The 115,343-nt window shown below is 33.0% G+C and carries 119 protein-coding genes, 1 tRNA gene, 1 pseudogene, 2 riboswitches and 1 other annotated feature (2 of these 124 running past the window's edge); of the genes and pseudogenes, 22 read left to right on the top strand and 99 right to left on the bottom strand.

The window, feature by feature from the left end:
* The 3 genes from gcvPB to gcvT form a co-directional block, all read right to left on the bottom strand.
* Positions 1-948 carry the 5' portion of an aminomethyl-transferring glycine dehydrogenase subunit GcvPB gene (gene gcvPB, locus JOC75_RS12775; protein ID WP_204954433.1) on the bottom strand. Its footprint begins 510 nt before the window's first position, so only the first 948 of its 1,458 coding nucleotides appear in the window; it begins with the start codon at positions 946-948; its stop codon lies off the left edge, out of view.
* Positions 941-2,287: an aminomethyl-transferring glycine dehydrogenase subunit GcvPA gene (gene gcvPA, locus JOC75_RS12780; RefSeq protein ID WP_204954434.1), complete on the bottom strand. Its 1,347-nt coding sequence runs from the start codon at positions 2,285-2,287 to the stop codon at positions 941-943. The genes gcvPB and gcvPA overlap by 8 nt, the downstream gene beginning before the upstream one ends.
* A gap of 213 nt (positions 2,288-2,500) precedes the next feature.
* Positions 2,501-3,604 (bottom strand): glycine cleavage system aminomethyltransferase GcvT, encoded by a 1,104-nt coding sequence (gene gcvT, locus JOC75_RS12785; protein ID WP_204954435.1) that lies wholly within the window; start codon positions 3,602-3,604, stop codon positions 2,501-2,503.
* A 247-nt stretch (positions 3,605-3,851) separates the two neighbouring features.
* Positions 3,852-3,944, bottom strand: a riboswitch (glycine riboswitch).
* Between the two features lie 321 nt (positions 3,945-4,265).
* On the opposite strand from gcvT, the gene JOC75_RS12790 reads away from it, so the two are divergent.
* The 4 genes from JOC75_RS12790 to JOC75_RS12805 all read left to right on the top strand — a co-directional run bounded on the left by JOC75_RS12790 (position 4,266) and on the right by JOC75_RS12805 (position 8,042).
* A complete protein-coding gene (locus tag JOC75_RS12790) occupies positions 4,266-5,951 on the top strand; it encodes a DEAD/DEAH box helicase (protein ID WP_204954436.1) in 1,686 nt (561 codons plus the stop codon).
* Positions 5,952-6,021: 70 nt separating this feature from the next.
* Complete coding sequence (locus JOC75_RS12795; RefSeq protein ID WP_204954437.1) at positions 6,022-6,819, top strand: YqhG family protein; 798 nt, start codon at positions 6,022-6,024, stop codon at positions 6,817-6,819.
* Between the two features lie 491 nt (positions 6,820-7,310).
* Positions 7,311-7,405, top strand: a riboswitch (cyclic di-GMP riboswitch).
* A 34-nt stretch (positions 7,406-7,439) separates the two neighbouring features.
* Positions 7,440-7,592: an anti-repressor SinI family protein gene (locus JOC75_RS12800; RefSeq protein WP_420828032.1), complete on the top strand. Its 153-nt coding sequence runs from the start codon at positions 7,440-7,442 to the stop codon at positions 7,590-7,592.
* Between the two features lie 114 nt (positions 7,593-7,706).
* Positions 7,707-8,042, top strand: coding sequence for a helix-turn-helix domain-containing protein (locus tag JOC75_RS12805; RefSeq protein WP_204954438.1), 336 nt, complete (start codon positions 7,707-7,709; stop codon positions 8,040-8,042).
* An 81-nt stretch (positions 8,043-8,123) separates the two neighbouring features.
* Here JOC75_RS12805 and JOC75_RS12810 read toward each other — a convergent pair whose 3' ends face one another.
* The 11 genes from JOC75_RS12810 to galE form a co-directional block, all read right to left on the bottom strand.
* On the bottom strand, positions 8,124-8,732 hold the full coding sequence (locus JOC75_RS12810; protein WP_204954439.1) for a hypothetical protein: 609 nt from the start codon (positions 8,730-8,732) through the stop codon (positions 8,124-8,126).
* A 102-nt stretch (positions 8,733-8,834) separates the two neighbouring features.
* The gene (locus JOC75_RS12815) at positions 8,835-8,966 is read right to left on the bottom strand and encodes a paeninodin family lasso peptide (protein ID WP_204954440.1); all 132 of its coding nucleotides are present in this window, start codon (positions 8,964-8,966) and stop codon (positions 8,835-8,837) included.
* Positions 8,967-8,990: 24 nt separating this feature from the next.
* Positions 8,991-10,802, bottom strand: coding sequence for an ABC transporter ATP-binding protein (locus tag JOC75_RS12820; protein ID WP_204954441.1), 1,812 nt, complete (start codon positions 10,800-10,802; stop codon positions 8,991-8,993).
* Between the two features lie 11 nt (positions 10,803-10,813).
* Positions 10,814-12,001 (bottom strand): nucleotidyltransferase domain-containing protein, encoded by a 1,188-nt coding sequence (locus JOC75_RS12825; RefSeq protein WP_204954442.1) that lies wholly within the window; start codon positions 11,999-12,001, stop codon positions 10,814-10,816.
* A complete protein-coding gene (locus JOC75_RS12830; RefSeq protein ID WP_239589469.1) occupies positions 11,994-12,422 on the bottom strand; it encodes a lasso peptide biosynthesis B2 protein in 429 nt (142 codons plus the stop codon). The genes JOC75_RS12825 and JOC75_RS12830 overlap by 8 nt, the downstream gene beginning before the upstream one ends.
* A gap of 64 nt (positions 12,423-12,486) precedes the next feature.
* A complete protein-coding gene (locus JOC75_RS12835; RefSeq protein WP_204954444.1) occupies positions 12,487-12,792 on the bottom strand; it encodes a lasso peptide biosynthesis PqqD family chaperone in 306 nt (101 codons plus the stop codon).
* On the bottom strand, positions 12,785-13,729 hold the full coding sequence (locus tag JOC75_RS12840) for an aldolase (protein ID WP_204954445.1): 945 nt from the start codon (positions 13,727-13,729) through the stop codon (positions 12,785-12,787). Before JOC75_RS12840 ends, JOC75_RS12835 begins: the two co-directional genes overlap by 8 nt.
* 268 nt (positions 13,730-13,997) lie before the next feature.
* Positions 13,998-14,141, bottom strand: a complete 144-nt coding sequence (locus JOC75_RS12845; protein WP_204954446.1) for a paeninodin family lasso peptide — start codon at positions 14,139-14,141, stop codon at positions 13,998-14,000.
* A 13-nt stretch (positions 14,142-14,154) separates the two neighbouring features.
* A complete protein-coding gene (locus JOC75_RS12850) occupies positions 14,155-16,089 on the bottom strand; it encodes an asparagine synthase-related protein (protein ID WP_204954447.1) in 1,935 nt (644 codons plus the stop codon).
* 245 nt (positions 16,090-16,334) lie between these two features.
* Complete coding sequence (locus tag JOC75_RS12855; protein WP_204954448.1) at positions 16,335-16,634, bottom strand: DUF5658 family protein; 300 nt, start codon at positions 16,632-16,634, stop codon at positions 16,335-16,337.
* Positions 16,635-16,878: 244 nt separating this feature from the next.
* A complete protein-coding gene (galE, locus tag JOC75_RS12860) occupies positions 16,879-17,928 on the bottom strand; it encodes a UDP-glucose 4-epimerase GalE (protein WP_204954449.1) in 1,050 nt (349 codons plus the stop codon).
* Between the two features lie 313 nt (positions 17,929-18,241).
* Here galE and JOC75_RS12865 point away from each other — a divergent pair, with 313 nt between their 5' ends.
* The gene (locus tag JOC75_RS12865) at positions 18,242-20,392 is read left to right on the top strand and encodes a right-handed parallel beta-helix repeat-containing protein (protein WP_204954450.1); all 2,151 of its coding nucleotides are present in this window, start codon (positions 18,242-18,244) and stop codon (positions 20,390-20,392) included.
* A gap of 446 nt (positions 20,393-20,838) precedes the next feature.
* Here the strand turns inward: JOC75_RS12865 and JOC75_RS12870 are convergent, their stop codons facing one another.
* The 21 genes from JOC75_RS12870 to JOC75_RS12970 form a co-directional block, all read right to left on the bottom strand.
* Complete coding sequence (locus tag JOC75_RS12870; RefSeq protein ID WP_204954451.1) at positions 20,839-21,894, bottom strand: glycosyltransferase family 2 protein; 1,056 nt, start codon at positions 21,892-21,894, stop codon at positions 20,839-20,841.
* Positions 21,895-21,939: 45 nt separating this feature from the next.
* A complete protein-coding gene (locus JOC75_RS12875; RefSeq protein ID WP_338036580.1) occupies positions 21,940-23,730 on the bottom strand; it encodes an ABC transporter ATP-binding protein in 1,791 nt (596 codons plus the stop codon).
* Between the two features lie 487 nt (positions 23,731-24,217).
* On the bottom strand, positions 24,218-25,405 hold the full coding sequence (locus tag JOC75_RS12880; protein ID WP_204954453.1) for a glycosyltransferase: 1,188 nt from the start codon (positions 25,403-25,405) through the stop codon (positions 24,218-24,220).
* Positions 25,402-26,520: a polysaccharide pyruvyl transferase family protein gene (locus JOC75_RS12885; protein ID WP_204954454.1), complete on the bottom strand. Its 1,119-nt coding sequence runs from the start codon at positions 26,518-26,520 to the stop codon at positions 25,402-25,404. Before JOC75_RS12885 ends, JOC75_RS12880 begins: the two co-directional genes overlap by 4 nt.
* A 29-nt stretch (positions 26,521-26,549) precedes the next feature.
* Positions 26,550-27,719: a glycosyltransferase gene (locus JOC75_RS12890; RefSeq protein ID WP_204954455.1), complete on the bottom strand. Its 1,170-nt coding sequence runs from the start codon at positions 27,717-27,719 to the stop codon at positions 26,550-26,552.
* A complete protein-coding gene (locus JOC75_RS12895) occupies positions 27,716-28,753 on the bottom strand; it encodes a glycosyltransferase family 2 protein (RefSeq protein WP_204954456.1) in 1,038 nt (345 codons plus the stop codon). The genes JOC75_RS12890 and JOC75_RS12895 overlap by 4 nt, the downstream gene beginning before the upstream one ends.
* A gap of 14 nt (positions 28,754-28,767) precedes the next feature.
* Positions 28,768-29,961: a glycosyltransferase gene (locus JOC75_RS12900; protein WP_204954457.1), complete on the bottom strand. Its 1,194-nt coding sequence runs from the start codon at positions 29,959-29,961 to the stop codon at positions 28,768-28,770.
* An 8-nt stretch (positions 29,962-29,969) separates the two neighbouring features.
* On the bottom strand, positions 29,970-30,713 hold the full coding sequence (locus JOC75_RS12905) for a glycosyltransferase family 32 protein (protein ID WP_204954458.1): 744 nt from the start codon (positions 30,711-30,713) through the stop codon (positions 29,970-29,972).
* A gap of 46 nt (positions 30,714-30,759) precedes the next feature.
* Positions 30,760-31,929, bottom strand: a complete 1,170-nt coding sequence (locus JOC75_RS12910) for a DegT/DnrJ/EryC1/StrS family aminotransferase (RefSeq protein WP_204954459.1) — start codon at positions 31,927-31,929, stop codon at positions 30,760-30,762.
* Between the two features lies 1 nt (position 31,930).
* Positions 31,931-32,566, bottom strand: coding sequence for an acetyltransferase (locus JOC75_RS12915; RefSeq protein ID WP_204954460.1), 636 nt, complete (start codon positions 32,564-32,566; stop codon positions 31,931-31,933).
* A complete protein-coding gene (locus JOC75_RS12920; protein ID WP_204954461.1) occupies positions 32,563-33,171 on the bottom strand; it encodes a sugar transferase in 609 nt (202 codons plus the stop codon). Before JOC75_RS12920 ends, JOC75_RS12915 begins: the two co-directional genes overlap by 4 nt.
* 13 nt (positions 33,172-33,184) lie before the next feature.
* Positions 33,185-33,331: a YwzD family small protein gene (locus JOC75_RS12925; protein WP_204954462.1), complete on the bottom strand. Its 147-nt coding sequence runs from the start codon at positions 33,329-33,331 to the stop codon at positions 33,185-33,187.
* A gap of 11 nt (positions 33,332-33,342) precedes the next feature.
* Positions 33,343-34,413, bottom strand: a complete 1,071-nt coding sequence (locus JOC75_RS12930) for an EpsG family protein (RefSeq protein WP_204954463.1) — start codon at positions 34,411-34,413, stop codon at positions 33,343-33,345.
* A 21-nt stretch (positions 34,414-34,434) separates the two neighbouring features.
* Positions 34,435-35,325 (bottom strand): glycosyltransferase family 2 protein, encoded by an 891-nt coding sequence (locus JOC75_RS12935; RefSeq protein WP_204954464.1) that lies wholly within the window; start codon positions 35,323-35,325, stop codon positions 34,435-34,437.
* 5 nt (positions 35,326-35,330) lie between these two features.
* Positions 35,331-36,437: a glycosyltransferase family 1 protein gene (locus tag JOC75_RS12940; RefSeq protein WP_204954465.1), complete on the bottom strand. Its 1,107-nt coding sequence runs from the start codon at positions 36,435-36,437 to the stop codon at positions 35,331-35,333.
* Positions 36,422-37,579, bottom strand: a complete 1,158-nt coding sequence (locus JOC75_RS12945) for a glycosyltransferase (protein WP_204954581.1) — start codon at positions 37,577-37,579, stop codon at positions 36,422-36,424. Before JOC75_RS12945 ends, JOC75_RS12940 begins: the two co-directional genes overlap by 16 nt.
* Before the next feature lie 47 nt (positions 37,580-37,626).
* Positions 37,627-38,508, bottom strand: a complete 882-nt coding sequence (gene galU / locus JOC75_RS12950; protein WP_204954466.1) for a UTP--glucose-1-phosphate uridylyltransferase GalU — start codon at positions 38,506-38,508, stop codon at positions 37,627-37,629.
* A 17-nt stretch (positions 38,509-38,525) separates the two neighbouring features.
* Positions 38,526-40,349: a polysaccharide biosynthesis protein gene (locus tag JOC75_RS12955; RefSeq protein ID WP_204954467.1), complete on the bottom strand. Its 1,824-nt coding sequence runs from the start codon at positions 40,347-40,349 to the stop codon at positions 38,526-38,528.
* A 19-nt stretch (positions 40,350-40,368) separates the two neighbouring features.
* Positions 40,369-40,524, bottom strand: a complete 156-nt coding sequence (locus tag JOC75_RS12960; protein WP_204954468.1) for a hypothetical protein — start codon at positions 40,522-40,524, stop codon at positions 40,369-40,371.
* A gap of 242 nt (positions 40,525-40,766) precedes the next feature.
* Positions 40,767-41,444 carry a CpsD/CapB family tyrosine-protein kinase gene (locus JOC75_RS12965; RefSeq protein WP_420828033.1) on the bottom strand — a complete coding sequence of 226 codons (678 nt, stop codon included), beginning with the start codon at positions 41,442-41,444 and terminating at the stop codon, positions 40,767-40,769.
* A complete protein-coding gene (locus tag JOC75_RS12970; RefSeq protein ID WP_204954469.1) occupies positions 41,425-42,162 on the bottom strand; it encodes a YveK family protein in 738 nt (245 codons plus the stop codon). The genes JOC75_RS12965 and JOC75_RS12970 overlap by 20 nt, the downstream gene beginning before the upstream one ends.
* A 444-nt stretch (positions 42,163-42,606) precedes the next feature.
* Between JOC75_RS12970 and JOC75_RS12975 the strand changes: the two genes are divergently transcribed.
* The 3 genes from JOC75_RS12975 (at position 42,607) to JOC75_RS12985 (ending at position 43,717) form a co-directional block, all read left to right on the top strand.
* Positions 42,607-42,984 (top strand): helix-turn-helix domain-containing protein, encoded by a 378-nt coding sequence (locus JOC75_RS12975; protein WP_204954470.1) that lies wholly within the window; start codon positions 42,607-42,609, stop codon positions 42,982-42,984.
* Entirely contained in the window at positions 42,981-43,118 is a 138-nt protein-coding gene (locus tag JOC75_RS12980; protein WP_204954471.1) for an anti-repressor SinI family protein, read from the top strand. Before JOC75_RS12975 ends, JOC75_RS12980 begins: the two co-directional genes overlap by 4 nt.
* A gap of 284 nt (positions 43,119-43,402) precedes the next feature.
* A complete protein-coding gene (locus JOC75_RS12985) occupies positions 43,403-43,717 on the top strand; it encodes a DUF3889 domain-containing protein (protein WP_204954472.1) in 315 nt (104 codons plus the stop codon).
* 58 nt (positions 43,718-43,775) lie between these two features.
* Here JOC75_RS12985 and JOC75_RS12990 read toward each other — a convergent pair whose 3' ends face one another.
* The 11 genes from JOC75_RS12990 to comGA form a co-directional block, all read right to left on the bottom strand.
* Complete coding sequence (locus tag JOC75_RS12990) at positions 43,776-44,105, bottom strand: hypothetical protein (protein ID WP_239589450.1); 330 nt, start codon at positions 44,103-44,105, stop codon at positions 43,776-43,778.
* A 144-nt stretch (positions 44,106-44,249) separates the two neighbouring features.
* Positions 44,250-44,465, bottom strand: coding sequence for a helix-turn-helix transcriptional regulator (locus JOC75_RS12995; RefSeq protein ID WP_204954473.1), 216 nt, complete (start codon positions 44,463-44,465; stop codon positions 44,250-44,252).
* A 139-nt stretch (positions 44,466-44,604) separates the two neighbouring features.
* Positions 44,605-44,796 (bottom strand): YqzE family protein, encoded by a 192-nt coding sequence (locus tag JOC75_RS13000; protein ID WP_204954474.1) that lies wholly within the window; start codon positions 44,794-44,796, stop codon positions 44,605-44,607.
* 55 nt (positions 44,797-44,851) lie between these two features.
* Entirely contained in the window at positions 44,852-45,349 is a 498-nt protein-coding gene (locus tag JOC75_RS13005; RefSeq protein WP_239589451.1) for a shikimate kinase, read from the bottom strand.
* Positions 45,350-45,388: 39 nt separating this feature from the next.
* Positions 45,389-45,769 carry a competence type IV pilus minor pilin ComGG gene (gene comGG / locus JOC75_RS13010; protein WP_204954475.1) on the bottom strand — a complete coding sequence of 127 codons (381 nt, stop codon included), beginning with the start codon at positions 45,767-45,769 and terminating at the stop codon, positions 45,389-45,391.
* Positions 45,766-46,269, bottom strand: coding sequence for a competence type IV pilus minor pilin ComGF (gene comGF / locus JOC75_RS13015; RefSeq protein ID WP_338036583.1), 504 nt, complete (start codon positions 46,267-46,269; stop codon positions 45,766-45,768). Before comGF ends, comGG begins: the two co-directional genes overlap by 4 nt.
* Positions 46,193-46,519 carry a competence type IV pilus minor pilin ComGE gene (comGE, locus tag JOC75_RS13020; protein WP_204954477.1) on the bottom strand — a complete coding sequence of 109 codons (327 nt, stop codon included), beginning with the start codon at positions 46,517-46,519 and terminating at the stop codon, positions 46,193-46,195. Before comGE ends, comGF begins: the two co-directional genes overlap by 77 nt.
* Positions 46,506-46,955 carry a competence type IV pilus minor pilin ComGD gene (comGD, locus tag JOC75_RS13025; RefSeq protein ID WP_204954478.1) on the bottom strand — a complete coding sequence of 150 codons (450 nt, stop codon included), beginning with the start codon at positions 46,953-46,955 and terminating at the stop codon, positions 46,506-46,508. The genes comGE and comGD overlap by 14 nt, the downstream gene beginning before the upstream one ends.
* Positions 46,933-47,247, bottom strand: a complete 315-nt coding sequence (gene comGC, locus JOC75_RS13030; protein ID WP_204954479.1) for a competence type IV pilus major pilin ComGC — start codon at positions 47,245-47,247, stop codon at positions 46,933-46,935. Before comGC ends, comGD begins: the two co-directional genes overlap by 23 nt.
* Positions 47,248-47,256: 9 nt before the next feature.
* Entirely contained in the window at positions 47,257-48,291 is a 1,035-nt protein-coding gene (comGB, locus tag JOC75_RS13035) for a competence type IV pilus assembly protein ComGB (protein WP_204954480.1), read from the bottom strand.
* Positions 48,281-49,348 carry a competence type IV pilus ATPase ComGA gene (comGA, locus tag JOC75_RS13040; protein WP_204954481.1) on the bottom strand — a complete coding sequence of 356 codons (1,068 nt, stop codon included), beginning with the start codon at positions 49,346-49,348 and terminating at the stop codon, positions 48,281-48,283. Before comGA ends, comGB begins: the two co-directional genes overlap by 11 nt.
* 230 nt (positions 49,349-49,578) lie before the next feature.
* On the opposite strand from comGA, the gene JOC75_RS13045 reads away from it, so the two are divergent.
* Positions 49,579-49,650 (top strand) — tRNA-Gln (locus JOC75_RS13045).
* A 59-nt stretch (positions 49,651-49,709) separates the two neighbouring features.
* On the opposite strand, the gene JOC75_RS13050 is transcribed toward JOC75_RS13045, so the two are convergent.
* Positions 49,710-50,090, bottom strand: coding sequence for a transcriptional regulator Spx (locus tag JOC75_RS13050; protein ID WP_204954482.1), 381 nt, complete (start codon positions 50,088-50,090; stop codon positions 49,710-49,712).
* A 428-nt stretch (positions 50,091-50,518) separates the two neighbouring features.
* On the opposite strand from JOC75_RS13050, the gene JOC75_RS13055 reads away from it, so the two are divergent.
* Positions 50,519-50,767, top strand: a complete 249-nt coding sequence (locus JOC75_RS13055; RefSeq protein ID WP_026558763.1) for a DUF2626 domain-containing protein — start codon at positions 50,519-50,521, stop codon at positions 50,765-50,767.
* A 136-nt stretch (positions 50,768-50,903) separates the two neighbouring features.
* Here JOC75_RS13055 and JOC75_RS13060 read toward each other — a convergent pair whose 3' ends face one another.
* Entirely contained in the window at positions 50,904-51,536 is a 633-nt protein-coding gene (locus tag JOC75_RS13060) for an MBL fold metallo-hydrolase (protein WP_204954483.1), read from the bottom strand.
* Between the two features lie 336 nt (positions 51,537-51,872).
* Between JOC75_RS13060 and JOC75_RS13065 the strand changes: the two genes are divergently transcribed.
* Positions 51,873-52,046, top strand: a complete 174-nt coding sequence (locus JOC75_RS13065) for a DUF2759 domain-containing protein (protein WP_146946436.1) — start codon at positions 51,873-51,875, stop codon at positions 52,044-52,046.
* A 126-nt stretch (positions 52,047-52,172) separates the two neighbouring features.
* Here JOC75_RS13065 and JOC75_RS13070 read toward each other — a convergent pair whose 3' ends face one another.
* The 6 genes from JOC75_RS13070 to JOC75_RS13095 form a co-directional block, all read right to left on the bottom strand.
* A complete protein-coding gene (locus JOC75_RS13070; protein WP_204954484.1) occupies positions 52,173-52,496 on the bottom strand; it encodes an MTH1187 family thiamine-binding protein in 324 nt (107 codons plus the stop codon).
* Between the two features lie 21 nt (positions 52,497-52,517).
* Positions 52,518-53,636, bottom strand: a complete 1,119-nt coding sequence (locus JOC75_RS13075; protein ID WP_338036584.1) for a YqgU-like beta propeller domain-containing protein — start codon at positions 53,634-53,636, stop codon at positions 52,518-52,520.
* Positions 53,637-54,084: 448 nt separating this feature from the next.
* Positions 54,085-55,182: a M14 family metallopeptidase gene (locus tag JOC75_RS13080; protein WP_204954486.1), complete on the bottom strand. Its 1,098-nt coding sequence runs from the start codon at positions 55,180-55,182 to the stop codon at positions 54,085-54,087.
* A gap of 166 nt (positions 55,183-55,348) precedes the next feature.
* On the bottom strand, positions 55,349-57,253 hold the full coding sequence (locus tag JOC75_RS13085; protein WP_204954487.1) for an LTA synthase family protein: 1,905 nt from the start codon (positions 57,251-57,253) through the stop codon (positions 55,349-55,351).
* Between the two features lie 476 nt (positions 57,254-57,729).
* Positions 57,730-58,689 carry an ROK family glucokinase gene (locus JOC75_RS13090; protein ID WP_204954488.1) on the bottom strand — a complete coding sequence of 320 codons (960 nt, stop codon included), beginning with the start codon at positions 58,687-58,689 and terminating at the stop codon, positions 57,730-57,732.
* 88 nt (positions 58,690-58,777) lie between these two features.
* On the bottom strand, positions 58,778-58,972 hold the full coding sequence (locus JOC75_RS13095; RefSeq protein WP_146946472.1) for a YqgQ family protein: 195 nt from the start codon (positions 58,970-58,972) through the stop codon (positions 58,778-58,780).
* A gap of 335 nt (positions 58,973-59,307) precedes the next feature.
* Here JOC75_RS13095 and JOC75_RS13100 point away from each other — a divergent pair, with 335 nt between their 5' ends.
* Positions 59,308-60,738, top strand: coding sequence for a carbon starvation CstA family protein (locus JOC75_RS13100; RefSeq protein WP_204954489.1), 1,431 nt, complete (start codon positions 59,308-59,310; stop codon positions 60,736-60,738).
* Between the two features lie 983 nt (positions 60,739-61,721).
* On the opposite strand, the gene JOC75_RS13105 is transcribed toward JOC75_RS13100, so the two are convergent.
* Positions 61,722-63,185, bottom strand: a complete 1,464-nt coding sequence (locus tag JOC75_RS13105) for a spore germination protein (protein WP_204954490.1) — start codon at positions 63,183-63,185, stop codon at positions 61,722-61,724.
* 168 nt (positions 63,186-63,353) lie between these two features.
* On the opposite strand from JOC75_RS13105, the gene JOC75_RS13110 reads away from it, so the two are divergent.
* Complete coding sequence (locus JOC75_RS13110; protein WP_204954491.1) at positions 63,354-64,229, top strand: hypothetical protein; 876 nt, start codon at positions 63,354-63,356, stop codon at positions 64,227-64,229.
* Here the strand turns inward: JOC75_RS13110 and JOC75_RS13115 are convergent.
* The 8 genes from JOC75_RS13115 to JOC75_RS13150 form a co-directional block, all read right to left on the bottom strand.
* Complete coding sequence (locus tag JOC75_RS13115) at positions 64,219-65,745, bottom strand: rhomboid family protein (protein ID WP_204954492.1); 1,527 nt, start codon at positions 65,743-65,745, stop codon at positions 64,219-64,221. The genes JOC75_RS13110 and JOC75_RS13115 overlap by 11 nt on opposite strands.
* Before the next feature lie 341 nt (positions 65,746-66,086).
* Positions 66,087-66,254, bottom strand: coding sequence for a hypothetical protein (locus tag JOC75_RS13120; RefSeq protein WP_158638540.1), 168 nt, complete (start codon positions 66,252-66,254; stop codon positions 66,087-66,089).
* Between the two features lie 42 nt (positions 66,255-66,296).
* Positions 66,297-67,235 (bottom strand): L-lactate dehydrogenase, encoded by a 939-nt coding sequence (locus JOC75_RS13125; protein WP_204954493.1) that lies wholly within the window; start codon positions 67,233-67,235, stop codon positions 66,297-66,299.
* 224 nt (positions 67,236-67,459) lie between these two features.
* Positions 67,460-68,242 carry a DUF92 domain-containing protein gene (locus JOC75_RS13130; RefSeq protein ID WP_204954494.1) on the bottom strand — a complete coding sequence of 261 codons (783 nt, stop codon included), beginning with the start codon at positions 68,240-68,242 and terminating at the stop codon, positions 67,460-67,462.
* Positions 68,235-68,804, bottom strand: a complete 570-nt coding sequence (locus JOC75_RS13135; RefSeq protein WP_204954495.1) for a 5-formyltetrahydrofolate cyclo-ligase — start codon at positions 68,802-68,804, stop codon at positions 68,235-68,237. Before JOC75_RS13135 ends, JOC75_RS13130 begins: the two co-directional genes overlap by 8 nt.
* 209 nt (positions 68,805-69,013) lie before the next feature.
* The gene (rpmG, locus tag JOC75_RS13140) at positions 69,014-69,163 is read right to left on the bottom strand and encodes a 50S ribosomal protein L33 (RefSeq protein WP_146946449.1); all 150 of its coding nucleotides are present in this window, start codon (positions 69,161-69,163) and stop codon (positions 69,014-69,016) included.
* 99 nt (positions 69,164-69,262) lie between these two features.
* On the bottom strand, positions 69,263-70,453 hold the full coding sequence (locus JOC75_RS13145; protein ID WP_204954496.1) for a glycosyltransferase family 4 protein: 1,191 nt from the start codon (positions 70,451-70,453) through the stop codon (positions 69,263-69,265).
* Positions 70,446-70,916, bottom strand: coding sequence for a hypothetical protein (locus JOC75_RS13150; protein ID WP_204954497.1), 471 nt, complete (start codon positions 70,914-70,916; stop codon positions 70,446-70,448). Before JOC75_RS13150 ends, JOC75_RS13145 begins: the two co-directional genes overlap by 8 nt.
* Positions 70,917-71,092: 176 nt before the next feature.
* On the opposite strand from JOC75_RS13150, the gene JOC75_RS13155 reads away from it, so the two are divergent.
* Positions 71,093-71,455, top strand: a complete 363-nt coding sequence (locus tag JOC75_RS13155; protein WP_204954498.1) for a hypothetical protein — start codon at positions 71,093-71,095, stop codon at positions 71,453-71,455.
* On the top strand, positions 71,452-71,970 hold the full coding sequence (locus tag JOC75_RS13160; RefSeq protein ID WP_204954499.1) for an endolytic transglycosylase MltG: 519 nt from the start codon (positions 71,452-71,454) through the stop codon (positions 71,968-71,970). The genes JOC75_RS13155 and JOC75_RS13160 overlap by 4 nt, the downstream gene beginning before the upstream one ends.
* 228 nt (positions 71,971-72,198) lie before the next feature.
* Here JOC75_RS13160 and phoU read toward each other — a convergent pair whose 3' ends face one another.
* The 9 genes from phoU to JOC75_RS13205 all read right to left on the bottom strand — a co-directional run bounded on the left by phoU (position 72,199) and on the right by JOC75_RS13205 (position 83,056).
* Positions 72,199-72,858: a phosphate signaling complex protein PhoU gene (phoU, locus tag JOC75_RS13165; protein ID WP_204954500.1), complete on the bottom strand. Its 660-nt coding sequence runs from the start codon at positions 72,856-72,858 to the stop codon at positions 72,199-72,201.
* 126 nt (positions 72,859-72,984) lie between these two features.
* Positions 72,985-73,749 (bottom strand): phosphate ABC transporter ATP-binding protein PstB, encoded by a 765-nt coding sequence (gene pstB / locus JOC75_RS13170; protein ID WP_420828036.1) that lies wholly within the window; start codon positions 73,747-73,749, stop codon positions 72,985-72,987.
* Positions 73,750-73,832: 83 nt separating this feature from the next.
* Positions 73,833-74,717 carry a phosphate ABC transporter permease PstA gene (gene pstA, locus JOC75_RS13175; RefSeq protein WP_204954502.1) on the bottom strand — a complete coding sequence of 295 codons (885 nt, stop codon included), beginning with the start codon at positions 74,715-74,717 and terminating at the stop codon, positions 73,833-73,835.
* A 2-nt stretch (positions 74,718-74,719) separates the two neighbouring features.
* Positions 74,720-75,625: a phosphate ABC transporter permease subunit PstC gene (gene pstC / locus JOC75_RS13180; RefSeq protein ID WP_204954584.1), complete on the bottom strand. Its 906-nt coding sequence runs from the start codon at positions 75,623-75,625 to the stop codon at positions 74,720-74,722.
* Between the two features lie 164 nt (positions 75,626-75,789).
* On the bottom strand, positions 75,790-76,779 hold the full coding sequence (locus JOC75_RS13185) for a PstS family phosphate ABC transporter substrate-binding protein (protein ID WP_204954503.1): 990 nt from the start codon (positions 76,777-76,779) through the stop codon (positions 75,790-75,792).
* A gap of 295 nt (positions 76,780-77,074) precedes the next feature.
* The gene (locus JOC75_RS13190) at positions 77,075-78,364 is read right to left on the bottom strand and encodes an MFS transporter (RefSeq protein ID WP_204954504.1); all 1,290 of its coding nucleotides are present in this window, start codon (positions 78,362-78,364) and stop codon (positions 77,075-77,077) included.
* A gap of 149 nt (positions 78,365-78,513) precedes the next feature.
* Positions 78,514-79,122: a superoxide dismutase SodA gene (gene sodA / locus JOC75_RS13195; protein ID WP_204954505.1), complete on the bottom strand. Its 609-nt coding sequence runs from the start codon at positions 79,120-79,122 to the stop codon at positions 78,514-78,516.
* 202 nt (positions 79,123-79,324) lie between these two features.
* A complete protein-coding gene (locus tag JOC75_RS13200; protein WP_239589452.1) occupies positions 79,325-81,121 on the bottom strand; it encodes a methyl-accepting chemotaxis protein in 1,797 nt (598 codons plus the stop codon).
* Between the two features lie 303 nt (positions 81,122-81,424).
* Positions 81,425-83,056: a Na/Pi cotransporter family protein gene (locus tag JOC75_RS13205; RefSeq protein WP_204954506.1), complete on the bottom strand. Its 1,632-nt coding sequence runs from the start codon at positions 83,054-83,056 to the stop codon at positions 81,425-81,427.
* 240 nt (positions 83,057-83,296) lie between these two features.
* Between JOC75_RS13205 and JOC75_RS13210 the strand changes: the two genes are divergently transcribed.
* The 3 genes from JOC75_RS13210 to ispG all read left to right on the top strand — a co-directional run bounded on the left by JOC75_RS13210 (position 83,297) and on the right by ispG (position 85,957).
* Entirely contained in the window at positions 83,297-84,100 is an 804-nt protein-coding gene (locus tag JOC75_RS13210; protein ID WP_204954507.1) for a DUF1189 domain-containing protein, read from the top strand.
* 273 nt (positions 84,101-84,373) lie between these two features.
* Positions 84,374-84,712 carry a hypothetical protein gene (locus JOC75_RS13215; RefSeq protein WP_204954508.1) on the top strand — a complete coding sequence of 113 codons (339 nt, stop codon included), beginning with the start codon at positions 84,374-84,376 and terminating at the stop codon, positions 84,710-84,712.
* A 132-nt stretch (positions 84,713-84,844) separates the two neighbouring features.
* Positions 84,845-85,957, top strand: a complete 1,113-nt coding sequence (ispG, locus tag JOC75_RS13220) for a flavodoxin-dependent (E)-4-hydroxy-3-methylbut-2-enyl-diphosphate synthase (RefSeq protein ID WP_204954509.1) — start codon at positions 84,845-84,847, stop codon at positions 85,955-85,957.
* 62 nt (positions 85,958-86,019) lie between these two features.
* Here the strand turns inward: ispG and JOC75_RS13225 are convergent, their stop codons facing one another.
* On the bottom strand, positions 86,020-86,217 hold the full coding sequence (locus JOC75_RS13225; protein WP_204954510.1) for a hypothetical protein: 198 nt from the start codon (positions 86,215-86,217) through the stop codon (positions 86,020-86,022).
* An 84-nt stretch (positions 86,218-86,301) separates the two neighbouring features.
* Positions 86,302-86,691, bottom strand: a complete 390-nt coding sequence (locus tag JOC75_RS13230; RefSeq protein WP_204954511.1) for a DUF4190 domain-containing protein — start codon at positions 86,689-86,691, stop codon at positions 86,302-86,304.
* A gap of 145 nt (positions 86,692-86,836) precedes the next feature.
* Between JOC75_RS13230 and JOC75_RS13235 the strand changes: the two genes are divergently transcribed.
* Positions 86,837-87,409 (top strand): hypothetical protein, encoded by a 573-nt coding sequence (locus tag JOC75_RS13235; protein ID WP_204954512.1) that lies wholly within the window; start codon positions 86,837-86,839, stop codon positions 87,407-87,409.
* Positions 87,410-87,470: 61 nt separating this feature from the next.
* Here JOC75_RS13235 and zur read toward each other — a convergent pair whose 3' ends face one another.
* From zur to JOC75_RS13250, 3 genes are read right to left on the bottom strand one after another with little or no spacing between them, the layout of a single operon-like run.
* Positions 87,471-87,881: a zinc uptake transcriptional repressor Zur gene (gene zur, locus JOC75_RS13240; protein WP_146949034.1), complete on the bottom strand. Its 411-nt coding sequence runs from the start codon at positions 87,879-87,881 to the stop codon at positions 87,471-87,473.
* A complete protein-coding gene (locus JOC75_RS13245; protein ID WP_204954513.1) occupies positions 87,878-88,720 on the bottom strand; it encodes a metal ABC transporter permease in 843 nt (280 codons plus the stop codon). The genes zur and JOC75_RS13245 overlap by 4 nt, the downstream gene beginning before the upstream one ends.
* 15 nt (positions 88,721-88,735) lie before the next feature.
* Positions 88,736-89,491: a metal ABC transporter ATP-binding protein gene (locus JOC75_RS13250; RefSeq protein ID WP_204954514.1), complete on the bottom strand. Its 756-nt coding sequence runs from the start codon at positions 89,489-89,491 to the stop codon at positions 88,736-88,738.
* Positions 89,492-89,667: 176 nt separating this feature from the next.
* Here JOC75_RS13250 and JOC75_RS13255 point away from each other — a divergent pair, with 176 nt between their 5' ends.
* The gene (locus JOC75_RS13255; RefSeq protein WP_204954515.1) at positions 89,668-89,922 is read left to right on the top strand and encodes a DUF2624 domain-containing protein; all 255 of its coding nucleotides are present in this window, start codon (positions 89,668-89,670) and stop codon (positions 89,920-89,922) included.
* Positions 89,923-90,004: 82 nt separating this feature from the next.
* Here JOC75_RS13255 and JOC75_RS13260 read toward each other — a convergent pair whose 3' ends face one another.
* Together JOC75_RS13260 and JOC75_RS13265 are read right to left on the bottom strand one after the other, a co-directional pair.
* Complete coding sequence (locus tag JOC75_RS13260) at positions 90,005-90,898, bottom strand: deoxyribonuclease IV (RefSeq protein ID WP_204954516.1); 894 nt, start codon at positions 90,896-90,898, stop codon at positions 90,005-90,007.
* Positions 90,899-90,915: 17 nt separating this feature from the next.
* Positions 90,916-92,232 (bottom strand): DEAD/DEAH box helicase, encoded by a 1,317-nt coding sequence (locus JOC75_RS13265; RefSeq protein ID WP_204954517.1) that lies wholly within the window; start codon positions 92,230-92,232, stop codon positions 90,916-90,918.
* 485 nt (positions 92,233-92,717) lie between these two features.
* On the opposite strand from JOC75_RS13265, the gene vrrA reads away from it, so the two are divergent.
* Together vrrA and JOC75_RS13275 are read left to right on the top strand one after the other, a co-directional pair.
* The gene (gene vrrA / locus JOC75_RS13270; RefSeq protein WP_239589453.1) at positions 92,718-93,404 is read left to right on the top strand and encodes a VrrA/YqfQ family protein; all 687 of its coding nucleotides are present in this window, start codon (positions 92,718-92,720) and stop codon (positions 93,402-93,404) included.
* 131 nt (positions 93,405-93,535) lie between these two features.
* Positions 93,536-94,480, top strand: a complete 945-nt coding sequence (locus tag JOC75_RS13275) for a 4-hydroxy-3-methylbut-2-enyl diphosphate reductase (RefSeq protein ID WP_204954519.1) — start codon at positions 93,536-93,538, stop codon at positions 94,478-94,480.
* 474 nt (positions 94,481-94,954) lie between these two features.
* On the opposite strand, the gene JOC75_RS13280 is transcribed toward JOC75_RS13275, so the two are convergent.
* The 20 genes and pseudogenes from JOC75_RS13280 to yqfD form a co-directional block, all read right to left on the bottom strand.
* A complete protein-coding gene (locus JOC75_RS13280) occupies positions 94,955-96,076 on the bottom strand; it encodes a Nif3-like dinuclear metal center hexameric protein (RefSeq protein ID WP_204954520.1) in 1,122 nt (373 codons plus the stop codon).
* On the bottom strand, positions 96,073-96,789 hold the full coding sequence (locus JOC75_RS13285; protein WP_204954521.1) for a tRNA (adenine(22)-N(1))-methyltransferase: 717 nt from the start codon (positions 96,787-96,789) through the stop codon (positions 96,073-96,075). The genes JOC75_RS13280 and JOC75_RS13285 overlap by 4 nt, the downstream gene beginning before the upstream one ends.
* A 220-nt stretch (positions 96,790-97,009) precedes the next feature.
* A complete protein-coding gene (gene cccA / locus JOC75_RS13290) occupies positions 97,010-97,369 on the bottom strand; it encodes a cytochrome c550 (protein ID WP_204954522.1) in 360 nt (119 codons plus the stop codon).
* 514 nt (positions 97,370-97,883) lie between these two features.
* Positions 97,884-98,429, bottom strand: coding sequence for a hypothetical protein (locus JOC75_RS13295; RefSeq protein WP_204954523.1), 546 nt, complete (start codon positions 98,427-98,429; stop codon positions 97,884-97,886).
* Between the two features lie 152 nt (positions 98,430-98,581).
* Positions 98,582-99,694 (bottom strand): RNA polymerase sigma factor RpoD, encoded by a 1,113-nt coding sequence (gene rpoD / locus JOC75_RS13300; protein ID WP_204954524.1) that lies wholly within the window; start codon positions 99,692-99,694, stop codon positions 98,582-98,584.
* Positions 99,695-99,830: 136 nt separating this feature from the next.
* The gene (dnaG, locus tag JOC75_RS13305) at positions 99,831-101,645 is read right to left on the bottom strand and encodes a DNA primase (protein WP_204954525.1); all 1,815 of its coding nucleotides are present in this window, start codon (positions 101,643-101,645) and stop codon (positions 99,831-99,833) included.
* Between the two features lie 32 nt (positions 101,646-101,677).
* Positions 101,678-102,151 (bottom strand): YaiI/YqxD family protein, encoded by a 474-nt coding sequence (locus JOC75_RS13310; RefSeq protein ID WP_204954526.1) that lies wholly within the window; start codon positions 102,149-102,151, stop codon positions 101,678-101,680.
* A 424-nt stretch (positions 102,152-102,575) separates the two neighbouring features.
* Positions 102,576-103,397, bottom strand: coding sequence for a pyruvate, water dikinase regulatory protein (locus tag JOC75_RS13315; RefSeq protein WP_204954527.1), 822 nt, complete (start codon positions 103,395-103,397; stop codon positions 102,576-102,578).
* A gap of 34 nt (positions 103,398-103,431) precedes the next feature.
* The gene (ccpN, locus tag JOC75_RS13320; RefSeq protein WP_146949050.1) at positions 103,432-104,061 is read right to left on the bottom strand and encodes a transcriptional regulator CcpN; all 630 of its coding nucleotides are present in this window, start codon (positions 104,059-104,061) and stop codon (positions 103,432-103,434) included.
* A gap of 304 nt (positions 104,062-104,365) precedes the next feature.
* Positions 104,366-106,429 (bottom strand): glycine--tRNA ligase subunit beta, encoded by a 2,064-nt coding sequence (glyS, locus tag JOC75_RS13325; RefSeq protein ID WP_204954528.1) that lies wholly within the window; start codon positions 106,427-106,429, stop codon positions 104,366-104,368.
* Positions 106,422-107,312 carry a glycine--tRNA ligase subunit alpha gene (gene glyQ, locus JOC75_RS13330; protein WP_146949052.1) on the bottom strand — a complete coding sequence of 297 codons (891 nt, stop codon included), beginning with the start codon at positions 107,310-107,312 and terminating at the stop codon, positions 106,422-106,424. Before glyQ ends, glyS begins: the two co-directional genes overlap by 8 nt.
* 205 nt (positions 107,313-107,517) lie before the next feature.
* Positions 107,518-107,689 (bottom strand) — a binding site (T-box leader).
* Between the two features lie 96 nt (positions 107,690-107,785).
* Entirely contained in the window at positions 107,786-108,538 is a 753-nt protein-coding gene (gene recO, locus JOC75_RS13335; RefSeq protein WP_204954529.1) for a DNA repair protein RecO, read from the bottom strand.
* A gap of 33 nt (positions 108,539-108,571) precedes the next feature.
* Positions 108,572-108,715 carry a YqzL family protein gene (locus JOC75_RS13340; protein WP_204954530.1) on the bottom strand — a complete coding sequence of 48 codons (144 nt, stop codon included), beginning with the start codon at positions 108,713-108,715 and terminating at the stop codon, positions 108,572-108,574.
* A gap of 210 nt (positions 108,716-108,925) precedes the next feature.
* Positions 108,926-109,834 carry a GTPase Era gene (era, locus tag JOC75_RS13345; RefSeq protein WP_204954531.1) on the bottom strand — a complete coding sequence of 303 codons (909 nt, stop codon included), beginning with the start codon at positions 109,832-109,834 and terminating at the stop codon, positions 108,926-108,928.
* Positions 109,827-110,240: pseudogene (locus JOC75_RS13350) on the bottom strand (cytidine deaminase); the annotation flags it as partial. The gene era and the pseudogene JOC75_RS13350, both read right to left, overlap by 8 nt.
* Positions 110,241-110,376: 136 nt before the next feature.
* Positions 110,377-110,751 carry a diacylglycerol kinase family protein gene (locus JOC75_RS13355; RefSeq protein WP_204954533.1) on the bottom strand — a complete coding sequence of 125 codons (375 nt, stop codon included), beginning with the start codon at positions 110,749-110,751 and terminating at the stop codon, positions 110,377-110,379.
* Complete coding sequence (gene ybeY / locus JOC75_RS13360; RefSeq protein ID WP_204954534.1) at positions 110,723-111,205, bottom strand: rRNA maturation RNase YbeY; 483 nt, start codon at positions 111,203-111,205, stop codon at positions 110,723-110,725. The genes JOC75_RS13355 and ybeY overlap by 29 nt, the downstream gene beginning before the upstream one ends.
* Before the next feature lie 2 nt (positions 111,206-111,207).
* On the bottom strand, positions 111,208-113,352 hold the full coding sequence (locus tag JOC75_RS13365; RefSeq protein ID WP_204954535.1) for an HD family phosphohydrolase: 2,145 nt from the start codon (positions 113,350-113,352) through the stop codon (positions 111,208-111,210).
* Between the two features lie 315 nt (positions 113,353-113,667).
* Positions 113,668-114,633 (bottom strand): PhoH family protein, encoded by a 966-nt coding sequence (locus tag JOC75_RS13370; protein WP_204954536.1) that lies wholly within the window; start codon positions 114,631-114,633, stop codon positions 113,668-113,670.
* A gap of 3 nt (positions 114,634-114,636) precedes the next feature.
* Positions 114,637-115,343, bottom strand: the 3' portion of a protein-coding gene (gene yqfD, locus JOC75_RS13375) for a sporulation protein YqfD (RefSeq protein WP_204954537.1). 481 nt of this gene lie beyond the right edge of the window; the window shows 707 of its 1,188 coding nt (coding positions 482-1,188); its start codon lies off the right edge, out of view — the gene reads right to left on this strand; its stop codon occupies positions 114,637-114,639.

The following is a 115,343-nucleotide window of genomic DNA, read 5'->3' on the forward strand; positions in this document are numbered from 1 at the left end:
ATTGTAATCAAAATGATAGCCTTCTTCTGTTTTGACAAGCACTGGTTTTGGTAGATAAGGAATTAGATCCTCTTTCACACCAACAGGACCTGATCCTGGACCACCACCACCGTGAGGACCTGTGAATGTCTTATGAAGATTAAGATGAACAACATCAAAGCCCATATCACCTGGACGAGCTTTACTTAATACCGCATTTAAATTAGCTCCATCATAATATAGCTTTCCACCAGCATCATGAACAATTTGTGCCATTTCTAAGATATGTGCTTCAAACAATCCTAGTGTATTAGGATTTGTAAGCATTAGTGCTGCCGTTTCTTCATTAACAACTCGCTTTAAATCCTCTAAATCTACTAAGCCATTTTCATCAGATTTAACTGTTATTGTTTCAAAACCAGCTACTGTTGCTGACGCTGGATTTGTACCATGTGCAGAGTCTGGAACGATAACCTTTGTTCTTTTTGTATCATTATTAGCTTCATGATACGCACGAATCATCATTAATCCAGTCCACTCACCATGAGCACCTGCTGCTGGCTGAAGAGTTACTTCATCCATACCAGTAATTTCTTTTAAATGCTCTTGAAGATCAAATAATAATTCCATTGCACCTTGAACAGTTTCTTCTTCCTGTAAAGGATGGATATGAGCTAGACCTGCAATACGCGCAACATTTTCATTAATTTTTGGATTATATTTCATTGTACAAGATCCTAAAGGATAGAAACCTGAGTCAACACCATGATTACGTCTTGATAAAGCCGTATAATGTCTCATAATATCTAACTCTGAAACCTCTGGAAGCTCTGCTTGCTCACTACGAATATATGCTGAAGGAATGAGCTCATCCAATGACAATTCTTCAACTTCAAGCTCTGGTAAGCTATAACCTACGCGACCTTCTTTGCTTACTTCAAAAATTAACGTCTGATCTTGATTACTCATTGCCATCCCCCAATTCCTTTACAAGTGTGTCAATTTCCTCTTTTGTACGAAGCTCTGTTACCGCCACTAACATATGGTTTTCAAGCTCCGGATACACTTTACCTAAATCATAGCCACCAATGATTCCTTTTTCTAAAAGCTTTTTGTTCACTTCATAAATTGGTTTTTCTAGCTTTACAACAAATTCATTAAAAATCGGTTGATCAAAAGGAACTTCTAATCCAGCATTTCTACAAGCTTTTTTCGCATAATTGGCTTTTTGGATATTTTGAATCGCCATTTCCTTCACACCCTGCTTACCTAGAGCTGTCATAGCCACAGATGCAGCAAGTGCATTCAACGCCTGATTTGAACAAATATTTGAAGTCGCTTTATCACGACGAATATGCTGCTCACGTGCTTGAAGCGTTAACACAAAACCACGTTTGCCATTTTCATCTGTTGTTTGACCAACAAGACGTCCTGGTACTTTTCGTAATAATTTATTTGTAACAGCAAAATATCCACAATGAGGTCCACCAAAAGCAGTAGGAATACCAAATGGCTGTGCATCACCAGCTACAATATCTGCACCAAATGCTCCAGGAGGTGTTAAAGCTCCTAAAGCTAAAGGATTAGAAGAAACCACAAACATACTTTTCCCAGTATGAGCGATTGGTTCAATATCTTGTAATGGCTCAATATTTCCAAAGAAGTTAGGATATTGCACAAGAACAGCCGCTACATCTTCAGTCATTTCCTGTTGTAATGCCTCAAGATCTGTAACACCATTCTTAACTGGTACTTCGACAACTTCAATGTATTGACCTTTTGCATATGTTTTTACAACATCACGAGTTTCAGGATTAACTGCTTTTGAAATAAGAATTTTCTTCTTTTTTGTTTGTCCAGCCGCTAGCATCGCTGCTTCAGCCAAAGCTGTTCCACCATCATACATTGATGAGTTCGCAACATCCATTCCTGTTAACCCACAAATCATCGTCTGAAATTCAAAAATCGCTTGAAGCTCACCTTGTGAAATTTCAGGCTGATAAGGTGTGTACGCTGTATAAAACTCAGAACGCGAAATAACATGATCAACAATAATAGGCATGTAATGATCATAAACACCCGCACCTAAAAAAGATGCATGACTGCGTAGGTCTTTATTTTTCGCCGCTAATTGTGTTAGCTCATTTAGTAACTCCGTTTCTGATTTTGCTTTTTTGATGTTGTATTCTCCTTGAAAACGAACACTTTCTGGAATATCCTCAAACAATTCATTAACAGATTCTACGCCAATTGCTTGAAGCATTTCCTGTTTATCTTGTTCCGTCATTGGTAAATAACGATGTTTCATTGATGGTGGGCCCCTCTCTATAGTAAAAAGTATTGATGATTAGTTGTTGAAAATTGTCGTTTTTCTAATATATTGTAAGAATTAGCAAATAAGTTGAGTAAACTAGCAAATATAATTCAGATTTCCGCAAATATATTTTGTATAACATCAAATAAATGCTCGAAATCAGCAAATATACTAACTAAACTAGTTTAATAAGCTGACAGAAATGCCTTACTTCTTCGGTCGCTTGTAAAAAGGTGTAGCTACAACAACTGCTTTTAGGCGTTTTTTACGAATTTGTACTTCAATTTCTGTTCCAAGCTCAGTGAATTCTTTCTTTAATAGAGCTAAACCGATATTTTTCTTTAGTGTTGGTGATTGTGTACCAGTTGTCACAACACCAATTTCCTCACCACCCGCAAATACTTCATATCCATGACGAGGAATGCCTTTATCGATTAATTCGATTCCAACTAATTTTCGTTCTGTACCGTTCTCTTTTTGTTCTTTTAAAATTGCTTTTCCATTAAATTCAGCTTCTTTGTTAGGCTTAACAGCAAAACCAATACCAGCTTCAATCGGTGTGATATTTTTTGTTAGCTCTTGACCATATAACGGTAATGTCGCTTCAAAACGTAATGTATCGCGTGCTCCTAAACCACAAGCGACAACACCATCGTTCTCTCCTGCTTCTAATATTTTCTCCCAAAGACTAACAGCATCTTCTGCCGCACAATATAGCTCAAATCCATCTTCACCTGTATAACCAGTTCTAGATACTAACACTTTGGCACCTGCAACATTTACAGGATTGATAAATTTGAAAAATTTGATTGTCGTTAAATCTGTGTTTGTTAGTTTTTGAAGTGTCTTTTCAGCTAATGGACCTTGTAAAGCAAGTAATGCCGTTTCATCTGAGATATTAGTTAGCATTACATCACCAGATAAATTAGACGTTAGCCAGTCGATATCTTTTTCAATGTTAGATGCATTAATCACTAATAAATAATCATTTTCAGCTTTTTTATAAATAAGAAGGTCATCCACTGTGCCACCATCTTCATAGCACATTGCCGTGTATTGAGCTCCCCCAACCTTTAATAAAGAAACATCATTTGTCACAACACGTTGTAAGAAGCTCAAACTATCTGATCCTTTCACTTCTACTTCGCCCATATGGGAAACATCAAATAAACCTGCTTTTGTACGAACAGCTTCATGCTCTTCTTTAATAGAAGAAAATTGAACTGGTAAATCCCATCCACCAAAATCAATTGTTTTTGCACCGTAGTTTTTATACACCTCATATAATGGTGTTCGGTTTAACTGTGTCATATTGATGACTCCCCCCTATTTTGAGTAAACAATTCTCAGGAATGATACACGCCTTTCATAAAAAAAGCATACAAAAAAGGACATAGAACTCCCACCTATTAAAATGGAAGTCCCTGTCCTTTTCACCTGAAAGTTTACCCTATGTAGAAATATTTCTGCCGAATCTAAAAGAATTCAAATTCAGCTAAAATCCATAAGGCTTTCCCCTTTGGTAGTTTGCATGTTACACAAACACTCTCCAGAGCCGCGTCAAATAAGAGTCTTTTTGCCTGAGAGATTCACAGCTGCTTGCTCCTTCGGCGCTATATAAAATACCTATAGTCTCTCCCCTTATTCTCACCCGCACATATTTAGTTACAAAGTTGGTTATACTACTAAAACTAATTATTACGACATTTTGACATTTTTAACATTTTAGAATTCAAGAAGATTGAAAGCGCTAAGCTCACAGAATGATAAGCAAATTAAGAACTTTCTTACTTTCAATATTACCATGATCGTAATTTTACGGCAATAATATTTTTCCTAATAATAAAGTTTTTTCACCGATTAATGTTCGTGTTTTATAACGAATACCTATTATATAGCTTGTTTTATTTATTTTATTACTTAAATAGTGAACATTACTAAATTGCAGTGAAAATGAAAGGACTGTCTTTCTATGAATATCAAAACAAATTTCGATTCTTCCTGGCAGGAAGGCTTTTTCGAAAAATTAGAAAATGATGGACCATGGGCAAACTGGGAATTATATAAGCTTGCTTATGAGGTACAACAACACACGGCTATATCTAGCTTTGAAGGCTTACAGGCCCCTAATCATTTACCACATTTCACTCCACTGCCACATCAATTGGAAGTGGCACAACGTGTAGTTGAAAAGATGAATGGAAAAGCGATTTTAGCTGATGAGGTTGGACTTGGAAAAACAATAGAAGCCGGATTAATATTAAAAGAATATATGATTCGTGGTCTCGTGAAAAAGATACTCATTTTAGTACCAGCATCTCTTGTGTCACAATGGGCTCGTGAATTAAATGAAAAGTTCTTTATTCCCGCAGTTGAGCAGAAGAAAAGCTATGTATGGGAAGCATGTGATGTTGTTGTTTCTTCTATTGATACTGCAAAACGAAATCCACATCGTGATATTGTTTATAACCAATCTTATGACTTAGTGATCATTGATGAAGCACATAAGCTTAAAAATAATAAAACCAAAAACTATGAATTTGTACAAAATTTAAAAAAGAAATATTGTTTACTATTAACAGCAACACCTGTACAAAACAGGGTTGAAGAAATATTTAATCTTGTTTCATTACTAAAGCCAGGTCATCTTGGAAATGAATCTTATTTTACTGAAGCATTTTCTGCCAAAGAACGCTCATTAGACGATCATGAGCATTTAAAAGAGTTAGTCAACAAAGTGATGATTCGTAATCGTCGTGGAGATACTGGCATTGATTGGCCAAAACGCCATGTTGAAACAGTTGCCATTGATTTTTCAGAAACCGAACAACATTTATACAATACGATAACACAGCTAAAATCTCTTTCTGATTATGCAGCAAACACGTTTTCAATCATGACCCTACAAAGAGAAGCATGCAGTAGTCGAGAAGCTGTTTATATGACCTTAAAGAAAATGCTAGACAAGCCTGAAGAAGAAGAAAGAGTGCTACCTAACAACGTGATAAAAGACATTATGATGGCGATTGACGGTGTTACTCAAAACTCAAAGGCTCTTAAAGTAGTCGATTTAATCAAAGAAATAGATGATAAAGTGATTATTTTCACAGAATATCGCGCAACACAGTTTTACTTACAATGGTTTCTTCAGCAAAACGGGATCACCTCTGTTCCATTCCGTGGTGGCTTTAAACGCGGGAAAAAGGATTGGATGAAGGAGCTATTTAAAAATCGTGTACAAGTGTTAATTGCGACTGAAGCAGGTGGAGAAGGGATTAACCTGCAATTTTGCCATAATATTATTAATTATGATTTACCATGGAATCCTATGAGACTAGAACAACGCATCGGTCGTATCCATCGACTTGGTCAAGAACACGATGTTCATATATACAATATGGCCACAAGAAACACGGTTGAAGAGCATATTTTAAAGCTACTTTATGAAAAAATTAATTTATTTGAAAAGGTTATAGGTAATCTTGATGAAATTTTGACAAAGCTGGAAATTAAAAATTTCGATGATACGATCCAGGATATTATGTACAACTCAAAAAGTGATGGTGAAATGAAAATTAAAATGGAGAATTTAACATCTATTTTAGATTATGCTCAGCATTCACAAGAACAAAGAAAAGCTGCTAGTGGTAATGAGTAAGTTTCCTATGCTATAAACGTTGTACACATTATATAGAAGAAAGAAGATTTAATGTGAAAGGTGGCAAACTATGCAACAAGAAAAAATACATCATTATTTAGAAAGCTTCTTCACCGCAAACTCGTGTGACATTGTTGAAAATGAACCAGGATATCTGACAGTTCAATTAACAATAGATATGGATAAAGAATTGATGAACCGCCCTTTTTATTGGCACTATCTCGAAAAAACAAATGGTGTGCCTAACCCTATGAAATTAACATTAATAACAGACCAACATTCGGCACCAAAGGACTTAAAAGGAGAGATCATGCACTTTGGTGCACCTCGCCTTCATCAAATATTCCGCTCTACAACAGGACTAGGAAGTTACATAAGATTATTTGAACAAGCAACAACAGCTGGAGGAAATGTACCTCTTCACCCATGGCTTGGTGTGAATATTATGGTTTCCTACCAATGCGATATGAAAAAAGATCAACTCTATTCAATCGGTTTACATCTAGTCAGCGGGACATTAGTAGAAAACTTTCAAGAAAAGCTTGAAAACTTAGAGCTCACGCCAAAAATACCAGATCTTTGCTTTACAATGACTCCGTTAATAAAACCGCAAAGTGGGATAAAACGAATCGAGCAATTTATCATGCAAGAAATTAATCAGCAAGATACCTCATGGGCAGATTCTGCTAGAGAAAGATGGAGTGCAGATGAAAAGTTGTTAGATCATTTTTATGAAGAACTTGAAGAAAAACCTGACTGCTATCACTTAGAAAAAGAAGCGCTAAAGGAACTTTATGAACCACAAATTAATGTATCGATTCAAAATGGCGGGATTTTTTATCTGACTCCTCAGGGTATTTTTAAATAAGACTTTTTTTGGGAATTAATCACATATATATGATGCTTTTTAATTCAAGGTAACAATGAAAGAAGTACATTCAAAATTTAATCATCTATAGGGGAGCATTTCCCCTATATTTTTGATTTAATCAATTAATTTCTTCTAATAGATCTACAGCTATTTTACTTAAAACTCAAATCATATCACCTTTCCTTCTACAAATTATGCAAAATTTAAAAATCATTCGACAAAATTAAATTTTTGTAGTTAAAGCTTACTTAAAGTTTAGTTAAAGAAAATGCATACAAATGTAAACTTTAGACCTTTAAAAACATACTTTATACCTACTTAATGTTACAAACATGTAAAAATTTACAATTTTCATTAAAATTTTTTCCTGTCGACATAAATCTGCACACTTACTAAAAATTCCTTTTTATAATAAGATTAGTGATATAGATATACATAAAATAGTAGACTAAGGTAACAGACGAGATTTCAAGTTCAGGACAATTTAATCAGTTCAAGGGCAAACCTATTGAAAAATAGGGACGCAAAGTTACAGGTCTTCAGTTCATACTTAAAAATGAATTATGATGGCTGGGCTGCCTGAAATACAGGCGAAGTATTTTAGGAGGGTAAAAAAGTTGAATAGTAAAATTGTTGATAAAATAATGTATGATGGTGAATTGGATCAAGAATGGGTAGAATTAATTTTAGAAGCTCTTGAGGTTGGGATTAGTATTGATGAAATAAAAGATTTTTTCGAGAATAAAAATCACAATATTCAATTAACTTAAACCCTTATTTTGGTAGTTTATTAAGTATGTAAATTTTTTTTGAAAGTTGTTCTTCATATAAAACAAAGCCTTCTTTATATGTTATAATGTGGCTATTAAGGAAGGTGACTTGACGTGATTGGTCCACGAATTAAAAAATACAGAACTCAAAAAAATCTATCCCTATCTGAACTAGCAGAACGAGCAGGAGTTGCAAAATCATACTTAAGTTCGATTGAACGCAATCTCCAGTCAAATCCTTCTGTACAATTTTTAGAAAAAGTTTCATCTGTACTAGGTGTATCTGTTAACACCCTTCTAAACGAACAAAATGAATTAGATCCTAAAGAGCTTGACTACGAATGGACAAAGCTCGTTCAGGATGCCATGAAATCTGGTGTCTCAAAAGAGCAGTTCAAAGAATTTTTAGAGTTTAACAAATGGCGACTTAAGAATGATAATGATAAATGATATGGGCATGGTTGGTGGCTGGTTGGGCTGCTGATTGTGCTTTTTTTATTAGAATATAGAAGAAATAAGGGTTTTTATCTCCTAGCTTCTTAAAGTTAATAAGTTATTCACCTTATGTTTATCCTTCATCATTTTCTCCACATCAAAAACCATCGGAATAAGAGCAGTATTTGGTCCATTAATATCATCGCCTTTTTGTTCTACGGCTAAACTGAAGGAGATCTTTAACATACGAAATAGCTTTTTTTCGATAAGTGCAAGATAGTATTTAGGATTGTACTTTAAACTATGATCGTAGAATACTTTCATAAATATAGGGAAGATTCCCTTACGTTGATACTCTTCATGTATACATAGCTTATCAATTTCCCATATGTGTTGCTGATTAAGCTTTACCTCATCTAACCTTGAAAACTGGTATCTATTTGGTCCCTCCACAGTACTATTAGGGTTTTCAGGATGATAAGGGATGAATTCTATCGTGCCAATCACTTTCTTTCTTTTCAATCCCCATTTTTTTTGTTTTATTAAATTGTAACGAACACCATTACTAGCATAGGGATCATTTAACCAACCATTTTTAGCACACATATATCCCCATATTCTCTCAAATTCTTTTTGTTGCTTAGCTGTGGATACTAACTCATAATCAATAGCATACTTATTCGTATCACTTTTAAAAAAATTCATCTAATTTAGTCTCCTCTATTTAAAAATTTGTTCAAGGACTAAGATGATATTTATATATATTAATAGCCCTAAAGCTAGGGCTACTTGATATGGTATTCTATTTTAGCTTTCTAACCCTGATCCAGGTTCTTCTCCTGGTTCTCCAGGCTGATCCGGCTCTCTAGGTGGCCAGAATTTCATAGTTTCACTAAAATCCAAAACCTCCATCGTTGGTTTGGTCCATTCCTTTTTCATTTATAACACCTCCTCTCACTTTTTTTAATCTGCTTTCTCAAAGGTTATATCCATTTGTCTAGTTAACAAATTTCCAAACAAATTCTTTTTATCGCTCGCTAAGGAACCATACTCACCCTTTTGTATTACTGATCCTTGGTCTAATACAACCACTTGATCCGCATTTCGAATAGTCGATAACCGATGTGCAATAACGATAATTGTCATCTTACCTTGTAATCTTTCAATAGCTTGTTGAATCTTTTCCTCGTTTTCACTATCTAAAGCACTTGTGGCTTCATCTAAAATTAAAATAGAAGGACTTCTTAAAATAGCTCTTGCAAGAACAATACGTTGTCTTTCTCCTCCAGACAACCTAATTCCTCTATCTCCAATAATTGTATCTAATCCTTGTGGAAGTTTTTTTACAAACTCAGAGGCTGAAGAAAACTCTAATGCTTCCCATAGCATCTTGTCTGTAGCTTTTGGCACCACTAATGATAGATTTTCCCTGATACTTGTATTAAATAGAAAAGGATCTTGTGGAACATAGCTCATTGCTTTTCTCAATGAAAATAAGTCACCCCTACTCAATGGTTTTCCATCTACTATGATTTGCCCTTCCTCCGGCTTATTGAGACCCATTAATAAATCAATTAATGTGCTCTTCCCTGCTCCAGATCTTCCTACAATAGCTGTCATTTTATTTGCCGGTATGACTATATTAATATCTTTGAGAGTAAAAGGGCTAGAAGCATTCTTATGATAACGGAAATATACGTTTTGACATTCTAATTCTTTATTCACTTGTAAAGATTTTACCTCTTGGTATTCATTTTCCTGAAACTCTAATGCCTCTTTACTTTCTTTCTGCATTTTTATAACAGCCTTAAAAGATGGAATAGTTGTCGCTATTTGCTCCATTGAACTTTGTATACCGGCAACTCTAGGCCAAAGTCTAGAAAAAATAATTATAATCAACATTAATTGAGCTGCTTGTGCATTAAACATACTTATAGCTATAAAAATAAATAAGGCAATTAAGATTGATGATGCAACTTTATAGTATAATTGTGAGCTCGATTTCATTTTAGTGTATTCGATTTGTTCATCCTTCATTTTGTCTGTTAGTTTGTCATACCAACTTAGTCTAGACTCTTCTAAAGTGTTAGACTTAATATCTTTTATACCGTTAAATTGATCGGTAATTCCGCCAAGAAATTCTTTACCTAATGTATAATTCCGTTTACCTAGAGCCATCGATTTTTTCAAAAATTGACGGTTTAGAAAAATGATAGCTAATCCACAAATTAGTAGAAATATAGTTATACTAGGTGATAATATAAAGGCAAGACCAATTTGGAAACAAGTGAATATTAATGAAGTTAAAAATTGAAGCAGAGCATTGGTACCAGCACTAGAACGATTTACTTCTGTTGTTACTATATTTATAAGATCTGATTTTCTGTTTTTAATAAAAAAATCCCAATCAGCATATATGATGTCTCTATATGTTTTAATACGTAAATACCTTAGAAATCCATGGTGAATTTTTGCATTTTGAATAGTTATGTGACGCTGAAGGTATGCTTGACTAACTACTAATATTACGTATATCCCTAAAATAACTGGTAAAACAAAGCTAGTAGGAATATAATCTATAAAATTAAACAATTGTAAGAATGGTATTGGTTCAGAATTAAAATTGACCAATCCAGTTAAACTAATCAATGGGATAAGCAACAATATCCCTACACCATCTAACACACTAATGATCAAAGATGCTATTAAATTAAAATATAATTTTTTTCCTTTATAAGAATGAATTTGTTTTAAAAAATATACGATATGTACCAAGTATCTTCCCCCTATGATAATGCTTGTTTCCTAGTCCTTTTCCATAACCAAATAAACGGACGCAAGGGAAAGTATAAAAAATGAAGTTTCCTCGGTAACGGTAAAATATCAACATCTTCTGGATAGGGATGTAATATACTTAATAGAAATATTGCTTTTCTTCTAAATGTCATCAATGAAAATAAATGCTGGGAATGATATCGTGAAACATCATCTGGTACAGGATCTGTATGTAAATTCACCCTTCTCTCAAGATAAAAGATTGCATCATTCGCCAAAGTTTTAGAACGGAAATGGTTACTTACTAAACTCATGTCATTTGTTACCTTTGAACCTAATAACTCACTAGTTAATACTAATGCTTGTGCTCCTAAATTGTGAAATTGATATTTTTTCAGTAATGTACTGGTTGTCTGCCAATTAATCTCTAGCTCTAACATTAGATGAATATCATATAGCCACCTTAATCTAGACCATCCATGACGTGCCCCATGTGATACCAGAAATAAGAATAAGTCTTCTGATCCGAGAAAAAATGTCGGAGCATCAAAAAGATTACTATTGGCTTTTCTTCTCCATAATTCCTCAAAACTAGGTTCATTACCGGGACCTGGATTTAATCTCCAGTGAATTTCAAGCTTAATCTTTTTTTCTGGATGAAAGTAAGTAACATGATGATGTCTCCACTTCCAATCATTTAGGACTGTTTTAATATAATCATCCTTTATATAACCTTGATTAGCTAAGAGGGCTTCAGCACTCTCTAATTTAACTAAAGGAATTAAAAAATCAATATCACTAGAGGTACGTAGAGATATATCCCCGTATAAACTGTGCGCTATTATCGGTCCCTTTAAGAAAAGGATTTTTATTTCTGCTTCGTTGAAACATTTATTTATATATTCAATCTCTGCACATAAATGAAGCATATTAAATGTATTTTTCTTATATTCACTGGAAAAATACTTCAAAACATATGAAGGAATTAAATCACTCTTAAACTTCTTTATATTTTTATAAAGTATTGGATAAATTCGATGATGCTTCGACAACTTAATAAACAAATCCCAGTCAATACCTCTGAACAGCTCCGATTTATGGTTATGAATGTAATCATCATTGTTATACTTTAGTATCTCTAGAATAAGCAATAACTCTTTAGGTATATTTGCTAAGTTAAGTGTGGATGTACTATTCATTTTCTGTACCTCCAATTGTTTTAGCGAACTTCCCTACAACTGTAAATTTGTCTTTTCCTTCAAAACCAGTTATAAATAATGACCCACTACGCAACCAAGCATGAGCAATTAATTCTCCTGATTCTTCTTTAGCAGTCCCTAAATAAAGAGTGCACTCTATATTTCTCTTTTCTAGCATTTTCATAGCCGCAATCGCTTGAACAAGACATTGACATTCCCAGAAGGTATAACGACTCATTATTTTTATCGATTGAGAAATTTTCCGTAGAATTTGTTTATCCGCCTTTATATCATATGTGGTTTCTTTCATATGATCACCCAGCATTGGAGCTAGTTTTGAGAATGGTACACTTTTAAGAAAACGACCTACTCCAAGAAAATAATAAGCTTCTAATAAAATCAACTTAGTTTTAAGGTCCATTGATAGGAAAATCTTAAGTTTATTCAAAATCTCACTATCCTTCTCTTTGTATATTACTCCAAACTTATACTTCGACTGCTTCATCAACTTTCACTAAACCTTCTTTATTTAATGAATTAACAAACACTATCACTTGGTCCTCACACTGAGCTGGATCTACTGCGTATTTTTCTAGCAATTGATTGATTAATTGTTCCATTGTTATCGGCTTTTTAATTAGTTCCCAAATAGCTCCCCCTATTTCCCCTAAGTTATAATATTTACCATTTTCAATACTTAACATGACTGTTTCTCCATCCATATCACTGACTATATTCCCCTCATTTTGACAAATCAGATGTTGTCTAGTAATCTCTTTAATTTTATCCATAAACTTTCTCCCCTTTTTTAACTTCATCTAAAATAATATTTGTTAGTTCATGAGCCGTAAATCTAGTTATTGGACGCTGTAATTGATACATTTTTATATGTTTACATAATTTCGTGGAAGTTTTAAAATGCCATTCCATCATTCCCATAGAATCAATAAAAACGTTTCGATATGTATGTCTGTATAATGTTTGCAAACGTTGTAAATTATAAATTTGTTTTATTTCAATTTCTTCATGCTTAGTCTTAACAAGCTCAATAACACCTTCTAAAGGTAATAGCTTAGAGGAAAAGTTTTTTTCTACAGGAATGACGAATTTTTTTTCACGATCGATTATTGGTTTGAGATTTGTAGATTCTATTCCAAATTCATCTAAACTCTCCAACCACAGCTTCTGTTGTGGATAAGCTGGAGTAACTATAGGAAAACCTTCATCATTAAAAGTAACCGGTATAACATCATCACTTACTAACTGGAAACCTTTCATTATGAAAGCAGAAGCAAGCGTTGACTTACCTGCACCTGAATGACCAACGATGGCATATGCCCTACCATCTATTTCAATAGCACTACCATGAAGCGGAAGAATTCTTCTTTGCATGAACAAAACTCCCATACATGTACCAAGGAGGTAGAGACGTATCTGATCTTCACTCGAGTTATGTGTAGGAGAAACAATTATTCTTTCTCCATTTTCGACTAGAAATATTGCAACATCTGGTACATTAAACAGAAACATATTTTCATGCATAAAAAAGTAATTATTTGAACCTGATACTTCTTTCCATCTAATAGATAAATCTTTTTTCTTGATGGTTAAATCTAACATTAGAGTGTCATTTTCCTCTTTGAGCGCTTTAGCCTTAGTGAGTTCAGGAAGTTTAATTTCACTTTGTATATATAAACCAAAAGCATTGTAATAAGTTATTTCCTTCATTTATTCTTATCCTCCGACTTTTTTATACAACCTATTAGCCGTACATAATACACTTTATAACGAACAATTAAACAAAAAAATTATTATCTTTAAAGTCTTTGATTCTCTATAAAGAACGATATATTCAAAATTTATCACCTTAATTACTACTTGTCAAACTAATTTTGTCATTTATTAATCTAGGGAAATTTAGAGAGGATATAATGAAGGTATTATTTTATAGAAGCCCCAATACGCTGTACAGGGGCTTACTAGTATAAAATTAGATTTAGCTCTTACTAAGATAACCATCTTCATCTTCATCTTCAAAAACTAGATCAACATCTCTTATTCCTGGTCCCTGGGCAGTATATTTAATATGCAATTCCTCTAAAACAGGTGTTTCCCATAACTTTTTTCCATTTCTGATCATTTTATCACCTCCTTTAAATCATTTTTAAAAATCGATATACAATCAATGCTCTCATTAATGTTCTATAATCAGGATCAAAAGCAGCATTTGGCAGAACACCATTTTTCGTCTTATTAAATGCAGTCTCTAGAGAAGATCTATTTAAATAAGTCAATACGGCTTCATCTTTCAATAGTTGAGAAATCTCATTAGTAAACCTATTCCAATTTGGAATCATCCTATGAAGCCAATCTGCCCCCTGAATCCCTCTTGTTCGTTGATTTAATCGAACATTATCTGGTAGGTAATTAAGCATTGATTTTCTTATTAGTGCACGATCAAATCCATTGTTTACGCATTTCCCTTCAGGCACTGACAAACAGAAACGTACAATTCTTAAATCATTTGTAGGATCTCGATTCCACAAAGAATACCGTAATGATAGTTTTGTAGCGCTAGTACCCGTTGCATTCCAATGATATAAATGATTAAAGTGGTTTTTTCTAATTTCAAAATTATTTAATTTTTTAGTACCTGTTATATCAAAATCATATTCTTGTACTTTACGATAAATATCTGTTTTTCTCGCAAAATCAGGATTTATTAATGAAGGGAATTGATAACTAGGTTTGTTGTTTACTAAATTTTCAATTGAAGGAAAAGCCTTCTTTGTAACTGCCATCATTACTTTTTTAGGAACTGCATTCTTTCTTTTACTAAATGCATGGATTTCTTTTGTTAGTTTAATTAAACTAACTTGTTTTAAAAGAATTGCGTAATATGCTAAAGCTGGGCCCCATGATATAGTAAAATTTCCTCTTTGACCACTCAGAAGACTTTTGATCCCATCAGTTTTTGCCTGTTCGAAAATCCCTTTAACCCAAAATGAGTTTTCAAAAAATTTATAAGGCATTTCCATCATTTCAAGCCATTCATCTATTTCATCTAAAGGGCTACTTCCATTAAAATCTAAATAGGTATCCGCTATATTACCGACATGATTAACAGTAGACTTAATTAAAGGTCTTTCATCTGCTATTCTATGCTTTGGGGTCCAATCAAGAAAACCTTCTTCAGGAACATAACTATATGTAAATAATTTTTTGTTTTCTTCCTCTAACGATCTAGAAGCAATGCTGGCTACAGAACTAGAATCTAGACCACCACTTAAGTGCGCTCCAACCTTATGTTTAGTTCGAGTACGCGCTTTTACCGCAGATTGAAATACATCTAAAAACGCTTCTTCATATTCATTATCTGATTTTAAAACTAATTTTTTTTCATTACCAATGTTGCTATATCTCTTTAATTTTATTGATTCCTTATTTACAATAATCGAATGCGATGGAGGCAGTTGGAAAATGTCTTTATAGACAGTTGAATTTGTATCTAAAGCATCAATCATATTTGGTATGACGAGAAATTCGGATAACCAATCTTCATTTAATACTTTCTTTACATAAGGCAGTGAAAGAATAGGCTGTATTGTTGTACAAAAAGCTATTTGCTGTTTATTTCTATAATAGTAAAGCGTTCTACTACCTGAAAAATCTCTCGCACCAAAAATTTGTTTCTCTTTCTCATCCCATATAAGGAAGGCAAAATCACCGATTAGATACTTTGGAGCTTCTTCTCCCCATTTTTCATACGATAAAAGGATAAGCTCACTATCAGTTATAATTTGTTGTTTCTTAATCGAGATCTGCAGACTTTCAAATAACTCTAAACGGTTATCAATGATTCCATCGGCAGTTATAGCTAATCTTCTTTCTTCACTATAGAATGGGAGTTTTTCACCTTCTGATTCTGGAGTAATCCATTGGGCATGACAGCCGAGGAAGATCTCTTTATCTTGCCATGTCTGAATATCGTCCGCAGGGAATTTTTCTAACGCTCTCATCATACTTCTACTATGTTCATCTAATACAGTTCCGTGATTAAAATTAAATATTCCAGCTATTGCACTCATCCAATCCTCCTGGAAAATCCTTTATCTCATTTGACTTTTATAAACCCCAATCCCTCTTAGTTGCTCTAAACGTTGACTTATAGCTACATAGTTAATTCTATGATCAATATGAAATGCTCTCTCAAATTGAAGGTCCTTGAGGCAATATGGACATTGCCATCGATCATTTTTTGTGCTGCTATACGATAAATTTACACATCGTGAACATATTTTTTTAAACACATTATTAACTCCTAACATTAAAATCAAATGAAGGTCTCAAATAACCAACCAATGTGAAGAAACATAACTACTGTGTAAAGACAAGCACCAAAAACACCTATTATTTTTATTAATCTAAAGCGTGGTAGTTTATCAAAATAGATAACTAAATATAATAGGGCTGACAACAATAATTTAGTAAATAGAAAGTAGAAAGGACTCATTTCATATAGAGCTCTCATTAGTGGATTAACTTCTTCGATTAAATCAAGTGATAAACCAATAAATGTTAGAAACGCATCAACTAGATTTATTAATGCTAAGTAATGACAAATAAATTTCATAAAGGGTCCCCACTTAGATTATTTCTTTATAACGAACATCAGTTGAAATGTAAATACATCCTGAATTTTTATTGAATATATATTCGTTAATAATTACTAAGATGATTAAAATACATATTAAAAAATTTAATACTATATAAAGAACATTACTATAACTTTATTAAGAACACAATAGTAAATTAAAACTTTCATTTTTATTACGCTGTCATAGTGGACACTTAAAGTGAAAACAATTGATATGAACTTAATTTAAGATTAATTTAGAGCTATATTCAGGTTCTTTCGATTCATAGCCATTTGGGTTTTGTATCTGCCATCTCCAAGAATCTGCACACATTTCAAGAAGATTTTTTTGAGCACTCCAATTTAATTCCTTTTCAGCTTTCGATGAATCAGCATAACTAATAGCAATATCACCTGGTCTTCTTCTAGTAATTTTATATGGAATCAACTTACCTGAAACCTTCTCAAATGTTTGAATCACTTCCAATACACTGTATCCTCGACCTGTGCCAAGATTATAGGCATTAATGCCTGTAGATCTCATTATCTTCTCAAGTGCTTTTAAGTGACCAGAAGCAAGATCTACAACATGAATGTAATCTCTTACACCAGTTCCATCATGGGTGTTATAATCATTACCGTACACTTTCAATTCCGACAATTTCCCAATAGCTACCTGAGAGATATACGGCACCAAATTATTAGGAATGCCATTTGGATCTTCCCCAATTGTTCCACTAGGATGAGCCCCTACTGGATTAAAGTATCGTAATAAGGCAATACTCCAATTTCTATTTGCAATAGTTACATCCCGTAAGATCTCTTCGATCATTAATTTTGTCCTACCATATGGATTTGTTGCCTGTAGAGGTAGATCTTCTGATAATGGGACTTTTTCTTGCGTACCATACACGGTTGCTGAAGAACTAAACACCATCCTATACACACCAAATTTCTCCATAACCTCTAATAGATTTAAAGTTCCAGTAATGTTGTTTTCATAGTAATGTAAAGGAACATTTACTGACTCCCCAACTGCTTTAAGACCAGCAAAATGGATTACAGCATCGATATTGTTTTCAGAAAAAATTGTATGTAAATCTCCTTTATTTAACAAATCTGAATGATAAAACTTTATATCTTTTCCTGTTATTCTTTTAATTCGATCAAGAGAATCTTTCCTACTATTTGATAAATTATCAAGTACGACAATTTCATATCCCGAATTTAATAATTCTACACATGTATGCGATCCTATATAACCTGTTCCTCCGGTAATTAATATAGACATGTTTATCCCCCTCCTGAAAATTAGTGGTTTAGATAAAAGTTCGTACTCATTCAATGGTGTAGGATTGTAGTTAGTTTCTAAGATTTTTTCTTCAGTTTTTAAAAAATCCTTATTAAAGCACATGTTTGTTCTTTATAGTGAACTAAATATCATTTTACACTCATCTCCATTAATTATCAACCCTTTGTTTCTTGCTTGTCATTTTTGAAATATAAAATGAAGTTCCATTCTGTCCAAGCAGATTTAAATAGTTAGAATCTTATATATAAATGAATAATGTCAACTTAATATATAGAAAGGATGGTATTCTACTATGGTTAATTTAAGTGATTCCTACTTTGTAGAACTTCAACGATGGGGAATAAAGAATGATGGTACAGATGCTGCTCAAACAACAAATGGTATTAACAATGCACTTTCCTGGGCGAATGAGAATAATTACTATACTGTTGTATTACCAAAAGGTACGTATAGCGTTGCAAAGAATTCTTCCATACTACTATTTAGCAACACACATTATAAATTTCACAATTGTTTTTTCATTAAAGAACCTAACAACCTTACCGGCTACTCTCTTATTACATGTGATGGTATCAAAAATACTACACTTGAAGGAGCAACAGTAAAAGGTGATAGAGAATTACATGATTTTTCCAGTGGGGGCACACATGAATGGGGGCATGGTATTGAATGCAAGAACTCATGTTATAACATTACAATAAAATCGTGTGAAGCTTTTGAATGTACTGGAGATGGTTTTATTACCGCAATGGACTTTTCTGCAATTGGCGGTGCACAGCATCCTGCACATTTTACAAAAGGTGATATTGATAATCAGGGTAATATTAACAGTTCTTTATCTAACTATACGACCGTTTCTAAATTTTTTGATGTTACTGGGGATTTAGTAAAATCAGTTGGATACTTTTATTATTCAGGAGATGGTTATGGAGGTTATGGTACTGGAAGTAATCTTAACAAGACGATCATAAAAGTACATTTTTACACTGCAGATAATACCTATTTAGGATCTAGAAATACTCGTTCTTATGAATTTATATATTTAGAATCTCTACCAGCTAGTACAAAAAAAGTTAGATTCTCATTTTTACAAAATTATGATTTAATGAATGGAAATTTACATTATGTTATGTGTGCAAAAATACCCCAATATATAAATTTCACAAACTGTAAATCCCATAAAAATAGAAGACTCGGTGCATCTATTAATGGAGGAAGATTCGTTACATTTGATAGCTGTGAAATTTATAATAATAGTAATCCTATGAGTGAGTCATCAGGTACCAACCCCGGTTTTGGAATAGATGTTGAAGATGGTTATATGACAAACCAAAAAATAACGGTTAGAAACTGTAATATATATGATAATAGAGCTGGAGCCTTTGTATGTATCAGTACGAGAGGTGTTCACATAGAAAATAATAAATTTCGAGGAGCATTTATTTTCTCTGGCAGTGGAGATGATTATTTATCATTAAATAATATGTACTATGGTGGTATAAGTGGCAGGTCTATAACTAGTGGTAAAGAAGATGATGGTACATTTTGTACGTTTAGAAATGATTCTGTCTTTGGCCATTCAGTTTCAATATTAGCTGGTAATACCACATTAGATAATTGTGTTTTTTCTAGAACGAGTCTTACCTTAAATGGAGGCACAGCAAAATTATTTAATTGTAAACTAAATATAGATGATCCTGATAAAAGTGAAACTTTTTCTTTATCGAGTAGATTTGTTGAAATTCATAATTCAGTATTTGATATAAGAAGAGCTAAAGGTGGTGCTTCAGCATTTTACAACTCAAGTGAAAAAATATTTTTATCCAACGTGAAATTCCTGACAAAAGATGGGGGGGGAGGTCATTATGTCGGCACAAAAAATTTAATTATCGAAAATTGCGAATTTATCCACATTGGCACCAAAGTCAATTATAGTCGAATGATGGTCTCTGAATCAATGAGAGTGGAAAATTCAATATTTAAAAACCAGTCTCTTAGATTTGATGGTGGTAATATTTATGGTACTGAGAAATTAGCAGCAGACACTGGTTATATTACACATTATTTTAAGAATAATAAAGTTATATGGGATGCCCCTTACTCGACCTATACACATGAAGCAAGAGGACCAGGTATTGCTTTTCTATATATACCAAGGTTAGAAATCTCAGAGAATATTTTTAATGTTATTGATCAAGGTGTACCACTTGGTTCATTGAATACATTAAGGGTATTTACAGAAGATCATTTGAACCTTTCTAATAATACAATTGTAACTACTAAAACGTCGAATACTAATACCAAAGGAACAATTACAATAGATGGTGCTTATAGAGTAAGTGGCTCAACTTTACCAAAACCAAAAACGTCGATTTTTGATCAAAACAATGTAACAATTAATTCAGATATAATATATACCAATAATGTGACTACTCAATTATAATAACTCGAAACTCGATACTATTTAACTTTTAATATACCTTTCTATACAACCAGCGCAGAAAAAATACTTATTCTTTGTATAAGAATAAACGATTTAAAGATGTTACAATCTGAAAAGAATGAGCTTCCTAAAATATCAGTAATTTACTAAATTAAATTTTATAAATCGCCTAACAATAGTAACATCAAAAGCTACAAAAGCTGGATGGCCTGCTTTAGAGTGAAAAAAATCGGTTAGATTTGCAACATGTGGAATAAATCAGATTGCCTGAGAAAAAGATTAAATATTACTATTACAGGTATAGTACATCCTGAATATCAATTACCTAAGATTAAAAAAGGAGTCAATCTGCTCCTTTTTTAATCTATGATACCAATATTTATTTACCTCTTTTATTAGTCAAAGCATATATAATAATCTAGATATACAAAATTCAATACTTTTATTTATGAAATCTTAGAGAGCATATTCATTAATAATTTTTTAGGTTTTTTCTTTTTATACATTTTGAAGCCTATTTTGTATAAGTATTCAATATCTTTATTTTTTATTGCATTTAAATATTCTATCTGGAAATACGAATTAGCGCCTACATTATTTGTAGATTCAATTAAACTATTATTTAAAGCATAAATTTCAATATGTCTTTTAATTTCATTTTGACTAAGCCCACTATTAAAAAGATTATACAAACAAGTTTTAAATGTATTTAATAACATAATACTTATTCCATTATACTCAGTTTCTTTAGTGTCCAAAAAATATTCGTCTATGACTTCCTTTTGAATATTATATCCATTTATTATATCATCAAAGAAATAAGGCATATATTTACTTGTAAATCCACCTGATCTATAATAATACAACGGTTTAACTAGAATTTTCACATGATTTGCTCTTAATAAAATCTCTAAATTATAGTAAAGGTCATCCCCTAAAAAAGAAATGCGTTCTAAATATTTACCACTATTTTGTAGTAACTCTTTTTTGTACAATTTTGCACATAAAGATGGTGGAAATGGATGTCCATGAAAATACGCTACTACTAATTTACTTTTTATTTCTTCTTTATTGTAAGTTCTATTCTCATTGAAATATACACTCTTATTCTTTTGTTTTATTAACTTACTGTTTCCAAGGACCCTGAACATATTACATACAGTTATATCAACTTTATCATTGATAGTACTATCATACAAAGTTTCAATTGTTCTTCTATGAATCCAATCGTCAGCATCTACAAACATTATGTATTCTGCACTTGCAACATCTAACCCTTTCCTTCTAGTTGCACAGGATCCTTCATTATCCTTATTAATTACAATAATTCTTTTGTCTTGTTCTTGATACTTCTTACATATCTTCAAACTATTATCAGTAGAACCATCATTTACTAATATTAATTCAAAATCAAGAAATGTTTGGTTAAGAACAGACCTTATACATTTCTCTATGTTTTTTTCTGCGTTATATATAGGCACTACCACGCTGACTTTACTCATTAAAATTCTCCCCTTATTTTTTTGAAATTATAATTTTCCTATCTCTTACACAATTGAGCGTTCTATCTTTTTATCAATCGCTACAAGCTTTCCTTTATTAATTTTGAATACAATATCACAGTTTTGAATTGTACTTAATCTATGGGCTATAATGATCAAGGTTTTTTCACCTTTTAAGCTATCAATAGCCGTCATAATTCCCTTTTCTGTTTCATTATCTAATGCTGATGTTGCTTCATCCATAAATAAGATTTCTGGATTATGATATAGTGCTCGGGCAATTCCAATTCTTTGCCGTTGACCTCCTGAAAGTCTCACACCGCGTTCTCCTATTATTGTTTCTAATTGATCAGGGAGTGATTCAACATATTCTTTTAGTTGTGCCTGTTCTAGTGCTCTCCAAACTGCCTTTTCATCAATTTGTTTTTTTTCCACACCAAAGGCAACATTAGCAGAAATTGTATCATCCGATAGAAATATAGTTTGTGGAATATACCCTATTTTCTTTTGCCAAATTGATATTTGGCTGTTCAATTTCTTATCATCTATTAAAATATCTCCTTTATCTGGACGTAAAAGACCTAGAATTATATCAACAATAGTTGTTTTTCCAGCACCCGATTCACCAATAAACGCAATTGATTGACCAATTGGAATCGTTAAAGATACATCATTTATAGAATAATTCTTTTCATTAGGATATCGAAAGGAAACATTATTTAATTTAATTGAATCACGAAAAGTTCTGTGTCCGTTATTAAGAACCACTGAATCCATATCATTTATACTATCAAAATTCGAAAGGTTATCCTTATTCATCAACAAATCTTCATAGATTACATTCAACGCAGGTTTACTATATCGAATACTTGATATCATAGCGACTACACGATTAAATGAAGGCATAAGTCGAAAAGCCGCCATTGCGAAAAGTGCCATTGTCGATACAAGGTTTGTAGTATTATTTCCTTGAAAAATAATAATTACCATTGTTGTAAGAACTACAGATACTAATAGAGTCTCAATAAAATACCTTGGTACTTGATCTAACATCTTCATGTATAGACTATTGTTAGCTTTAATTTGACTTTGATTTGTAAAAGAGTTTATAAAGAATCTTTCTTTTCCCGATACTTTTACTTCTTTACTTGCCCCTAACCCTTGATTGATCCATTTAATCATTAATCCACTTACTTTTTGCTGTTCATTCCCAAGATGACTAATTTTTTCACGAAAGAATTTTAAAAATAAAAGAACACTTCCAACTAATAAGATAGAGGATGCTATAGTAGCTATAGGCGACGTTATTAAGAGTAGAACTAATATACAAGTAATTACAAGTAACTCAGTTATTAAATGAAAAGTAGACATGATAATTCCTTGAAATACCTTAGGCACTTCTTCATTTATATTTCGTTGTAAATCTGCAGTATTTCGTTGTAAATGAAAAGTATATGGTTTTGTTAAGTATTCATTAAAAAGATTTCGAGAAAGCTTAACTTGTTGATTTAAAATAATTCTATTCTGTACGTAATTAAATATTAGTAGATATATATTTTTCAAAATAAATATTATTAATAAAAATACAACTAAAAACACAATAAAAGTTGTTGTAGATTGAAAATTAAACAATTTATATATGGAGAATAAAATAGCTTGTTCTTGAATAAGGTTTGGGTTAGTTACGATTCCAACTAATGGTACTATCATTCCTATACCTAGTGTTTCAAACAAGGCAGCTATTACTATCATTAGAAAGAGCATAGTTAGCTTTCTTTTTTCTTTCTTGTTAAAGAGCATTAATATTTTTTTTATAGTCTCTATCAATTTGCTCACACCTTTTTTGATTGTTTCAACTTAAAATAAACTTAATAGTTATTTAATCTCAGTATTATCATCTGAAAAGTCTCCAGATTATTTTTATACTTATACAATAGCGCGCTGTCGTTTTTTGGGGGCTACCGTATATTTCATCTTTATTAAAACGAAGAATAGTACATGTTTCACCATCATTTATTTGCTCTTTTCCCTCAGCTAATGTGACACAATACCCTCCATGCCCAAGTGGTTGAACACTATCATAAAATAGTAGCTATAACTATAATGTCCTGCCCTTTTTGAGTAGTTAACCTTCCAACAGTTAGTATACGTATTCCGTAAAATTCATCTAGATAACTCTCGAATTTCTCAGCCAAAGATTTAAATCTTTCTGCAGCAAGAATATTATATTCAGCAAACATGATAATACCCAATGTTCATCTTTCTAGTAACAATTACAATCTTTTTCTTAATTCATATTCAACAAATTTTTAGAAAATCTTTTTTATACAAGACTAGATAATTTTATTATCTCTCTTCTATTGTCAATTTGCAGATTTTCTAAATTGTTTTTAAACTTTTTTCTTAAATCTTTATTAATTAATAAAGATTTAATTCCTTGGTATATTTCATCTTCATCTACACCAACTATCAATCCGGTCTCTCCATTCTTTATTTGTTCTCTTGCACCAGCAAAATCAGTGGTTACAATAGGTCTAACTAAACACCTAGCCTCAGCTAGAGTTATGCAATAGCCTTCATGTCTTGATGGTTGAACATATATATTACACTGTTGAATAAATGGATAGGGATTCTGAGTTTTACCTAACAATATGAATTTATCTCTAAGACCATAATTTTCAATTAATTTTTCATATTCCCCCCTAGAACTACCCTCTCCGACACAATACCACTTTACTTTAAAGCCTTCATTAATTAATCTTGCTAACACTCTAATTGCAATATCTTGACCTTTCTCAGAGGTTAGCCTACCTACAGTCAGTAATCTTAGGCCGCAATAGTTATCATTAAAACCTTCCCCATTTTCCGCTTCTCTTCTAATTAGTTCTGTTGGAACAATATTTGAAAATACTTGAGCTCTTTTATTAAATTCAGGGACTAAACTAATTAACTTTTCCCTAGACTCATTTGAAACAGCAAAGATCTTATCAAATTTTTTGTAGTTTTTTAATGCAAAATGTTTATCGAACCCTATTTTTGTAACATCAAAATGGATCCATTGTATTTTCTTCTTTGCTTTAATTTTATTTATAATAAAATAGCTTATGAAATCCATTGGTCCAGCATAAGCTACAGCTACATCGTATTCTTTTTCTATTACAGGGTAATCTTTCAAAATATACTTAAAGAAAATGCCTCTGTCTTTATAATGCTTTGATATTAAGTAAGAATTAAGTATATTGAAAGATTTCACAAATTTCCTAATCTTAAAAAAACGAAAAGCAGTTTTATGTGGAGGTTTATTAAGTATATCTTTCAAATTATTATAATTATTTAAAAATTCAATCTTAACTTCCGATGGAATAGAACTTAGATAATCCCCATATTTCTCCAACATTAATATTGTAATTTCATAATTTTCTTTTGGCATCTCTGCAATCATGTTAAGCAAAGCCTTTTCAGTTCCACCCACATTCATATTAATAACCATAAATATGATTTTCTTTTTCATATAATCCCTCTAATATTATTTTGATTTAGAAAAACACTAAGTTTTGAAAACTGATTTTTTGCATCATTTGATACCATTTCTAAGTTAATTTTATTATTAAATGATCTAATAAGCGTATTTTCATCATATTGCAGATAAAGTTCATCCATGTTCACTAAAACTTCTGTAAGACCAATATCCTCAATCATATTAGTGGTTTTTTTGCTATAGATGACCGGCATTACTCCGATTCCAAGTAATAAGGCCAATATATTTGCATGAAATCTAGCTGCTATAAATAAATTAAAAGAAGCTATAAGATTTATAGCTTCTTTTAATTCCCCTTTATATTCGTATACAAATACTTTGTTTATCGCTTCAGAAGGAAGTTTAGACTTGATTTCATTGATTACCTGTAAATCACCCTCTTGATCACAAAAAGACATTAAACAGCATTCATACCCCTTACTTATTAAAGTTTCAATCGACTTTACTGTACTATTAATATAATCATTGTGGAAATTTGATAAATCTTGTTTATGTCTAACATCTATTATTGAAAATCCAACCCTTTTTTTATCTGGAGCATTTTTATAATCATTTATGTCCATTTGAAATACAATATCTGGCGCATATCTTACTTGTGATAAATCGCCAAATAGATTATATGAATATAAATCTCTAAAACAAACATCATCACAAAGTTTAAAGAACTCTTTATAATCATTGAGAAAGGCTTCTGACTTATAAGGTCCAAAATTCGCTCCAAGAACAAATACTGATTTCCCTCTAGACTTAAATTCCTTAACCATTTTCATCCGATCTTCATACAGTGTTTGATGATAATCTTCTTCTCTAAAAATAGAACCACCTATAAATAATAACGCATCATGCTCTTTAGCAACTGTATTATAGTTAGTTATTGAATCAGTGATTTTAAGTCGCTGTCCTATTTTATTTATTAATGAATATTTCCTTCTTTTAACATTATTATATGGAGAAATAAATTGATCATAATTACTTCCTAAATGATTAATTGTAAACTCATTATTTGGGAATTTCTTTGCAAGGATATCTAAAAATAAATCATCACCTAAATTAAATTGTAAATAAATATCTACAAAAACTTTCTTCATCTCTATCACCACTCTTTAATTTTCAATTTTCAATTTTCAATTAAATTGTAAAAATTACTTATCTGATTAACGGAACTATAAGGTTCTGTTGAATCTAGTTTTTTCATAACCTTCTCTTTAAAGCTTTTTTCATCCAGATACTTTTTAACACCGTTATATATGCTCTCTATATCATGATCAACAATTAAACCGTCTACTTCGTTTTGGATAATTTCCTTTGCTGTAGGAAAACTTGTACATACAATCGGCCTTTTTAGAATTTTTGCTTCACTTACTGTAAGACCGAATCCTTCCTTTATTGATGTTTGTACATAGATATCACAATTTCTCATATAAATATATGGGTTAACTTTTTTTCCCAGAAAAATAAAGTAGTCCTGTAATTCATAGTCCTCTATCAATTTTTGAAGCTTTTTTCTTTCAGGTCCTTCTCCAATACTAAACCATTTAAATGTATATCCCTCATGCTTGAGTAATTTTGCTACCTCAATAGCCTTTTCGTAGCCTTTTGCTGTTACTAACCTTCCAACGGTTAAAATAATAACTAATGAATTATCAAATTCCTTAGCATCTTCTTCACGTGACATCTTATCAATCATTTTAGGATCAACTATATCTAAAACCAGATCAACTTTATTCTTATATTCTTCTCTAAGTTGGGACACAGAACTTTTTGTATGTTCAGAAACCGCAATAATTTTGTCTATTTTACTGTATGACTTATAATCAAGTTCTTTATCATACAAAGTATTGGCATAATCAGTATTAATCCATGCTAGTTTTTTTGATGCTTTAACCTTATTTGCTACTAAATATGTAGGCATTCCCTGACTATACGCTATTGCAACATCATACATTTTATTTAATGGGGAAATAATCCTACTTATACTTTTAAATACAACCTGCTCACTATGTAAAACGTTTTTTTTATAATTATTTACTCTTAAATTCAAAGAAGTCTTGATTCTATAGTACAGGTTCTCAAAAGTAAATTTGTTTTCTATTGAACTAAAGTATCTAGGTACTGGTAAAATATTTATATACGACGGAACATATTTTTCTAGATCTCCACCTCTTTTAATTAACAATAAGTCTATTTCGTATATAGAGGAATCAATCAAATTTAATAATGAAATTAAACTTTTTTCTGCTCCGCCAATCGTTAGTGAATCAATTACGAAAAGTAGCTTTTTTTTCATAAACTCACTTGCTTTCTTAATGTTAATTTTCTTTTTAGAGTCTTTAGAAGGTTCAAATAATAAATATATATAATACAAGTTTTATAGAATTTGTTTTTTATAAAAAATAAAAAAGGTTTATAGTAAATACTAGTACTCCTAAATTCACTTTTATATTTCATAATATAAGGTATAGAAAGCATTTCCTTAACATTTTGGTCAACTTTTTTATTTCCTATTTTTTTCACATTTTTACTTTGATACTCTACGATACTTAATACAAAATCTTGAATTCGTTTTACAATTATTTTTTTACTTATTTTTTCATCTAATTTAGCCAAATGAAATATTTCTTCAAGATATTCACAAACCATTATATTATTATGTATATAATTTATTGATATGTTTGAACTAATGCTTCCTTGATTCAGTCTGTTGTAATTATATAAATACTCTTGAATTGCAACAATTACCTTGCAACGAGATACATATTGGAGAACAAAAACTAAGTCCTCAGACATAAATATATTTTTATCCATTTTTAAGTTATTCTTTAAAATTACTTCTCTTTTAAAAATCTTACCCCAAAGAACTCCACCTGTTCCCTTACATACCATTTCCATAAACGTGTGTAGTGAAACATTTTCATTAATATTAAAATCCGTATGATTCTTTATCCCATATTTAGAGTAATCTTTATAACCACAACAGACTAAATCAGCATCTAATCTTATCGTTTCTTTTAATAACAATTCAATATACTGTTTATCAACAGTATCATCTGAATCTATAAAAACTAAATATTCACCTGTTGATGATGAAATACCTTTGTTCCTAGCTACAGAAGGCCCATTATTTTCCTGATATAAATAGATTATACGATTATCTCTTTCTTTATACTCCATAATAATTTGTTCACTTTTATCAATTGAACCGTCATTGACAATAATAATCTCAATTTCTAAATATGTTTGATTTAGTATGCTTTCTATACATGTTGAGATATAATTCTCACAATTATAAACTGGTACTATGACGCTTACTTTCGGTACCATGCTTACCTCCATTGTTAATTAACAATTTGATATAATTTATCTAACTCATTACTATTACAGAAATTTGTATTATTACAGTTGTTAATCAATATTTTTCTTTCTTCTGAATTCTTATACAATCTTTCAATACCTGTCGCTAGTCCCTCAACAGATAACTCCGTAATACATCCATCATGCCCATCTTTAACTTGGCTATGTGCGGTTGTATAATTAGTAATCATTACTGGCTTAGAAAGAATTTGAGCTTCCCCCACCGTTACAGCCTTTCCTTCATACCTTGATGGTTGAACATAAAGATCAGCCTCTTTTATAAACGGATAAGGATTAATTTGCTTCCCTAATAGAAAGAACCTATCTTCTAGTTTAGCTTCTTTAATCATGTCTTTGATGATAGAATCATCCCCACCATATCCCACTACATACCAAGCAAGATCATGAAAACCTTTTTCTTTCAATATCTTTAGAGCCCTTACTGCATTATCTATCCCTTTGGCATGTGAAAGTCTAGCAACTGTTACTATTTTAAACCTATTATCCTTCATCATTGGATGATCAACTTTTTCATTAGCCATCTCCCTAATAAACTCTGGAGATGTTATATTTTCGATTACAATAACCTTATCTTCTAATTCACCGTATTTTTTCAAGAATGCCATTTTACAAGCCTCAGAAACAGCTATTATATAGTCAAACTTCCTCCACAATTTTAAATCCATTTGAATGTTTGTCTCAACAGTTGAAAAATCGGTATGAATCCACGCAATTTTTTTCTTTGCGTTAACCTTCTCAGCAACAAAATAATGTGGCCATAAATAGCTAATCGCAACATCGTAATGTTTCGCTACTTTTGGAAGAAAGGGTAAAGCATACAACCACATTAGCTGCATTTGATAATAGCCTGACTCTTCCATTCTTTTTATTTTTCCTAAAAGATCTGCATTTACCTTAGAAAATATACGTGATACGCCTATTCCATACTGCTTTTCTTTTAAGATTTCTCCTATTGATTTCCTATATGTTGAGTATTGTGGAATTTCGTTTAATAAATTTACTTTATTAGAAACTAAATCTAGAAAATCACCTTGATGTTTGTATAACATTAAATCAACAGCATAATTTTCGTAATCAAAGTTGTTAAGCATGCTAATAAGACTTCTTTCTACCCCGCCAACTTCCATATCAAAAGAAGATATCAATATTTTTTTCATATTTTCTCCTAAACATTTGAAACAATTTTTCTGATCTTAGCCATATTATCTCCACCTATTACCTTAGCTACTACTGATTTTACATTACTTTTAAATCTAGCTTTTGGTGGTAACCAGCTTTTATAGAAGTGATGCATGGCATACGTATTTTCAGTTATAAACTTCCTGCAGTTAATATAATCATATGGTGAGAAGTATGTTTGGGGATAAAAAGTCCCTATGTCTCCTAGTTCTTGATATTGTCCATTCATTTTTAAGCCTCTGCTTTTTAATATCTCAGAAACAATAGCCACATTAGTTAAATCATTGAAACTACCATCTTTGTTGACAAAACACTTTTGGTTATATGAATCTAAAAATAATTGAATTAATTTATTTCTCTTTCTTGAACCAATCGTACTAGTTGCTATATAGTTTTCTTGTTCATATCCCCAAAATGACTCGTGATGTAATAAATCGTCAAATGATTTAAACACCTCTACATCAGTATCTAGGTATATTCCACCAAAATGATAGAGAGCATATACTCTTGCATAATCACTTACAAAAGCAAATTTGCCAAATTCATAAGCTTCTTTTACATATCTATTGCTATTTATATCAAAATTATTTTCATTCCATTCCCTTATTTCGTAACCAGATAATTGAATTTCCCAGCTCGCTATACATTTTTTCACAATATCAGGTTTTTCTTTTCCACCGAACCAACAATAATGTATAATTTTAGGGATTTTATTCGTCTTTTCATTCATTTTTTTATAAACCTTCCCTTCAACCATGTTCATTATATAAAAGAGATCAAAGTGAAACTCTCATTTTTAATAATTCCTTTACACATTTTATGACTCTCATTTGATCTTCTTCCGTCATATTCGAACCTGAAGGAAGGCATAGCCCTGTACTGAACAAATTTTCTGACACACTCATATTTTCACAATGAGAATAGTAGTTAACACCTTCAAATAATGGTTGCATGTGCAGTGGTTTCCAAACAGGACGTGCTTCAATCTTTTCTTCAGATAAAGCCTTTAAAATAGAGGGTACGGAAGTGCCTATAACTCCCTCATCAATTGTTAATGCAGTGAGCCAACGATTTGATATTGTATGTTGTAATTGCGGCATGAAATGAAGCCCTGGAATAGAACATAACTCTTGCTTGTAACGATCAAATAGTAGCCTTCTTGCCTGAACCCTTTCATCCAATACCTCTAATTGTGCTCTACCAATACCAGCAAGGATATTGCTCATTCGATAATTAAAACCAATAGTACTATGTTGATAGTGGAGTGCATGATCCTTCGCTTGAGTTGCTAAAAACCTTGCTTTCTTTAATGCTTCAACATCATTCGATACTAGCATTCCTCCACTAGAGGTTGTAATAATTTTGTTTCCATTAAATGAAAAAATACCAAACTTTCCAAATGATCCACTAGCTTTCCCTTTATAAGTAGATCCGAGAGATTCGGCCGCGTCCTCAATTATTGGTACGTTATATTGATTACATATTGTAACGATTTCATCCATTTTGGCACTTTGTCCGTATAAATTAACAACAATTACTGCTTTAGGAAGATTTCCATTCATACATGCTTCTTTTAAAGCTTTCTCAAGAGCTTGAGGAGACATATTCCACGTTTCAGGCTCTGAATCGATGAAAACTGGCTCTGCTCCCTGGTAAAGAATTGGATTAGCACTCGCAACAAAAGTTAAAGTAGAACAAAATACTTTGTCTCCCTTTTTTACATCTAATAAAGAAAGAGCCAGATGAATTGCTGCAGTACCAGAACTTACGGCAACAGCTTCACTGACTCCTACATAATGGGCTATTTCTTTTTCAAATGCATCAACATTTGGTCCTAACGGAGCAATCCAATTTGTTTCAAATGCATCATGAATATAGTTCATTTCATTTCCACTCATGTGCGGAGCAGAAAGAAATATTCTTTTTTGATCGCTTTTTTGCAGCATATTACACCTCCTCCTTTATTTTTGATTTGGCTGGAATACCAACCGCAGTTGTATTGGATGGAATTGAGTTTATGACAGTTGCACCTGCTCCGATCGTCGACCAATCTCCTACCTTTACATTCGGAATAAGATTCGCACCTGTTCCTATATGTGCCCCCTCCCCTAATGAAACAGAACCTGCTAGCGTTGCATTTGGAGATACATGAGCAAAATCATTTATTCTATTGTCATGTTCCACAATTGAACCTGTATTAACAATAACGTGATTGCCAATAACAGCATCTGCATTTACTACAGTATTTGCCATAACAACTGTTCCTTTTCCAATCCTAGCACTAGGACTTATAACTGCTGAAGGATGGATAAAAGTCATATAATGATGCTCTTCAAGTTTCATTTTATTAACAATCTTTTTCCTACTTTGATTATGTCCAATTGCTATGATAAATTTGGTTTCATCAAATTTATCCATTAGAAATTGATATGCTGATATTGGAGCATAAAATAGTTCGTCTTCAATCCAATAATCTTCAAATTTATCATCTAAATAACCAGCAATATGTATATTCTTATCTGATAAAATAATATCTTTCACTACTTTACTATGACCACCAGTTCCTATAATGACAATATTCATCGTTGGCCCTCTCTTATGTTTGAACCTTTAAACTTCTCGACAGTCACATTTCCTGGTTGATTTATATCTTGTGATTTAATAACCTTATATATAGTTAAATAGAGAATTTTTATGTCTAATATAAATGTCCTATTTGTTACATACCACACATCTAACTTAAATTTTTCTTCCCAAGAAATACTATTGCGACCATTTATTTGTGCCCACCCAGTTATTCCAGGCCTAACTTTATGCCGCTTTGCCTGTTCGGCTGTGTAAAGTGACAGATAGTCCATTAATAAAGGCCTCGGACCTACTAAACTAATATCTCCCTTGATCACATTTATTAACTGTGGGAATTCGTCTAAACTAGTTCTTCTTAAAAACTTACCAAAAGGAGTTAACCTAAATTCATCAGGCAACAACTCACCATTTTCATTCTTTTCATCTGTCATTGTACGAAATTTATAAAAATAAAAAGGCTTACCATGTAAGCCAGGTCGTAGTTGTTTGAAAAAGATTGGTGAGCCTAGTTTCATTCGTATCATAAACGCTACTACAACCATTAGTGGGGAAAGTAAGATAAGTATACTGACAGAAACACCAAAATCAAAAATTCGTTTCATTTTTTCCCCTCTCTCACTTCGTTGTGTATGACAAAAACTGTTGTTTAATATCTTCTATTAATTCCAAAACACTGATATTTTCTGTTTCTTGTCCTTTATTATAAACATTCACTAAAATTTCCTGTAAATGTTGCTCAGTTAACTTCTCATCAGATTTCATTTTCTACCCTCTTAAAAATTTATATATTCACTTCGATAATACAAATTTAACGATATAACTTGTTCATAATAAAAATACAAAAAATAACAAACTAATAAACCATAGTAAACAAACTTCCTACTATTCTCTTTAAAAAGATATATGATCCAAGAAATTAAAATTAAGTTGTATAGACTAAAATAAATATTAAATCTTGCAAATATCCAATTTTGTGTTGCAATAATTGTAAATAATAATCCTATAATTGAAATATTTACGATGATGTCACTTTTAGGCCAAAGCTCTCTTAATTTATGCCTTCCTAAATATGCGATTACAATAGGTACGGCATCAACAAGTACCCTTATCTTATTTGCTCCACCCTCGGCAAAATCACTATAATCTCCGTATTGGGAATTTTCGAGTACAGAAAACAGTAGTTTAGAAAATTGATCAAATCCTAAAACAATTAATATAGCGAGAGTTAATAACAAAAATGTAGTTTTCGTCCAAGCTTCTCTACGAACAATAAAATATATAGGTAATAGGATTAGAGCACTCTCATGAAACGTAGAGGCGAAAAGAACTACTAAAAAATATTGTTTGAATTTCCCATTTAACAAATACTTAGTTGCCCAAAATATAATAGAAGCTGCTAGAAATTGCCGTACACCATTCATCGAAACAATAAACATTCCAGATGTTATGAATACATACAGGCTTAATTCAATCATTTTAGAATATTTATATAATGTAATGACTATTAATATATTTGTAACAAAGGCTGTTATAAATAAGAGAATTTGTGGATCGTTCGATATATTCTTTAAATACATCTGCAAAACACTAAAACCTGGATCTTTATTTCCTAGTGCATATTCCCAAGTGAAGTTAGTTGTTTCAAATGCATGCATATAGAAATAGGTATCTCCAATTGTGTTTCTTAAACCAGAAACTAGTACTAAACATGATACAACAAGAAATATCATTAACTTATTAGGTCTAATTAATATGTAATCATGAGTAGCACCACTTGCTGGAACATACCTTGATATGAAAGCCACAATAAACACGATGAGAAGTAAGTACCAAAGTACAGTCATTTAATTACCCTTTCGATATAACTAATTCAACCTCGTTTTTGTTCTAGACATGATCAAGAAATACAATATAAGTCCTAAAGGCGTTGCCAAGAACGTTAACAGTCTAGAAGGAGATTCTTTAATAAAATTTTTATTCTTTGAAATAAGACTACTAGAGACATAGTGAATTGCTTGCCTATATTTGAATTTCATATCAGCAAATGGTAACTTCATTAACTCTTTACGGTAGAAAGCAAAACCTTTTGGGTTAACTCTATATTGTTTTAACATATTCAATGAAGATCCATCTGGTAAATACTCAACAACACAAAGAATTTCATTCAAAAGAAGCAAAGGGAATTCTTCATCTAACTTATGGTATTTATATGCTAGCCCTACATACTTTTCATTTTCAAATATGGGGTATGAATATTTTTTTGTTAACTCAGATCTATAAACAAGCTTCTTATCTCCCTTTACATCATGTTTATTATAAAGATCAAATAAAGTAGATTCTTTTATAGATGCTGGCATTTTTGTGCCTATAATTTCTCCATTTTTAAATGAATCAAGACCAATCATCCCACTAACTTGATCACTACCATGTTTCTCCCAAAAATCAAGAATTTTTTCAACTGCATCAATCGGCATACAATCATCAGAATCAATACATACATTTAATTCTGTATCAATATTCTCATATGCGGTATTGTGAGCACCGTGCATTCCCTGGTTATCTTGCTTTATATAACGAATTTCAATATCGTCTTCCCTTTTCCACGTTTCAACTAATTCTTCCGTATTATCAGTAGATCCATCATCGATTATTAACCATATAAATTTTTTGTTCGTCTGAGACTTTAAACTTTCATAACAAACATGCAAACAATACGCTCTATTAAAGGTGGGAGTGAATACAGTCAACTTCTTCAACACTTTCACCTCGCATTTTCCATGTAAAAATCATGAATAAAATTGGCAGTATTTTTAATATCATATCCTTTTTGAGATAGTGCTTCATGCGGAATATTGCGACTTTCCTTTTTACTTAAAACCTCAACTATTTCTTCTACCCATACATTTTTCCTATTTATCGGTAAAAATTTCACAAGATTAATCCCCATATCTACTTCTTTCGTAATGTTCTCAGAAATTAAACATGGTAATCCTGCACCCTGTGCTTCTATCAAAGTTACAGGTAACCCTTCATGAAAGGATGGAAAAACGAATAAATCAAAAGCTTGTAATAAGCTATTGATATCACTACGAACCCCAAGAAACTTTACTTTCTCTTCCAAACCTAATCTTTTCACTTTTTCTTCTATGTCAGATCGTAAAGCACCATCCCCAACTAAAACTAAACATGCTTTAGGTTCAATGATATTTAGTTCACTAAAAACATCAATTAAAAATGAATGATTCTTTTGGTGATTGAAGCGTCCAACATTTCCTAAAACTAATCTGTCTTCTACTCCAAGCTCATTACGAATTTTATCTCTTATTTTCTTTGAAAATGTAAATTTCTCAGTATCAATCCCGTTTTTCAACAACTTGGAGGAATTTGCTTTATTTTTAAATAGCCATTTTGCTGCTGAATTTGAACATGCTAAATAGTGAGTTGCTGATTTCCCTATATTGATGCCTGCATATTCTTTATAAAGCTTTGCAGCAAAACCTCCTTCACTCTGTGTATTATGACTATGAGCTATACGAACCTGAATCCCAGCTTTCTTAGCAGCCTCAAGAACAAAACCACTCATTTTATCCATGTGTGAATGGACAATTTGGTAATGTTTATTTGCATTGAAAAATTGGTTTAAATTCTTAATGTAATGAAAATGTCCTCTATCCGTAATGTAAGGGATTGTGTGGAGCTTTCCGCCCAATTCTAAGATCTCCTGATCAAATACTCCTTCTTTACATGTTAAAAAGTCGAATTGTATTTTCGAACGATCAATGTTGCGATATAAATTCATGATGAGGGTTTCGGCTCCACCACGATTCATATTAACGACAACATGCAATACTCTTATTGGGCCATCCATCTTTTCCCCTCCATTTCTTCCATAAATCTCTCATATAGATGACTTTTTTCAATTACTATTATTTTCAAACTATATATCTCTTCAATTCTGTCTCGACCATTCTTACCTAAATTTGTGAGAAGAAGATTCTCATTTGCTAGAAGTATTATTTTATCAGCCATATCATATGTTTTTACAGGATCGATAGTCCAACCATTATATTGATCCACAATCAACTCATTATGTCCCCGATTCTTCGTAGCGATCACAGGCAATCCACACGCCATTGCTTCCATAATATTAACAGGCAAGCCTTCTCGTAAACTTGAAGCAACTGCGATATCACACATTGGAAGAATGTCGACTATATCAGTCCGGTATCCTAAAAAATCAACCATATTTTCAACACCAAGTTCTGTAGCTAACTTTCTACAAGACTTCTGTAGAACACCTTCACCTGCTAAAAGCAACTTTGCATGAGGGACAGTTTCCTTTATTTTTGCTAGTGTTCTTATTAACAACTGCTGATTCTTATTTTTGTTAAATTCCGCAGCGTAAAAGAGCAAAAAATCATCTTTATTGTAACCAAATTTTACTCTTCGTTTGAGTTTATCTACTTCGTTTATCGGCTTAAACCTTTCAGTATCCACCCCAACACCGTTTACATGTTCAACTTCCTTAGACATGAATCGATGGGTGATAGCACGATGGTAATCTTCCTCATTAATTGTGATTAAGCAATCTGTATATCTCGCAAGCATCTTCTCAATCGGATAATAAAGCAGCCAGTTCATCAACGGGGCTCCCTTACAAAAATGAAAACCATGTGCTGTATAAAGCACTTTTGTGCCATTTTTTCGTGTTTGCTTTGCTGCTAGCCTAGTAATAACTCCACCCATCGGAGTGTGACAATGTATGATTTGATAGTCATTCTCGTTAATAATTAACTTTAATTCCTCATAAGCTGCTAGATTTTTATAATTGAAAGGTGACCTCTGAATCGGAATATTAAACTTCTTATCAACATATTGGATTTCCATATCTCCACTAGCTGCAACATGAACCTCCCAGCCTTTTTCCTTAAACCATTTTAAAATAGGAAGATGAAATGCCTTAAAGTGATAGTCAACAGTTGCACAAAATAATACTTTATTTGCCACAATGTATCATCCTTTTTTCAAAAGAAAAAACACCTAGTAATGACTAGGTGTTAAATCTCTGTTACTTCTTTTTCTATAACTTTATTTAAAAAGTTTAGTAGCTCATATCTTAAGTCGTCGCGCTGCAGTGCAAGCTCAATCGTTGTTTGAATAAAGCCCATTTTTTCTCCAACATCATAGCGTTTGCCTTCAAAATTATATGCATAGATTGCTTCATAATTGTTTAGTGTTGCAATAGCATCTGTAAGTTGGATTTCTCCACCAGCACCTGGCTTTTGCTCTGCTAACATTTCAAAGATTTTTGGACTTAAAATATAACGGCCCATTATAGCAAGGTTTGAAGGAGCGTCTTTCAATTGTGGCTTTTCAATCAAATTTTGAACATTATAAAATCGTTCCCCTACTTCAACAGCATCTACAATTCCGTATCGTGATACTTCTTCGTCTTTTACATGTTGAACACCAATGATTGAAGCATTGTAACGTTCATACTGATCAATCATTTGCTTTAAACATGGCTTCTCAGCTCTAACGATATCATCACCTAACAAAACGGCAAAAGGCTCATTCCCAATGAACTTTCTTGCACACCAGATCGCATGACCAAGACCACGTGGTTCCTTTTGACGAATATAATGAATATCAACTAACTTTGATGCTTTTTGAACTTCATTTAAAAGCTCAATTTTTCCTTTTTCAGCTAATGTATGTTCTAACTCAAACGAATGATCAAAATGATCCTCAATCGCACGTTTTCCTTTACCAGTCACAATAATAATATCTTCAATCCCGGATTCTACCGCTTCCTCAACAATGTATTGAATCGTTGGCTTATCAACGATTGGGAGCATTTCCTTTGGCATTGCTTTTGTTGCTGGCAAAAATCTCGTTCCTAATCCTGCAGCTGGGATAATCGCTTTTCTGACCTTCACGGTGACACTCTCCTCTATTAAACTGAGACTAATTTTTTATTATAGACAACTCTTGCATTTGCTAAATCTAGTAATGATTTTCGTAAATGATCACGATCAAGTGATTTAAAATTTTTAATAATGAAATCTATTTCTTCAATATATAACTCAGATGTTTTACCAATGTAGATTTTAGGATAAATTTGCTCTTCGTGAACTTCTTCACTGCCTAGTAGTTCTTCAAAAAGCTTTTCACCTGGTCTCATACCTGTGTATTCAATTCCGATTTCATCTAGATTATTTCCTGATAATTTTATTAGGTTTATTGCTAGATCGACAATTTTTACAGGTTCTCCCATATCTAAGACGAAAATTTCCCCGCCCTTAGCAAGAGCTCCAGCTTGAATCACTAGTCTAGATGCTTCAGGAATTGTCATAAAATAACGAACCATATCAGGGTGAGTAACTGTTACAGGTCCACCACTTTGTATTTGTTTTTTGAAAAGAGGAATAACACTTCCTCTACTACCAAGAACATTACCGAATCGTACAGCTACAAATCTTGTAGGACTAATTTGATCGAAATGCTGAATGATCATCTCTGCTAATCTTTTCGTCGATCCCATTACGCTCGTTGGGTTAACGGCTTTGTCTGTTGAGATCATGACGAAGGTTTCAACTCCATGAATACTTGACGCTTGAGCAATATTTCTTGTTCCTATCATATTGTTTTTTACTGCTTCCTCTGGACTACGTTCCATTAAAGGTACATGTTTATGAGCAGCAGCATGATAAACAACATGTGGTTGGTATTCTTTTATAACATTCGACAATTTGTCATAATCTTGTAAATCCGCAATTTCAGTAATGAAATCGATCCCAGATGTTTTGAATAGATCTTTTAACTCCAATTCAATGGTGTAGATGCTGTTCTCTCCGTGTCCTAATAAAATTAGTGCTTTTGGCTTGAAGCTAGAAATTTGTCTGCAAATTTCAGATCCAATTGATCCCCCTGCACCAGTTACTAGAATTACTTTATTTGTTACATATTCACTTATACTAGTAATATCTAGCTCTATTGTTTCTCGACCAAGAAGATCTTCCACTTGAACATCTCGAAATTGATTTACAGAAACTTTACCTGTCATAAGATCTTCAAGCATAGGAATCATTTGTGTTTTCGCATTTGTTTTTGCACACTCTTTGAATATATGGTTCAATTGCTTTTTATTAAGTGAAGGTATAGCAATGACTATGTTTGCTATATTGAATTCTTTCGTAATTTTCTCAATCTGATCTACACCACCAGCTACAGGAATTCCTAATATATCTAATTTTTGTTTCTTCGTATTATCATCAATAAATGCAACTGGTTGTAACTCTGCATCATGATTTTGGAGTAATTGTCTTGCCACCATTGTTCCGGCAGAACCGGCACCGATAATAAGTGTTCGTTTTTGATTTATTGTGTTTCTTAAATATGTATCACGATATACCCTCCAAACAAATCGTGAGCCTCCAATAAACAGCAAATGGATCATCCAAGTAATGGCCAGGATGCGAAAATCTATTTGACGTAGAACAACTTGCTGTACAATAGCTGTAACGATAATCGTAAGAGTAATAACTTTAAAAATACTAATAAGTTCCCCTACACTTGCATATTCCCATGCTTTTTTATAAAGCTTATAAGTAAAAGAAAAAAGATGATGACTTAGTAATAGTGCAATTGAGCTGATAAAAACAGGAAGAGTTAGTGTTTGCATGTTGGGGTTTATTAAAGCCTGACTAAAGTAAATAGTTGATAATACAATGATTGAATCTAATCCGATTAATAACCAGATTCGACTATGATAGGACAAAGCATCTCACTCCTTTCATTTAATTTTGCGATGTTTTCTTTAATAACATTGTTCTTTTTTGTATGGCAAAATCTAGTTCCCTTTTAAATAACTCAAGCTGTTCTATTGAAGCATCTTGTTTTATGTATCGCACGAGTTTCTTCATTGCTTTTGGAAATTGATCAAATTCCTTCATTTCTTTAGGCTCCTTTTATACTAAAATAATTACGAATAAATCTCGTTTCCAAGATATATGCGTAATTATTTTAATAAAAATGGGCATTTAACCCGCCCTCACACCATACTCTTGACGACAAGCGCCTAAGGTTTCTTTCAACCCACAGTATGACCGAGTACCTCCTTAGATAAAGGCTAGGAGACATCACCTGAATTTTATTCCGACCATATAATTCTTTATAAAGAACAAACGATCAGAAATTACTCCTTTTCATTTAAAATAACTCCTAATACCTTTGCTCTTACTAAATGTAACAAGCGATTTGCTTCTACAGCTTTTTCACGATCTGTTTTTCCACTTTTTAATACCATTATGACTCCATCACACTGTCCAGCTAATAATTTTGTATCAGTTGTTTCTAGTACAGGGGGACAATCAAAGATAACTGTGTCGTATTCCTCTTTTATATCCTTTAAAAAATAACTCATTGCTTTTGAGCCAATTATTTCGGTAGGATTAGGTGGAATGATGCCACTAGTTAGCACTTCTAATTTTCCAATTTGTGTTTGATAGACAGCTTCCTCTAAAGGTAACCTCCCCATTAGTACATCTGTTAAACCAAATGATTCTTTTAAATTAAAGGAAATATGTAATTTAGGCCTTCTTAAATTTGCATCAATTAGTAAAACTCTTTCTCCTTGCTGTGAGATTGATATAGCTAGGTTAATGGCTGATGTAGTTTTTCCTTCACTTGATGATGGTGAGGTAATAATAAGCGTTTTATGCTGAACATCTATTGAAGAGAATTGAATATTTGTTCTTATTGTTCGAAATTGTTCTGCTATCTCAGAACTTGGATTTGAATAGGAAACAAAGTGGCGACTTGTCATCTCCTTTAAAGCCTTTTTTTTATTTATTTTAAGAACCAAGTGACTCACTCCTATTCTCAAATCTAGTTATTCTTTTTTTCTTTTGCATATTTTTCTTTTTCATTTTAGAAACAGTTCCTAAAACAGGTAACCCCAGCATTTCCTCTACTTCATACTCTTTTCTAACACTATTATTAAGTGAATCTAGTAAAAAGGCTAATCCTATTCCGATCACAATTCCACCAATTAATGAAATAATCAGCATTCGATTTTTATCTTGATTTACAGGAATGGGAATTTCCTTCGCTTCTGAAAGTAGCTTTACATCATTAAAGTCTAATATTTTTGGAATTTCTTGTTTATAAGTTTCAGCAACCTCATTAGCTAGAATTGCTGCTTGCTTTGGATCTGAGTCTAAGACTGAGATTGTCACTACCTGAGAGTCAGCAATACTGCTTACCTCAATTTTCCCACTAAGTACTTCAGGAGAATAAGGCAGATCTAGCTTTTGTACAACCTTCTCTAAAACGGTTGAATCTTGAATAATAACCTTTAATGTAGCTATTAAAGAACTATCGGCTCCTATAATTATTCTTGCTGTCGACTTATACAAGGGACTATATGTTGCATTTGAATAGTAGGCTCCAGCTGTTGTTGACATGATTGTTATTAAAATAATGACCCACACATACCTTCTTATTACAATGAACACTTCTGCTAAGTTAATTTCCTTAGATTGTTTATGATCACTTAGTTGATTATTTTCAAGCTTTCGAAAGCTAGACATACTAAATTTCCACCTTCTTTTCTTAATTAAGAACGCTACTTTTTACTTACTTCCATTTTTTTCTCTAGATTCAGAATAGTTCACTATAAAGAACAAGTCAATCCTTTTTTAAGAAAAGTTCCCCATTTTCTTTATGAAGCGACAAGAGTTAATTTTCTGTTATAGATTGTCCCTATTAATCATCTTGTTAATTTATAATATTGGCTGAATTATTCTTTTTATTTATTAATAATACCTTTTCCTCTTATAAATATATGCTATTCTACCTATTCTTAAAAACTCTTAAATTTTGTCATTTTTTCGCTAAAAAGAACGATTTGTTCTATTTTCCTCTCGATAACTCTCTTTATCATATGTTTTTGTTATTTTATTAAGAACGATTTGTTTCATATAATGAATGATGTAAGCTTAAATATTTGTTCGAGAAGATAGGAGACCGCATACATGGTTGGAGAACGCTTAAGGGAGCTGAGGCAGGAGAAGGGATATTCAATTAGTGAATTAGCTGAGTTGGCAGGAGTTTCAAAATCTTACTTAAGTTATATTGAACGAGATGTGCAAAAAAATCCATCTCTACAATTTTTAAGAAAGATTGCTACAACATTGCAAACAGATGTTGAAGATCTATTAGGAAATTCATCTTCGAACGCTAAATCACAGGAATTTGTTCTAGATGAAGAATGGGGACGTTTGTTAAATAAAGCCATTTCAGAAGGTATGAGTAAAAATGATTTTAAGGAATTTCGAGATTATTTGAAGTTTAGAAAGTGGAAGGAAGCTAAGAACACAAATAAACCTTTTCAGGAGGACAAGCCAAAATGAGTGAAATAAAAGACCAACTACAAAACGAACAATTAGATCAGGAATGGCTGGAATTAATACAAGAAGCAAAAAAGATCGGTTTGTCTTTTAATGATATTTCTCAATTTCTTCAAGGTGCAACTTCCACAAAATAGAGAATCACTAATGAGGATTTTTTCAATGATTAAGCTTGGTGCAAATTAGAGTTTAAATTAAATTTCAAATTATGCTTCTAAAAAGCACCAAGTCTTATCAATATAACAATGATCAATTTGCCCCAAAAGCTTCGTTACATGACTTCACATTCCCGTCTTAGTCTCCATAAATATCATACATTTTTGTCTTTATCATACCCTAAAATCATTACACTAAATAACAAATTGCTATGTATGATTCTTTTCATATTGGTAAAAATATGTAGCAAGGAAGGTGTTACTACGTGAAAAAGTGGATATTGTTTACTGCGATCCTTTTTGGTTTAACTACTTCTACAGTTCCTTTTACTCCTGGTGTACAGGCAGTGTCTCAAAAAACATGGGAAGATGTTGCTGTTAAAGAGACGAAAAAACGTTATCCTTTATCACAGGTTTTGTTTTCTCAAAAAATTTGGGATAAGAAGAAAAAGGATATAACTGTAAAGCAGTATCGTTTTACGTTAAGAGAGGGTATGCAGGATTTTTCGGTTTATACAACGATCACTTTTGATTCATCATCAGGTGAAATTAAAAAAGTTCAAGTAATCCCTGAAGCATAATAGGAGCTGTATCGATGGGGTAGAGATTATTACCTTTAAATCCATCGACACAGCTTTTTTATTGTTGTTTTTGGATCGAATAAAAATAACTAATCATTTGAACAATTGGGATGAGCAGAAGAATAATGATGGGATAATAAGGGATGTTTCCTTTAAGCAAAGGATATAAGCTCATAAGTCCTGCTGCAATTGGAACGGCATACCACATCGCGATATATGAACTTCTACAAGCATTTGCTGTAATAAGTTGTTCTCTTTCATCCGCTTCCTCAAGTTCAGGAGGAAGCATCAATGCTTTCCATAGGCTTTTATGCTTCTTTTTACTGATAACCAATAAATAAATTGCAATAGGGATACAAATAACAAAAAATGTTAGGATAGGTATCATATTTATTGATATCTCCCATGGAGGTTCTGGATTCTCCATAACTCTCGCAAATTGTTAATTTGTATTAAAAAGTGTAATTAAAGCCCAGCCAGCTAGGATAACTGTAATTATATTTAATATAGCTGGTTGTAATATTTTTTTCATTTACCTCTCTCCTTCTCCTTCACTTATCCAAAAAACTTCTTCAACATTCACTTGAAACACATCACAAATTTTTATACCTAATAATAATGATGGTGTGTAAGAGCCTTTTTCTATCGCAGCGATTGTTTGTCTTGTTACACAAACTTTTACAGCTAACATCTCTTGTGTTAGGTCGAACCTTGCTCGAAGCTCTTTTACTCGATTCTGAAGCACCATTTTTCACCTACTAAAATTACTTATAAGAATATTGTAAAGTACTTTTAACATAATGTATAGTAAACTTAACATTTTTTTGAGAAATTTAGGTAAATTTAAAAAGAGCAATCCTTTAAATGGACTGCTCTTCTTTCAGTATTCACTTCTTACGCTTTTTCAAAAACAACTTAAAAGCAAACGGCAATACACCTAACCACCTATTACTATAATAGGTTGTGGAAATTTCATTATTCTTACGTTCTTCTTTTTGTTTTTTACGAGCTTCCTTTGGTGTGTCCATATATTTGACAAGCTGCTGTGTGACATATTTAACATAATCGTTTGTAGACAAGGTAAAACACCTCATTACTCATAAGTTCTTACCCTTCATTATTGCCAAGATTATGCTATTTTAGTCTCTCGCTTATTTCGTTAACAATTTCGTCAATATTTTTATGAGCTGTTTCAACGATAAACGTACAATCTTTATAAAACTCAACTCGAGATTGGTACAAATCAATTAATTCAGCTTTATTTTTCTTACTTGCTATAGGTCTGTTAGGATCTTTATGGACTCTTTCATAAATAGTGTCAAGGTCAGCATTTAATAAGACAACTTGTCCATTTTTTTTCATCCATTCACGATTTTCTGAATTGATGACAATTCCTCCACCAGTCGTAATGATCGTATCTGTTGTTGGCAGTTCTTTTAGTATACATGTTTCTTGATTCCGAAAGTATTGTTCTCCATGCTGCTCAAAGATCTCTCGTATGCTTTTGTTTAATGTTCTTTCAATTTGTTGGTCAGTATCTATGACAGGAAGCTGTAATTGCTTTGCTAACTCTTCTCCAATTGTCGTTTTTCCTGCACCCATAAATCCGGTTAAATAAATAGCCTTCACCATATTGCTCCCCCACGTTTTCTTTATACCATACCATATTTTTTAATTTTCAGACCATACTGTTATCTCATTTTCCAGCAAATTATATTGATAACTGGCTTGATATTTTCTCTTTTCATCTGTTTCACATTTAATCGTAACTTCTGTAAGCTCGCTTGATACCTCACTCATCTTGTACGTGAAGCTTCCATTTAACGTTGTAATTGTTACTGGTTGATCTACTTCTACACGAGTACTTCTAAGGTCTTTTAACGTTTGATTAACTGCTATAGTCATTAAATTTTCAAGTATGTAATTTTGTTCTGTTTCAAAATAGAACTTCTTATCACTAATAAGTGATGTCGAAAGATGTGTGACAACTAATAAGCAAAATAAAACAATAATCATTGTCGTTGGAAAAATAAATCCTTTTTCAGTCTTCATTTTATGGATAAATCCTTATAAGATCGAAATGTGTGGGTATATTCTTTTCCTGCTTGACTACTTACATTCATTTTAATACCTGCTTGCTGTCGTTCAAAATTCAACGTTTCAACTTTCATTAAGAGAATTTCATGGCCCATTCCATAAACCTGACGTCTTATTAACTGATTATATTTACTGATGCTTATTAGCTGTCCTTGTTTATTTTCGAATGAAAGTACGTTATTTTTCACAGTCCAATTTACGGAGCTTTTCATTTCATGTTGGAGCTGAATAATAAACAGCTCCCATTCGTAAGGCCTTAAATCCTTGTCATATTGAGAATTTGTTACTAAAAAGGTAAGAATCATTGTTAGTGATGAAATAATGAGAGCGTATATAACAAATGAGAAAAGTAAATTCAAAAATGTGAATCCTTTCTCATTATGAAACAGAGAGGCAAATCGATTTGTTTTTATGTGTTGAATTTTCCCATGATAAACAAGCTTTATTATAAGGATTTCCCTCCTCCCAAGTTAAATGATAGTCAACACCTTGATGCACTATAATTTCATTATTTTTTTCATTATTATCAAATGTCACCTGCTGTGTTTTCTCATGTAGAATTTTATATGCTGCTAACGATTGCTGGGTGTTCACTCTTTCTTTTGTTAGTAACACAAGTTGCGGTATGATGAGTAAGGTGATTAACACCCATAAACTAAAGGCTGCAATCGTTTCAGCTAGTGAAAATCCTTTAGAGCTTCTCAATTGTAAACCTTCCTTTTCCTAAGTAAAATACAAGACGATACTTGTTATTATGATAATTAATAAACATTGTGCCACTTTTTTGAATTGATCCCTGTCGATTGTAGATTACTCGATTTTCGAGTGTTGCTGCTTCAAAAATAATTTGCTGATGATAACTTCTGCTCAACAAGTCTTCACCTATACCATTAGTCACACGATATTTTTTCTCACCTTCAGAAAAAACAACATAAACAGTGCTTTCATTTACTAATGCAAATTGCTGAGCATACAGTAAGTCTTTTTCTAATGTATTTAAAAACGTATCGATTACTTTTTTATTATAAATTGGATTTAAATTCATCACTAAAACGAAACTCATTATGCTTACTATAACTAGTACAATTAGTGTCTCTAGAAGAGTGAAGCCATTCCCCTTAGCTTCCTGTTGGCTTAGCACCCTTCGTTACCTCTCCATCAGCAGAGATCACAATGCTACTTCCATCAGGACAGGTTTGTGCAGCACGTAAATAGCCATCTGATACTAATTCAGCTTGAGTTGGTGTTTTTTTATTATCAATTTCATAGGCAGACACTTGGGCTTGTACCATGTTAATTAATCCGTCACAGCCTTTTTCTTGGATACTTGCATTATGCTTTGTAACGTTTGGAATTGTGATAAGAAGTAACACAGAGATAACTAGCAGCACAATTAACATTTCAATCAGCGTAAACCCTTTTTCTTTTTTCATTTTATCCTCCTAAATATTTTCCATCATTTTATACATTGGTAAAAGCATTGATAAATAGACAAACAACACAATTATCCCGACAAGGGCATAAATAACTGGTTGAATGATGGTCATTGTTTTAACAGCTTGGTTTTCGAGTTTCTCTAGCACTAATTGACTGTACATATAAAGTTCTCTTGCAAGCTGACCATTCGCTTGTCCATGAAGAATGACTAATGAAAGCTCTGGCTCATAGTATCCTCGATTTTTAATGCTTGTGTGAAGCTGTTCACCTGTTTTTAATTTGCTTATTAGATAATCTGCTTCAGTTTTAAAGAACGGTAAAATGGTTTGTTTTTCAAATATTTTTAAGCTATCAAAGGTTGAAAGGCCTCCTCTTAGTAAATTACTCAGCTGCAAAGCAAAGAAATAACTATGAAGCATACTAACTACTTTTCTTAGAATCGGTATTTTCTGGATTAGTTTCATCTGTTTTTCCACCGATTTTTTTCGGTAGATTAATAAATAATAAATAGTAATAAAGGCTATTGAAATAACACTAGCAATTCCTAACCATTTTAGGGATGCAAAAATAACCAATAAGGTAGTTGAAAAAAATGAGGCTTCAATATTCATAGAATCATAAAGTTGTTCAAATTGAGGTGTAATAACCGCTTGGACAATGGATAAAATAAAGCTGACTGTAAGGATGAGAAAGATGGGATAACGAAGAATTTTTCCGAGCTTTTCAATATGTGTGACCTTCTTAGTGAGAATTTCGCAACACTCTCGTAACGCAAATTCCAGATCACCGTGTTGTTCGGCAAAATATAAATAACTTAACACATCTTTATGAAAATGTAAGTTTGTGAGTGTGTGACGAAAAGAATATCCGGCAGATAGCTGTGAAAGGCAATTTAATAAGTCATCTTTTCTTCGACTGGCTTCATTTACATAAAGAAAGTTGAGAGCTTCGCTTAGTGTATAGCCTTTGTCTAACATACTACTTAACCGCTTTAGGTAAAATGCTTGTTCTTTTAATCCCCATTTTCGTTTAGTCTTCATGCTTAAACACCCAGCGATCATATGAATGAGGATAAAGATAGCCGAGTGCAATGCCTTTTTTTATCACATCTTTTAAAGTGGGATAGTGATAGCTAGCTACTTCTCCTTTTGCTTCTTTTATTACTGCCGTTAGATTTTTTCCATAAAGTAATTCATACACACTCAATCTTCTCTTTTGTCTTAGCTTCTTACAATAAGGAGAACAAATTCCTTCACAAAAGGGACATCTTAGTTGGACAAGACGTTGAGCTGTAACAGCAACAAGAGTTTGTTCTATTTCAGATAAACTTACATCAAATTCAAGCAGTCTATAGATCGCACCTTTCGCATCTCTTGTATGCATGGTTGATAACACAAGATGACCAGTTAAACTAGCTCTTATCGCAATCTGAGCAGTTTCTCTGTCTCTAATTTCGCCAACCATTATAATATCAGGGTCATGACGTAAAATCGCCTTTAATCCGGCTGCATAGGTAATTCCAGCCTTTTCGTTTACTTGAACCTGCATGACTTCTTCACTTTTTGTTTCAACAGGATCTTCAAGTGTAATGATATTGCGGTTAAAGTGCCGCTTTGCATAATGAATAAGAGAATATAGTGTAGTTGTCTTACCCGAGCCTGTCGGGCCTGTGAACACCATCAAACCATGTGAATGATTTAGAATTGATAGTAATTTGTTTGTTGTAGAAGGAAATAGAGATAAATGTGTAATATGTGGTATTTTACCTTGAGGTAGAATTCTGATTACTAAGCTTTCTTCATGAATAGTAGGCAATGTTGATAATCGTAGATGAACATTTATATTTTTGGTCGAGATCGTTAAGGCACCATTTTGAGGCCTTCTTTTTTCACCAATATCCATTGATGCTAAAAACTTCAAGTGTGAAATAACTCTTTCACTAATATCCTTTTTCATCGTATGCTTTTCAATTAAATCATCATCAATTCTAAATTGGATAAGTGTTTCCTGGTCTCTTGGAATAATATGAATATCAGATGCCTTCAAGGCACAGGCTTCTTCAATGATCCTCTCGCTCAAATGTTCAATTGACTGCAAGCTGTTTTTTCAACTCCTTCCTTTGCTTCTGAACATTATTGTACAAGCTTTTTCAAAATATAGCACATCACTAAAGATGAAAATTACTTCATTAAAAAGCGGTTTTCATTAAACCAAAAATTTCTTTTTCGTTCATTTTTTTGTTTTTTTGATTATAAAAAAAGAAAAGTTGTCCATAATAATAAATGTCAAAGAGCAAGAAATACACATTGCCAACTTATTATTATTAATGGTCTATAGCCAAGCGGTAAGGCATCGCACTTTGACTGCGACATGCGTTGGTTCAAATCCAGCTAGCCCAGCTAAAAAGTATAAAGACGTCTACTAATTATTACAGTAGACGTCTTTATTTTTGTACAAGCTATGAAACTGATCGCTGTATTTCATGTTTACGAGCAATCTTACTTAATGCTTGAGGATTGTAACCGACAATTAATTTATTGCCATCAGTAATAATTGGACGACGAAGTAGCTTTGGCTCCTGGATCAATAAGTTAAGCACTTCTGATAAAGTTAATTCATTTATATCAATATTTAAGTCTTTGTATGTTTGACTTCTTGTTGCAAGAATTTCGTCTATTCCTTCTGTTGTTAACTCTAAAATTTGCTTGAGTTCATCAAATGTTGGGGTTTCACGGAAAAGATGTCTTTCTTGAAAGTGAACTTGATGGGCTTTTAACCAATGCTTTGTTTTTCTACAAGATGTACAACTCGGATAACTGTAGAACGTTATTTTATTCACAATACATCCTCCTAGGTAGTTGTTAATGGCTCTTTTCTAAAGTTTTTCTTGTGTGCTATTTTCCTATTTTAACTTTAATAATTAAAGTTTATAAAAACAGCCTCTATAATTGCACCGCTTTCTCGTATAACTTATTGTACACTATTTGTATAACTTATGTACACTAATTTACTTTATTATATTTTGAACATTTTGTTTAAAAATATATTTATCTTTGTTTAGATTGTATCGACTAGTGTGTAAACGCTATTTACAATTATGTAAGGGGTACATTATAATAATTAGAGTGATGACTTGTATGTCAAATTACCTTTTGTCGAAAGCTATCATTATGGAATTATTTTTTCAGTTTTAATTACAACTTTATAGCTTGATTGTTCATAATAACAATAAAAGCTTGAGGCAAAGTCAACAAAGGAGGGATACATATGGATCGTATGTTCCGAGTATTAGGGTTCTGGACAGGAATCTTCGCTGTTATGTTTTATCTTGGTGATATGAAGACTACTTCCTTACTATTTTTCGGACAAACTGGATTTTTTGTCTTCTTATCTTACTTAAAGCTATCCGAGCGCATGTACATCTATATTTTTGGTGCTTACTTAACAATTTTCTTCGTCGGATTTACGTATTGGACGACATTCATGATGATTCCAGGACAAAACATGGGACATTAATTCCCCACAAAAAACAGGCTACCTCATCAAAGTGGTAGCCTGTTTTTTTATGTTCTTCTTAGGCAGTTATCGCAAACTTTGTTGCTATTAAATACCTATGAGAACAGCATATTAGTAAGTCTAGTGGCATCTTTTCTTAAAATCCATTCAAAAAAGGATTGCTTTCCATTTCTTGTTCAATACTTGTTTCATGACCATGTCCAGAGAGCACAATGGTTTCCTCAGGAAGAGTTAATAGCTTATCATGAATACTTTTTATTAACTGATCATGATTTCCTCCAGGAAGATCTGTTCTACCAATGCTTCCGGCAAATAAGGCATCTCCTGAAAAAACAATCCCTTCTTCAGCAGCATAGAACGAAACACTTCCGGGTGAATGGCCAGGAGTTTCAAACACTTGTAATGAAAAATCACCAATCGTCAGATATCCTTCACTTCTTATTAATTCATCTGGTTCTGACACTTTAATAGAACCAGCCATAAAAAATTGTGAACCATTTAATGATGGATCTGTAAGCCAGTTCTTTTCTTTGCTATGTACATATACAGGAATACCCCACTTATTTCGAACTTCATCTACTGCACCTATATGGTCAAAATGTGCGTGTGTTAACAATATCGCCAATGGTTTTAGATGCTGTTGCTGTAAAATTCCTATTAATTTGTTTGCATCTCCACCAGGATCAATGATTAAACACTCTTTGTTACTGTTTGAATATATATAGCAATTTGTTTGTAGCGGACCTAAAGGTAATTGTCTCCATGCCATTTTATATGACTCCCTTCGTTTTAAAAATATTTATTTTATATTACACTATTGTCATTCATAACGATATTTTTTACAAGTTCTGAAAATTGGGTATGATAATAATGAACAGCAATCATAATAGGGCTGTTCATTTTTCATTATATATGAAGCTTTACAAATGATATAAAGTAAATGGAAAAGCGAATTACTTATCGTTGAATACACCTTAAGTAGAAAATAAACTCGACAAACACAATGAAACCGATTAAAATATTAGAAGGACTTGTTTTGTATCTTGTATACCTTATTAATTGATACAATGAAAAATGATCTACATAGAGTAAGGGGGCTTTTATAATGGGCTTAGTAGTTATTTTTGCACTTGTAACCATTCTTGGGATTTTTGGATTTATTCGTTCACTAAAGGACAAAAATCTTCTTGGTGCTTTTTTCGCATTCGGTACATTCGTTGTTTTCGGATGGTTTGCAGTAATGACTGTCATCCATCATGGCTTTCCAACTGCACACTAAATTCAATTTAGAAATAGAAACAGAAGGCCTTTACCAATTCTAATGGTAAGGGCCTTCATTTATTTTTTTAATCGCTAAAAACCCCCTCTTAGTAATAGATGCTAAGAGGGGGTTTATCGTTTCTAACTATCTATCTTCATCTTGAATTTGTTTATGAACACTTTCAAGCTTGCCTTCCATTGTTGATTTCTTGTCACGTCGATCGTCAATTCTTATATTTGTGGCTACTCTTTGCACGCCCTTGTTAAATGGAGCTTCATGAATATTTTGTATTACTTCTAATAAAGTATGTAACTCGCCTTCAATAATCGTATTCATAGGAGTAAGCTGATATTTGATCTTACCTTCTATTTCATAGTTCTTAAGAATATGTTGGATATCTACAACATACTCACTTACACTTGGGGTACTTGTTCCTATTGGAATTACTGTTATGTCTACTATTGCCAATTAACTCATCCCTCTCTACATCTAATTAAACGTGATTAATTCCTCGATACTTACTTTATTTAAGTTAATAATTTTTTCAAATCTTCCTCCATATAATGCATATTCCCCACTTGGAGAGAGTTTAATCGGTAAATTTTCAATTGATTGTATTAAAACATTTTTTTCTTCTGTTTTTGTGGAAAAACTCACCAATGAAAACTCAGTTTTTGCCTCATTTACTTCTAACATATACAAAATATCTTTATTCAGATCCATATCAAGGTATGGCACAGACCAATCAGAATATAGTGATACTAGTCGTGTAGGCATTTCCATTAATTGTTCGTTATTTTCATTATTGTAAAAGCGAACTGCTGCATCACCATTAGCATCCACTAATTCAATAGTTGATAAAAAGCCAGTGAAATTTGTGTTAGCAACTACATGCTCAGCAATTAAAGTCTCTGATTGATTTTCAATATTATAAACAAACAGTGGAGCAGTTAGTGAAGGCTTTTCTTGATCCCATTTTAAATAAGAAACATGCTTTTCATCTAACCATTGTATAAAAGGTTGATGAATTTGATTTTTAGTCATTTTTTGATTATTAACATTCAAAACATATGTATCATAAGTCCAATCCTCTTTAAAGCTCGATATAAAAAGCTGATCACCTTTGAGATGATTCCATATATAATTTAGTTCAAAGGATTCAATTCTTGTTGTATACAATAATTCAGCTTTTTCATTCACAATCACTAATTCAGCTTCGTAATTTGATGGACTTGTATGGATTAAAAACATATCATGATCTTCATTTGCCTCAACCTGCAAAATAGGAAATTCAGATTTATAAAATAGAGATGTTTTTCCTGTATGTATGTTGTATGTATGAACTTCTGAGCTTTGTGCATTATTTAAAATATATAAAATTGTGTTGTTATCTTTCCAATCAGCAACAGAATGAAATAAGGCCTCATTTATTTGTAACGGTGTTAGCACTTCTTCTCCAAAAAATTGAGGTGTAACCTCTTTTTTATCGTTCGGAAGCTCCCTCATAGATGATAGCTCTTTATTATGTTCTTGTTGATGAGATGGAATACAGCCTGTTCCAAGTAATATGACTAACAAAAATAAGAAAATACATTTAGTTAATCTCATCAACGACAATTTCACCCCTTTTCCTTCTTAACCATTATTATCATTAGGAGAATTAAATCATACTAATTATACGAATCAACCACTATAATGTTCCAAGATTTTGAGATTTTATTTATTTAATTATTGGCTCTGTTAAACTTTGTTGTTGATTTCCGTTACAGGCATTCGCTTTCCGCGGGCGGTCCGGGAGCCTCCTCGTAAGCTGCGCGCCTGTGGGGTCTCCCTTTGACACGCTTCTCTAAGCAGGAGTCTCATATATTCACCTCCAATCAACAATGTGCTAAAAATCAACATTAACCTTTAACATAGCCTAATTATTAGGCATTCATGTGCTTTCCATTTTCCATTCTCTCTTTTAAAGCAAGCTCGGACATAAAATTAGCTTTATAAAAATACTATGCCTCATAAAGGGACTAAGGTAAACAATACCAAAGTCCCTAAAGTATGATTACATATATAATGCTGCTAGAAAAATACCTTTGCTTTTACAATAGATATCATCAAATTGATCAAAAGGTAATGGATTTTCACCCATACCTAATTCTATCGTGTATCCTGCTTTTCTCCAATCATTTACAAACCAATCGCGGAACCCTGCATGACTGTCAATATCTCGCACTGCTTTATACCCGCTATGTTTTACAAATTCTCTTACGATAGCCTCAGCTTCTTCAGGTTCTTTTCTGAGATAACCCCAATAAATTTCTTCTCCTTGTGTATGAAAAGCTAACACTCGGTCAAACTGATTGTTTTTAACAAGCTCAGCAAGAGCAACTGCCTCAGGTTCAGTTAATGGTGCATCACCTGGATAATCTCTAGGCGCAGGTGCTTTTGGACGTTTACGTGCTTTTTCAATCTCCCACTTTGCTGGGTACTGATTATTTAAATCGATTCCTCTAATATTTGCCTTCCACTGGGAAAAATCAATGCTTAAGTCATTCATTTGTAAAAGTGATGGCTCATACTCAATAGTATCAGGAAGACCATTTAACACAAGATCCACACCGTCTGGGTTTACCATTGGCACAACTGATAATGTTGTATCATGATAAAGCTCTAAACACGAATGACCTTCTAAATGCTTTCCACCCACGATAGCCTTCAAATAATCCTGTAGCCAATGCATAATTACACTTGTTGTGATCCATTCATTGGCATGAAAAGCTCCATTCATATGAATCTTCTTTTTGCCATGACCAATTGTTAATTCATAAATTGGTTTATTCAAAACACTATATCCAATCACGTTTTTATTTATAAAAGGATACATTAATGTCAGTTTCTCAATATCACGTTCTAATTCATCAGAATCATAAGGCTTTTTAGTCATTATAGCCTGTGATTTTTCCTGACTGTCATCATATTCTATATACAAACTATTTAGAATGTAATCTAGACAAGCATCTGGTAAATAAATAGTTGTATCTTCTTTTATGAAATCATTATTTCGTATATCTGAATTACAATCTACAAGAAGCTGTTCATTAAGCTTAACTTGATTTGCGAGTTCTTCTATAGTGATTGCACTCTTAACGCGAACAAACATCCATTTAACCCCCATTAGCCTATTTACTATTAGCTTATGAAACGTCTGTTAGATTGTTGTTATTTTTATATTGAATTCTACTGAAGTTTTTTCATATGAAAAAAGGCTGACTAGTAAGAAATCCCCCACTGATTGCGGAAGGTTCTTACTTAGTCAGCCTTAATTGCTAATTATTTGTATTTTCAGCTTTCTCGGTTGCTTCTGTTTCAACTTCAGCATTTTTTTCATAAAAACGTAACAAGTCACCGTAAATGATCTCATCTGAGTAATTTAACTCTTGCTTTGCTTTTTCCATATAAGGATCACATATAGCTTGATCTGCAGGTTGACCAGTTTGTTTATCATAACAAATTCCTCTTGTATACACATTGTTTTCTGTAATGAAGCTTCCATCTCTCAGTACTGTAAATGAAAGTTTATCATCAGAAAATACATCTGTACCAAATTGAATTTGTTCACTTGTATCAATTCCAAGTAAACTCATAATCGTTGGACGAATATCAATTTGACCTGAAACTTTAGAGATTGTTTGCGGATCTTGATCTGTTACACCTGGAATATGCACAATAAATGGTACACGTTGTAGTTGAACAACTTCAAATGGTGTAACTTCTTTTCCTAAAAATTTCCCCATTGCTACATTATGATTTTCTGAAATACCATAATGATCACCGTATAAAATAATGATTGAATTTTCATATACATCTGTTTCTTTTAATGATTCTATAAAACGTTTAACACCTTCATCCATATATCGAACTGTTGGAATGTATTGGTTTAACGTTTTGCTATTTGAATCAAATTCATCAATGAAACGATCTTCTTCTCCTAATTCAAATGGGAAATGGTTTGTTAAAGTGATCAGCCTAGTGTAAAAAGGCTGTGGTAAATCATCCATATGTTGAACTGACTGTTCAAAGAAATCAATATCCTTTAAACCCCATCCAATTGAATTTTCTTCTGTTACATTATAGTCATTTACATCAAAAAAGCGATCATATCCAAATGTTTTGTACATTAAATCACGATTCCAGAAGCTTTTGTTGTTCGCATGGAAAACCGTACTATAGTATCCATGATCTTTTAACAATTCTGGTGTTGCATGATATTCATTATTACTGTTTGTAAAGAATACAGCACCACGACCTAGTGGATATAGAGAGTTATCAACGATAAATTCTGAATCAGATGTTTTACCTTGACCAGTTTGGTGGTAGAAATTATCGAAATAATAACTTTCATTTATTAAATCATTTAAATATGGTGTGATTTCTTCACCATTTAATTTTTCGTTAATTACAAAGCTTTGTAATGATTCAAGTGATAATAATATAACATTACGTCCCTCTGCAATACCCTTTAGATCTTCCTCTGAATCCTTACGGTTAGCATTAACGTAGTTTTCAATTTCAGTTAAATTATCACTATCCGCTAATGCACGCTGTGCAGAAGTTTTCGATTGTAAGAATGCATCGTAAATATGAAAGTTGTATACACTGATATTTTTAACTAACATCTCACGATCAAAAGAGCGAGTTAGTAATTGTGGACGCTCTGTTTCTGCTAATCCTAAATTAAAGAAGAATACAGCAGCTACCAATAAGAAATAAGCAGATTTTTCTTTTCTCGTTAGTAATGATGTCGAACGGAAGGTTGGTTTTTTAAGCAACCAATATAAAATTCCTAAGTCAACAAACATTAACAAATCAGTCGGTAAAAATAAACTTGTGATACTGCTTCCTAAATCCCCCATATTGCTTGTCTGAAATAAAACAGGAATTGTTAAGAAGTCATTAAAAAAGCGATAAAAAACCATGTTAGATATTAAAAGAACTGTAACAAAAATACTTGCTCCAAATATATAACGGTTTCGATTTTTTTCCTTCATAAAAAGCCCAATACCAAAAATCAGTAATAAAAAGCTCAATGGGTTTATGAATAAAATAAATTCTTGTGTGAAATTTTCAATTTTTATATCAAAACTAGTTTTATAGACAATATATGTTTTTAGCCATAGTAGTAATGTTGCTATAAGTAAAAACGATATTTTCGAAAAAGATTTCTTACGCATGATTTTACCTCCTCATCCCTTGGGACAAATACGCTTTCCTTTTATCTTTGGTTCTTTTCTCTAAGATTGTTACCAATTGTTCTATATATGCTGTAAGAACATTGGTTTTATATCCATAATAGCTACTAATCTAAAAAGAAGAGATGCCTCAACGCTTTATAAAGTACTGTTTTCTTCAGTTGAAAAAGCAACAAAGCTTACGAAAACAGCCTAGCTGTAAAAATTTCCATTTATTAGGTTGATGTTTGAACAACTAAATCATATCTTAATACTTCTTTTACAAAAAATCAATCATTTTTAATATTCTCCTTACAATAGCCTGGTAGAATTATAATGTTAAGCTTATTCTTTCTTCCCTATTATTAGACGTATGAAACAATAAAAAGTTTCATATTGTTCTAAAGTAAAAATTTTCAGTTTATTTATGAAAATGAAAAAGAGCATTCAATTAGTAGAATGCTCCTTCTCATTATTGATTATTGATTATTCATTAACTTCGTTTTAGCTAACCATGCTCCACCGATGACACCAGCATCATTTCCAAGAGTAGCAATTGTAATTGTTGCTGCAGCTCCCACTCTTGGGAACGCGAATCGTTTAAAATGTTTTTCAACTTTAGAAATAAGTTTGTCTCCTGCTTTAGAGACCCCACCACCGATAACAATTTTTTCTGGGTTTAAACTATTAGACACATTTGCAAGCATTAATCCTAATTGGAATGTTACATAGTCAATTACTTCTTCTGCAAGAGAATCGCCTTGATTAGCTGCATCAAATACATCCTTTGATGATAAATCGGCAAATTCTTTAAGGATACTATCATTGTCTGTTAATTCTAGTTTCTCCTTAGCAATTCTTACAATACCAGTTGCAGAAGCTATAGTTTCAATACATCCTGTTTTTCCACATCCACATAGAGCTCCACCTTCAGGAACAACTGTAATGTGGCCAATTTCGCCACCTGCGCCATTCACACCGTGGATTACATCTCCATTAGATATGAGTCCACCTCCAACACCTGTACCAAGGGTAACACAAATAATATCTTTTGCTCCGTCACCTGCCCCCTTCCACATCTCACCAAGTGCTGCTATATTTGCATCATTATCAACAACAGCAGGTAATCCTGTTTCTAGTTCAAGATGAGCGCGCAACGGATAGTTTACCCAACCTAGATTTGGCGTTTCATAGATAAGCCCATTCTCTAAATCAACAGGACCAGGAGCTCCCATTCCAATTCCTGAAAGCTTAGATTTTTCTAATCCTAGCTCTTCAAGCTTTGAATCAATTGCTTTTGCAATATCTGTTGTAATATGTGTACCAGTCTTATCAGTAGGAATTTCCCACTTCTCAATAATCTCTCCATAATAATTAATAAAAGCCATCTTAATTGTAGTTCCACCTAAATCAATACCTACTAACCATTTTTCGTTCATTAATATCACCTTTTTCTTCTATTATATATACCCTCAAGAAATCGTTTTCATTTCGAACCTAATTACCCTTTAAATTTGGTACGGAGTATTAGCTCTTTAGCTTTTGGACTTCTTGTCTTAAAAGAAGTATTGCCATTTGAAAATCTTTTGGTTCTATGATATTTGACTCATACAGTTGTCTTACTTCTTCTTCCATTAGCTCTAAATCGGCAATTCTATCTCCTATGTAAATGATCGTCCCATATTTCTTTAATAGCTGCTGTACATCATAAATCGACTTCATGTGATCACCTACTTGCCCTTTATCAATTACTTCAAACAACTTTCTTACCTCTACTCTACTATAAAGTATAAAGAAAATGAAAAATGCGTCAAGAAAACGTTTAAAAATTGGTCATTTAACTTAAGAATCAGTATTTCAGTATCTAATATACAATATTTCAATATAGAATTCTAAAAAGTATCAATCAGATAAAATAAGGGTTTATAACATAACTAGTTATCAAAATATCGAATTTGTCAGAATAATTTATTTTTTCTAAAAAATATATTGATTTTTCTTTCCTACCAAGTTTAAAATAGGAATACTTATTAGGAAATATTAGGAGGATCAACTCAATGATATCATTTATTTTATCAGTACTAGCATTAATAGTAGGTTATTTTCTTTATTCAAAAGTTGTAGAACGGATATTTGGAATTGACGATCAACGTATTACCCCTGCTTACTCAAAATCTGATGGGCTAGATTATACACCGATGAGCTGGATTAAAGCTTCTTTAATCCAATTATTGAATATTGCAGGCTTAGGACCTATTTTCGGGGCAATTTTAGGTGCTTTATATGGACCTGTTGCATTTATTTGGATCGTACTTGGATGTTTATTTGCAGGTGCAGTTCATGATTATTTTTCAGGAATGCTTTCAGTTAAACATGGTGGGGAGCAATTTCCTACACTTGTTGGTCGATATTTAGGAAAATACGTAAAATCTGTTATTAATGTGATTTCACTTATTTTAATGATTCTTGTAGCTGCAGCATTTACAGCAGGACCTGCTCAGCTAGTTGAACAGCTTACACCATTAAGCTATTCCGCTTCATTAATCTTAATATTTGTTTATTTTGTTTTAGCTGCAATTCTTCCTATAAATAAACTTATTGGAAAAATATATCCAATCTTTGGTTTAGTACTGATTATAATGGCTGTTTCCATTGGTTTTGCTTTATTCTTTATGGATCACTCTATTCCAAATATCACATTGGAAAATCTTCACCCTGGAGAAATTCCAATTTGGCCTTTATTGATGGTTACTATTTCCTGTGGAGCTATTTCAGGTTTTCATAGTACACAAAGCCCAATTTTAGCAAGAACATTAAAGAAAGAAAGTGATGGTCGAAAAGTATTCTTTGGTGCAATGGTTGCAGAGGGAATTATTGCTCTAATATGGGCAGCAGCAGGTATGACATTCTTTGGTGGTCCAGATGGGCTACAAGGTGCTTTAGCAAATGGGGGAACTGCTGGAGTTGTTAATGAAATAAGCAAAACAACTTTAGGTCAATTTGGTGGTATTCTTGCTATTCTAGGTGTTATTATTCTTCCAATAACTACGGGTGATACTGCATTAAGATCATCAAGAATGATTTTGGTTGAGTTATTGAGTAAGTTTGGCAATTTTGATTCTAAAATGAAAACCATTTTAATGACGATCCCTGTTGTGATTCCAACATATCTATTAACTCAAATGGACTATTCTTTCTTGTGGCGTTATGTTGGTTGGACAAACCAGGTTGTTGCTACTGTGATGCTTTGGACTGCAGCTATGTTTTTATTGCAAAATAAGAAGTTCCATTGGATTTGCAGCTTGCCTGCATTATTTATGACAGCAGTTACAAGCTCATATATTTTCTATGCACCTGAAGGATTTCATTTATCTTATGGAACATCGATGATTTGCGGATCAATCATTTTTGTTTCTGTACTAGCATGGTTTATCTATCAGCTTAAAAGAAATAAAAATACAAACATTCCGCTAGATAATGTGGCTTAACATTAAAGTAATAGACTGTTTTCCATTCATATAAATTGTTAGGTAGTAATTAGTTCGTTCCATTTCGCTCCAGACACTGCTTTCCGCGGGGAGGAAGTCATGCCTCCTCGGCTTCGCCTGTGGGGTCTCGACCTTCCCTAACCACCCGCAGGAGTCAGTGTCTTCAGCTCCATTACACTATAACAATAATCATTGAGAAAACAGTTAGACAAAAAACCAGAGAAAATCATATTATATGAGTTACTCTGGTTTTTTGCTTTAAAATCATCGCTAGTAGTAATTTATTATGGCTCTTTTCTGAAAGATTGTTGCTAATTGCCCTAATTATGCAGTAGAAACATTTTTTTTATAGCAAAATAGGTACGACCCTATGAAGAAAAGATGCCAGCATGCTTTTTTATACAGTGGAGTTGTTAAAAGAAACAATGTTTTCGAAAACAGCCATTATAAAAAACTTATAAAAATCTATTATCTAAACTATCTTCTGATACCATCCTACAAATTGACTTAATTATTTAGAGGATTAAATACTAATCAACTAAATTTCATTATGTTTTGAAGTAAAGATAGCACTAAGACTATTATGATATTGTCCGTCTACTTTACTTTTAAATATAACTAATTTTACAGAAAGCATTTCTGATTTTTACTACTTTTCAAACTAATACTATTTAGGTTGATTGTAACGGAAGGTGTGAGACTCCTGCGGGTGCAGCGGGACAGGTGAGACCCCGGAGGCGCTGTGCGCTGAGGAGGCTCACCGCCCGCCCCGCGGAAAGCGAGCAACCTGGAGTGCAATCAACTCTCCTCAAAACTTGATAATTAGCGTATAAATCTGAAAACAGATTTTTATGGAATTAACTTTAATTAACACAAAAAATATGAATATTAAAGAGGTCAGTAATCTCTCTAAATTAAAGTTGAATAACTAAACAAAAGACCAGTACCATTAATATTAATTAAAGTCCTGGTCTTTTTATTAGTTAACGATCTGGATCTTGTGGGTGTAAAAATGTTGGGCGGCGATTTTTTAAAGGCATTGGCGCTCTGAACAATACGTCGCGCATGCCTCTGTAGTTGAAAGGAATAAACGGATATAGATAAGGAACATTGAATGATTTCATTCTAGCTAGCATAATGATCCATCCTGTAATTCCGACAACAAATCCAATTACACCTAACCATGCGGTAAATAGCAATAATACAATTCGATAAATTCGATTAGCAAGACCTAATTCATAACTTGGTGTTGCAAAGGTTCCAATTGCAGCTATCGCTAGATACAAAATGACTTCGTTTGTTAATAGACCTACCTCTACCGCAACTTGTCCAACCATTAGGGCAGCAACTAAGCCAAGTGCTGTTGCTAAAGAAGAAGGTGTATGGATGGCGGCCATTCTCAGGACATCTATTCCTAGCTCAATAAGTAAAAACTGAATAATTAAAGGAATATGTCCATGATCTTCAATACCAATAAACTCAAGTCCTGGTGGTAAAAGCTCTGGATTTTGCGCTAATAAAAACCACAAAGGTAATAGAAATAGAGATGCCCACACAGCAATGAATCTAACTAAACGCAAATATGCGCCTACAATTGGCTTATTTCGATATTCTTCTGCATGCTGTAGGTGATGCCAAAAAGTTGTTGGTGTTATTAACGCACTTGGTGAACCGTCAACAAAAACAATGACATGACCTTCATATAAATGAGCTGCAGCTGTATCAGGTCTTTCTGTGTACCGAACAGTTGGATAAGGGTTATAATGCTGACCAGATATAAATTCCTCTACCGTTTTCTCACCCATTGGAAGTCCATCGGTATCGATTGCTTCAAGTGATTTTTTTAAATCTGCCACATGTGATAAATCTGCAATATCCTCTAAATAACATACAACAACATCTGTTTTTGAGCGTCGACCAACTTGAAGATATTCCATTCGTAATGATCTGTCTCGAATTCTTCTTCTTGTTAGTGCTGTATTGAATACAATTGTTTCAACATAACCATCCCTAGATCCACGCACAACACGCTCCATATCAGGCTCCTGAGGCCCTCTAACAGGATATGTACGAGCATCTATTAAGATGATTTCATCTATACCATCTATAACAAGTGCAGTTGGACCTGCTAAAACAGTTTGGACAACAACATTTAAGTCATTTGTTTTTTCAATTTCAACATATGGAATATATGTTTTGAGCAATTTTTCTAATGTATTTTCTTCTAATTGCTCAGGAGTAAGCTCTGATAAATATTTCATTAAATAGTGTAGGATATCATCTTTAACAAATCCATCTACCATAAACAGTGCCATGTCTCGTTTTGCATATTCAACATCTAATTGAATAACATCAAAGCTTTTTTTGACACCTAAACGTTCATTTAAGTACGTAATATTTTCCTGGAAATTTTTTGTGACCAGTTTTTTTTCGTTCTTTTCCGCCATAAGATTGCTCCATTTCGCATAACGATTTGGTATTCATCATTGACGTATTTTTGGTAAAACATACCTGTATATTTTTTATATTCACTTTCTATTTTTACCTTCTGTTCATAAATACAAAATTCACATCATAAACTTTAGCAACCTGTCCTATCCCGGAGTTGATAATTAATGAAAAAGAAATGGGTGTTTATCGTAATTTTAGCTTTTTTAACATCAGGAATTTATTATTTTTACCATGGGAATACAGCAAGGGAAAGTATTATCTTCTTTCCGATAGATGAATCTGTTACATTTGAAAAAGCAGTCACTTCATTAGAACTTGTAGGAAACAAAGATGATGACGAATATATCGTGGAATGGGATGTACAATCCTACACAAATAAGGAAATATATTTAAGACAAGACATCTCACTATTGTTTTCGGATGGGAAATTAATCCATACATTATCGGAATGGGAAGATCAAAGTCAAAAGCTAGCTCAATTTACGAAAGTTTCAGGCGAGGATAGCAGTCATTTTGAATCAATCAGTTTACATTATGGAGAAATTCATGTTGATAATGATTTAATACGAAGTACACAATTAATGACAAGTGATCATTTATATGTAATTGACTCTGAATTCACTGAACTATTTTCTTTTAAAAAACCTCAAACGACCGAAGAAGAGGAGTGGAAAAGTATATTAGATAAAGTAACTGAAGAGCATTTAGAATATAGCTGGAATCAATTACTTGATCGTTATAAAATTGATCGTAATGAGTATGAAGCTATTCCGTTAGTTGACTTAATCCATTATAATACAGACCCACTATCAGGCCTTTCAGAGACAAAAACACAAGAAGTAATAGGAAGTCTTTGGGAAGGTTTATATAAGCATTATTTTTTAGGCTTAAAAACAAAAGAAGGCAAAGTGTACCCGGCAAAAGGTAGCACAATGCCACTAGTACTTATTGCAAAAAATTCATCTCATATTATCGTTCTAACACAAACAGAAGATGGGAAACCATTTAAGTTTATTCAAAGAATCCAATTTACTGAATAAGTTGCTCTTTCAGTTTGTTGTATTGATCATTTGTTGAATCATACTGAAGAGCCTTATTTACCTTTTGCAGAGCTAAATCTAAATTCCCCCCTTGCGCATAAAGTACTGCAAGGTTATAGTGTGCTTCGTGAAATGTATCATCAATTTCTGTAATTTGCTCTAAATGTTTTATTGCTTCATCGTACTTGCCTAGCTCTACCTCTACAACAGATAATTGAAATAATATGTTAGGTGAATTATTCACTTCTTTATTTGCGTTTGATAAATAGGTATATGCACTTTCATAATCTTGCGCTTCTATAAATTCCTGAGCTCTCATTAAAGTATATTGCGGTGATTGGCTTTCGGTTTCACTCATTCCAAATTGATATAGTCCATATAACAACCCTAATGTGACAATTACTCCAGCGATACTTAGTAATCGCTGTTTTTTCTGTGGAATTTGGACGATGAGAGCTGCTAAAAATCCACCGATTAGTCCGCCAATATGACCTGCATTATCGATATTAGGAATAACAAAGCCTAGAGCTAAGTTAATACCAATAATGATAAAAAGATTGGAGCCCATCGTTCTAAAAAAAGCTTTTCTATTATAAATACCAATATATAACAATGCACCAAAACAGCCAAAAATGGCACCAGAAGCTCCAGCTGATACAAACGGACTAAACGCAAAGCTTGCAATAGAGCCTGAGATACCGGCCAGAATGTATATAAACAAAAATCTTCCAGATCCATAAGCTCTTTCAACTGCCGGACCAATGTAATATAAAGCAAAGCTGTTCATCAATAAGTGAAAAAATCCAATATGTAAGACGATTGGAGTAACAAATCTCCACCATTCACCTTCATAAATATATGGGTTAAATTTAGCACCAAATTGAATCAAGGTTTCCGTGTTTTCACTTCCACCAGAAAATTCGAGAAGTAAAAACATGAAAATTTGTAGGATGAGAAAAATGTATGTAAAAAAGGGCTTACCATTTTGGAAAAGTTTTCTTTCTTCCTCTCGAAGCTCATTATGATGTGTAACAACTCTATTTCTTATTTCATGAGCATCCTCTAATTCTATTTTGTTCTGTTCTTGTTGATTCTTTAGAGGAACATTTAATATTTCTTCTAGTTTCTTTTTTGTGTCTTCTTCTTTTATTACTAAAGAAGAGCTTATCGTGATAGCACTCTTTTTACCAATGGTATACCCTTTAGTAAAGGCTTCAGGATAATCATCAACCGGTGGCAATGTAGACACATATATGTTCAAAATATGAAGTGGCCCTCTAATACCTTGTTTTAAAAGACTCTGAAATTTCAACCCTGCTTTTTCAATATCAATGGAAAGTGAGTTTCCCCAATCAACATCCATCCTTCTTAGTCGTACAATTGAATATTCTTTATTCCGTACTGGTTCTAATAAGATTTCATTACCATCTTGAGACAAACCTAATATGGTAAATTTCTGATCTATGACAAGCTGCTCTATTAACGACCAATAAAAATAATCCTGTTCATTAACCATATAATCGCTCCGACTCATTTTTATTTAAGCTGTTTTCGTAATTTTGTTAATTATAATAATTGAAGAAAGCAGCACTGAATACAGTCTATTAACATCTTTTCTTAGTTGAAGAGAATCTTTATTTCAATAAACTTTTTTTAAACATTCAATAATCTTTCAGAAAAGAGCCTTTATTTATTATATCAATTAGGGAAAATAAAAAGGAAGAAAAAAGCTTTGTGAAAATGTTTACCTGAAAAAATTAACCAATGGATGTCCATGATCAATAACTTTCGATTAGGAAAGTACTAATGAAAAAAGCTGACAGATTATTGTCAGCTTTTAGAACTTACAACATGGAATTAATGAAATGCTCTGTTCACAAATTTATCTCTTATAAACGGAACCCTCATTGATAATTGGATAAAATATTTACGTAGCTCTGGTTGACCAAGAACATAGTTTACAATTCGGTAACGATATCTGTACAAAGCAAAAGAACCTGCTGCGAGCATGATTAATCGTCTCATTTTCATCCCTCCTACTAATAGTTTTAGTAGGTAAGTGGTTTTTTATCCTTTAAAAAAAGGCTTCATTGTTTCTTTTAATACATTTGCAGAATGAGCAAATTGCTGATTTTCCATTTCATTTAATTTAAGTTCAACCACTTTTTTTATTCCATCACTACCAACAACAGCTGGTACTCCTATAAACACATCACGTTGATCATACTCACCATTAAGGTAGCAAGAAACGGTTAAAATAGAGCTCTCGTTATGCAGTATCGCTTTTGTAAGTCTCACTAAGCCCATTGCGATTCCATAATAAGTTGCACCTTTACGATTAATAATTTGATACGCAGCATCTCTTACATTGACAAAAATTTCATCTAATTTATCCTTATCACTTGCAACAGAATCTAAAATCGGACTTCCTCCAATATCAGCATGACTCCATACTGGTAATTCAGTGTCACCATGTTCACCAATGATATAAGCATGAACATTACGTGTATCTACTCCAAAATGCTCCCCTAACAAATAACGAAATCTAGCTGTATCTAAAATAGTACCCGAACCGATTACTCGACTATGATGTAAGCCAGAATATTTCCAAACAGCATAAGATAAAATATCAACAGGATTTGTAGCTACGATAAATATCCCATCAAATCCTGATACCATCACACGATCTACTATTGATTTGAAGATTTTTAGGTTCTTCGCCACTAAATCCAATCTTGTTTCACCAGGCTTTTGGTTTGCACCTGCACACAAAACGACAACATCAGCATTCTTACAATCTTCATATTCTCCATACCAAATCTTCGTTCTAGTTGGAGCGAAGGCTAAACCATGATTTAGGTCCATCGCATCTCCCTCAGACTTCTCTTTGTTAAGATCAATTAAAACTAGTTCCTCTGTTACTCCTTGGTTCAATAAAGCAAACGAATAACTAGATCCGACAAAACCAGTACCTATAAGTGCAACACGATTAACATGAACAGCCATTTCATCTCAACCTTTCTAAAGCTAAAATTTAATTTGTATGGTTAAGCAAATTTATAAGGCTCTTTTCTGAAAGATTGCTGCTATGTAACCAATATATGCAGTAGAAACAATTTACTTTTGCATAAAGGCTACTATTTAATTTTAAAGAAAATATGCCACTAGACTTAATACAATGCTGATTTTTTCTGGTATTTATTAGCAACAAAGTTTGAGAAAGCAGCCAATTATAAAATTAAAATCGATAATAAAGTGGCAAGCATGATTGAAGAGATATTAACAGCATCATTTGTAAGGAAACTATATCTATTTAGTTTTTCCCCTTTTACACGACAATGAACCTGTTTTTCCGTAATTTTATGACAAGCTGAACAACAATATTTGATTTGAATTGTTTGACCAAGTATTGTATCAAAAACATTTCCTAAAAACCCCATAATCATAATAAAAAGGAGGAAGTATGGTGATAAAGAAAAAAGTAAAATAGATACTACACTAATAAACATCGCTCCTAATAAGCCTGCAGATGTACCCAAACTTGATACAGCACCAGACGTTCCCCGTGGTACCGTTTTTAAAGTAAATAGCATCCTAGGATCTCTTTTACTTAATGTGCCGATCTCTGAAGCCCATGTGTCTGAAGTAGCTGCCGCTAGTGATACACAAAAACCAATGAGAAACACATCCTCAAAGTTGGGAAAGAGTATAGTAAGTAGACCAAGACTCGCAGGAATCCCACCATTTGCTAGCACTTGCACAATATCACGTTGATCACCTTTTTCGATAATATCCATTACATTTGATTTTAATTTAGCTTTATATTTGCTAGCATAGCTTGAGCTACCAAAGAAACATCCGAGAAGAACCAAACCTTGCCATGAAAATCCACTATAAATGAAAATGCCAACAAACATGGCTCCAATAGCTCCACTTAATGTTAGTGACTTTGACTTCCACGAAGACAATGAAATAAGTACGATGAAAGAACCTGCAATAATAAGATTAAGCATTACACGTGATAACCCCGTGTTCCATAATAATTTTATCTACAGGTAGATCGTGAGCTTCTTTTGGTATACTATCGACAATTTGACACGAAAAGGCCAAAGATATTGTTTCCTTTTTAAAATTCATTAAATAACGATCATAAAAACCTCCACCATATCCTATACGATAGCCTGATGTATCAAAACAAATACCTGGCACTATAACTACATCAATATCTTCAGCATTAACAGCATTTGTCTCCATTATTTTCGGTTCTAGTAGTCCAAAATAAACCTTTTCTAACTGATCAAATGACTTTATGCTTCGAAACACCATTTCCTTTGTGTTAGGATCGCATTTTGGAATAACTACCGTTTTGTTTTCTTTCCATGCTTGTAGAATGATTCTATTAGTGTCTACTTCTGTTCCTCTAGAAATTGTAAGAGCGATTGTATTCGCTTGTTTCCAGCTTATCGAGGATATCAACCTATCACTTATCTCATCTGATAATTTCTTATAAGTATCTTCACTCATATCTGTGAGTTTATTTTTTATGTATGTCCGTAATTCCTGTTTGGCTTTCAATTATTAAAACCTCCTTTTACACCTATTATATAAGGATTAATAAGATGAATCATTTCATTTTTATGAGTAATATCTAAAACATAACCTTAATTATGGAGATAATTGAAGAAAGTAAAGAATTGATAGAGTAAATAGGAGAGTCACACCCTACCTTGGGGAAGACAGATAATGGATCAAAAAAAAAAACAGTAGGAATAATATCCTACTGCTTACTTTGTTTCACGGTGTACAGTCATTTTTTTATCTCTTGAACAATATTTTTTAAGCTCAAGACGATCTGGGTTGTTACGTTTATTCTTTTTAGAAATATAGTTACGTTCGCCACAATCTGTGCAAGCTAATGTAATATTCACACGCATGTTTCTTTCCCTCCAAACATAAAAAAACTATAAAACAAATCAGACTTTAATATAATATCATTTTAATCCGACAAATTCCACATCTATTTTATTATATTTTTATTTTCCACTATTTCTGTGGAAGCTAACTGTTTTTTTATAGACATTTATAATTTTTAAAATAAGGTTATTCCATTGATACAGTGAGGCTATAGTTTGATGTCCTTTTACGGCAATTTCATTAGCTTTATCTGGGTTATTTAAATAATATCGTAATTGTTCAGCAAGCTTCTCGACTTTTGTACTTTTTACTATTATTCCTCTATTAGGTGCTAAGACGCTCGTTAGCCCCCCTACATCGAATGAAATAATTGGTTTTGAGTATATCATACCCTCTAATGCAATAATCCCAAATGGCTCATAAAGGCTAGGTATAATTAACATGTCACAAAATTTAAGATACACATTCCTTTCACGTTCATGTATGTAGCCTGGAAAAAATACTCTTCCGTCTAAACCTAGAGCAGAAACCTGTTGTTTTAATGACATTTCAGCAGGTCCAGCCCCTGCAATAACAACACTAAATTCTGGAAACTCTTCATAAATTAATGAAAAAGCTTCTAATAAAAGATGAAATCCTTTTTCAGTTACTAACCTTCCCATCGCCAATAAATATGGAGTTGACAATAATGGGTTAGTATCATCTGTTAATGTATATTTTTCAGGAATTAGTCCATTTGGAATTATCTCAATTTTTTCTGATGATGCTTCATATTTAGCTTTCAGTAACTTTTTCATATACTCACTACAGACAATTATTTGGTCAGACTTATTTATTAGTTCGTTTTCATATGAAGTTATTTCTTCAATAAGTAAATTGAAGTCTCCTAGCTTACGTTCTTTTTCAGTAGAATGTATGGTGGTAACCAATGGTATGCCAGTATGATTCCTTAGTGCACAGCCAGCTGTTCCAGTTAGCCAGTCATGTACATGAATGAGGTCAAATGAATATTGAAGTTCTTGAAGAACAAATTGCGAAAAACGAAAATTAACATTCTTTATATATTCTAAAAAGTTCGAAGGGTTCTTTTGCCAAGGTAACAGTCTGTAAATATGAATTCCATTTTCACAACTGTATGTTTCATGATCGGTTGTTGAAAGTGTAACAACTATATAATTTAAATGAAAGTTTGTACCGGTTTCAACTAAATCCGTAACATGCCTCCCTAACCCTCCTATCATATTTTCTCCATATTCTGTTGATAATATCAGTACTGTAAAAAGAGGAACATCATTAAACTGCTTATTCATAAATTGTGTACCCTGAAATATTCGATTGCCAAGAATGTTCCTTTTCTTCAACCTCTAACCATTGATAGTTTGGAGAATCTTCATTTAGTTGGCTTAGCGATCGTTTTACTTCATTAGAACTCTTAACAGTAATGCTCACATTTTGAGAATTAATAGCAATCAATTCACAATAATATAATCCTTCAGAAAGATTGAATAAGCGGATAGCATCTGCATCTTTATTTACAACAAAATCAGTACTACTCGTTTGCCTATCATTTTTACAATAAACAACTACTTTAACAAGCAGATCATTAAATTCTTCTTTAAGAATGTTTTCTAACAATACTTTAGTAGATGGCACAATGCTCCAAGATAACACTAAATAATTTGGATAAGAAATAAGAGATAGTGTATCCACATAAACTGAAGGTTTATTTCGAAATATATATGAGCCTACTTTATTAGTTTGTTTATAATTCATACGACCAACCTCTTCCATCATGCTTCTTTTTATCTTAACACGGCAAAAAATTATGCAGTGGCTAAATTTTGAAAGGAAATTCGTCAAAAAACTACATTTCCTTAAATTATTGCTTCTTTATAAAGTGAATTTATGTTATAAATGTAGAGGGAAATATACTTTAGAAGGTGAAAAAAATGACAATTATGATCATTATTTTATTTATTATAAGCATTGCGCTTATCGGTATATCTTATTTTCAAAGAGATAATGTAAAGGAACTAGAGCAAGAGCTTGATCATTTACAATTATCTGCCATGCAAGAAATATACAAGCTAAAAAAGAAAATGAGAATCGTCGAAGAAGAACTACTACAAAACGATGTTCCATTAAAAGAGGAAACAGACTCCTATGAAGAACAAGAAAATAAATCGAATACATCCCGAGTATTAGCAAAATATCGTCAAGGAATGTCATTAGAAGCAATTGCATTATCAGAGGCTTCTTCTGTTGAAGAAATACGCCTAATTGTTGAACAAAATGAGAGGGTTTTAACATGAGTAAAACAGGATTTCGCACATTTGCAGCTGGTATGATACTTTCTACCTCTGTACTTGGAGGAACATACCTTTTATCTGATAAAGAACAAGCAGCAGCTAAGGTAGAGAAGGAAGTAACTGAGGCTGATATTAAAGCATACTTAACAAATAATAATAAAATGGCTATTGATACAGACGAATATGAAGAATTTTTGGCAACAAAAAATGCAACAGATAAAAAAGAAGACACAAAAGTAGTTGAACAACCTAAAACTGAAGAAGCTCCTAAAGAAGAAGCTCCTAAAGAAGAGGCTCCTAAAGAAGAAGAAGTAGTAAGCTATAACGTCACTATTAAAGATGGTATGACTACTAGTGAAGTATCTGATGCATTAGAGTTAAACGGAATAATTGAATCCTCTAAGGAATTTGATCAATTTCTGATTAGCAAGAATTATCACACAAAAGTTCAGCTAGGCACGTTTGAAGTGAAAAAAGGTATGACTTTCGCACAATTGGCCGATGTTATAACAAGATAAAAAAGAATAAAGAGGCTGGAAAAACGTAAAAAGGCTCTGATCATCCAAATGATGATCAGAGCCTTTTTAGCCTTCTCTAGAAAACTTTTTTGTTTAATGGTAGGAACTCTAAAATGAAATTAGAAAAGACCCCAATAAACAAATTTATGTTTATTTGAGGCCTTTGTCGTTTTAAATATTGTGTATTGTTCAAAAGCTATTTATAGTGATACTATCATATCACTATACTCAAGAATTTAAATCGTATCTCTGACCTTTTACAAGGTACATGATGCTTTCTGATATATTTGTCGCGTGATCAGCTGTTCTTTCAATATAACGACAAACAAACGCTAATTGAGTGAGTTGCTCTAAATACTCAGATTTTGTTTTCATTAGAGTAAGGATATCTCTCATTCCCTCACCGTAAAGATCATCTACTTGATCATCCATATCTGCAACTTTTTTAGCCAAAACAATATCTTCCTCATTAAAGGCTTTTATTGATAATGAAAGCATCTCAGTAGCTATTTTGTGCATATTTCTAATAGTATTAATTGGTTTCACTAAAGGCTCTTGTCCAATTCTTATTGTAGACTTTGCAATATTAACAGCAAAATCAGCCATTCTCTCAATATCACTTGCAATTTTAATGGCTACAATAATTCTCCTTAAATCAGTAGCAACTGGCTGTTGTTTAGCAATTAATAATATGGCTATATCGTTAATTTCCTCATCTAAATCATCTGCTCTGTAATCATCTTCAATAATTTGAAGAGCTAATTCTATATTCTGTTTCTCTAAAGCGTCAATAGACTTATTTAGAGCAACCTCAGTTAAACTACCTAATTCAATTAATTTATCTCTAAGATTTTTTAAGTCAACGTCAAATTTTTCTCTAACACTCATGATAAATAACCTCCCTATCCATAATCCATATATCTATTGTATTCCCTACTTTAACAAATTAATCACTTAGAATATTACCATTTAAAAAAATTAAAGTCGTGTTTATAACACGACTTTAATAAAATATTAACCAAAGCGACCAGTAATGTAATCTTCCGTACGTTTGTCACTTGGATTTGAGAATAAACGATCTGTATCAGTATATTCAATAACTTCTCCGTTTAGGAAGAAAGCTGTACGATCTGAAATACGAGCTGCTTGTTGCATATTATGAGTAACGATAATAATGCTATATGTTTGTTTTAGGTCTTGTATCAATTCTTCAATCTTAAGTGTAGAAATAGGATCAAGGGCAGATGTAGGTTCATCCATTAAAATTACATCTGGTTCAATTGCTAAACAACGAGCAATACATAATCTCTGTTGCTGTCCCCCAGATAGACCATATGCATTTTCTTTTAGTCTATCCTTAACTTCCGTCCAAATTGCTGCACCACGTAAACTTCTCTCAACAATTTCATCAAGGATAGCTTTATTTTTAATCCCATGAATTCTAGGTCCGTAAGCTATATTATCGTATATTGATTTAGGGAATGGATTTGGTTTCTGGAAAACCATTCCTACTTTTGTTCTTAGATCTTCTACTTGATATGTTTTATCTAATATATTTTTTTCTCTATATTTAATATCTCCTGATATACGAACTACTGGGATTAATTCAACCATTCTGTTTAACGTTTTAATAAAAGTCGATTTCCCACAACCAGAAGGTCCAATAATTGCAGTAACTTCATTTTCATAAATAGAAAGGTTAATGTTTTTTAAAGCATGGTCACCACCATACCATAAGTTTAAATCCTTTGTATCATAAACAATACTCTTACTATTCATTGGCTTTTCATCTCTTTCAGTAGTTGTTATAATCTTTTTTTCACTATCGGATAAAACTGCCATATTTAAAAACCCCCAAGAAATTAAAATCTATTTTGAAACTTATTTCTAATTATAATTGCAATTGAATTCATTAAAAATAATACTATTAAGAGCACAACAATTGTAGCAGCAGCAAGGTTTGCATATTCAGCTACAAGGGCAGAGTCAACTGTCCAATAGTATATTTGCATTGGTAACACTGTAAATTTATCAAAGATGCCATCAGGCAGTGGAATTAGCAATGCTGGAATCCCAATTACAACTAGTGGAGCTGTTTCACCAATTGCTCTTGAAAGAGATAATATAAGGCCTGTAGAGATACCTGGTATAGCTGCTGGTAAAACAATATTTTTAATTGTTTGCCATTTAGTAGCTCCCATACCGTAGGATGCTTCTCTTAGGAATTTAGGGACTGCACGAATAGCCTCTTGACTTGCAACTACAACAATTGGAAGAACCAATAATGACATAGTCAAACCACCGGCTAAAACAATATTCCCTAAACCAAAGTTACGTACAAACACAGTCAATCCTAATATTCCAAATACAACTGAAGGAACACCAGCTAAGTTAGAAATATTCGTTTGTATAAAGGATTTTAATTTCCCATTTTTCGCATATTCTTCAAGGTAAATCGCTGTACCTACTCCTAGAAACATTGTTACAGGAGCAACAACAACCATTAACCATAAGGTTCCACTTATTGCACCCATGATTCCTGCTCGTTCTGCAGTTGTTGACAATTTACTCGTTATAAATTGAAAATCAATCCACCCTATACTATCTGTATATACGCGGTAGATTAACGTTAATAATACGACCAGTCCAAACAGAGTTGCTAAAAAGAATAGACCTTTTGCAACTTTATTTGCAAACAAACGTGATCCCATCTTCTTTTGTACTTGTTCTGCATCTACATATTTCATAATTAATACTCCTCCCTATATTTGCGAGAAATATACTGGGCAATAAGGTTCATTATGAGTGTAAATACAAATAATGTCATTGCAACAGCGTATAAACTATAATAAATAGTTGAGCCGGCAGGAGCCTCTCCACCAGTTACTTCAACGATATAAGCAGTCATTGTTTGCATGGATTGTGTAATATCAAAAGTAAAGTTTTTGTTACTACCACTTGCAATTGCGACAATCATTGTTTCCCCAATAGCTCGAGAAATACCTAGTACAAATGAAGCGATAATACCAGATATAGCAGCTGGTACAACAATTTTAAAAGTTACCTCAAGTTTAGTTGAACCTAGAGCAAGAGCGCCTTCACGCATTGAATTAGGTACAGAACTCATAGCATCTTCAGAAAGTGATGCTACCATTGGAATGATCATAATACCCATAACAAGTCCTGGACTTAGAATATTAGTTGGATCTAGTGCTGGAATAAACGATCTTAATAATGGTGTTACAAAAGTAAAGGCAAAGAATCCATAAACGATCGTAGGAATACCCGCAAGAATTTCAAGAATTGGCTTTAAAATTCTACGCACTTTTTCGGAAGCATATTCACTTAGAAAAATAGCAGCCATTAAGCCAATAGGTATAGCTACAAACATCGCGATAATTGTAGAAATAATGGTACCTGTAAGTAAAGGCAAAACACCAAATACTGCATTATCACCTAGTGGATTTAATTCTATCCCTGTGTAGAAATCCAAGAATGGAACATCTCTAAAAAAGTTTATTGTTTCTGTTAAAAGAGTAATAACTATGCCAATAGTTGTGAGAATTGAAATTGTAGCTATTGCTAATAAAAACTTTGGTATAAACTTTTCTGTGACTGAATTTAAATTTGTTGAGTTTCTCTTTTTTTCTATCATGTCACGGACGCTCACTTTATTATCCAAGAACGAAAACCCCTTTCATCCTCCATGCGATATGTGAGGTGAAATTTTATAGTAGATTGTATTAATAGAGGAATACATATATAAGAAGATGAGAAGCTAAACTTCTCATCTTCTAACTGTTAAGAAAGGATAATTAATTATTTTAATCCTTCTAAATAGCTAATTGATTCTTGAACTGCTTCATCTTTTAATGGAGCAAAGCCAGTTTCAGCAGCTACAGTTTGAGCATTTTTCATTGTGAAGATTGCATAATCAAGAACTTGTGGCTTCTCTTTTGCTAATCCAACGTTTAAGTATGTGAATACTGGGCGAGTGAATGGGCTATAAGCAGCTTCTTCATCTAATCCAATTGTTTCTAAGCTTGGAGCAATTGGACCTTTTCCGAAGTCAACATTAACTGCGCTTAATTTTTCTTTGTTGCTATCATAGTAACCATATCCAAAAAATGCAATAGCATTTTTGTCTTTAGAAACAAGATCTACAAGTGTAGAATATTCTTGTTGTAAGTTTACAGTATCAACGAAATCTTTTTCTTCCATAATTGTTTCAAACATAAATTCATTTGTACCATGATTTTCATTAGGACCCATTGGCTTGATTTCTTCAGCTGGCCAGTCTGGATTAATATCAGACCATTTTGTTACTCCACCTTCAGCAAGGAAAATCTTTACAACATCTTCTTGTGTCATTTCAGTTGCCCAATCGTTATCTTTGTTGATTACGAATGTTAAACCATCAAGAGCAACTTGGAATTCTTTAACTTCAATACCTAAATCATCAGCTAAAGCTGTTTCTTCTTCTTTAATTTGACGAGATGCATCGTTAAAATCTGTTCCATTTTCAGCTAAGAATTTTTTGAAACCAGCAGAAGTACCTGCGCGACTTACTTCAACAGAAACTTCTTCATTCTCAGTCATATAATTTTCTGCCATTTTCGCCATGAAAGGATAAACTGTACCAGATCCATCAATTACAACGCTACCTTCTAATGCTGTTTCTTCAGTAGCTTCTCCATCTTTGTCACCAGCGTTTGTTTCTTTAGTAGTTTCTCCGCCACCACAAGCAGCTGCGAATACTACTAGAATTCCCATAACTAAAAGTAATGCAAGGTTTTTCATGCTTTTCATTTGCCAATTTCCCCCTAAAGAGTGTTTTTGTTTTGTTTGTCCTACATGTATTAGAATAACGCTCTAATATTAATAACGTTTTAATACAATGTAAAGGTTTTGTAAATTCATGATAGAGTTTGTCATATTTTGCACTAAAATGGGTATAGGGTTTATTAAAACTTTAATCAAGCCCCTTAGTGCTGAATAAAAAGCTTCATATTCATACATTTAAACCATAAAAGGAAAAGATTACTCTTCAATAACCTATCCACATGAGGTAGGTAAGCTATAAACAATATTCCATCAGTACAAATTAACCACTATTATCACCATCAACAATATTTTCCTTTAATACTGGTTTACGTCCGGTCTGTTCGATGCTTTTTTCACTTTCATCTAATTGAACATTTCGCACAAAGAAGTATATGACGAAGTGACCAGCACCAATAATGGTCAGTAAAATCGGAATACTTTGTTTTTCATCAAAGAAAGAAATAGCAATGATAAACCCTACTACTGAAAGAATTCGTCCCATATTCAGAAAGATTTCTTTTACCACGATGTATTCGATCCTAGCCCTAGCCGCACTCCACGCTTTACCAATAACATCGTACGTTATTGACATATACGGAACAAGTAACATCGGATATCCAATTGCAATAAGTGCTGCATATATAAGTAGTTTCTGATATGTTAAATCAAAAAGGATTAAGAATATTGAAGCATATAGTAAAGTACCTCCAAAGAAAATGAAACGTTTACGCTTCGTTTTCTTTATCACTCTAGATGCAAAATAGTACCCTAGGAAAGCTACTGCGGAATTCACTAAACCAAATGTTCCTAACGCAAGTTCACTTCCTGTCGTAATAAATACAAAAACACCAATTACAAATACAAATGTCCCCTCACGTAATCCCTGAAAGAAATGCGCTCTTGTAATAAGCTTCCAATTCTTATTATTCTTTCGCTCATGAAAAATTCGTTTTAATAAATAATCTCCTTCTGCTTTTCTTCTCTTTATAAAAAAACTCAGTACCACTGCACCTGAGAATAGTAAGAGAGAAATAGTAAAGATAGTTGTATAACCAGTAAAATTCTTTAATTTTGAGATTGCAAAGCCTGCAACTATAGGTCCAACCATTCCCGCTGTGGAATTCATAACACCTAAAAACCCATTGAAGAAATCTCTCGTTTCAGGTTCAGTAATTTCAAATGTTAAAACATTAAATGCTAACCAATAAAAACCGTATCCTATACCTAATGTTCCACCTAATAAGATAAGGAATTTAGAAGCAGATCCTCCTATCATTAGGACAATTAAGAAAAATATAGCTAAAAAAATAACACCAAGTCGTAATACAATCACTCGATCAACTTTCTTGGCAAGTCTTCCCGCAAAAATAAAGGTAAGTGGCTGCATAACCACGATTGATAAATTGTATATAGCTAAGTCAATGAATTCTCCAGATTGCTTCCATAAGTAAACGTTAACAAATGTATTGGAAAGAGCAATACTTAATGAATACAATCCACCAATCACTAATAATAAGATTAAATCCTTACTTACATCTACATCACCAATAATCTTTTTCATTTTTGACATTAAAAATACTCCCCTTCAACTTCTATTACATAGTTTGTCTTATCGATGTGTAGTTATGTATTTATAATGGAATTAGTCAGTATAATGGACATAAAGAAAAGGACTAACAAGTGAATGTTAGTCCTTTTCTTTATGTTTATTATTTTTTATTATTTCCCAGCGCTATAACGTTTAGAAACTTCATCCCAGTTTACTACATTCCAGAAAGAAGCAATGTAATCAGGACGACGATTTTGGTAGTTTAGGTAATATGCATGCTCCCAAACATCTAAGCCTAGGATTGGTGTTTTACCTTCCATTAATGGAGAATCTTGGTTTGGAGTGCTAGTTACTTCTAGCTCACCATTGTTCACAACTAACCAAGCCCAGCCAGAACCGAAACGAGTTGTTGCAGCTTTTGCAAACTCTTCTTTGAAGCTATCATAGCTACCAAATTTAGAGTTAATTGCTTCGCCAAGTTCACCTGTTGGATTACCGCCACCATTAGGAGATAGTATTGACCAGAATAAGCTATGGTTTGCATGTCCACCACCGTTATTGCGTACTGCTGTACGGATAGATTCTGGAACAGCATCTAAGTTAGAAACTAATTCTTCTACACTTTTAGCTGCTAGATCAGCATTTCCTTCTAGAGCAGCATTTACATTTGAGATGTAAGTGTTGTGGTGTTTTGTGTGATGAATATTCATTGTTTCTTTGTCAATATGTGGTTCTAGTGCATCATACGCATAAGGTAATTGTGGTAATTCATAAGCCATTGTTTATTCCTCCTTAAAATATGTACCTATTGTTAAAAAGCCTATCTTAAGCTTCTCAATTCTAAGGTTACCAAAATAGTCCTATACTTTCAATTAATATGAACTACATCACGAATAACAGTTTTCACAAAAAAAAGATTAATATGCAAACTAAAATATTTACTAGAGAATAGTAAGTAAGAAACCATCCTTCACAAAATTTTTAATCTAATTTGAATTGCTTTGATATGTTAGATAATGAATTGGATAGTCCTTTTAATTGTAAGCCAATTTCATGCGTGCTTTCCATCTGATGTATTTGGTTATCACTTGTTGAAAGCATTTGTTCTGTACTAGCTAGTGTTTCTTGTGAGATTGATGCAAAGCTTAAAGTTCCTTCCTCTAAGTCTGGAAGTACCAATTTTAAGCCTTGAAGCTCTCCTTGCATGCCTTGAAGCTTCTTACTTACGGTATCAATTTCTATCATTAGTTCATCAAAGGATGCTTTTGAATCATTTGCAGTTTCTAGATTATGTCTTATTTTCATTAACATATCTCCAAATTCTTTAGTAGCACGAATCGTTACTTCTTCCATTTCAGAAATTGATTTTGAAATATCTACAGTAGCAGAAGAAGATTGGTCTGCTAGTTTCTTTACCTCGTCTGCTACAACAGCAAATCCTTTGCCTGCTTCTCCTGCTCTGGCAGCTTCGATTGTTGCATTAAGTGCTAATAACTTTGTTTGATCTGCGACACCTTTTATTAATCCTACAAGGCTAGTTATTGAAGAAGAGTGATTCCTTACCTGTTGTATTGTTGTGGTCATATGCTCGAAATCCTGCTCAAAGCTATGGATGGTATTAATTAAGTGCATGTTGTTCTTTTCTCCACGTTTAGCGGATGAATTCATATCTTCAGAGCTCTGAAAAACAGTATTCATTCCAGAAATCAACAGTTCGATTTTTTGTTTTATTGATTGAAAACCGGTTACACTTCTCTCTGAGCTACTCACCGTCTGCTCCGCTCCAAGCTTTACAACATTAATTGCTTCAATTAAATGACGACTATACGAAAGCGCATTTTCTGAAGAATCACTCAATTTTTCACCTGTGCATTCAAGCTCTGTTGTTGTTTCATTGATTTCATTAATAACAACCCTCATTTGTTCAATCATCATATTAAAGCTTACTTTCAAAGATTGAAGCTCAGGAATTGTGGTATTAATTAAGGCTTTTTTATTTAAATTACCCTCACGGACCTCTGTCATAACATATCTAAGTTCGTTTAAAGGGTTCGTTAGACTACGAACAAAAAGAATTAAAAGAATCGTTGAGATAACCAAACTCACAACTACTACAAGGATCATAAATTGCGCCATATCATTTACTGGCCCTAGATAAGAATTGGTTGGAACGACTAAAATGTATTTACCATTAACCTCTGGCATTTTTATAACTGATATTGTATAGTCTTCACCTTTAATTGTATGATGGAAAACCTCATTTTCCCCATTAGTAATTTTCTCTTTAAACGATTCATTGAAAGTGATGTTCGATTTATTACTTACCTGAAATGGTTTTATTTCATCGTCTACAAAATAAAACATTTGTGATTGTATTTTGTCCTTTGTTAATTGTTTTTGTTGATCACGAACACTAATCTCTAATTGCTGCATAAAATATAAATCATCACTCACATATAAGAATTTCAAATTTTTTGCGACATAAGCCATAACTTCTGATTCACGACTTATACGATTTTCGATCGTCTCAATTGTAGTATCTTTTGCCTTCAGGTAGGAGCTAATTCCTACTGTAATAATTGAGACAAATAATAAGAAAATAAATAATAGCAATAAACGATTTTTTAGGCTGAATTTTACATACCATTTATCTAAACTACGATTCTGTGCTGGAGGATCCTCCATTTTTGTGTTCTTTATCATTTCATGCTTTTCTTGTTTAGTTTTTTTCTTATGTATTGCTAACTTTTTTAAGGATTTCGTCCTTTTCTGTTCCAAGCCAAAACCTCCCTATCTCGAGTAAATTCGACTAATTATATCATTGGAATGTTAAGCCAATGTTAAGAATAGGAAGGTCGTCAATAAGTCATACTACTTATTTGCTAAATAAATTTTTACCAATTTATGCTACATATTTATTTAATTAGTTAAAGTACACAGAACTAAGATTCTGCTTCTGAAATCGCTTTTTTAGGTATATCTACCCGAGAAGTGATGTTACTTATTAGATAGCTAAAAGCCCTGACACAATAAAAAAGCAAGGGATTACCCCTTGCTTTTCATTTATATTTTATTTAGTTTTTAGTCTCTATGTCCTAAAACAGCTTCAGCAAGATTAACTGAGTGATCTCCAATGCGCTCTAAGTTACTAATAATATCGACAAACACAATTCCAGCTGAACCAGTGCATGCACCTTCATTGATTCTTAGGATATGTTTCTTTCTCAAAGTACGTTCCATCTTATCAATTTGTTCTTCAGATTTAAGTACCTTCATAGCCAATGCTGTGTCTTTATCATCTAAAGCGGTTAGTGCATCTTTTAATGTTTGGATTGTCAAATCAAACATTTCCTCTAAATCTTTTTTAGCTGAATCTGTTAGCTTAACTTTGTTTGTTATTTGGAATCCAACTAATTCAACAACATTTTCAAAATGATCACCTATACGCTCGATATCTCTAACAGTATCCATTAACATACTATGTTCTTCAGATTCTGTTGAAGACATCTCGCTTCTCGAAATCAGTATTAGATAATCTGTTATTTTACGATCCAGATTATTAATTGCATCTTCAAGTTGCATAGCAGTGTCTGCATTTTTTTGAGAAAATGTTTTTTGATATTCACTAGAAGCTTCTAAACCGATAATCGCAAATTTACCCATTCTTAGCACTTCTTCTTTTGCTTGTCCTAAAGCAATTGAAGATGATTGTTCAATAAAAATTGGATCTAGATGTTTTGGTTTGTATTCAATCATAGAATCATCACCTGGTATTAATTTTGTAACAATCCAAGCGAGTAATCCAATTAATGGTAATTGTATAATTGTATTTGTTAAATTAAATGATCCATGAGCAAACGCAATCGTCATTTCTGGATTTAAATTCATAGCGTCTTGCAAAAACTGAACGAAGTTAGTAAATAAAGGTAAGAATATTAAAAATATCCCTGTACCTAGTAGGTTGAAAATTACGTGTGTTAATGCGGCACGTCTTGCAGCAACTGACGCTCCAATAGATGCTAATACAGCTGTAATTGTTGTACCGATATTGTCACCAAATAATACAGGTAAAGCTGCACGAATATCCATAAGACCCTGTCCAAATAGCTCTTGGAGTATCCCTATTGTCGCACTTGAGCTTTGGACAATGACGGTGAAAATGGTTCCTACTAGAACTCCAAGTAAAGGATTTTCACTCATACTAAGAGTTAAATCATGAAACTCTTGTAAGCTACGTAGTGGTTTCATTCCTCCACCCATTAACTCAAGTCCAAAGAATAAAGCTCCGAATCCAAATACAATTTGCCCAAAATTATGTATTCGTTTATTTTTAAAGAAAAACAATAGTACTGCACCAACAGCAATAATTGGTAGGGCATAATCTGATATTTTTATCCCTATAATGAAGGCTGTAACGGTTGTTCCTATATTTGCTCCCATGATGACACCAATAGCTTGTCTAAGTGACATAAACCCAGCACTTACTAAACCTACAGTTATAACTGTTGTTCCGCTGCTAGATTGGATTAAAATAGTTACAATTATACCCGCTAATACACCCATTATAGGATTCGTTGTAAACTTATCTAATATATCTCTAAGTTTATCACCCGCTGAGCGTTGGAGTCCATCGCCCATGTATTTAATCCCAAAAAGAAATATCCCAAGACCACCGATGAATTCAAATATCATCTTTTGGATATCAAGTTCCAAAATTTTCAACCCCTCATTCTTCTTCTTTTTTTCGACAAACATCTACAACCCTTTCAATTATTAACGAAATATTGATTTTTTGTAAAGGTATTTCGATAAAATATTTACAAAAAATTTACGAAAAATTATTAAAACGCTTTCATTAAGTCGATAATTTGTTTATTATAACTTTCCTTGTAATCTCATCACATCACATATAAAATAAAGTCGTATAAAAAAGAAGGATGTGTCTTTAAGCAGATGAATGTATTTAAACAGCTTTTCTCAAGCATATACTCACCTAAAACGATCTCTACATTTCGTTTTCAAGGAATAGGTAAAACAATTCTTTTTGTTTTTCTTCTAGCTTTACTAAGTACAATACCAACAGCTTTTCATTTTACAAATGGATTAGTAGACGGCTTAAAAGGTTTTGATGAAACTTTACGAAATGATTTACCCTCATTTTCAATTGAAGATGGCAAATTAAGTGCAGACACTGATGCGCCAGTAGAAATTAGAAAAGATAATTTTATTATTATCTTAGATGATACAGGAGCTTTTGGTGTTGATGAGCTTGAAGCAAAGCAAAATGCAATTGGTATTTTAGATGACCGATTTGTTTTTGCAGCAAACGGGCAAGCGCAGACATATGAATATAATTTAATGAACATGTCTTTAACTAGTGAAGACTTGATTGAGGTTTCAAGTCAATTTAATGATCTATTGCCTATAATAATCTCCATCCTATTCGTTATTATGTACCTATTTGGAGCATTTGTTAAATTCTTAGAAATCACTTTTTTAGCTTTATTTGGATTAGTCTTTAAAAATAGCTTAAATCGTAAATTGAATTTTAAACAAATATGGGTGCTAGCTGCTTATTCAATTACATTGGCTACAATCTTCTTTGTTATTATGGATAGCCTACAAGTATCTGTTCCAAATGGATTTATTATAAATTGGTTTGTTCATGTGATTGTACTATATCTAGTATTTAAAGAGATACCACAGTCAAAAAAACCAATTAATACTGATAAGCCACAAACCAAAACCTTGGAATAAAACTTCCAAGGTTTTTTGTTTATTACCTTTTAATAATTTCGACTCAAAAGTGATCGTGTCTTTTTATCTAATTATTTTCATATTCTTTTCTTGAATCCCTTTTCACTCTTCATGTTAAATCTTCCCTCATACTTTTTGTATCTACTGTTAAAATTCTTGTGAAGCTTATTAAATACACCCTCTAATTAATAAAATTCAGCTTTCCCCTGACATATTTTATTAGGACAAGCATAGAATATAGTAGTTTATTAAAAGAAATTGGAGGAAATTATCTTGAAGCGACTTTCCCTTTTATTAATTGGTCTATTTCTTTGTTATATCATTTACTATGACTTTCAATTTGGTACTCTTCCTGCAGTCAGCCAAGCTGCTTCAGATAACAAAACAATTCCTGTTATTAACACATCAACATCCGTAAGCACAAATATCGATTATTTTGAGCAGAAGGTGCAACAAGGTGACACAGTCTTAACAATAATTGAAAAACATCACAATATGTTGCCTGCATCTATTGAACAAATAAGCAAGGATTTTGAAGAGCTTAATTCTAATGTAAAAGCAAACTCAATCATAACCGGAAAAATATATCGCTTTCCAGATTATAAACAATAGTTGTTCCTTGTCTTTTAGTAAGCCTCCCTGTAAAATGAGTTTTGGAGTACAAATTTCAAAGCATGTTTAAAGTTCATTTCATTTTTATAGTTTCAAAAAGCAATAAACTTATTTTTAAGGAGCGATTTACACGTGAGTGAAATCATACATCGTACAAAAACCCGTCCAGTAAAAGTGGGAAGCTTAACAATTGGTGGAAATAATGAAGTTATTATACAAAGTATGACGACAACAAAAACACATGATGTCGAAGCTACTGTTGCTGAAATAAACAGATTAGAAGAAGCTGGCTGCCAAATTGTTCGTGTAGCATGTCCTGATGAACGTGCAGCAAATGCTATTGCAGATATAAAAAAACGTATTAATATTCCACTAGTGGTCGATATTCATTTTGATTATAAGCTTGCTCTAAAAGCAATTGAAGGTGGAGCAGATAAAATCAGAATTAATCCAGGTAATATTGGGAGAAAAGAAAAGGTTGAGGCAGTTGTTAAAGCTGCCAAAGAACGTAAAATTCCGATTAGAATCGGTGTTAACGCTGGTTCACTTGAAAAAAGAATTTTAGAGAAGTATGGCTATCCAACAGCTGATGGAATGGTTGAAAGTGCACTTCATCATATAAAAATTCTAGAAGATCTGGATTTCCATGATATTATCGTTTCAATGAAAGCATCTGACGTTAATTTAGCAGTCGAAGCTTATGAAAAAGCAGCTAGAGCTTTTGATTATCCTTTACACTTAGGTATTACTGAGTCAGGTACATTGTTTGCAGGTACTGTAAAAAGTGCTGCTGGATTAGGAGTTATCTTAAACAAAGGAATTGGTAACACTTTACGTATTTCTTTAAGCGCCGATCCAGTCGAGGAAGTAAAAGTGGCTAGAGAATTATTGAAGTCTTTTGGTTTAGCGGCTAATGCAGCTACTTTGATTTCTTGTCCTACATGTGGAAGAATCGAAATTGATTTAATTAGCATTGCAAATGAGGTAGAAGAATATATTTCAAAAATTAAAGCTCCTATTAAAGTTGCTGTGTTAGGTTGTGCAGTTAATGGACCAGGAGAAGCACGTGAAGCTGACATTGGTATTGCAGGAGCACGCGGTGAGGGGCTATTATTCAGAAAAGGTCAAATCGTTCGTAAAGTACCTGAAGAAACAATGGTAGAAGAACTTAAAAAAGAAATTGATAAAATTGCTGAAGAACATTATGCAAAACAAGCAGCTGAAAAAGAGAAACTAAATTCATAAAAAATCATCAAAAAGGGAATCGGTTTAACCGATTCCCTTTTTGTATTACACTCTACACTACACTATTCTTCTTCATGTTCCTCTGGAAGAAGTACTGCCCCTATATTACTATTCATTGATAAAGAAGTATCAATATCATCTTCTAGATGTTTTTCTCCATAGAATTGATTTTGAATGGCCATATTTGCCTCAGTAGCTTCTTTTTCAAAAATGGTTTCTTTTATTCCATTATGAGTATCTATTGCCTTCTTTTCTTTCATACCAATCATCCTCCTCTAAGGAATATACCAAAAATGAGGGATTGACCAGTAATTGGTCAATCCCTTTCATTTAACTCCTACCATTTAAAAGAATGGTGTGATAAAAATTCCAAGGATAATTGACACAGCACCAATACCTATTGCCCATGCACCAGTACCAGTTGCTCCCCTTCTTCTTGCAATAAAGCCAACAATTATACCTGCTGCTCCTAAAATTACAGGTAAAATAAATAATGAGATAATCGATAAAGCTAGAGCTAAAAAGCCCATTCCTCTACCTTCTCCTGCCACTTCATCTGCCTCTGTGTTAACATCAGCATATTCATTTCTCATATTAATTGGAGCCGCGATTTCTGCAGCTGATTCTGTTTCATAATCTGTTTCAATTTCACGATCTAGTGGCGTAAATCCCTTGTAATTAGGGTCATCAAAACGATCACGTTCTTTTTCAGTGAACTTATTTTCGTCTGCCATTAAGATCCCTTCCTTTCTAATGTAAAGGAGCATTTATTATTATGAGCTATAAGTAAAGAACTATAACTGTAAAACTTTTCTGTTCGTTTAAAAAGGCATTATGGTACACTATGTACTAGGATTTAATTAAAGGAGAGACTTACTTATGTTGCGACTTGGAATAGACATTGATGGGACTGTAACTGATCCACAAACTTTTGTGCCTTATTTAAATAAATCATTTAATCAATCACTAACATATCATGATTTAAAACAATATGACCTAACAAAGATCTTAAATATTACTGAAGCTGATTTTTGGAAATGGATGGATGAATTTGAACCTATAATTTACAAGGAAGCACCACTCGCACATCATGCTAAAATTGTACTTGATGAATGGAAAGATCAACATAAGCTTCTATTTATTAGTGCAAGGAGAAAACATTTAGAGGATATAACTTACAATTGGTTTAAAGACAAAGATCTTTATTACCATCACATTGAATTAATCGGAACTCATAATAAGCTTGAAGCTGTTAAAAATAACAACATATCTATCTTTTTTGAAGACAAGCATGATAACGCATGTATGATTAGTGAAGAGCATAATATTCCTGTTATCTTGTTTAATACACCGTACAATCAAGACCCAATTCCCAAGGATGTTATTCGTGTTAATAACTGGTTAGAAGCGAAAAGTTGGGTAAATCAATGGTATGAAGTAAAGGTTTTATAAAGGATAAAAGGCTCTGACACAAGTCAGAGCCCTTTTCATATTCTGTACCACATACATATTCTTAATGACATTGCGGACATTTACCATACACTTCAAACTTATGGCCACTTATATCATAACCTGATAAGTTTCCTTGTAATTGTGACATCGGACAACCAGGAATTTCTTTAGTTTTACCACATTTAAGACAAATAAAATGATGATGATGATGCTTTGAATCACAAGTAAATCTAAAATGTTTTTCTCCGGATAATTCTGTCATTTCAAAAATGCCTAAGTCAGCAAATAGAGATAAGTTTCGATAAATCGTATCAAAGCTTAATCCAGGGTAATCATCTTTTAATGATTCCAAAACATCTTTTGCTGTTAGATATTTATCAAAATCTGCAAATAACTGCAACATTTCTTCTCTTTTACTTGTATATTTATAGCCTTTTTCTTTCAGTAAGTCGAGAGCTTCTTGAACATTCATGAAACTTTCCCCTTTGTAAATTTAGTCCATAAAATTGTTATAACTAAGATTAATACGGATAATATGACAATTGTTCCCCCTGGTGCTAAATCTAAATAATAGGATAGGAATAATCCAATAATAACAGATATTTCACCAAATAGTACAGAAAAGAAGATTGTCTGCTTAAAGCCCTTTGCAATTCTAATACTAGCAGCAACCGGTAAAGTCATTAATGATGATACAAGTAAAATACCAACAATTCTCATAGAACTAGCAATAACTAATGCCACTAGTAAGATAAAAATAAAATGAATCCACTTTGCATTTATACCTGATGCTGTAGCATGCTCTTCATCAAACGATAAAAGAAACAGCTCTTTATATAAAAGGAAAATAATTGCAATAACAATAACAGATACAGCAATAATTACATACAAATCAGTGCGACTTACTGCACTAATACTTCCAAATAAATAACTAAATAAATCTGTATTAAATCCATCTGCAAGAGAAATAAAAATAACACTAATTCCTACTCCACTTGATAAAATAATCGGAATCGCTAGTTCTTGATAATGCTTATAAACCGCTCGTAATTTTTCTACAAGTAATGAACCTGCTACGGAAAAGCCCATACCAAGATAAATTGGATTTAACCCTGCAAATGCTGTGAACTTTTTTTCTAAAAGTAAGCTTGCTGCAATTCCAGCTAGTGTTACATGGCTAAGGGCGTCAGCTATTAATGACATTCTTCTAACAACCACATAAACACCAAGAAGTGGTGCAATTAGACCTATTAATAACCCTGACATAAATGCATTTTGTAAAAATTCATATTCAAAAAGACTGCTAAACATTTTTCATATCCTCCATTAATGGGAGTGTGTTAACACGTGTACAGAGTGGCCATAAAAATCTGACATTTCATTTTCTTTAAGTGATTCAAATTCTTCTGATTTGCCATGAAAATGAAGATGCTTATTAATACAAGCAACATGAGTCACTTTATCTGTTATCGTTCCAACATCATGTGTAACTAAAATCAAAGTAATCCCCATTTGTCTATTTAGCTTCATTAGCATTTCATAAAAGTTTTGAACAGTTTGTGCATCCACACCTACAGTTGGTTCATCTAAAATTAGTAATTTGGGCTCACTTACTATCGCTCTTGCAATAAAGGCTCTTTGCTGTTGACCACCGGAGAGCTCTCCAATATTACGTTTTGTAAATTCCTTTAACCCAACAGCTTCAATGGCATTAAGTACTGTTTGACGATCCTTCTTTCCCAAAAATGTAAATAAACCAAGCTTAGAAGTTAATCCACTTGAAACAACCTCAAAAACTGAAGCTGGAAATCCAGTATTGAAGCTATTTGCTTTTTGCGAAACAAACCCTACTTCATGCCAGTTTTTAAATTTTTGAATTGGTTGACCAAACAGCTTGACCTCGCCATTCTGTGGCTTTAATAGACCTAATAAACATTTCAACAATGTTGTTTTTCCAGATCCATTTGGACCAACCAACCCTAAAAAGCTTCCTTGTTCTACAGTTAGATTAATATTTTCTAACACTTTTGTACGTTCATATGTGAAATTAAGATTATTTATCTCAATAACAGGTTGCTTCATTGAACTTCATCTCCTACAAATTAAGAATCGTTCCGATTTAATGTTTATAAATAACAACTAACTTATAACATAAAAATTATACTCACTTCTTCATATAATGTAAAGAAAAAATTTAGTAATAAAATCTGCACCTTATCAAAGAAACTGCCATACATTGTGTGAGAGGAGGTTTGATAATGGTGTTATTTCAAAAAATAATTAATCAGAAGCTCAACAATATATCAGTAGAGGAACTTATGCAATATGCCAAACAGTTTAATGTTACTATAGATAAAACTCAAGCAGCTCAAGTCGTGAAGTCGATGAATGGGAAAAATATTAATATATTCAATGTTAATGAAAGAAAACAGCTATTAACACAAATTGCAAAGATTACATCTCCACAAACAGCTCAACAAGTTAACCAGATTTTCCAAAAGTTCACAAATTAGGATTAAGATATTTTCTACAACTACTTATCGTTTCATCAAAAATAAAAGTCAGTTCCTGTTAAGAACTGACTTTACCTTTTTATTATTGATTAGCAATCTTCTCCAATAAACCTTCATCAAATGTTTTTTCTTTAAACATGTTAATTTCATATTTATATGGAGCTTTCTTATTTTTTTTATCTTCACCAACAAATGGTGTTTCAAGTATTTTAGGAACATCCATTAGAGCCGGATGGTGAATAATTGAGTTTAGTGCTTCAAAACCAATATGTCCAAATCCAATATTTTCATGACGATCCTTACTAGCACCCATTGGATTCTTACTATCATTGATATGAAGTACCTTTAGACGATCGATTCCAATAATTGAGTCAAACTCTTTTAATACATCATCAAAGCTATTTACAATATCATATCCAGCATCATGTGTATGACACGTGTCAAAGCATATCGATAGATGCTGATTATGTGTAACTCCATCAATAATTTTGGCTAATTCATCAAATGACCGACCACATTCAGAGCCTTTACCAGCCATTGTTTCTAACGCTATTTGAACCTCTTGGTTTTGTTCAAGAACTTCATTTAAGCCTTCAATAATTTTCTGAATACCAACATCAGCTCCGGCACCAACATGGGCACCAGGATGTAAAACAATTTGTTTTGCCCCTAAAGCATGTGTACGCTCAATTTCTGAACGGAGGAAATCAATTCCTAATTGAAATGTTGCAGGATTTGTTGAATTCCCTATATTTATAATATAAGGAGCATGTACAATAATTTCCTCTATTCCATTTTCCTTCATATGAGCTTGTCCTGCTTCAATGTTTAGATCTTCAATCTTCTTTCTTCTCGTGTTTTGAGGTGCACCAGTGTAAATCATAAACGTATTTGATCCATAAGAGACAGCTTCCTCACTAGAGGCTAATAGCATTTTCTTCCCACTCATGGAAACATGTGATCCTATTTTAAGCATAACTCTTCCCCCTATACTTACTTACCTTTTCGATCAAGTCTTCTTTTTCTTTTTTTAATTTGTTCCATTTCACGGCCCATTTTCTTTTTATAGCCCGGTTTTACTTTTTTAGGTTTTTGCACAATACTTTTCGCCAAAGCATCTGCTTCATCTGTTACTCTTTTTCGATTTTGACGTCGTTTGCGATCTTCAAGATCTCTCCATTCCCCACCGACAAGATCTTTATTAACAAATTCAACACCTAATTTTTCTAATTTATTTAAAGCATCTTCATCAGAAGTTTCAAAAAGCGTTACTGCAATTCCTGAACTACCAGCACGTGCTGTTCGACCAACACGATGGATGTAGAAATCGAGTTCTGTTGTTGGAATTTCATAGTTAATGATATGACTTACACCTTTTATATCAATTCCACGAGCTGCTAAATCTGTAGCAACAACATATTGAAATTCCAAATCATTTATCTGTTTCATCATCTTTTTACGATCACGTGGAGATAAATCTCCATGAATACGTCCTACCTTTAAGCCTTTTTCTAATAAATAATCGGCAACTTCATCGGCTTTTTTCTTCGTGTTTGTAAAGACAATCGCTACAAACGGATTAAATGATACAAGAATATCGTGAACTAGCTTCATTTTATCTCGATGTCTGGTAGGTACTAGAACATGTTCTATTTTAGCAGCTGTTGCTTGTTTAGGAGCAACATGTGTAAAACGTGGATTTGCTAAGTATTTTTTCAAGAAAGGCTTTAATTTTTCTGGAATTGTTGCAGAGAATACGAGTATTTGCAGATTCTCTGGCATTTGACCAGCAACCATATCAACTTCTTTAATAAATCCCATATCAAGCATTAAATCTGCTTCATCGACAACAAGGGCTTTTACTTTATTGATAATAAGAGCATTTTCTTGAACTAAATCCTTGATTCTACCAGGTGTACCAACAACAATTTGTGGCTGGTTTCTTAATTTTTCTATAGTACGCTGCTTATCAGTTCCACCAATAAAACATTTAGATGTTATCTCCTCAGTTGAAAAAGGAATAACTTTATTTACTTCATTATAAATTTGAAGGGCCAGTTCTCTAGTTGGGGCTGTAATAACAAGTTGAACTTCTTTTTTCTCAGTATCAATTTTATTGAGTAGTGGAAGCAAGTAAGCATGTGTTTTACCAGTACCTGTTTGAGATTGCCCAATAACACTTTCTCCATTTAAAATTGACGGAATCACTCTCTCCTGTATTTCAGTTGGTTCCGAGAATTTCAATTCCTTTTTTAATGCTTCTATTATAAACGGCTTTAATGCAAACCGTTCGAATTTTGTAGACTCCATCCGTTTCATCTCCTTTAAGATAAGAATCACCTTTTTTTCCCAAGTGTACCTTATCAATCCATCATTACATTATAACCGATACACTGAAAAACTCAAACTAGATTTTACCAGTTCTAACGTATACCTTCATTCTTTTAAAGTAGGCTCTGTTAAACTTTGTTGTTGATTTCCGTTACAGGCATTCGCTTTCCCGAGAGCCTCCTCGTAAGCTGCGCGCCTGTGTGGTCTTCCTTTGACACGCTTCTCTAAGCAGGAGTCTCATATATTCACCTCCAATTAACAAAGTGCTAAAAATCAACATTAACCTTTAACATAGCCTTAGAGTTAAACCGAGCTAAACAATCTTCTTTATTTTTGAGCTTCATACATTAACCCTAATCTTCAATCACACTAAGCTTAAAAATAGCGTAAAGGTAAAGAAGAACCATTAGCTGTTAGAATGCATAGTCTATGTTAGGTATATGTACTTTGAAAGGAGGATTTACATGTTTCAACAAAGACCTATGCCTCCTATGAATTCTAGAGGTTTTCTCCCACAACAGGGTCAATTCCCTATAAGTCAACAACCATTTCAGCGCTCATTTATGGGTGGTGGCCAGCAAATTGGTCAACAAGTAGCTTCAAGAGGTGGTGGAGGAGGATTAAAAGGCATACTCTCTCGTATAATGCCAGGAAGCTCACAAGGTGTTACAGGCGGTGCTGTTAATCCACAAGCATTTACAGGAGCTGCCAATGCAGCAACTAGTGCTTCAAGAGCTACCGGCTCATTACAAGGACTTATGAATCCATCTAATATTTCCGGAATGCTAGGTAATGTACAAAAAATGTTAGGGATGGCACAGCAGGTTACTCCTATGGTTCAGCAGTATGGTCCACTTGTAAAAAATTTGCCAGCTATGATGAAAATTTACCGTGAATTAAATAGTTCAAATGATACCGAACAAACAAAAACAACAGATGAAGATTCAGCAGTCGATCATTCAATTGAAAACAGCTCAGAAACAGAAGATGTTAGCAAAACAACTTCTCAAAAGGTAAAAACGAAGAAAAAATCAAATCCTGCTAAAAGTGTTTCTGATGTAAAAAGTAACTCTGATCAAGCAGAATCAGCAAATAAACCTAAAAAACGTTCTACTTCCTCCAAAAACTCGATGCCTAAAATGTATATCTAATTATTCCTCTTTGTAATCTACCCCAATCTTCGATATAATATTAAGAGATTATGAGAGTAAAGAGCCGTTTTAACGGCTTTTTTTCCATGTACTAAAAACTCTCTATGTGATCTCTTAAGGAGGCAATATAAATGAACGTTATTAAAATCGCACCTCGTGGATATTGTTATGGTGTTGTTGATGCAATGGTAATCGCTAAAAACGCCGCTTTAGATAAAACCTTACCAAGACCAATCTACATTTTAGGAATGATTGTTCATAATAAACATGTTACAGATGCTTTTGAAGAAGATGGTATTATCACTCTAGATGGTAATAACCGTTTAGAGATTCTAGAAAAAGTTGATAAAGGTACAATTGTTTTTACTGCTCATGGAGTTTCTCCAGAGGTTAGGGAAATTGCAAAAGCTAAAGGTCTCATCACACTTGATGCAACATGTCCAGACGTAACAAAAACGCATGATTTAATTCGTGAGAAAGAAGCCCAGGGCTATCACATTATCTACATTGGTAAGAAGAACCATCCAGAGCCTGAGGGTGCCGTAGGTGTTGCACCACATGTGGTGCATCTTGTAGAAACAATTGAGGATGTTGAACAGCTTAATATAGATAGTGAGAAAATCATCGTTACGAATCAAACAACGATGAGTCAGTGGGATGTAGCCGATATAATGGAACTAGTAAAGGAAAAGTTCCCTCATGTTGAAGTTCATCGAGAAATTTGCTTAGCAACACAAGTTCGCCAAGAAGCCGTAGCAGAGCAAGCAGGAGAAGCTGATTTAACAATCGTTGTTGGAGATCCGAAGAGTAACAATTCTAATCGTTTAGCACAAGTATCAGAGCAAATTGCTGGTACAACAGCCTATCGAATTTCTGACTTAAGTGAATTAAAGCTAGAATGGTTAAAAGATGTAAAAACTGTTGCTGTAACAGCAGGTGCTTCCACACCTACACCAATTACAAAAAAAGTCATACAATTTCTTGAACAATATAACCCTGATGATGAAGCCACTTGGGTTTTAAATCATGAAATTCCTTTATCGAAAATATTACCTAAAGTTAAAATTAAAAATTAATAAATAAGAGGATGCCTCATAAAGTTTTGCAAAGAGACCAAACACATTGGTTTGATTTGCTAAAACTTTCTTAATGAGACATCCTCTTTGTATATTTGGTTCTATCTCTGTAAAAACAAAAGAGAGGTTGGGACATAAGTATTTCAGTTAATGAAAAACCCGAATTATTAGGTGATATTTCAATTAATCATTCGCCGAATAGTTCGGGTTTTTATTTGCCGTCTTTAATAGACTTTTTGATTTTGCATACTATTTTTAAGAACTAGTGGAATGGAGCGGAAGACATTCGACTCCTACGGGAATAGAGGAAAGGCTGAGACCCCGCAGGCGTAGCCGAGGAGGGCTCAGATTCCTCCCCGGCGAATGGAGTGTCTGCAGCGCAATGGAACGCACTTGTTCCTTTCAACTTAACTGAATTTAGATTTATTCGTCTTTGTTTATGCCTTCTTTACTTATGTCCCAGCTATATAACAATCAAATAAACTTAAACGGATTTGTATCAATTTCAGATCCAGAAATATTAACATTAAAGTTCTTATCAGTACACATAGAACTAAGTTTAGCTGATACTCCCTTAATCATAACCTTCTCAACATGGTGACCAGGATCAATCACATTCAAATCCATCATAAGTGCATCATGCGCAACATGGAAATACAAATCTCCAGTTACATATACATCTGCTCCCTTAAATTTTGCTTGCTGAATATACTTATTACCATCTCCACCTAAAACAGCCACTTTTTTGATCTTACTATTCGGATCTCCAACCAATCGAACTCGCTCTACGTCAAGAGACTTTTTAACATGCTCTGCAAATTCTGCAAGTGTTAATTCTTCTGGTAAAACGCCTATTCTTCCTAGACCTAGAGTTAACCCTTTTTGATCGAGAGCATAAATATCATAAGCAACCTCTTCATAAGGATGTGATTTTAGCATAGCTTGTATCACTTTCTTTTCTATTGATGTTGGAAAAACTGTCTCAACTCTAGATTCAGATACATATTCTAGATTTCCCTTTTTACCTATATATGGATTAGTTCCATCAAGCGGTAAAAATCCACCTTCACCTTCTGTCGCAAATGTACAATGACTGTAGTTTCCTATATGCCCTGCACCAGCATGTCCTAATGCTTCTCTAAGCTGCTTCTCATGTGTTGAAGGTACAAATACTACTAACTTCTTAAGCTTGTCCTCATAAGTCGGAACAAGTACATCCAGTTGAGATAGGTTTAGAGCTTGCGCTAATAAATCATTCACTCCGCCATTTGCTACATCTAAGTTAGTGTGTGCTGCATAAATAGCAATGTTATGCTTTATACACTTCTCAATCATTTTTCCAAAAGTAGAATCAGTTGTAAGTTTTTTTATCGCTCTAAAAATTGGAGGATGATGAGCAATAATCAAATCAACGCTTTTCTCTATTGCTTCATCAATTACTGATTCAACAACATCTAGGGTAATCATAACATTATGTATTTTCTTATTTAATGTACCAATTTGAAGTCCTATTTTATCTCCCTCTACTGCATAGGCTTTTGGAGAAAATTGTTCAAATAATTGAATGACCTCAAATCCATTTGGTAATTTTTTCAAGATTCTAAAACCTCCTCAACTAGCTTAATTTTCTCGGTTAAGTCTCTATATTTCTCATTATTATTATATGTATGTCCTGATTCCTCAAGCTGTTTAATAATTGCTTTCCAATGATTACTCTCATGGAGCCACTTCTTCTTAAAAACATCTGTTTTTTTAGTAATTAAAATCGGTCCTAATAGAAGACCAGCATGAAAGGATACACCTTTATAAGGTTTTTTTGTATTACCTTTTTCAGCAACAAGTATTTCATAAATTTTGTCATCTTCTTCAATAATTTCTTCATCAACAAGTTCCCAATTGTTTTCTACTAACCATTCTCTTATATAGATGGAGTGTATATTAGGCTGTAATATTAATCTTTTAACAGAAGTAAGCTTTGAACTTCCTTCTTCAAGTATCTTCTTTATTAAACCCCCTCCCATACCAGCAATTGTAATACAATCAACTTGATCATCTTCTTTGATAACTGAAAGACCATCTCCCTGTCTTACAGAAATAACATTTTGAAGTTCGGTTTTTATTACTTGATTTTTTGCAGATTCATAAGGTCCAGAAGTAATTTCCCCGGCAATTGCTAACCTAGCTTTGCCTTGTAAAATTGAAAAGCAGGGAAGATAGGCATGATCAGATCCAATATCTGCCATCACAGCTCTTTCTGGTATAAAACGAGCTACTGTTTCAAGTCTTTTCGATAGATTCATTTCATTCATTATGTCACCAATTTTCTATAAAATATGATATATCTTTAAGGTTTTCATTTTAGCTAAATTATAAACACCATTATTCTTACTATGGTTTTTAGCTAGGTAGGGTGAGTACATGCTATAAAGTATAAAAAAAGTCCTTCACAGATGCAAAGGACTTTTCTTTTATTTACGATAATAAACATTAATTAATAGTAATTGATTTGTGTTCTAAATTAAACGTTAATTATTTAATTTGTGATACCCAATCAGCCATTTCATCCAGTTTCTCATCTGGAACTAGATTAGCTGGCATGATACCTTTACCCTGTTTAAGAATTTGCTTTATTTCGTCTACACTTAAACGATCACCAACACCAACAAGTGCTGGACCTGCGCCACCTTCATAGTTTTGACCATGGCAAGTAATACAGTTTTGCTGGTAAATTTCTTCCGGAGATGCATTTGCAACATCCTCTGTTTTTGGTTCTTCTTCCCCATTTGCTAATTCTTCATGATCGCCAAGACCTTTGAATGATAAAAGAAACATAAGGCCGATTCCTAAGAGTGCGATTAATAAAAATGGAATAAGTGGATTGCGATTCATCATGTAACCTCCCTTATGTAAATGTGAATCTCCCATTAGTCGGCTTAAATTCCAACTAATGTCGCTATTAGAAATCATATTCTGAGTTTTTCTTCTCAGTCATTTGAACTAATAGAGCGTTTTCTTTGTGTAGGTATTAGGTTTACTGCATAGTACTAATAGATAAGTTTCATAAGTACATTTGTTTTTTATAAGAGCTCTTTTCTGAAAAGATTGCTGCTATAATAATAGCTTAAATCGTCAGTAGAAACATTGTTTTCATCACATAATAGTACCATTTAATCAAGAAGAGATGCAACAAGTATCTATACACGGCTATTTCTACAAGTAATCAAAAAGCAACAAAGTTTGCGAAAATAGTCTTTATAAACAACCTCTATTTTACTGTAATTTTATGATAAGTAAAAGACCTATCTTATAACATCTTTATGTTTTTCACACTTTAGACAAAAAGCAGACATTTATGAGCAAACTTTATAAATCCTTATTGACATACTTAACCTACTAAAATTCATTATAATATAATAGCAACAACAAAAACAGCTATACCTAATATACCACTTATAGAAAGGTAAAGAATTCTTAGAATTACACCAAAAGTTAACCAAACTAGACAATTACTAATAATGATCAATCCTAGGATAAAATCATTTCCGCTTGCAAAAAAATCAGATAATGCAATGGAGGAAATTAATAATTGTATAAAAGTTAAGCTTAAAGGCACTTGAAATGATTTGCCTTTTCTAATAAAGTAAGCGGTAACAAGAAAAGATCCTATGAGTAAAAAACTTAGGATAACCATTTGCATTAAATAGGCAATTTCAGTAAAATTAGTAAAAAGAAGAGATGCTATTACTAAGATCATAATAAAAGCATATAAAAAGCCATCAAATGTAGGTAGTCTTTTTTTCTTTTTTTTCACTTCAACTTGTTCATTATTTTCTTGATTACCTTCAGTATAGAGAGCTAACAAAAAGTCACAATATGTTTCAGGTAAAAGTTTATTGTCTTTCCATTGATGAATTTCATTGATTATAATGTTTTTTTTATCTTTATCCATCTTAGCCATCCTTAATCATTGTTACTCTTATTTTAAAGAAGACATGTATGGCTTGTAAATGATAAGTTTTAAGTTGTTTCACATCCAGCGTGTCATCGTGTGTAAGTTAGAGTATGTTATTACAAACTGAAAGACGGACATAAGTCCGCCTTCTATTCTAAAAAGTCTTTTAGACGTTTACTACGGCTAGGGTGACGTAACTTTCTAAGCGCCTTTGCCTCTATTTGACGAATACGCTCACGAGTTACACCGAATACCTTACCAACTTCTTCAAGAGTTCTAGTTCTGCCATCATCTAGGCCAAAACGTAGGCGTAACACATTTTCTTCACGATCTGTTAACGTGTCAAGTACATCCTCTAGCTGTTCTTTCAGCAGTTCGTATGCAGCATGTTCAGAAGGTGAAGTTGCGTCCTGATCTTCTATGAAATCACCTAAGTGTGAATCATCTTCCTCACCAATTGGTGTTTCAAGTGAAACAGGTTCTTGAGCAATCTTAAGGATTTCCCTAACCTTGTCAGGGGTTAGTTCCATGTCTTCTCCAATTTCTTCTGGAGTTGGTTCTCTTCCAAGATCTTGAAGTAACTGACGTTGAACTCTAATTAATTTGTTGATCGTCTCAACCATATGAACTGGAATACGAATTGTACGTGCCTGATCCGCAATAGCACGTGTAATCGCTTGGCGTATCCACCATGTTGCATACGTACTAAATTTATAACCTTTTCGATAATCAAACTTTTCTACAGCTTTCATTAAACCCATATTACCTTCTTGAATTAAATCAAGGAAAAGCATTCCACGACCAACATATCGTTTAGCAATACTTACAACAAGTCTTAGATTTGCTTCTGCAAGTCTTCTCTTTGCTTCATCGTCACCTTCTTCAATACGTTTAGCAAGATTAATTTCTTCGTTTGCAGATAAAAGATCTACACGACCGATCTCTTTTAAGTACATACGTACAGGGTCATTTATTTTAACGCCTGGTGGTACACTCAAATCATTCAAATCAAATTCTTCTTCTTTTGCCAAATCTTGAACATTTGGATCAGCCTCTGTACCTGCTTCACCTAACAATTCAACACCCTGTTCACCTAAAAATTCATAATACTCATCCATCTGGTCTGATTCTATTTCGAAGTTAGCCATACGCTCTGCGATTTCTTCGTATGTTAATACTCCACGTTTTTTCCCGATTTCTGTTAATTGGTCTTTCACCTGTTCAAAGGTTACTTCCGTTTCATGGGTCTGTTTATCAGCCATAGGAACCCCTCCTTCCAAACTTACCAAGTTATAAGATAAGCCACTGGATTACTGTGTAGCGGTATATTTGATATATCTTGAATGTGTTATAGTTAACACACTTATTAATATTTACCTCTTCACTTCAGCTTACTTTTTATGACTTTAAAGCTTGTTTTAATTGAATAATTTCCATTGCTATTTGAGCTGCTTCTTTGAACTGTTTATTTCTTTCAGCTTCATTTTTAACAGCTTCTTTTTCTTTTATCATTAACATTTTTTGATGATTCAACACCTGTTTTATACAATCTGATAACTCTTGTTCACTTACTTCAGTGTTTAATGTAATCATCGCAATGTTGGATACAATATCTTGTAATTCTGCATTTGGTAATCTTGAAAGAAACGAGCTAACATTTTCCTCATTTCCTTCTTCATAAAATCCATACAGATAAGTAACAATAGCTTTATGCTCTTCAATATTAAATTGAAGACCAAGTCGTTCTAATACCTTCTGAGACAGATCCTTACTTCTTAGCATATAGCCAATTAACATTCGTTCTGCAGTGTGAAAGGCGGGTAACAGGCTTTTTCTTGCAATTGGGTTGCGCTTCACCTGTTGTGGAACCTTTTTTACATTTGAAGTATGATCAGATTCTTGTTTAGGCTTCTTCTGGTTAAGCTGTTCTTTTAGAACATCCATTGATAAATCAAACTCTTTAGAAAGCTGCTTCAAATAGATTTCCTTTTCAACTGCACTTTTTAATTGGCTAACCTCACCAAGGATATTCTCAATATATTGGAATCGTTCTCCTTCATTTTGGAGGTTCTTACCTCTTCTGTAATAGCTCATCTTGAACGTCATTAGAGGTACACTTGCCCCTATTACATCGTTTTTAAACTTTTCAGAGCCGTACTTTTTGATGTAGTCATCAGGGTCTAAACCATCTTGAATCATTGCAACGTTTATATGACATCCAACACTTTGTAAGATCTTAGCTGCTCGATTTGTTGCTTCTATTCCTGCAGAATCTGAATCATAACAAATCACAATCTCAGATACATTTCTTCTTAAAATTTTTGCCTGCTCTTCAGTTAGTGAAGTTCCCATTGTTGCTATAGCATTCTCTACACCAGATCTTGAAGAAGATATAACATCAGCAAAGCCTTCAAAAAGAACAGCTTGTTGATTTTTCCGAATATGTACCCTAGCTCGGTGAAAATTATAGAGTATCTTACTCTTATTAAATATTTTTGTTTCAGGGCTGTTCAGATACTTTGGCTTCTCGTCTCCGAGCACTCTCCCTGAGAACGCTATTGTCATACCATGATGATCTGTTATAGGAAACATAATTCTATTTCGAAAGCGATCAAAATAGTCTTCTGAATTATTTTTCTTGACTAATAATCCAGCTTCCTCCATTAAATCAGCACTAAAACCCCTTTTCACCAAGAATTTTGATATAAAGTCCCAAGAATCAAGTGCATAACCAATTTCAAATGTATCAATTGTTTCTCGAGTAAAGCCTCTATTCAATAAATAATCTAATGCTTCTTGACCCTCTTTTGTATTTACCAATAAATGATGGTAAAATTTCTTTAGAAGTTCATGAGCTTCGATCATCTTCTCAGCATCTTTTGGGATGTTGCGCTCCTGATCATTTGCTGTGATTTCAGTAGGTAACTCAATACCAACTTTATCAGCAACGTGTTGGGCAGCTTCTATAAATGAATAATTCTCATGTTGCATTAAGAAGGAAAAAACATTTCCACCTGCACCACATCCAAAGCAGTGAAAAATCTGTTTATCAGCTGAAACTGAAAACGAAGGGGACTTTTCTCCATGAAACGGACATAAGCCAAAATAGTTACGACCTTGTTTCTTCAGTTGAACATATTCACTTATCACATCAACAATGTCAGAAGTTCGTTGGATTTTCTCGATTAATTCTTCGGGAATTCGATTTCCCATACTAACAACTCCGTAATAGAGATATTCAATATTTATTTAAAATCTCCTGCATCTTTCGACAAAATTTTTTCGATTGTTGTGATAAAATTTATTGTATCTTCAGCAGTGAACTTTTTTGGACCTTTAGTGTACTTACCACTACGACGCTCCATAGCTGATAAATATCGAAACTGCAGGGCTGATTCAATATTAGCTTCTGTATATTGTTTACCCCTAGGAGTAACAACAATAACATTTTTCCTTAGCAATAAACCTGCTAAACCAATATCTTGTGAAATAACAATATCATGTTTATTTACATGATTGACTATGTATAAATCTGCTTCTTCTTTACCAGTGTCTACAAACACCCAATTTCCACCATATGTTTTATCAGAACTATGGTTATAGGATGCTACAAAAGTAACGTTTATTTTATACTTCCCTGCAATATCCATTACTTCCTGCTTGACTGGACAAGCATCAGCATCAACATAAATCCCTATATTTTTTTTAGCATAGTTCATTATTCTACATCACTCCGGGATAATCCTTCTTAACAATACTACTGTAAGTTAATATTCTAGAAAAAGAACGAAAATCCTTTTTTGTCGAAAATTATTTCTGTGTATTTCTTGACAGTTTACAATTAATAGTTTATTCCTAGATGTCAAGTTCTAAACCTAAAAAATTACTTTTTATCACAATTTTTTATTATAATACAAAGTTCGTCAAATTTCTATTGTTTTCTTCTCCTAAATTTAAGTATAAGCAACTAATCCCCATTTAAGTACTAAAAAACTTAGAAAAGAGTAAGCGCCAGAACAGTTAAACCTTCATAAGGTAAGCTTTTTCTCAAACAAAGCTTCTTTGAATTGTCATGTTTTCCACCATAAAAATATGGGAGACTTATGATAATTGTTAATTACCAACAAGCCCCCCATGAATTACCTAAAAAGTACCATTTTGCTTATTCATGAAATTTGCAATGATATTTGCTGTTTCTTCAACAGCTTTATTTGAAACATCTACAACCTGACAACCAATTTGATTTACTACTTTATCAAAATAATCTAGTTCTTCTCGTATTCGGTCAATATTTGCATAAAAGGCTTCATCATTCAATCCTAATGATTTCAATCTTTCTTTTCGAATATGATTTAATTTCTCAGGCATAATTCGAAGTCCAATACATTTTTGTGCTGAAACCTTATATAATTCTTCTGGTGGTTCAACTTCTGGTACAATCGGTACATTCGCAACTTTAAAGCGCTTATGAGCAAGATATTGTGACAATGGTGTTTTCGACGTTCTTGAAACACCTATTAATACGATGTCGGCTTTTAGAATACCTCTTGGATCTCGTCCATCATCATATTTGACGGCGAATTCAATCGCCTCCACCTTTTTAAAATAATCATCATCTAGTTTTCTAACACGACCAGGCTCATATTTTGCTGAAATACCATATGAAGTTTCCATTTTATCTATTAAAGGACCGATAATGTCATAATAAACAACACCTTGTTTTGTTGCTTCCTCCATTAAATAATTTCTTAATTCAGGGACAACCATTGTAAAACAAACTATAGCGTGGTCCTGCTTTGCTAATGAAATCACTTCTAATATCGTACCTTTGTCTTCAACATATGGAATTCTTTTAATTTTCGTATTGGCTGAGGCTCCGTTAAATTGGCTTGCAGCTGCCTTAACAACCAGCTCTGCTGTTTCTCCTACTGAATCAGATACAACATAAATTAATCGATAACTCATTAATTATATCCCCATTTCCGTTTGCTAGCTGCTTTTATTCCACTGCAAGGCTAACCAGTATTTTTGTCATATTTGTTTTTGTTACCCTTCCAATAACCTCTAAACCTTTTTCTGTATCCTTTACAACTGGTAACGCATCAATTTGCTTGTCTATTAAAACATGTGCCACATCTAAAATTAAATCTTCGTGTCTACAAACTGTTATATTAGGCATTCTTGTCATTATAATATTAACAGGTATTGTTGTTAATTCTTGTTTGCCAATACTTGTACGTAATAAATCTTTTCGTGATAGCACTCCAACTAAAATGGATTGATCATCAACAACAAACAATGTTCCTACATCCTCTAAAAACATCGTACAAATCGCATCATATACTGAAACATTTACACTCACAACAATTGGAATGGATTGATAGTCCTTAACCTTCAATTTCTTTAGCTCATCTGTTAGAAGCTGATTATTTTTCTTACCAGTGAAATAATAACCCACACGTGGTCTTGCATCTAAGTATCCAGTCATTGTTAATATAGCTAAATCTGGGCGCAATGTTGCTCTCGTTAAATTTAACTGATCTGCTATTTGTTCCCCAGTTATAGGTCCATTTCCTTTTACTATTTCTACGATTTTCTCTTGACGTTTATTAAGCTCTATTTGACTCACCACCTTACTTTTTAAAATTTTTTCCATCATTACATTCACAAATGTAGATTTCATTTTAATTATCATATCTAATTTATTTACTATCTTATATTTTTTCATAAAATTGCAGAAGTAACTGTATATTTATTTAACACACCGTCAAATTTGTATTAGTAAAAGAATATAATCAGTTTGCACAATAGGTTATACTATATAAAATTATTATATACTTTCTAAGGGATTTGAAAAGTAATTTGTTTTAGCATACGAAAAAAAGAACTGACTTATTAGTAGACAGTTCTTTTCTTCGTTTACTGTAGTTTGATTATTTCACTAAAATTACATTCATTTTAGCAAATGACTCAATCAACTCTGAAATAGCCACCATTTGAGCTAAACGATTTTCTTTAATTTTTGCGTCCTCAGCCATGACCATCGTATGATCAAAATAATCATTGATAACTGGCTTTAAGTTGGCTAGCACTTTAAAAATTTCTTCCTCTTGGCCTGCTTCTTTATAACCAGCTATTTTTCCAGATGAAATATTGTACACTTCATATAGCTTTTTTTCATACTCTGATTCAAATAACAACTCATTGATTTCTTGTGCACTACCTTTTTTAGCGATATTCATAACACGTGCTAGTGCTTCAATTGTTTCCTTAAACTCTTGTTGATCTGAAGCATGTTTTAGTAATCTTGCACGTTCAGTTAATGACGTTACTTCAAGGTAAGATGACTCTAGAACAGCATCTATTAAATCATGGCGAATAGAATCCTCCGCTAAAAGGTATTTTAATCGTAGTTTGAAGAATGCTATCATTTCTTTTTTAGTATCTGCTGAGACTTTATCACCAAACAACTCAAGCGCTGAGCTGAATAATTGCGGAAGTTCTAGCTTATAGTTTTTTGAGCGTAATATTTGTACAATTCCACTTGCTTGTCGTCTTAATGCATAAGGATCTTGAGAGCCTGTTGGTATTTTGCCTATCGCAAAAAATCCTGTAATTGTATCAAGTTTATCAGCTAAAGCAACAATAGCACCAATATCTGAAGAAGGTACAGCATCATCTGCATGTCTTGGCATATAATGTTCATTTATGGCAGCAGCAACTGTTTCTTTTTCTCCAGAAATCCTAGCATATTTCTCACCAATTTTACCTTGTAGTTCAGGAAATTCATATACCATATGAGTAACCAAATCAAATTTACAAATAGATGCTGTACGTGTAATATCTTCTTTTACTTCAGAGTTAATTTGTAGCTGATCAGCAAGTGTTTCAGATAGCTTAACAACCCGCTTCACTTTTTCTCCTAAAGTTCCTAATTCTTCATGAAAAACAATTTTATCTAATTTCTGTACTGCATCTTCTATCTTAAGTTTTTTGTCTTCCTTGTAAAAGAAATTAGCATCAGATAATCTAGCTCGTAATACCTTTTCATTTCCTCGAGCTACATTTTCAAGATGATTATGGTCACCATTTCTCACAGTAACAAAGAAAGGCTGTAACTCACCTTCCTGATTTCTAACAGGAAAATATCTTTGATGCTCCTTCATACTAGTAACTAAAACTTCGTCCGGTAATGTTAAATACTCCGATTCAAACTTACCAAATAAAGCAGTAGGGTATTCAACTAAATTATTAACTTCCTCAAGTAAATCCTCATCGATCGGAATAATCCACTTTTGTTCAGCTTCAATTTCTGAAAGCTGAGACGTAATCGCTTGTTTACGTTTAACAGGATCAGCTAAAACAAATTGTTCTAACAAAGCAGCTTCATATAAAGATGGCGAAGCAACTTCCACTTTATTTCCTAGAAAACGATGTCCATACGTATATGAACCTGTCTCAATGCCTGCAATTTCAAATGGTATAACATCATTACCAAATAGGGCTACAATCCATTTAATTGGTCTGATATATCGTAAATCATTGCTTCCCCATCGCATATTTTTAGGGAATGTTAACCCAATAATTAATTGCTTCATTTCAATTAATAAAGTTTTTGTTTCTTGACCTTTTATATGTTTTTGGACATGTGCGTATTCTACCCCATTTATTTCTTTAAAATAAATGTCCTCAACAGATGCACCTTGCCCCTTAGTAAAACCAATTGAAGCTTTAGACCAATTCCCCTCACCATCTTTAGCAATCTTTTTAGCTGGACCTTTTGCTTCCTCTTCAATATCAGGTTGCTTATCAGCCACATCTTTTATTTGGACAGCTAACCTTCTTGGTGTTGAAAATGCTTTTACTTCTCCATGAGATAACTTTTTTTCTTCAAGCCATTTTGTTATTTTATCTTCTAACTGATTCATAGAAGGTGTGACATATTGAGCTGGTAGCTCCTCTAATCCAATTTCTATTAATAAATCTTGCTTACTCATTATGTTCTCCCCCTTTCTCATGTAACATTGGGAATCCTAATTTTTCTCTTTCATCATAAAATGTTTTAGCTACCTTACGCGCTAAGTTTCGCACGCGTCCAATGTATCCTGTTCTCTCAGTAACAGATATAGCTCCTTTTGCATCTAAAAGATTAAAAGTATGTGAGCATTTCAGGACATAATCATATGCTGGATGTACAAGTCCCACGTCCATTTGTCTAATAGCTTCCTTTTCATAAGTAGAAAACAACTGAAATAGCATATCAGTATCAGACGTTTCAAATGTATATTTTGAATGCTCATATTCAGGCATTAAGAAGATATCTCTCACAGTGTAGCCTTTTGTCCATTCTAGATCAAAAACATTTTCCTTGTCTTGTATATATGATGCAAGCCTTTCAATTCCATATGTAATTTCAGCAGAAACTGGTTTACATTCCAAACCACCAACTTGCTGGAAATAAGTAAATTGTGTAATTTCCATTCCATCAAGCCATACTTCCCAACCTAAACCTGCACAGCCTAGGGAAGGATTTTCCCAGTTATCTTCTACAAAACGTATATCATGCTTTAAAGGATCAATACCTAATGCACGTAATGAATCCAAATATAACTCTTGAATGTTATCAGGAGACGGTTTCATAATCACTTGAAATTGGTGATGCTGGTAAAGTCTATTAGGATTCTCTCCATACCGCCCATCAGCAGGTCGTCTTGACGGCTCAACATAAGCAACCTTCCATGGTTCAGGACCTATACTTTTTAAAAAGGTGTATGGACTCATAGTCCCTGCCCCTTTTTCTGTATCATATGCCTGCATCAGCACACAGCCTTGATCTGACCAATGCTTTTGCAGCGTTAAAATCATTTCTTGAATATTCATTCAAAAACACCTCCATTAGTTTTAAATAAAGCAAATTTAGAAATCATAAGAAAAAACATTTTACTCTTTTAACATTCTTGACGTCCTTAGTTTTAGACAGCAATTAATTAGATTGGTGAATGCTCATTGAACAAAATAAGTTGTATAGAGCAAATCCGGCTTTTTAAACAACAAAAAGCCCTCGTCATCTATGCCAAAGAAATGACATAGGGACGAGAGCATACCCGCGGTTCCACCCTATTTGCTTATACAATAAGCCACTTTTAAAAATTCAGCTCCGGAATGCCTTTCATTACGTGCCAATCCTTAGCTTTCACCGTCCTAAGGTCGCTATCACTTGGGGAAACGTAAATACTTCTTTCCTTCAACGCATCATAATTCGTTTAATTATATTTGCATCTTAATCGAAATGATATTAAAAGTCAATTATTAAAGCAGTTTTCGTAAACATTGTTGCTTTAAGTACTAGATTATTATAATTTACCTTTTAATGAATCAAGTTGATCTAAAAACCGCTTTGATTTTATCGTTAGACCAGAAAATTCTTGATAGTAAGCTTGAATAACATTTTTTAGTTCTTTTTTTGTTTCTGGTTTTACAGATATATTACCTAATCGGTTCAAATCAAAATAATAAAATAATCTAAGTAATTTAACAGTCATCGGTGATATAGGTAGTCTATAAGGATCTTTTTGATAACAGAGGTGACAAATAAAGCCACCTTCTCTAATTGAAAAGTGAAAGTTACCATCTTTATTACCACAAACAGTACAACTATCTAGCTGTGGATTTAAGCCTAACACAGACAACATTTTCATTTCAAAAATATTAACTAATATATCAGGATCTACTTCATCATCAAGATAGATAAGTGTTTGTTTTAATAATTCAAAAAGAAATGGATTTCTATCTGTATTTTCAGTACTTTTATCTAATAATTCTGCTATGTAAGAGGCGTAAGCTGTAAGAAAAATATCTTCTCTAATTCCTCTAAGCGAATGAATAATTTCACCCTGCTGTAGACTACCTAATCCATTCGATCTCTGAAACATAAATGTTCCATACGTAAAAAGTTGGGTAATTGACGTAAGGCGACTGTTTGGTTTTTTTGCCCCTCTTGCCATAACCCCAACTTTTCCTAATTCTCTCGTATATATTGTAATAATTTTGTTTGTCTCACCATAATCAGTAGAACGGATTACGATTCCTTCACATTTTTGAAGCAAATTTCCTTCACCTTCCAAAGGTATCAGGCAAGATCAGGAAATTGGAAAATCTATTTCAGCTAGTTCATCCTCTTGATAATCGGGTCCGTCATCATTCTCCTTTTCCATTTCCTTAAAAAGAAGATACGTATCAATGCTACCTGTTTGCGAAAAAACCTTCCAGGTAAAATCCAACATAAAAAACCCCACCTTTCAGTTGTTAAGACTAGCAAGCAATATCCAATTTCATATATTTATCTTGACCTTTTCTTCATCATTTCATGTTAAACAATATTTGTTAATCATTTTTATGAATACTCTAAAATCATGATCTTGTAGAAGGTGCACTTATTTATCTTCTGCTTTTTTAAAATTCAATCAATGTAAATAATAAGTGAACTTCAACTTTTAGTATTCATCGTCTCTAAATCCATAATCACGAAGTTGAGATGCTTTATTTCTCCAGTCTTTTTGAACCTTAACCCATAACTCCAAAAATACTTTTGAACCTAGCAAAGCCTCTATATCAACACGAGCTCTTTTTCCCACTTCTTTTAACATGCTACCTTGTTTTCCAATGACAATACCTTTTTGAGAGTCGCGCTCAACTATAATGGTTGCACCAACATATATAGATTGATTGTGTTCCCGACGTTCCAGGGTATCCATTACTACGGCAATTGAATGCGGGATCTCTTCCCTCGTTAAGTGTAATACCTTTTCTCTTATCAATTCTGTAATAATAAACCGCTCTGGATGATCTGTTACTTGATCAGCTGGATAATATTGCGGTCCTTCTGGAAGAATCATATCAATTTGTTTTAGCAACGTATCGATATTATTTCCTTCGAGTGCAGAAATTGGAACTACTTCTTTAAAAGGGTACATATCTTTATATTGACTAATTAACGGCAGTAGTTGATCAGGATGAATTTGGTCAATTTTGTTGATGATTAGAAATACTGGTGTTTTTGTTTCTTTCAGTCTATCGATGATAAATTCATCACCACGACCAAATCCTTCTTCAGCATTAATCATAAAAAGAATCAAATCAACCTCTTTTAACGTATTCTGAGCGACCTTCATCATAAAGTCTCCAAGTTTATGCTTTGGTTTGTGAATACCAGGAGTGTCTATAAAAATTGTTTGTGAATTATTTGTTGTGTACACACCTTGAATTTTGTTTCGTGTTGTTTGCGGCTTATCACTCATAATAGCAATTTTCTGCCCTATTACACGATTGATGAACGTTGATTTTCCTACGTTTGGTCTTCCAATTATTGAAACAAAACCTGATTTGAATTCATTTTTATTCATGTAAATCCTCCGATGAAAAAGCACCTGGTAATAATTCTGATACTGTTAATTCCTCTATATCACCTTGTAGGTTAGTTAATATAACTCTCATATCTTTCGGGCAAAGCTCTGCAATAACTTGACGACAGGCCCCACATGGTGGAACTGGTCTTTTCGTATCCGCAACTACAGCTATCGCCTTATACTGCTTATCGCCTTCTGAGTAAGCTTTAAAAATAGCTGTACGCTCAGCACAATTACACATACTATATGCAGCATTTTCAATGTTACAGCCTTTATAAATTTTTCCATCATTCGTTATTAAAGCAGCTCCTACTTTAAATTTCGAGTATGGTGTATAAGCTATTTCCCTTGCCGCTTTTGCTTCTTCGATGAGTTGTTCAATGTTCACTAGATTTTCTTCCTTTCTCTTTACCGAATGATGATTCTTCTTATAGTTTACCTAATATCATCATTATTTTCACGTGATTTTGGAAATTGTAATTTAATTGTAAGAATCTTCTGAATTTGTCCGCAATACACTAAATAGTGCCTTTTTTGTTTCATATATGTCTTAATAAAAGAATTACTCCAATTATAACCGATAAAATCGCATATACCAAAACAGCTCCTGCCGCAGCATCTTTTGCTGCTTTGGCAATCGGGTTATAATCCTCAGTAATTAAATCTACAACATGCTCAATTGCAGTGTTCATTAACTCTAAAGCAAGCATTCCACCTATTAAAAACAAAATGACTACCCAATCAAACATGGTAAACTTCAGGTAAAAACCAAGAATGATCATCAGGCTTGAAATGTAAACATGTATCTGAAAATTTCGCTCAGATTTAAAAGTCTGGAAAATTCCGTTCCACGCAAAATTAAAACTTTTATAGAAACGCTTCCATTCAGAGGTCTTGGGATCTTTTAAGTCCATAACTATTTAAGATATCCTTTTGTTTAGTAAACATCTCTTTTTCATCTTGTTCATTCATATGATCATAACCTAATAAGTGGAGAAAACCATGGCAAGCTAGAAAGCCTAGCTCTCTTATAAACGAATGACCATACTCTTCTGCTTGCTCTTTTGCGCGTTGGATCGAAATGATGATGTCCCCTAACATTGGAGGTTGATCTAACCCGATGATTTCCAGCTCTCCTTCACCCATTTCTTCTAAGGCAAAGGAGATAACGTCAGTCGGTTGGTCTTTATCACGAAATTCACGGTTTACTTCTTGTATACGTTCATTTGTAACGAATGTGACTGATACCTCTGCATCTTGTTTTACATTTTCAGCTTCTGCTGCAAACTGCAGAAGATCCTCGACTGTTTTAACCTGTTCTTCTGTTAATTCACTTGTTTCATCTATACTATCGATGATTAGTCTCATCTCTATTTCACCTTCTGTTTTTTTGATAATTCCGGATACTCAATTCTAGAATGGAATATACCTTTAAGTGATTCACAAAATGACTTTGCAATGATATCTAATTCTTTTAATGTTAAATCACACTCATCTAATTGATTATCTTGTAATCTGTCTGCGATGATAGATTTAACAAGCTTTTCTATTTTTTCTGGTGTTGGATTTGACATTGAACGAACAGCCGCCTCTACACTATCAGCAATTGAAATAATAGCAATTTCCTTTGTTTGTGGCTTAGGTCCTGGATAACGAAATTCATCTTCATAAATTGAATCGTTTGATTGTTTTGCTTGATGGTAGAAATATTTTAATAATGTAGTGCCATGATGTTGTTCAGCAATATCAACAAATTCCTTCGGCATTTTATGTTTTCTGAGCATCTCAACACCATCAGTAACATGCGAAATAATAATATTTTTACTTAATTGTGCTGAAAGCTTATTATGCGGATTTTCAATATTCATTTGATTTTCAATAAAATACTGAGGGCGTTTTGTTTTCCCGATATCATGATAATAAGCAGCTACTCTTGCAAGTAACCCATTTGCACCGATTGCTTCACATGCTGATTCTGATAAATTTGCTACCATTACACTATGATGATATGTACCAGGTGTCTCAGTTAAAATTTTACGCAGTAATGGATGATTCGGATTTGAAAGTTCAATTAACTTCATAGTAGATAAAATGCCAAAGCCAGTTTCAAAAAACGGCATAAATCCAATTGTTAGAACTGATGACACAAGACCAGAAACACAAGCCATTACAAAATAGGAGCTAATTTCAACATTTGAATATGATCCATTTCTGATCAGCATAATAGCTGTTAGAACAATAACATTTATTCCACCGACAAACAATCCAGCTTGTAATATTTTCGAACGAAGATTATGTTCACCTAAAAATAACACACCTGCGAGACATCCGAACAAGTAGTATACACCTATTGAAAAATTAAAACTACCTGTTATTCCCTCGTTAAAAATTACACTTCCACACACAGCAAAAATCATACTTGTTAAAATGGCTAATCGCTCATTTATTAATAATTTAATCAACATAACTCCCATAGCCACAGGAACTATATAACCGATATGTGTGTAATCAATTTTCTGAAATAAGCTTACAATTTTCATTAATAAAATTGTAATAGCAAATATTAAACAGTATAAAAGAAGAGAATTATTTCTCTTTGATATCGGACTATCTTTTTTCTCAAAATAATAAATAACCCCAGCCAAAATTAATAATATTAATAAAGCTAAGCCTAAAAATGGTTTATATGATTGCTGATCATCAAGTAAACCGACTAACCCAAGCTTTCGGTGAATTTCTCGATTAATTAATTCATCTTCTTCAACCAAAATTTGCCCTTGCTTTATTTGTGCTACTTTGACTGCATCAACTGATTGCTGCCTTTTTTCTTCCGTAGCTTTTAAATCAAATACATAATTAGGAGTAATGGCAAATTTACCTAAAACAGTTGCTGATTGTAATATCTCTGAGCGGAGAGGAGTATATTGCAATTCTTCATCTACTTGCTTTTTAGCTTCAGATAATTGAACAATTGGAATTTCTTTACTCATAATATTATTAACAGCGGTTACAACTGCGTCTTTTGCCATATTTAAATCTGCATCACTAGCTTTTATAAGTGGTAAAAATGTTTCACCAGGTATTTTATCATTTATGGAAGATGTAAGTTTGCCTTGTAATTTCTTAACCTGTTCCTCTGGTGTTAACGTTGAATCCTCTTTTGTGTCTACCTCTTTCTTTACCTCGATAATGGTATCGAAAATAGAAGATATAAGATCTACCTGTTTATCTGTGATTTCTTTTTTTAACACATATTGATCTTCAACTGCATCATATGCTTCTTGCTGCTTTCTCTCCGTTTCTATTTTATCCTCAACAGTAGTTGGCGCATAAATAGTTTGTTCTGATACTGTAAAAAGCTCGATATCTATTGTCTCTGGTTTAACATTGCTGTATAGAGCTACAAAAAGGATAACAGCTAAAATACCATATAAAAAAATATGAAGAAACTTATGGTCATTAAGTTTCCAAAGCTTATTCGTTTTTTGCTTATCCTTCTTTGGATTCTTCTTCATAGTAAGCACACCACCCTAAACATCTTCATATAATGATAAACAGTATCTATATACATACTATCTTTCATTATTTCCTTTTATCGAAAAATGTTCAACCTTTAAGACAAAATATGACAAAAAAAGTAGAAAAAAATGAGCTTTCCACCTAATATATAGTAGGTAAAAGCTATTATTTCGTATACAATCCTCTCTTATTGCATCCTTATTTTCATAAAAGTAAGAAAAACTATATTCTCCTTCTAATTTCTTTATGTACGTTTTAGTCCTAGAAACTCTAAGAAAAGAAAAGTGACCCGAATTCGGGTCTCCGGGTCACTATCCTTCATTAGTATTTTCATAAGCCGAGATAATTTTGGCTACAAGTGGATGTCTTACAACGTCAGATTGTTCTAGTGTGATAAAGGATATTCCATTAACTTCATTAAGAATGCTTTTGGCTACTGATAAACCTGATTTAACTCCCTTTGGTAAATCAACTTGGGTAATATCACCGGTTATAACCATCTTTGAGCCAAACCCTAGACGTGTAAGAAACATTTTCATTTGTGCTGGTGTTGTATTTTGAGCCTCGTCCAAAATAACAAAAGCATCGTCTAATGTTCTTCCTCGCATATAAGCAAGTGGTGCAATTTCAATTGTTCCTCTTTCAATAAGCCTTTGTGTATGCTCCATTCCTAACACATCGTGTAGAGCATCATATAAAGGTCTTAAATAAGGATCAACTTTTTCCTTAAGATCTCCTGGTAAAAATCCAAGACTTTCCCCAGCTTCTACAGCAGGGCGTGTTAAGATTATTCGTTTAATTGATCCAAGCTTCATTGCATTAACAGCCATCACTACAGCTAAGTAGGTTTTTCCTGTTCCAGCAGGTCCAATTCCAAACACTAGATCCTTGCTTTGAATAGCAGAAACATAGTGGCGTTGTCCCAGTGTTTTAACTCGAATCGATTTCCCCTTAGCAGTTTTAGCTATTTCTTTGACGTATAACTGTTCGAGCTGATCTAAGCTTTGTTCTTTCGCCATGCTAATCGCATAAATTACATCTCGTTCACTTATGTTAATTCCTTTTCGGATGATAACAAGTAGTGATTTTAGAAGATCGTCAACAAGCTTCACATGTTCTGAATCACCTGAAACAAATACTCCTTCACCTCTTGTTACAATTGATACGCTTAATTCTTCTTCAATTCTTTTAAGATGTACATCATTATTCCCAAACAACGCAATAGCTTCATTTGGATTATCTACTGTTTGATTCATTGTCACTAATTCTTCTGGCATTCTTTAGTCTCCCTGAACAATTGGTGTAGTTTTTACAATGTTCTCCAACACTTGGTAAAGAACGGTTAATTTAACTTTACCATTCTCCTTCGTCTCGTGCAAAACTTTTTCTCCAATTACCTTTTCATCTTCTACCAAATTTTCCTCAATATCCTTACGACCTCGATCAAGAGCTGCTTTTTTTGCTTGCTTTGGTGTATATTTTCTTTCGACCTCTTCTTTTTCAAGATATGTTTCTTTCACAAAACCCAATGGTAAAGAAAATCCTAGAAACTTCAGATCGTAAATATCATCCTCTAGCTCGTAGGAAGTAAATCCTGATTTACCAAATCCCCAAATCGGGAGCTTAAATGAACCGAATTTAAGGTAAAACTTATCTTTAGCATTCCCAGTTAACACTTGAAAAGTCGTGTTTAATGGAATTGATATTGTTGATTTATACCAGGTTTCACCGAATATCTCTGCTTTGGCGGCAACTTCCTTTTGATCATCCTCTTTTCCAATTAAACCCGAAACTAAGATTTGCCCTTTATCAACATGTTCATTTAAGGTTGTCATTGGTTGGCCTTGTTCTACAAACATTTTTTTAATAACTGCTTCTTTTTTTGCAACAATATGTCGTGGACTAACAAGTTTTTCTTCTTCCGGTTGATTTTTTTCTACAACCTTCAAATGATAGGTTGTACCTGTTAGTTCTACACCAACCCAAG

Origin of the sequence: Metabacillus crassostreae (assembly GCF_016908395.1) — a bacterium.
In the GTDB taxonomy this organism is placed as follows: Bacteria; Bacillota; Bacilli; order Bacillales; family Bacillaceae; genus Metabacillus; species Metabacillus crassostreae.

What these genes read in the sequence shown, in the direction of transcription:
- JOC75_RS12940 (WP_204954465.1), bottom strand. Translation starts at nt 36,437, where the DNA reads ATGGATGGCCCAATAAGAGTATTGCATGTTGTCGTTAATATGAATCGT.
- JOC75_RS12995 (WP_204954473.1), bottom strand. Translation starts at nt 44,465, where the DNA reads ATGGTGCTTCAGAATCGAGTAAAAGAGCTTCGAGCAAGGTTCGACCTA.
- JOC75_RS12930 (WP_204954463.1), bottom strand. Translation starts at nt 34,413, where the DNA reads ATGACTGTACTTTGGTACTTACTTCTCATCGTGTTTATTGTGGCTTTC.
- JOC75_RS13115 (WP_204954492.1), bottom strand. Translation starts at nt 65,745, where the DNA reads ATGGTTAATGAACAGGATTATTTTTATTGGTCGTTAATAGAGCAGCTT.
- JOC75_RS13365 (WP_204954535.1), bottom strand. Translation starts at nt 113,352, where the DNA reads ATGAAGAAGAATCCAAAGAAGGATAAGCAAAAAACGAATAAGCTTTGG.
- rpmG (WP_146946449.1), bottom strand. Translation starts at nt 69,163, where the DNA reads ATGCGTGTGAATATTACATTAGCTTGCACAGATTGTGGCGAACGTAAC.
- JOC75_RS13250 (WP_204954514.1), bottom strand. Translation starts at nt 89,491, where the DNA reads ATGAAGCAACCTGTTATTGAGATAAATAATCTTAATTTCACATATGAA.
- JOC75_RS12850 (WP_204954447.1), bottom strand. Translation starts at nt 16,089, where the DNA reads ATGAGTGCAATAGCTGGAATATTTAATTTTAATCACGGAACTGTATTA.
- JOC75_RS13005 (WP_239589451.1), bottom strand. Translation starts at nt 45,349, where the DNA reads ATGGTGAAGGCTATTTATTTAACCGGATTTATGGGTGCAGGAAAAACG.
- JOC75_RS12890 (WP_204954455.1), bottom strand. Translation starts at nt 27,719, where the DNA reads ATGAAAAAAAAGCTACTTTTCGTAATTGATTCACTAACGATTGGCGGA.
- JOC75_RS12910 (WP_204954459.1), bottom strand. Translation starts at nt 31,929, where the DNA reads ATGCTGCAAAAAAGCGATCAAAAAAGAATATTTCTTTCTGCTCCGCAC.
- JOC75_RS12960 (WP_204954468.1), bottom strand. Translation starts at nt 40,524, where the DNA reads ATGAAGGAATTTGATCAATTTCCAAAAGCAATGAAGAAACTCGTGCGA.
- JOC75_RS13095 (WP_146946472.1), bottom strand. Translation starts at nt 58,972, where the DNA reads ATGAAGTCGATTTATGATGTACAGCAGCTATTAAAGAAATATGGGACG.
- JOC75_RS13065 (WP_146946436.1), top strand. Translation starts at nt 51,873, where the DNA reads ATGGGCTTAGTAGTTATTTTTGCACTTGTAACCATTCTTGGGATTTTT.
- phoU (WP_204954500.1), bottom strand. Translation starts at nt 72,858, where the DNA reads ATGAGTGTTAGAGAAAAATTTGACGTTGACTTAAAAAATCTTAGAGAT.
- pstA (WP_204954502.1), bottom strand. Translation starts at nt 74,717, where the DNA reads ATGAAATATGTAGATGCAGAACAAGTACAAAAGAAGATGGGATCACGT.
- JOC75_RS12980 (WP_204954471.1), top strand. Translation starts at nt 42,981, where the DNA reads ATGAGTGAAATAAAAGACCAACTACAAAACGAACAATTAGATCAGGAA.
- vrrA (WP_239589453.1), top strand. Translation starts at nt 92,718, where the DNA reads ATGTTTCAACAAAGACCTATGCCTCCTATGAATTCTAGAGGTTTTCTC.
- cccA (WP_204954522.1), bottom strand. Translation starts at nt 97,369, where the DNA reads ATGAATCGCAATCCACTTATTCCATTTTTATTAATCGCACTCTTAGGA.
- JOC75_RS13145 (WP_204954496.1), bottom strand. Translation starts at nt 70,453, where the DNA reads ATGAATAAGCAGTTTAATGATGTTCCTCTTTTTACAGTACTGATATTA.
- JOC75_RS12790 (WP_204954436.1), top strand. Translation starts at nt 4,266, where the DNA reads ATGAATATCAAAACAAATTTCGATTCTTCCTGGCAGGAAGGCTTTTTC.
- JOC75_RS13160 (WP_204954499.1), top strand. Translation starts at nt 71,452, where the DNA reads ATGAGTAAAACAGGATTTCGCACATTTGCAGCTGGTATGATACTTTCT.
- comGC (WP_204954479.1), bottom strand. Translation starts at nt 47,247, where the DNA reads ATGAAAAAAGAAAAAGGGTTTACGCTGATTGAAATGTTAATTGTGCTG.
- JOC75_RS12825 (WP_204954442.1), bottom strand. Translation starts at nt 12,001, where the DNA reads ATGAATAGTACATCCACACTTAACTTAGCAAATATACCTAAAGAGTTA.
- JOC75_RS12795 (WP_204954437.1), top strand. Translation starts at nt 6,022, where the DNA reads ATGCAACAAGAAAAAATACATCATTATTTAGAAAGCTTCTTCACCGCA.
- JOC75_RS12815 (WP_204954440.1), bottom strand. Translation starts at nt 8,966, where the DNA reads ATGAAAAAGGAATGGACCAAACCAACGATGGAGGTTTTGGATTTTAGT.
- glyQ (WP_146949052.1), bottom strand. Translation starts at nt 107,312, where the DNA reads ATGAATATTCAAGAAATGATTTTAACGCTGCAAAAGCATTGGTCAGAT.
- JOC75_RS12840 (WP_204954445.1), bottom strand. Translation starts at nt 13,729, where the DNA reads ATGAAGGAAATAACTTATTACAATGCTTTTGGTTTATATATACAAAGT.
- JOC75_RS13055 (WP_026558763.1), top strand. Translation starts at nt 50,519, where the DNA reads ATGGATCGTATGTTCCGAGTATTAGGGTTCTGGACAGGAATCTTCGCT.
- JOC75_RS13075 (WP_338036584.1), bottom strand. Translation starts at nt 53,636, where the DNA reads ATGAGATTAACTAAATGTATTTTCTTATTTTTGTTAGTCATATTACTT.
- JOC75_RS12865 (WP_204954450.1), top strand. Translation starts at nt 18,242, where the DNA reads ATGGTTAATTTAAGTGATTCCTACTTTGTAGAACTTCAACGATGGGGA.
- JOC75_RS13245 (WP_204954513.1), bottom strand. Translation starts at nt 88,720, where the DNA reads ATGTTTAGCAGTCTTTTTGAATATGAATTTTTACAAAATGCATTTATG.
- JOC75_RS13155 (WP_204954498.1), top strand. Translation starts at nt 71,093, where the DNA reads ATGACAATTATGATCATTATTTTATTTATTATAAGCATTGCGCTTATC.
- JOC75_RS13210 (WP_204954507.1), top strand. Translation starts at nt 83,297, where the DNA reads ATGAATGTATTTAAACAGCTTTTCTCAAGCATATACTCACCTAAAACG.
- JOC75_RS13150 (WP_204954497.1), bottom strand. Translation starts at nt 70,916, where the DNA reads ATGAATTATAAACAAACTAATAAAGTAGGCTCATATATATTTCGAAAT.
- JOC75_RS12885 (WP_204954454.1), bottom strand. Translation starts at nt 26,520, where the DNA reads ATGAAGAAAGTTTTTGTAGATATTTATTTACAATTTAATTTAGGTGAT.
- JOC75_RS13370 (WP_204954536.1), bottom strand. Translation starts at nt 114,633, where the DNA reads ATGCCAGAAGAATTAGTGACAATGAATCAAACAGTAGATAATCCAAAT.
- pstC (WP_204954584.1), bottom strand. Translation starts at nt 75,625, where the DNA reads ATGATAGAAAAAAAGAGAAACTCAACAAATTTAAATTCAGTCACAGAA.
- JOC75_RS13085 (WP_204954487.1), bottom strand. Translation starts at nt 57,253, where the DNA reads ATGCGTAAGAAATCTTTTTCGAAAATATCGTTTTTACTTATAGCAACA.
- JOC75_RS12905 (WP_204954458.1), bottom strand. Translation starts at nt 30,713, where the DNA reads ATGAATGAAAAGACGAATAAAATCCCTAAAATTATACATTATTGTTGG.
- JOC75_RS12835 (WP_204954444.1), bottom strand. Translation starts at nt 12,792, where the DNA reads ATGGATAAAATTAAAGAGATTACTAGACAACATCTGATTTGTCAAAAT.
- JOC75_RS13355 (WP_204954533.1), bottom strand. Translation starts at nt 110,751, where the DNA reads ATGGACTTAAAAGATCCCAAGACCTCTGAATGGAAGCGTTTCTATAAA.
- JOC75_RS13110 (WP_204954491.1), top strand. Translation starts at nt 63,354, where the DNA reads ATGAAAAAGAAATGGGTGTTTATCGTAATTTTAGCTTTTTTAACATCA.
- JOC75_RS13100 (WP_204954489.1), top strand. Translation starts at nt 59,308, where the DNA reads ATGATATCATTTATTTTATCAGTACTAGCATTAATAGTAGGTTATTTT.
- JOC75_RS13315 (WP_204954527.1), bottom strand. Translation starts at nt 103,397, where the DNA reads ATGAGTTATCGATTAATTTATGTTGTATCTGATTCAGTAGGAGAAACA.
- JOC75_RS12925 (WP_204954462.1), bottom strand. Translation starts at nt 33,331, where the DNA reads ATGAAATCTGATGAGAAGTTAACTGAGCAACATTTACAGGAAATTTTA.
- sodA (WP_204954505.1), bottom strand. Translation starts at nt 79,122, where the DNA reads ATGGCTTATGAATTACCACAATTACCTTATGCGTATGATGCACTAGAA.
- JOC75_RS12895 (WP_204954456.1), bottom strand. Translation starts at nt 28,753, where the DNA reads ATGGTACCGAAAGTAAGCGTCATAGTACCAGTTTATAATTGTGAGAAT.
- era (WP_204954531.1), bottom strand. Translation starts at nt 109,834, where the DNA reads ATGAATAAAAATGAATTCAAATCAGGTTTTGTTTCAATAATTGGAAGA.
- zur (WP_146949034.1), bottom strand. Translation starts at nt 87,881, where the DNA reads ATGAATGTTCAAGAAGCTCTCGACTTACTGAAAGAAAAAGGCTATAAA.
- JOC75_RS13265 (WP_204954517.1), bottom strand. Translation starts at nt 92,232, where the DNA reads ATGGAGTCTACAAAATTCGAACGGTTTGCATTAAAGCCGTTTATAATA.
- JOC75_RS13060 (WP_204954483.1), bottom strand. Translation starts at nt 51,536, where the DNA reads ATGGCATGGAGACAATTACCTTTAGGTCCGCTACAAACAAATTGCTAT.
- JOC75_RS12975 (WP_204954470.1), top strand. Translation starts at nt 42,607, where the DNA reads ATGGTTGGAGAACGCTTAAGGGAGCTGAGGCAGGAGAAGGGATATTCA.
- JOC75_RS12855 (WP_204954448.1), bottom strand. Translation starts at nt 16,634, where the DNA reads ATGAAATTTATTTGTCATTACTTAGCATTAATAAATCTAGTTGATGCG.
- JOC75_RS13090 (WP_204954488.1), bottom strand. Translation starts at nt 58,689, where the DNA reads ATGAACGAAAAATGGTTAGTAGGTATTGATTTAGGTGGAACTACAATT.
- JOC75_RS12880 (WP_204954453.1), bottom strand. Translation starts at nt 25,405, where the DNA reads ATGAAAAAGAAAATCATATTTATGGTTATTAATATGAATGTGGGTGGA.
- rpoD (WP_204954524.1), bottom strand. Translation starts at nt 99,694, where the DNA reads ATGGCTGATAAACAGACCCATGAAACGGAAGTAACCTTTGAACAGGTG.
- JOC75_RS12900 (WP_204954457.1), bottom strand. Translation starts at nt 29,961, where the DNA reads ATGAAAAAAATATTGATATCTTCTTTTGATATGGAAGTTGGCGGGGTA.
- JOC75_RS13080 (WP_204954486.1), bottom strand. Translation starts at nt 55,182, where the DNA reads ATGTTTGTTCGCGTTAAGAGTGCAATCACTATAGAAGAACTCGCAAAT.
- comGB (WP_204954480.1), bottom strand. Translation starts at nt 48,291, where the DNA reads ATGAAGACTAAACGAAAATGGGGATTAAAAGAACAAGCATTTTACCTA.
- JOC75_RS12970 (WP_204954469.1), bottom strand. Translation starts at nt 42,162, where the DNA reads ATGTCTAGCTTTCGAAAGCTTGAAAATAATCAACTAAGTGATCATAAA.
- JOC75_RS13190 (WP_204954504.1), bottom strand. Translation starts at nt 78,364, where the DNA reads ATGTCAAAAATGAAAAAGATTATTGGTGATGTAGATGTAAGTAAGGAT.
- comGG (WP_204954475.1), bottom strand. Translation starts at nt 45,769, where the DNA reads ATGAAGACTGAAAAAGGATTTATTTTTCCAACGACAATGATTATTGTT.
- JOC75_RS12990 (WP_239589450.1), bottom strand. Translation starts at nt 44,105, where the DNA reads ATGATACCTATCCTAACATTTTTTGTTATTTGTATCCCTATTGCAATT.
- glyS (WP_204954528.1), bottom strand. Translation starts at nt 106,429, where the DNA reads ATGAGTAAGCAAGATTTATTAATAGAAATTGGATTAGAGGAGCTACCA.
- ybeY (WP_204954534.1), bottom strand. Translation starts at nt 111,205, where the DNA reads ATGAGACTAATCATCGATAGTATAGATGAAACAAGTGAATTAACAGAA.
- JOC75_RS12915 (WP_204954460.1), bottom strand. Translation starts at nt 32,566, where the DNA reads ATGAATATTGTCATTATAGGAACTGGTGGTCATAGTAAAGTAGTGAAA.
- JOC75_RS13295 (WP_204954523.1), bottom strand. Translation starts at nt 98,429, where the DNA reads ATGGATAAAGATAAAAAAAACATTATAATCAATGAAATTCATCAATGG.
- JOC75_RS13225 (WP_204954510.1), bottom strand. Translation starts at nt 86,217, where the DNA reads ATGAAAGAAAAGAAGGCAATAGATACTCATAATGGAATAAAAGAAACC.
- gcvPA (WP_204954434.1), bottom strand. Translation starts at nt 2,287, where the DNA reads ATGAAACATCGTTATTTACCAATGACGGAACAAGATAAACAGGAAATG.
- JOC75_RS13285 (WP_204954521.1), bottom strand. Translation starts at nt 96,789, where the DNA reads ATGAATGAAATGAATCTATCGAAAAGACTTGAAACAGTAGCTCGTTTT.
- JOC75_RS12870 (WP_204954451.1), bottom strand. Translation starts at nt 21,894, where the DNA reads ATGAGTAAAGTCAGCGTGGTAGTGCCTATATATAACGCAGAAAAAAAC.
- JOC75_RS12830 (WP_239589469.1), bottom strand. Translation starts at nt 12,422, where the DNA reads ATGGACCTTAAAACTAAGTTGATTTTATTAGAAGCTTATTATTTTCTT.
- galE (WP_204954449.1), bottom strand. Translation starts at nt 17,928, where the DNA reads ATGTCTATATTAATTACCGGAGGAACAGGTTATATAGGATCGCATACA.
- JOC75_RS13230 (WP_204954511.1), bottom strand. Translation starts at nt 86,691, where the DNA reads ATGGCAGACGAAAATAAGTTCACTGAAAAAGAACGTGATCGTTTTGAT.
- JOC75_RS12920 (WP_204954461.1), bottom strand. Translation starts at nt 33,171, where the DNA reads ATGAAACGAATTTTTGATTTTGGTGTTTCTGTCAGTATACTTATCTTA.
- JOC75_RS13255 (WP_204954515.1), top strand. Translation starts at nt 89,668, where the DNA reads ATGGTGTTATTTCAAAAAATAATTAATCAGAAGCTCAACAATATATCA.
- JOC75_RS12810 (WP_204954439.1), bottom strand. Translation starts at nt 8,732, where the DNA reads ATGAATTTTTTTAAAAGTGATACGAATAAGTATGCTATTGATTATGAG.
- JOC75_RS13105 (WP_204954490.1), bottom strand. Translation starts at nt 63,185, where the DNA reads ATGGCGGAAAAGAACGAAAAAAAACTGGTCACAAAAAATTTCCAGGAA.
- gcvT (WP_204954435.1), bottom strand. Translation starts at nt 3,604, where the DNA reads ATGACACAGTTAAACCGAACACCATTATATGAGGTGTATAAAAACTAC.
- JOC75_RS13120 (WP_158638540.1), bottom strand. Translation starts at nt 66,254, where the DNA reads ATGAGACGATTAATCATGCTCGCAGCAGGTTCTTTTGCTTTGTACAGA.
- JOC75_RS13340 (WP_204954530.1), bottom strand. Translation starts at nt 108,715, where the DNA reads ATGTTGGATTTTACCTGGAAGGTTTTTTCGCAAACAGGTAGCATTGAT.
- JOC75_RS13235 (WP_204954512.1), top strand. Translation starts at nt 86,837, where the DNA reads ATGTTGCGACTTGGAATAGACATTGATGGGACTGTAACTGATCCACAA.
- JOC75_RS13260 (WP_204954516.1), bottom strand. Translation starts at nt 90,898, where the DNA reads ATGCTTAAAATAGGATCACATGTTTCCATGAGTGGGAAGAAAATGCTA.
- JOC75_RS13310 (WP_204954526.1), bottom strand. Translation starts at nt 102,151, where the DNA reads ATGAACTATGCTAAAAAAAATATAGGGATTTATGTTGATGCTGATGCT.
- JOC75_RS13125 (WP_204954493.1), bottom strand. Translation starts at nt 67,235, where the DNA reads ATGGCTGTTCATGTTAATCGTGTTGCACTTATAGGTACTGGTTTTGTC.
- dnaG (WP_204954525.1), bottom strand. Translation starts at nt 101,645, where the DNA reads ATGGGAAATCGAATTCCCGAAGAATTAATCGAGAAAATCCAACGAACT.
- JOC75_RS13185 (WP_204954503.1), bottom strand. Translation starts at nt 76,779, where the DNA reads ATGAAAAGCATGAAAAACCTTGCATTACTTTTAGTTATGGGAATTCTA.
- JOC75_RS13275 (WP_204954519.1), top strand. Translation starts at nt 93,536, where the DNA reads ATGAACGTTATTAAAATCGCACCTCGTGGATATTGTTATGGTGTTGTT.
- JOC75_RS12845 (WP_204954446.1), bottom strand. Translation starts at nt 14,141, where the DNA reads ATGATCAGAAATGGAAAAAAGTTATGGGAAACACCTGTTTTAGAGGAA.
- JOC75_RS13130 (WP_204954494.1), bottom strand. Translation starts at nt 68,242, where the DNA reads ATGCTTAATCTTATTATTGCAGGTTCTTTCATCGTACTTATTTCATTG.
- pstB (WP_420828036.1), bottom strand. Translation starts at nt 73,749, where the DNA reads ATGAATAGTAAGAGTATTGTTTATGATACAAAGGATTTAAACTTATGG.